Below are 115,343 nucleotides of genomic sequence, written 5' to 3'. Positions count from 1 at the left end.
TAGATACTCTTTCAGTGGTTTTGCCACTGAAGAGTCAATAACTTCAACATTCTTAAGTGATAAAACATCTATAACATACTCAAGAAACGCTATCTTCCTCTTTTTATTCTCAACAAGGATAAATTTCTTGTTAGGGAATACTAAACTCAAAGGTATTCCAGGAACGCCGTTGCCACTACCAAAATCAAAGATATTCTCGTATGCCTCTATAAGCTGTTTAAAGTTGTATGAAAAAAGAAAATGCTTTTTAAGAAACTCATCCCTGCCAACGGATGTCAGATTTGTAGTGTTATTCCATTCAAAGAGAGTATCCAGATACCTATTGACTTTATCTTCAAGCAACTCGTAATTGTATATACCTACCTTCTCTAGTTCGCTTATAATGTTCATAAAGTTTTAAGATATGAATTGACTACCTATTTGTGTAGTTCTTTTCGTAGAACTTTAGATACTCACCTGATATTACATTCCTGACCCAATCAAGATTGTTGAGATACCAATCAATTGTAATTTCAAGTCCTTCTTCAAAGGAGAGAGTATGTTTCCATCCTAGTTCATTCATAATCTTTGTTGGGTCCATCGCATAGCGTCTGTCGTGTCCTGGTCTATCTTTGACAAACTTTATGAGACTCTCATTTATCCTATCATCGGAGGTTTTCTTCCTTAAAATCTCTATTATTTTCTTCACAACATATATGTTTTCTCTCTCGTTGTGTCCCCCTATGTTATAAACTTCACCTATCCTACCTTTCTGTATTACTAGGTCTATCGCTATACAATGATCCTCAACATAAAGCCAATCTCTTATATTTTTACCATCACCATAAACAGGTAATTCTTTGTGATTTAGGCAGTTCCAAATCATTAGAGGTATGAGTTTCTCTGGAAATTGATAAGGTCCATAGTTATTGGAACATCTTGTTATTACAACAGGCATACCAAAGGTATCGTAATAACTTTTAGCAATTAAGTCTCCTCCTGCTTTACTTGCCGAGTATGGGCTATGTGGGTCAAGAGGGGTTGTTTCAGTAAAGTATCCTTCAGGTCCCAGCGATCCGTAAACTTCGTCGGTTGATACTTGGACAAATAACTTATTCCCTTTCCACCTCTCTCCGACTCTCCAATGGTCCATAGCAACGCTTAATAAGCTCTGAACACCTAAAACATTCGTCTGTATGAATATATGAGGGTCAAATATTGACCTATCAACATGCGACTCTGCGGCAAAATTCACAACAACATCAAAGTCGTATAGAGTGAAAAGATGATTGACAAGTTCAGAATTAATTATATCTCCTTTTACAAAAACAAATCTTTTTCTACTGTCTTCATCAAGTTTTGAAAGGTTTTCAAGGTTACCAGCGTATGTGAGCTTATCAAGACCTACTATCAGGCTATCCTTGTGTTTTCTCAAGTAGTAATAAACGAAGTTAGTCCCAATAAATCCAGCACATCCCGTAACAAGAAGTTTCATAAGTTATACTCCTCCTTCAAATATTTATATACGGAATCCTTCCAATGTGGTATCTCAATTTTAGTTATTTTTTTCACCTTAGATGGGTCAAGTTTTGAATACTTAGGTCTTTTCGCAGGTAGGTTGAAGTATGATTGCGTTGTTTCCGATATTTCACCGTTCCACTTAAGCGTGTCTAGAATGAATTTAGCATACTCATACCTACTACACTCTCCCTCACTTGAGAGATGGTAGAGACCGAATGCTTGTTCCTCAAGTAGTTTCCAACTCACTTTCACTATTACATCCGTTGGAGTTGGTGACGATACCTCGTCGGTAGAAACTTTAACAGAACCTTTTTTACTCCACTCCAGAAGTTTTCTAATGAAATTTGTCTCACCTCCTCTCCCAAAAACCCAACTTACTCTGATACATATAAACTTATTCCAGACCTCCGATAGAAGTTTTTCTCCAAGCAGTTTAGTGAAACCATACTTTGATAGAGGGTTTGTAATATCTTCCTCAACATATGGAGATTTTTTCTCCCCATCAAAGACATAGTCCGTTGAGTAGTGAATTATAGGTATGTCCATAATCCTAGAAATCCAAGCTAAATTCCCAACGCCTATCACGTTTGTGCTAAACGCTTCATTCATACCTTCAGTTTCCGCTTTATCAACCTGATTGTAAGCAGAACAGTTTATAATAACATCAAACCTACTTGTGTCAAAAACTTTGCTAATGCTTAACATACTAGATACATCAGCAACTAGAGTTTTATCGTCTCTCTTATTCTTGCTTACGGGTATGTATTCAATACTTTTGCTTTCAAAGAATTTTCTAAACTCCGTTCCAAGTTGTCCATAAGCACCTACTAGTAAGACTTTCATAAGACTGAATGTAATTATAAGTGTCTGGTTGTGTAGGAATCTATTAGCACTATAGAACAAAAGTTTAAATAGTGTTATAAAGTGAGATTTCAAAGTCTTGTATTCACAGAGTTTCGTTAGATTTATAACCTAGTGCTTGTTGTATTCAAACCTATTTGGCTCAATAGCAAACAGAATTTACTGGACAAACATAAATAAACCATCACTTCTTAGCAATATATTATTTTCAATGAAGAATACTGTAATTAACCTTTAGGGCTTTGAGGATTTTTATTTCTATTCAGCGTCTAGTAGTAGTTTTATCCCTCTCATGTAGTTTTGAGACTTGGTATCAAAGTAGATTTCAAAACATTAAAATCTTTATTATGATTTTAAAAGATTATGTTACCAAAGTTGGATACTATAAAGGAGAACCTAGAAACTTTTATTAGTGAAGTTTTATCGTTGATTTTCTTCTACCAGAGCCCCGGTATAGAGACTGAAATAGTTTCAAAGGATATGGTAAAGAAGATAAAAGAAAGAACTCCTGGTCAAAATATTTATCATTATGCGATACCTAAATACAAGGATAAGTTTGTAAGAGTTAAGGTTTCGTACCATAGGGTAGAGAGTTATACACTACCAGAGAGCATTCCCTCGTTCTTTGAGTTTCTAATGGATGATATTGTCAATAAGTTCTTAAGTGGTATTTCAGATATAAGCAGTATAATGTTTTCTGACAAAGAGGAAATATTGAGGAATATCTCAAAGCGTTTTATAAATCGTCTTTTTGAATGGCTTGGTTATGAAAGGTTTTCATCAGAAAAACTATTCTTTCTACTCAATTTTCTTTCTAATGAGACTTATGAAGGTAAAAAACTTGAAAGCAAGATAATATTTATTCCTAGAAATGAGAAGGTTGATATGGTATTCACAAATCAAACAGAGTTTGATAGGAGGAACTACCGAGTAATTAGAAAAATATTGCAACTTGCTAGTAGTGGGAAACTAGTCATAGTAGGATATAACGATAAAATAGTTGGATTATCAAGGATTAGTAATTATAAGGAATATAGGTCTATACTATTCCAACTTCGTGAAGACTTTTGGGAGATAATGATAAGTGATGCATCTCTATCAAAATCTAGGATTCCTAAAGAACTTTTTGAGAGGATTGAAGGTATAGAGTTTCTGCCTATAATAAGGTTCAAGAATGGTTTTCCTGAGACACAAAGGACCTCAATCAATAAGACTATGTTAAGGAATATCATCAAATCAACATTTAAAGATATAGACGAGGATAAGGTTAAAAAACTTACTAAACTTATAACTGAAGTGTCAGTTATGGATCATGGACTTATACTTATAATAACAACTCAAGAGTCTGCCAAATATGAGTCGGAAAGGCTTTCAAACAGGATATTTAGGATAGAACCATTCAAGTTAATAGAGGATAACAGTGAAGTTAATAGGGATATAATGTCTGCTATAACATCTATTGATGGTGCTATAATAGCCGATACCGATGGAATTTGTTATGGTATTGGGATAATACTTGATGGAGATGTATCATCCGTTGAAAAACCTTCAAGGGGTTCCAGATACAATTCTTCGTTGAGATACATTGAGAGTAGGAATAACAATGCTATCGCAATAGTATTATCTGATGACGGAATGTTTGATATAATTTCACCAGAAGATATACAAAATAAGAAGATGGAAGAAGTAATTGAATCTCTTATAAGTCAGAATATAATAGTTCTCTAAACTTCAATTTCTCTTAAAAACTTAGCATCCTCTTCGGGTATAGAGGGATTTATAAACATTCCTGAACCTAACTCAAAACCTGCGGATCTTGTAAGTCTTGGAACGATCGTGATATACCAGTGAAAATATTTGTTAACTCCATATGAGACAGGAGATGTTCTTATGATATAGTTATAGTCGGGGTTCTTAAGTCCTTTGTAGAGTTTAAGCAAGAATTTTTTTAAGTGTTTTGCTAGATCCTTCATCTCTTTATCGGTTGTATCGGCGAATTTTGATACATGCCTTTTAGGTAATATCCAAGAGTGAAAAGGTGATGATGCTGCATATAGAACAATTGAGACAAAATACTCTGTCTCCATAACGATTCTTTCTTTGATCTTTAGTTCTTCCTCTATCATTTTACAGAATACGCATCTGCCGTGATCGCTATAGTATTTAAATGCTTCCTCTACTCTCTGTTTGACATCCCTAGGTATTATAGGTAGTGCAAGTAGTTGTGAATGGGGATGAACTAGTGAAGCACCTGCTTTATACCCATGATTTCGGAAAATTACAACATATTCCACATTGTCCTTTCTAGACACCTCAATATCTCTTTTCTTGTAGAATAAAATTATCCTCTCAACTTCTTCATCCGTCATAAGTGCTGGATTAGTGTTGTGAATAGGAGACTCTATTATAACTTCGTGGATACCATACCCTGATATCGTTCTGTAAATATCTCTTTCAGACCACTCAAACTGAGTATTTATGTTAAGAGCAGGGTATTTGTTATAAACTGACCTTAAGAACCATTTACTACCTTCGCCTACTCTATCTACCTCTATATGTGGAAACCTCTCCTCATTCCCAGGGCAGAAAGGACAATTCTCATCATACTCTTTGTCTGATACTAGCTTAGGACTATCGTCTATGAAGTCGTGAGGTCTTTTTGCTCTCTCTTTGGCTATGATAACCCATTCCTTATATACGATGTTCTGACGAAGTTCTGACATACTCATTACCGCTGTTGCTGGTTTTGTTGTCTCGTTTCCTCTAGTAATTCATTATACATCATTTTTAGTCTCTTTCTCTCTCTCAAAAGAAGTTCAAAAAAGTCATTCATTCTTGATTGTTCTATATTTTTCCTTCTTATAGTCTCTTTTGCTAATATCTGCCATATACTTTCATCATCAATATCATCCGCTGGTTCTATTAAGAATGGTGTGTATTCCATCTCTATTGAATGTATGTATGTGATGAAGTCACCACCTTGAGCTTGAGGGGGTTTATATATTACGATTGATTCTAATCTATAAAATGGTATAGGTTTTGGATAGAGAGGATCTCTCTTGATTATTTTCAGCCTCTCATCATCAATGAAGTTAGGGTTAAACCAAACTAGAGTTTTCCAACCTTGAAAGAATAAGTCTCCGAAGAAGTGTTCGTGAATATTGAAATCTCTGTCCATAAGCCTTATGGCAAGTTGGTAAGGGTAATTTCTTCCAGAGACTCTTATTGAGATAGATTTAATTTCATTAACATTTATTACAACACCATTACCTACATTTATGAACTTACCATTCTCATCAAACGCTGGTATTGTGAAGTTAGGTCTTATTATTGCATAAGCAGGCATGGTTCCTTGCGGGAATCGTGCTCTAATACCAAGCACACTACCATAAGTTTTGCTTTCAACTCTTTTAGGGTAACTATTGACCATATTCGCTAGTGACATATTCTTTGCTGAACTGTTTAGCTCTACTTTCCAGTTCTCTATAAAGTATTCTTGGGCGCTTACATAAACCTTATATACACCGTTTTCGTTGGTTTCATAGGTTTCTCTAGGTTCTGGCATGAACCTCTGAAATAGTTCATCCGATTTTGAGAAGTCTATCAATACTTCTTTGACTACTCCATTCAAGTAAGAAACGGCTAATACCGAAAAAAGTATTACAAATACTGCTTTTTTCATATTGTCTAACCTCTCATTTTTATTATATCGGTTATTGTGAAAAAGGGATTAGTAAAACTTGTTTTGCTTGAGAAATAATATCATACAAGTTTTAGTCCATGGTATAGATTTACTATAATTTTGACAAAGTTAAGTGTTTAGATTAGGATCTTACGATTCTAAATCATATAGATGAATATATCATCATCAAGCACATTTACCAGTGTAAATCCATAGAATCTCCATATATAAGAAACAATTATGGTTCCATTGGATAGTTCCTTTGAAAACTTAATACTAAGCTTTCTATTAGCCTCGTCCGTAAGAAAGCAGAATACAATTGTAGCATCCTTGATGGGGTAATTATAGAAGTTTGCTAGTACTACTTTTGCTCTGTCCTCAATATTTAGCATCTTGATCCTGATTTTGCTTATGATATACCTTATGGGGTCAATCTCAATTCCAACTGCTCTACATTTGTATTTTGTAACAGCCTCTATTATGAACCTACCGTCGCCACAGCCAAGGTCATAGACAACATCGGTTTCTTTGGGTTCAAGGTATTCTAGAATTTTTCTTACAACACTGATAGGAGTAGGATCCCAAGCAGCACCAAACTTCCAAGTCCAAAGCAGAGAGATATTTAATAAAACAGATATGATTCCAATTATCCATAGTCCGTAGTAAAAACTTAAGAAAGTTATAGCAAGTAATATTATCGTCAAAGACAACCAAACCATACTCAAAAACTTATTTCTCCTACGTTTGATATATCTATAACTTTGTAAGCATAAGAACCGTTTTCTTTATCAGTATCTTCTAACTTTGATATGTAGAATATATAGCCACCTATGTATTGACGCGAGTGGCTTATAACTAGTATATTTATCTTCCAAGACATAGAACCATACCTTCTCCTTTCATTTTGTGAGAATTCTGTTGCTCTATACGACTTAAGAAACCTTATCTCAGCATCATTCGGAAATTTATTAACGATCTCTTCCAAGTAGTATTCTCTGGAACTATCATCACCTGAGAATAGATTTACAAATATTCTTCCGCCAGATATTTTTTCAAGAACATTTTTATCTTTTGACTGAACTGCTCTGATGAATTTCTCGGCAGTATCTTGAAGAGTCCTAACTTCAATTAAGTAGAACACATACGACAGAGTAATTATAGTCAGAATTATGACTGAGACTATTATCAACACAATGACAGTTTTCTTCATAAATTCCTGAAAAAAGAATATCTTTAGAATATTCTAAACAAGTAAGTATTGTATTTCAAAATTGCCCTTTTTGAAGTTTGATAACACTAAGAGAATTATCTATAATCTTCATAGTGTGTATGAAGGTTTTGAGTTATAAATATCTTGTATTACTGTATTTTATCTTAAGTTCTGTGTTTATATATACATTACCTAGGAGTGTATATTCAACTAACATATCAGCAGACCTTCTGACTTTTCTAGAAATCCATCGTGTTAACAAAGAAGATAAGAGAGTAAATGTTTTGTCTCAAACGAGGGTAGGAAGAGTATCAAGTAAAAGTGTTGATCTATTGGTTGAGATAGATAGTATATCTCCACAGATAAGCAAGTATCTCTTGAGGACTTTCTCTGGAAGTGGTAGGTTTGCGGTTTTAAGAGTTCCTATTGAGGAATTAGGATACATATTAGGGGATACCAACCTAGTCTATGCAACTTTACCTAGGAAGGTGAAACTACATTTGGACATGGTTAGAGACAAACTTAACCTTAACTATATATACAACTACTATGGACAAGACAAAGTTCAGGGGAAAGATGTGATAATAGGCGTTATTGATTCTGGTATAGATAGTTCTCATGCAGACTTCAGAACATCATCTGGTAGTAGTAGAATTTTGTATGTTTGGGATCAGACAGTAGATGTAACTAATTCAAGATTGGGGTATGGTAGAGAGTATACAAAATCTGAACTAGATAGGGACCTTGGGCTTGTTAAGGATGAAGAAGGACATGGAACTCATGTATCAGGAATTGCAACTGGGAATGGTAGGATGAGTAGTGGTAAGTATTCGGGAATATCGCAGGGGAGTGATTTAATTGTCGTAAAGACAGATTTCTCAATAATAGGAATACTAGAAGGTATAGAATACATATTCTTGAAATCTAGAGAACTTGGAAAATCATGCGTTGTCAATCTAAGTCTCGGGTTAGATATAGGGTCTCACGATGGTAGCGATATAGAGTCGTTAGTTCTGAAAGACATTATTAACTCCTACGGAAGGGAAGGTAAAGTGATAGTTGTTTCTGCTGGGAATAGTGGCTACTTCAAGCAGCATTTTTCAAACACTATAACACTAATACCAATATCATCAGTCCTAGAGATTTCCTCAAACTCAACACGGGAGGCCGATGAATTAGTTGCTGATTTTTGGGTAGATGGGGGCGTTGTACCAGAGGTTAGAATAGTAAGTCCTAACGGTAACACTTCGGGATGGATAACATTTAGTAATAACTATACTAAAAATGTTTCACTACCAGATGGCGAGATAATTGTAAGTATGGTTTCAAACCGCTATAATAATGATTTAAATATACAAATTACATTCCTAGACACACAGTCAAAATCCATATCTACTGGGAATTGGCAAATACAGTTTAAAACTATCTCTGGAACGAGTATATTACACGGATGGCTTCAATATTCAGATGGCATTATATCTCAGTTTAGTAATGGTGATAACTATTTCACCATAAACTCCATGTTTTTGATAGACGAAGTTATCTTTGTATCGTCTTACAACTCAAGAAACTCCTTCTCTTCTACTTCTGGCAATATTTACTTACCGAGATTAACTAATGACAACATATCTTACTTCTCTTCTAGAGGTCCAACAAGAGATGGTAGAAAAAAACCAGATATTTCTGCGCCAGGAGCTGTAATATTCGCACCTCTATCTTCACAGTCAGAAAGAGACGGATACGTTGACAAAACTTATAGAAACTATATAGGTATGATGGGAACTAGTATGTCAGCACCAGTTGTTGCTGGAGTAGTAGCCTTACTTCTTAGCGTCAATCCGAAATTTACTTCTTCTGACATTATTAATTATTTGAAGACATATTCAGAAGTAAGCATATACGACCTAAATGGTAAGAACTGGGATGAGAGCTGGGGATGGGGTAAGGTGAATGTTAAAACGATTGTAGAAACTCTTAAGACTCCTGAAGATCTGGTATGGTTTTCGGGTAATGTGGTAAGGTTAGATAATTTTCAAAACTCAACATTACTCAATTTCAGATTAAAGGATGGAAGTGATAATGTGAGTATAGATATATACGACATGGAAGGTAACCTTATGAAGAGCATGGGTAATTTTTATATTCAAAGTGGGCTTAATCAGATAAATCTAGTGGTTGATAATTCTTTTAGAACTGGTGTCTATCTTGTTAGGATTGCCGGCAATAGATTTAATACTAATCTCAAGCTAGTAATTATACGCTAGGTTTGGGATTGCCGGCAATGAATTTAACACTAACCTCAAGCTAGTAATTATACGCTAGATTAAAGATCATGAGCTTTACTGTAGATATAGGGTATATGTTTATATGCTATGTCATACATTTTACTTATTTCTTCAAATCTGAAACTTCTCATCTCAATCGTCTGTATTACTAGAACTCCTAGTAGTTCTCCTTTTTCTGTGATAGGGAATGATATGAATGTTTTGTATTTTTCTTCACCTGATCCGGGCAGATAGTAGAAATCAGGATGGTTCATAGGGTTCTTTACTGACAATGGTTTCATCTCTCTGGCACATTTGCCGACCAAACCTTTGTCTATGTTTATCCTGGAGCCCCAGGAATCCATATCTAGTCCATAACTTGCAAACAGAACTAGCGATTTGTCTACTTTTGAGAAGTAATATACGCTGACAACATCTACACCAATCTCATCAGCAAGATTGTGAAGGTCATTATATACTTCCATCTGCTCTTTTAGAACGCTTTTAGATCTCATACAAACCTCCGAATTGCTATGTATAAGCAATTTTTGTGCCAAGTCCTATCTTTAGATTCTTGAAATTTATAACTTTTCTAAAATGCTTATATTATCTCTGTAAGAGATTACAATAGGGATTGATTTTATTGGTAAACAAAATTATTGAAGGCTTGTTGATCAAGTGTAATTATGAATTTGTCATAGTAGGTGATATTTAAGTTTTTTGAATATGTTGATGTTGTGCCTATAAATTAGTCAATGAAGTAATATTGTGTTGAAAATGTAGGCAGCGATAGTGTTTGTATGGTTATTGTCTTATATGATAATCTTTTTATTGCATTGTTATCTATCCATAACCTTCAAATTTTAGACTTTATTGATGTTTAATCATTAAATTTGAGGTTGGACTTGCAATATTTATAAGATACTTAATATGGATATTCTAATACAGGCGCTTCTGGTTTATGTAGGATATGCTATTCTTGGGTTCTACATACTCAAAACAATCAGAGAGATGAAAGGTGTGTCAAATAATATCCTGATATTTGTGAGATACTCTTATATTCTATCACTCTTTGTCATACCAGCTTCTATTATACCTCTTGGCTTTTCCAAATATCTTCTAATAATTTGGTTCAGTATAGTGTCTTTCCTATCAAACTTCTTCCAGAAGCGAAATATCGCTAAGTTTGATATTATTGTAGGTGTAGTTTTTATCGTGGTTTCAATTATTGACTCTTTGTCTAATGTGAAATTATTCTTCTTTTTCGGAGTTGTTTATGTTTTAGCATATACATTATTCTACGTCTTCTATAAGGATTATGATAAAGACTTTAAGAGAATTATAGGTGCTACTTCAATGTTTTCTTTAATAGGCGTAGCGGTTATAAGTGCTTTTATTGTGTTTGATATACAACACAATTCCAGTTCTTTTGTGCCTATACTACTTGCTGTTTCTTCTCTATCATCTGGAATAGTTATACTAACTTCATACGCAAGGGATATTGACAAGATAAACAATGACATTACTAAAGTATTAGTTGAGAAAGAACATCTTATAAATACTTTTAGTAATAGATTCCAGAATATGATACAGAAGTTTGAGAGTTGTAATTCAAATATGGAACTACACAAGGATAAGATTGATAAAAACAATATTCAAAATCTTATCAAGGATCTCTACTCGGTTATTAGTGATATGGGGCCTATTATTGACTTCATCCAGAAGATTACAAAAGAGTTTAAGTCAAAAGCCGACGATGTATCAAAAGATATACCGAATTTATCTGATAGTTTAGCAAGAGATTTTCAGGAACTCGCAGGTATGAAACAGACAGTTTTAGATATAAATACAGGTGTTATGTCTTTGGTCAAGATTGCATTGGATAGTGAGAAGTCGGTAATGGGAGTATCAAAATCAATAAAAGAACTAAGGAATAGTGCTAAAAGTTTAACTGATAGACTAAAGGTATTCAGTGAAATATCAGACCAATCGTCAATACTTTCAATAAACATAAGCATTGAAGCGTCAAAGTTGGGAGGTAAAGGGTTATCATTCTCTAAACTCTCACAGCAGGCTAAAAAGTTTTCGGATATAATCTCATCAAATGTTGAGACAACAAAAGCTCTTATCCAGGATTTAGACGCAAAGGCAGAGTTCAGTGATTATATGATAAAGACACTTGTTATGTCGTTTATAGAAATAGAAACGAGCTTAAAAAATATAGCAAAGAGTGCCTCAGTGATACTTGGAAAGTTTGAAACTTTTTCTAGTCTTGCGGGAAGTATAACCAGAAAGATTGATGAAGTAAGCAAGATGATGTTAATCGTGCCTGAATTCTATATGGAAGTTAGTAGAAGGTTAGACGACATAAACCTGATCTATAAGAAACTGAAGAAATATTACGATGAACTATCCATATCAAGTTCCATAATAAATAATTCATTGAAAAACATCCTAGATGATATAGATTCTACCATTGTATATATCAACAAGATGTCCAAAATATAGTCTAGATTGAAAAGACTTCCTTTAGCATAGTATCGGATTGTATAAATTCTTTTGCTTTCTTTCTGTATTTCTCATCGTGAATAGTTGTAAATCTGTAAGGTTTTATAGATGGGGCATTATCTACTGCTAGAAGCCATGCGTTAAGGTTGAAGTTTTCCTTCTTGGCGAATTCCCAAAAACCTGTGTTTGACAGAATGTCAATAGCGATATTTCTTCGTGGGTTTTCCTGAACATTTACCATAATGTAGGTTGCTACTCCTACTTGTATTCCGTGAAGATGCGGGTTTGGTAAAATCTTGTCAAGAGCGTGTGATATGAGATGTTCTGACCCACTCGCGGGAGCACTGTCACCTTCTATCTCCATTGCTATACCACTCATTATGAGAGAGTCTATTAACTTTCCTAGAAACTCTTCATCTCTTATGTTATCGGTGTTGTAGTAAAGTAGGCTATCAATGGACTTCTCGGCAACCATCCTTGCGAAATCATCATGGTTTATCTTCTTGTGTTTCTCTTCAAAGTCAAGGTCGTATAGAGCACTGATTTTTGAGATAATATCACCTATACCTGAGTATATAAAACTTTCTGGTGCGCTTGAAAGTATATTCGTGTCTGCAATGACACCAAAAGGTATTTTTGCTGGGACTGTTGTCCTCCTACCATCTACCATAAGAGAGCACAATGGGCTACATATACTGTCATTTGAAGGAGCAGTAGGAAATGTTATAACAGGTATCTTTCTTATGTATCCCACATACTTTGCTATATCTATAACCTTTCCACCTCCTATACCTAGTATAACATCACTCTGCTTGATTTTAAAAGCAATGTCGTATATGTCCTCAATCTTGTTTGACCTACCTTCGAGTATCTCAATCATTGATATACCGTTGTCTTTTATTGATTTCTCTATGTATGAACCAAACATTTTCTGAATACCTTCACCATAGAATATCACAACTGAACTTACACCGATATTTTTTAATACTTCTCCAACCTCATCTTTCAAACCTTTATATATCTTCAGAACATAAGGTATGGATATTTCTCTAGGTGTTAGAAACTTATTCATATCTTCTTACCCTCCTTTAGTAGTTCTAAAACTCTTTTTGTCTCAACAAATATATCTTTAAAATCTCTAAATTCATAGAAATCTATTCCTTCGTTTTTCAGAATATCAGCCAGTTGGTGTTTAGCGAAAACATAGTCTGCTACTTTAGAAGCGTAGTAGTCAGGTCTAGAGTCTCCAGCGAAGAATAGGAAGTCAGAGTTTCTCTTTATCATTTCAACTGCTTTGCCCTTATCAACACCAAAAATTTCAGAATAATACTCTTTGGTAGTATCGGGAACCATGTATATACTACCGTCTTTGTAGTATCCGGGGTTTGCTATTACATTGACTTTACCAGATAGGTTATATTTCCCCATAAGTATGTCTATATAATATTTACAGCCTGCACTGATAATGTAAAAGTCTCCAACATTATCTGTAAACCAGTTTATAAATTCAACGGCACTTACATCAATAGGTATGGAAAGGATGTCTTCCATAACCGTTTCGTAATCCTTGTTTATGTTGTTGAAGACCATGTTTAAGAAATCAACATCTTTTATTTTCCTGTTCTGCCATTGTGTGTAAAGTTCAATGTAGTTTTTACCCAAGTATTTGTCAATTATAATCCAGTAGAAATCTCTTAGCGATATTGTTCCATCAAAGTCCGATGCAAAAACTATCTTCATAATACCTCCAAGAGACATATATTTAAATGTAAAAGGATAGCAAAAGTAAAATTACTTGGGGTTATCAAGAAAAGTTCAAAGTCTTATATTGATTTTCAGGTTTTGCTAACTCTGTCAGTTAAATTGAAAAAGTTTTATTATCACTTATAATATTTTTCAAGAGGTGTAGCAATGGATTACAAGAAATTCATAAGAGATGTTCCTGATTTCCCTATACAAGGTATAATTTTTAGAGATCTTACGACACTTTTTAAGGAAGGCAAAGTCTTCAAAAGTGCAATCAATGATCTGTATAATTTGGTCAAGGATATTCAATTTGATAAGGTTGTAGCACCGGAGGCTAGAGGGTTTATCTTTGGGTCATTGATAGCATACCTCAAAGGATGTGGGTTTGTTCCTGTAAGAAAACCTAGCAAACTACCTTACAAAACCATATCTTATAGTTACTCACTTGAGTATGGTAGTGCAACCCTAGAAATGCATGAGGATGCTATAACAAAAGGTGAGAAAGTTTTAGTAGTAGATGACCTTCTAGCAACAGGTGGAACAACAAAAGCAATGATTGAACTCGTAAGACAACTAGGTGGCGAGGTGGTAGCAACGGCATTCCTAGTAGAACTAACTTTCCTCAAAGGAAGAGAAAGCATAGATGTCCCTGTGTATTCGTTGATAACATACTAGTAAATGACTATTCTTAAACTCATCCTTTCATCTCCTGTTAGAGTAGCAATACTCTTAATATACTCTCTAGTGTTTTTGATACTAATATCCGTTTTCAAGGATTACTCTACGATAGTTTTCTTGGTATATGTTGTAAGTATTTTAATTCTGGTATACGGTTATAGACTTAACTTCGTAGTTAGTAAAGATGTGATGATAAACTTTGTAGAATTGGTATTTACAAAAATGTATGACTTTCCTAACAGGAGAGATTTCTTGAATGTAATCAAGAATGTGTTCAAGGTAGTTGATATAAAAGCAAATGACATATTACTATTCATTGACAACGGCAAAGGAACTTATGGTCTTGTAGAAGGTGAAAAATCTAGTTACATAAGGGAGATTGCGAAAGAAGACATCATGATAACTAAATTTATAAGCTCTACGAAAGCCATGATACCTTTTGTTGACTTGAAAAACACTACTCTTATCCCTAGAGAAGTGTTTGATAATTCAAAAGAGATCATCACACAAGTTAGTAGTAATTACATGATACCTATCTACTCACCAAATTACGATGTATTGGGATTGGTATTTTTCAACTCCGATAAGGTTAGTTTTAAAAAGTTATTCTACCTATCGCAATTCATAAACATACTTGGAATGATGTTTAAGACCGTTGAGGATGCGGAGAGGAGAAAGGTTCTTGAAGAGGACATAAGAATAGCATCGCAAATCCAGTCTAAACTGATACCTACAGACTACATAAGCAACAGTTGGTTTGAGTCTTATGGTGTTTATATACCTGCCTATAACATAGGTGGTGATTACCTAGATATTATAAGTATGGGTAAGAGATTTACATTCGCTATTGGAGATGTGTCAGGCAAAGGTATATCAGCAGGTATTGTAGCAATGATGGTGAAGGCTATCTTGAACTCAACTGATATCAACAATAAGAACATTACTAGAGTTATGAAAAATTTAAATTCCTACATATATAGATGGTTCTATAGCGAGGAAAATATCCTTACATTCATGACACTTCTGATACTCAATTACGTACCTGAAAGGCGGATAATACATTACACGAACACAGGACATGTCCCAGGCATACTTGTTAGGAAATCTAATAAAGTAGAACTGTTGTCTGCTGATGCTAAACCTCTCGGGCTTTTTAGCAATATCAACATAAAGAAGAAGAGTGTTGAAGTAAATCAAGGAGACTTATTGCTTCTGTACACAGATGGATTAATTGAACAGATGGATGTGAAAGGATCTGAGTTTGGAATACCTAGACTTAAGGAAATACTACTGGAGACAAAGCATCTAGAACCTAGAGAAATAGTAGATAACATACTTAAGCATCTTAGAGAATTTTCAAAGCAAGAACTAGATGATGATATATGTATATTAGTGATCAAATTTAGATGATAAGAACATTCTTAACAATTTATAATCAACGATATGAGAGTATTTCTAATAGGGGATGGTGACCTAGTTGAAATAATGTTAGAGGAACTAATAAGAAACAATGTAGATGTTTATTTACTCTCAATAGGTAGTTATTCGCATATTCTTAGTAATTACGAAAAACTTGATGATTACTCAATGATAACAAAAAAATTTCTTGAGGATAAAGATATTTTATCTTTTGACAAGTGTATAATATCGCTAGAAGAAAAACGAATCCTTGATATCATAAACATATCATCTATAGCATCGGAAATTGGTGTGGATGTTTTGGTGATACTACCTAACCGGAAATATGAGAACATATTCAATAGGCTAGGAGTTAGTTATATAGTTCCATCTTACGATATTGCTGTAAAGACCGTTGGTGAGATTTTACTTAAATCTGGACCTATTGAGAATATAACACCTTTCATAGAGGATTACTTTATAGCTAGAATAAACGTCCTTCCGGAGTCAAAGATATGTAATAAGAAAGTTAGTGAGTTAAACTTGAGAAACGAGTATAACCTAAACATAATAGTGGCTTTTAGGAAGGAGGTAGTTCAACTTGAGAAAGGAGTATCCAAAGTATTTGTTGATAAAGTTGATGTAAGAGCAGATACTGTAATGGATGCAAATATGTCAATAGTAGTAGTAGGTCCTCTTGAAGGGATAAAGAAGTTCACTGAACATCTGTACCATGAAACTTGACCTCAAGTATGAATTTGTCAGGTAAGTTCTTTATGAGTTTATGAGGTGATAATTTTTTTACCCCCATTTCTATGACCTCGTGAAACTGTGTTGAAATTTCCTCACCTGTTATGAAGAAGAAACTGTCACCATCCTTTATCTTGTTGAAGTTAAAAACTCTCTTATGGATAGGCATTGGGACAACGGAATTATGTTTTGTAACCAGAAGTATTGAGCTCTTTCCATCATTAACTACATTCATACTCATACTATCCTTGACAAACCCGCACACTATGTTTGCGTCCACCTCAACAGGACTGGAAAGGTATATCAGGTTTCTTATCTCTCTAGGTAGTTTATTGATGTTAATATTACCTCTAAAGAAGTATTCTTCAAGAAAACCCTTTATAGAAGATGCTAGAACGAATGTATGTACTGACTCAGGCACTATCCAAACTATGCAGAAGAACAAGCCGTTATGAGTTTCCTTTGATTTATACACAACAGGTTTGTCTAGATTCCCATTTAGGTATGAACTTACCCTAAAAGAACTCCTGTGAATATCATGAATTGGTATTGATTTGGTAAGTAAATTGCTTACGAAATAAGGTTTTTTCTCTAGGATACTTTTGATAGGTCTTTGAGATACATACTTGATGAGAGAGTTTAGATATGCACCCATGAACCTAGATACAACTTCTAGAACATCAATTTCTTTGCTACTTAATACAGTTCCCCCTTGCTCTTTCCCCAAGACTATAATGCCAAAGAATTTAGTATCATTTTTTAAAACGATAACATATTTAGACTTCTCCATAACCTCGGAAAACTTTTCAATTCTATCATACTTACAACAATCTTGAACTTCCTCTTTCGTCATAAAGTGTTTGTCTGAAAGAAATAACATTTTTCTAACATCCTTAGGTATAAGTTTGTATGACACAAATCTAGAGAAAGAAAATCGTAGTATCTTGCCTAATTGACTATTCACGAAGACTATAAATTTACCGAATCTATCTACCATTTTGAGCTTATCTACTATCTCTAGGATTAATTCTTTGTTAAATCCGTACTTTCTCATACTGACATATCTCATAACTATTGAGAAGACTATGATTGAAACTACCGAAAATGTGAGTGTAAAGATTATAAAGAACAATCCTTTTGGTATCAAGGTGAAAAGATCGTGGAGTAGAACATACACAAGAGTGAAGATAAAAGAAATGAGAATGATTGCTGAAAGATTGATAGACACTTCTTTTACGAAACTAACTGTAGATACCATTACGGTGAAGATAACTACTAATGGATATCCGACGATCAGTAGAGGTATATAGTACGACGGTAGTGACATAAAGGTGGTAAGTACGGCTAGTGATGAGGGGATAAGAATGAAAATCAATGAACCAACCATAAGGGGTAAAAGAGACTTTGATAGATTATGTATTCTATATCTCCTTGCTCTGATATAGTCATAAATTGGAGATAGTACCGCAAATATTCCACCAATAGCGGGATAAAAATAATACATCTCCTGAAACATTATAATATTTACATCGGTGGTATACCCCATCAAAGAAACTAGGATAAAGGAAAGTCCTATACCGCTAACAATTGATATTATGACTAATCTTATCTGTTTTTTGAACTTAACCAGAGGGAAATTAAGGAACAGCCAAATCATACTCACTGGAAACATTGAAAATGTAAGTCTCTCAACGAGAGTTATGATTAATACGTCAGATAGTAGAGAACTGGATGGTGTTGCAATAAAATTAATGCCTGTAAGCATGTTTGCAATCAGCCATAACACACCTTTCTTACTCCTGTTGCTCAAAAACATGACAAAGCCTAGTAGAAGCAACAGGAGCCCTGATAACTGCCAAAAGAGAGTAAAAAATATGAAATCTTTTATTTCAAACCGTTGAGACTTTATAAATTTGATAAATTTATCGCCATTAAAATTATACTCAACTTTGAATTCAACCTCTCTGTCTAAATTGTTGAAAACTTCTCTCCAAAAATCAGATGGACTATTTATCTCCTGATCGTTTAGTTTGAGTAGTATGGCAGACTTTGGTAAGTTATGAGTTTTGCCACCCCACCACTCGGGAATATCATAGATATTTATAACTCTAGTGTGGTAGACAAAGAACCCAGGAAAGTATTTATTCATCATCAGCGAACTGCGGTATAGTGTAGCGAATATGATAAAAAAGGAAAATATGAAAACTAAAACACTAAAGACAATAAGAATAGTGTCTCTCAGTCTCATCTTACTCCATACTTAGAAATTGTATAAGATTAGACATTGACTTTTCATACCTTTTGAGAAAGAAGTTTGATCAAAGATTCAAGCGCACTAGTTTCATCACAAACGACATTGAGAATATTATTCTGTTTCAGTATCTCTACTTCAGAGATAAATTTAACTCTTGCTAATATGTCTATGTTTGGATTTATGGCTCTTGCTTTCTCAGATATGAATAATGCTTCATTTAGGATTGGTGCAGTTATGACTAGAAGTTTTGCCTTTTCAATGCCAGCCCATCTCAGTATGTTTTCTCTTTTAGCATCTCCAAAATGTATGTTAAATTCATTTTTATGCTTCCTGACCGTGTCAGAATTCATCTCAAGAATTATGTTTGAGATATTCATAGTATTTAGAACTTCAGCGACTCTCTTACCAACAGGTCCAAAGCCGACAATCACAACTTCAAAGTCTCCTAATGAATACCCGACTTTGCCGATTCTTAAGATTGGAACTCTATTACTGATTTTGTCCATCAGGTGGAACATAAATGATGTAATAACGATACTTATAACGATAGCTGATGAAAATATTATGAAGGTAGTTTCTGTTATAATCTTACTAGATAGGGATAATGATAGTATAAGAAGACCAAATTCACCCATATTAGAAAGAAGCACTGATGCCCTTAAATTATGCTCTATTGACTCCTTTCTAAATAGGAGAAGCAAGAACATCACAAGGAATTTAAAAAACATCACCGCAACAGACACTAAGATTGTAGATAAAATATTTTGGACAAGAAGTTCTATCTTGATTGTTGATCCTATGTAGATGAAGAAGAAACCGACAAAAATCTCCTTTATCGGTAGAACTTCGGAAGCGATCTGTCTTCCAAAAAACGAGTCTGATATTATCATTCCTGCTACAAAAGCGCCCAAGAAGGGGGAGAGACCACACAACTTTGCAACTACGGCACTACCGAAACTTATCACAATTGCAAGGAAAACTATCAAGTATCTATCTCTAACAATCAATACGTCAGCAAACTTCGTTTTTGTGAAGTAGTATAAGGCAACTGAGTAGAGTGTGAAAACTAATAATCCTAAGAATAGGTTAGAACTAATGTCAGTTCTTGTCGTTATGAGAGAGAGAATAACAAGGATGATTATAGAAGTTATGTCTTGTATAAGTGCTACTAGGAACGAAATTCTACCGTATCTTATTCCGATTGCACTTTTCTTTTCTACCAACGATAATATTGCTATTGTGCTACTCATAGTAATGACAGAGGATAGGATGAATGAAACTCTCACGTCGTTAAATATGTATGCTAGCAAAGCGAAGGATGGTAAGAATGTCAAAACAATCTGTCCTACTCCTATTATAGCAACTTCCTTCCTGTAACTCCAGAGTGTTCTAATGGAGAACTCAACACCTACGAAGAATAGCATTAGCATTACGCCGAAGTCTGCTATCTCTCTGAATATCTCATTCTCACCAAGCAATCCGAATTGTCCTAGTATCAAGCCTGCTATAATAAGTGATACGATGAAAGGTATCTCAAAGCGACCAAGCAGGTAGAGTAATACTGATGAGATTAGGAATACTAGAAATAGCCCTGTCGTTGCATCAATGTGTGGCATTAAAGTTCCTCAATAATTATGTTTTTGTTGGTGAATATGCATATTTCTCCCGCTATTTTAAGAGACTCTTCAACTATATACCTTGCGTCTAGATTAGGGTTTGCTTTAAGGAATGCTCTTGCTGATGCGAGTGCATAAGGTCCCCCAGAGCCTATTGCCGCTATATTATCCTCTGGTTCTATCACATCTCCCGTTCCTGATAGTATCAGTATCTTCTCCTTGTTCCCAACTATCATCAGTGCTTCTAGTCTTCTAAGTAGTCTATCCGTCCTCCACTCCTTTGCTAGGCTCACAGATGCCTTGAGTATATTACCATTGTTGTCTCTTAAGTGTTCTTCAAACTTCTCAAGTAGTGCTAGTGCGTCTGCAGTTGCCCCAGCGAAGCCAACTAGAACCTTGTCATCAAATATTTTTCTTATCTTCCTTGCGTTGGATTTGAGAACGGTATTACCATAGGTTACTTGCCCATCACCGCCAATCACAAGTTTGCCATCTTTGAGAATTCCAATAACAGTTGTTGATTTGATTTTAGACATACCATTCTCCTTTACTAGAAATTATAAGTATCTTATCACTTTGTATCCAAATTACTTACTGTTGGAAAATCTTTGATAGTGTTATCCTCACAAGATCAAACGCGTTCTTTACATTCTTTTTATATTGTATGCTTGGGACTAGAAATAGCCCGCAAATAATTCTACCTATTAGGGTCACCAAAAACAGTATTTCATAAACTTTAAAATCCTTGTATAGAATGAATACACTTATGTTACCTAATAGCATTACTATTAAACTTGAGATCAGACTACCTGCAAGTATGGTGATACCATTTATAGCACTGACAACAGAGAAAAAATAATCTTTGAACTTCTGTCTAACCTCTGAGAATATAACATACATAAACACTGACTCGTATCCACCCGAGAAGATACCAGAAAACACAGGTTCAACAAAGGATAATATGAACCACAACTCTTTAGGAACGAAAAACCACAGTGAGATTGTGAAACACAGTCCAAGTGTTGAGAGCTGTAATACACTTCTAGGGCCAAACTTGTCAAGTAATAAGCCCCAGAAATAACTTGATATAGTCATCGTAACAGCATATATTGAGAACTGTATTCCTAAATATTCCGCGGAAAGCCCGAAGTTTTTGAGAATCTGGACTGGTATAAAAGGAACTCCTATTGCTGAAATTCCCTCAAACACGGCAAAAAAAACTATTATGCCTCTCAACTTCTTAACTTTCAGAGAGTCAAAAGCCATTGACAGAAATTTTCTGAAACTGATGTTTTGAGTTTTAGTTTTTGTGTCAAACTGGAATCCATAAAGCCAGCTACCAATAACTCCAATCAATGCTACTGTTGAGAACAATATGAAGTATGCTATCTCTCCTCTACCTATCTTTGAGAAATACTCTACTATGTATCCACCTGCTAGAAAACCAACAAGAAGGAAGAATGTTACAAACGTTTTTCTTATTCCTAGATACCTTCCTCTTGTCTCTTCAAACACTAATAGGTCCATCCATCTCATCCATATAACCATCAAAAACCTAAAGAATATGAATGATACAAGGGTTGAGACGATGAATATCACCAGTGTTATCTCTGATCTACCAAAAACTAGTACTGCTATCGCAGGTAGAATGAAGATACCTCTGTATATAGTATTTGTGATTATACTCGCCTTCTTCCTCTCACCAAACTTTGTAAGATAATATCCACTCAAGATGCCCATAAATGAGAATATGAATTGAGAGTTTGGTATGATTGAGATCCAAAAGTCAGGACCGTTTAGAAAGATGATAAAGCTTTGTAAGAAAAACCCCTGATGTATTATCGCACCAGAGATTGAAGATATGCTTCCTTCAATGATTGATATTTTCAAAGAGAACTGTCTTTCCTTTATCCACTTCTCCATCTACAAGGATACCTACTCGCAACTATTTAAAACTAAACCTTGACTTTATAGCACCTGCTTCCTTCATAAGTATAAGTATCTGTATTAAGTCTTCTGATTTTATTCCAAGTTTTGACAAAGTATCAACAAAATCTCTCAAGTTGTTTGTAGGTATGGTATAAACCTCACCTCGCTCAAAAAAATTACCAAAATCTCCAAACTCTACCTTCATACCCTTGTATGAAATGCTTACAGGATATACCTTAGGATTGCCGGTTATCACAATACTACTGCTCTTTTGGTCTATTACAACAATTGCTTCATCAATCAGTTCAACTTCCAATTCCATTATCCTGGATACAAACTCTATTTCATTACCTTCAAACGCTTTGGGAATCTCTACCTCAATAGTGTAGATATCGGTGGGATAAACATTTACTCCTTCAAAGTTTTCTTTTATCAATTTTACAACCGAATTAACCGTGGATGGCGATACATTTTCAAACGCAATCTTAACCTTACCATCTTCAAACGCATTATCAGTGTAGTTTGAAAGGAGCACTCCACCATTTGGTACTATTCCTGTTGTTCTAACACTACCTTTAGGTGTAACTATAGCACCTTGAGCAAAAGCAACGATATTACCTTCATTGTCTCTTAGTGGTGTATTTACTAGGATACCGCCTTCTAGCGACCTAGCATCAAAAATTGATGAAACATTAACATCAAACAGTGTTCCTCTCTTAAGGTTTGGTGGTATTCTAGCAGATACAACAACAGATGCAGTGTTCCTAGACTGGAAGTTGGTATGACTAACTTCTATCCCGAAACCTCGGAGATACTCTACGATTGACTGTGATGTTGGGAGGTTTTTGGTTGTATCTCCTGTTCCTTTAAGACCTACAACTAAACCGTATCCATAGACTTGTATCTCTTCACCACCGACAATCCTACTTATGTTCTTTACTTTGATAGTGTCTGAGTAAGCCTGACTGAATTTTAGTATCAGAATAAGAATAAGTAGAAAAGTAGCTTTTTTCATATTTAAATTTTCGTAATAACCTAAAGTAATGTAATATATTTATAGATAATTACTCTATGGACCCGAAGATAATATTATCTTTTGTAATGTCAGCAATAAAGGTAGTGAAAGAGGTAACGAACCTGGAACTTTATAGGAATAATACCACTATAAAAAAATCAAAAAAGATTAACAAATCTGTTGCTGTTGTGATAGAGTTTAAGGAGGATGTTAAGGGGTTCATACTTTTTGAGTTTGATAGAGGATTATCAGTTAAGATGGTTGACAATATGGCAAAGGAAGTTTATGGTAAAGGTGTTGAAAGTATGTCAAATGAAGAATTTAGAGAGATATTCAAAGATGCAATCGGAGAAATAGCAAACCAGATAAGTGGTAGTTCAGTAACTGAACTTTACAATCACGGTATAAAAATTCACATATCTTCACCGCTTGTGTTGATAAACAAGGAAGGAACTTTTATATCTCACAAACAGTATGTTGAAGCAGTTCTTGACACAATATATGGCAGTCTTACTATATCAATACTCTTTGATGAAATGCTAGACATTAAATCAATATCAAGTTAAACTAGGTAATAGAAATCTAGTCAGGCTAATTTGATAGAAACTTAATTATAGTTTCTGGTGATAGGTTTATTACCTTATAACTCTTGTCAATTCCTGTGAGCATCAATCTTACTGTATCGTCAACATAGTTTATTGATAAGTTGTCAATAAATGTGGCTATATTCTGGAATTTAACCATTATAGAACTTACGCTCTTTTGGTTTTGTCTTACTTCTTGAGATAGTTTGTCAATTTCTTTTTCAAGAGCCTGATATATAGTTAAAATATCCTTTGAGAAGAGTTCTTCTTTAATGTCATCTAAAAGGTATATATCTTCAAACTTACTCGTATTATACACCTCTCTTAACATTACTTCAACCTCATCAGAATATTCTTTTACTTCCTTTAGTAATTTTGAGACTCTTGATACAGCGTCTATTTTTGCTTGCGTTAGTGATATTTTTCTTTGAACTTCTTTCATCTCATCTTTTAGTGAATTAGGTAACCCTTTAGATTTTAGTTCAAGAATAAGTTCGTCTGCCCCCTTGCTAGGACTGAACTCTCGGTTTGAATTTATAGACTTATCAATGTTATCTTTAGTGATATTTATGTTTATGTTCTCTCCAATCTTCAAAATCTTCATACCTCTACCCTACAGAAGTATATCAAAGGAATCTAGTTTCTTTCAATATACTTCGGAAAATAAACTTGGATTCTAAAATTTTCACTTGAGACAATTTGACAATGAATTTAGGTATTTTGTATTTTCCTTCGGAAAATAATTCAATTGTTTTGGACCAAAAATAACTTCAAAATTTACTCCAAAGAAGTTATTTAGTATATTTCTATAAATACTTATGAGGGTAATAGTAATATTCATATCTTTGTTGTCTATTGTTTTTACCTCTAATCTTGCTTCGTCGGATGAGTTTATAAACAGAATTAAGATGGAAAAAGGATTCAGGATAGAATACTACTACAAAGGGCTACCAAAAGTAAGAGCAATGAAGTATTTAGGAAATGGAGTACTGGTCGCTGGTAGTAGAGAAGATAAGGTGTATATGGTTATTGATACTAACCGTGACTTCAGAGGAGATATACATAGAGTATTGGTTGATGGTACGGATTGGCCAGTTGGGGTTGATGTTTATAGAGGGAATCTGTATTTCTCATCAATAGATAAGATACTTGTTGTCTCTAATGTTTTGCTATACACTAACTTTCAACTTAAACCTAAACCCAAAGTTATATTTGATAACTATCCTGATGATAGATGGCATGGTTGGAAGTTTATAAGATTTGGACCTGATGGTAAGTTATATGTTCCCGTTGGTGCTCCGTGTAATGTATGCTTGAGGAAAGAGAGAATATATTCAACAATTACTAGGATAAACCCTGACGGAAGTGGTTTTGAAATTTTTGCTGAAGGTGTAAGGAATACTGTAGGATTTGACTGGGATCCAAAAACGAAGTATATGTGGTTTTCTGAAAACGGTAGAGATTGGATGGGCGATGATCTACCGCCTGATGAGATAAATGTCGCAAAAGAAAAAGGACAACACTATGGTTTCCCCTTCATTCATGGTAAAGGGGTTCCAGATCCAGAATTTTCAACTAAAACAAACCTATCAAGATTTAGTTTTGTGAAGCCCGTATGGGAACTTCCAGCACATGTTGCACCATTAGGTGTGAAATTTTATACAGGGACAAACTTTCCAGATTACTATAAAGATGGGCTTATTATAGCAGAACATGGTTCTTGGAATAGGTCAAAGAAGATAGGATATAGAGTTTCATTTTTGAAACTCAACGATGCTAGAGAAGCAGTGGAATATACGATAATAGCAGATTTTCTTGAAGGAGAGAAATTCTACGGAAGACCGGTAGATGTTGAGATACTTGAAGATGGATCAATTCTAGTCTCGGATGACCACTATGGAATGATATTCAGAATATACTACAGGTGACATGTATGCATAGAAGTTATCTGAAGTTGAGATAATATTCAAGCAAAGAATAAATTTATTCTATGATAAGTTTTTATTGATTTATGGAATCTTATTTACCTTCGCATATAACAGTTTTACAAGTAATATTTATGCTTGGTATGTTTATATCACTTCCAGCCTGTCTTGTTGTAGTTACGAGATTTTTGAATTTCTATCGCAGAAAGAATTTTAACTTTGAGACTTCTAATGTTGAACCAAAACGGATATCAGTAGTTATTCCTGCTAGAAACGAGGAAAGAAGACTACCGAGACTACTAGAAAGCCTTGTGAAGATAGGTTTTAATGAAATTATCGTTGTAGATGATGGTTCTAGTGACAATACTGTTGAAGTTGCTACAAGTTATAGAGTAAAGGTCATCAAGGTGAAAGATTTCTATCCTCAAAAAGGTGGTAAGAGTGTTGCCTGTTATGTGGGATCTCTAAATTCACAGAGTGAATACATTGTTTTTCTAGATTCGGATCTATTTTTTGAAGATGGAGCATTTGAATATATTCTCAAGAACATACCTAAAGATGGTGCCTTATCTATACAACCATATCATGCTACTGAGAAGTTTTTTGAAAAATTCTCATTCTATTTTAATATAATAGTCGTTTTAGGTCTTGGAGTTGGCAGATTTTATTTGCCCTTTAGTTTGAGAAAAGGATACTTTGGCCCTTTTCTTTTGGTAAGAAGAGAGGATTATTTCAAAGCAGGAGGACATATAAAATTTTCTGATGCTATAGTTGAGGATGTAGAACTAGGGAATGAGATGATAAGATTGGGTATAAACATATACTCAATACCTCACAGAAAATTGGTCAAATTTCGCATGTACGAGGAGGGTCTTGGAAATCTTATTGATGGTTGGACAAAAAATATGTTTGCTGGTTCAAAAAATCTGGCCTTTAGTGAAATAATCCTGGTCTCTGGATTGCTTGCATTCGTTGTTAACCTTTTATGTTATGGTATCACAGTTTTCAATACACCTTTTTTCCAAATCTTCGTGTTGTTTTACTTTATATACTGGTTGTTTATACACATATCCTCCAACGAGGTAGGGAACTTCGGATACTATTCTACTCTATTTCCGATTTTTGCTATCTTCTTCATTTTCGTATTTGTAAGATCGTTTTACTTCTATACATTTAGAAAACCTATAAAATGGAGAGGTAGAGAGGTTAGGGTAGAATGAATGAGATTGTATTTGTTATAGTTATGATAATAGCAAACTCTGTTTTTTGGGTAGCAACTCACTTCCTTTGCGGTTTTCTGGTTCATCTTGTTCCTAACGAATTCTACACAGTTAAAAACTTTATGTTTAAGAAAAGATGGTGGGAGTTTGAGGGAAAGTTGTATGAGAGAGCCTTTCTCATAAAACTCTGGAAGGATAGACTACCAGAGGCAGGTGAGTTGTTAGGTATAAATCCGTTTAATAAGAAAAACTTTAAGTCAAGAGATGAAGAATACATAGAGAGATTTATACTTGAGACATGTAGGGCAGAGTTAGCTCATATTCTTCCTTTCATATTTCTGCCAATAAGTTTTATATGGAATAATGTCTTGTGGGCTATGTTGGTGATGACGGGCTTCTGTGTAGTTATCAATACACCATTTATTGCCATTCAAAGATACAATAGAATAAGACTTGTTAAGATACTCAACTCAATTAAATTTCATTAAACTCAGTAAGACTATGGAAGCAAACTTTTCTTTAAAGGGATGAATATGATCAATTATCATAATGTTATGAGAATGTTTGAAGGTAAGATCTCGGGTAAAGGTCTAAAGATAGGTATAGTTTGTAGTAAGTTTAATAGACTTATAACTGATAGACTTCTTGATGGTGCTATAAATCTCTTGAAACAAGTTGATGTTGATGAAGGTAATATTGATGTATATTTGGTTCCTGGTTCTTTTGAAATACCAGTTGTGCTAGAAAAGGTATTAGCAATGAGTAGGTATGATGCTGTGATTTGTTTAGGAACTCTCATAAGAGGTGAGACACCTCATTTTGAGTATATAGCAACGCATGTAACCAAAAGCATACTTGACTTGTCCGTAAAGTATAGGATACCTGTAACTTTTGGTATTATAACTGCTAATACTCCTGAAGAAGCGATAGACAGAGCTGGAATGAAAATGGGGAATAAGGGAGCAGAAGCAGCATTACACGCGATTGAACTTGCTAACCTTGTTAGAAGTCTATAAATCAATTTTTTATCAAAACATTTATTGGAACACCTGTAATCTTTTCTAATATCACTTTGTCAATTTCATCTAATAAAACTGACTTAGGTTCTTCACTACAACATAAAATTATATCTATACTATCCTTATTATATTCTACATCAGCTAATTCAGCACTGAAATTAGTCATCTTTGAGATTGCAAAGGCTATCCTAACAAATCCAGCAAGTTTGTTGACCAACATTTTATCATGATCCTTTAGGTTGGTATACCACTTGTGAGAGTATTTCGGTATTGACCTAGTGTGGTATCTAGTGACAATTGCTATCAGAAGTTTTTCTTTTGTCTTTATTTCATGTATTTCAGCGTTTGCAAATGCTTCCATAGATGCTTTATGGTATACATCAGGAGATATGTTCTTACCTAGGTCGTGTATTAAAGATGAAGCCTTTATTATAAACTCTTCAACTGGTTCATAAACTATAAAGTTAAACTTATCAAATTTTCTGTATATTCCAACAGCAATCTCTGACATCTTCTTTGACTTTTCAATCTCACCACCATTTGCCACCACAAACTCTTCAATATAGCCTAATATTCTATTATACCTATCTTGCTCAACAGGGTGGAAGACTATGTCTATATCGTTTAACCTTCTGTGTATGTTGTTTATTCTATAGTCTAGTCTTAAGTGTCTCTCCTTGAAGTTAGATATCGTATCCTTCCATATATTCTTCCTGTTGTTGAGAAAAGACTCAACAAAATCTTTCTTCCTTGAGACCCTCAAACTGGTTTTTGATAGAATACCTACTAATGTTATCACATCCCTAAAATATCCTAGGCTTTTCTGAAAATCATTTACAAACCTTAGATTATCTTCTGATTCTTTGAAAAGGTTACTATCCGAATACATTGAAAGAAAAACCTTCAGAAGCCAAAAAGCATACTTCATATTTTTAACTTTTGCTCTGACTCTATTGAAAAGTTCATAACTTGGCTCTAGCATAAAAGACAATTTTGCAAACTGATACTCGTTAGTTATTATTTTGTATATTTTGTAAATATCCTTGAATTGTAAGATATATTTTGGATTACTAATCTCATCTAGAAAAGCATTAACTGTATCCACATATTTATCCATAACTTTTGAGATCTTATGATAAGTTTCTCTCATGTATCTGTGCCTTTTGTTAGAGAAATCTTTTACTAGCGACCTTGGTGATTTTTCATTGTTGAGTAGTCCTATCATAGTGTCCATATCTCTTATCTTACCAAAAGATTTCGCTAACTGGTAGGTATATACATAGAATTTTTTCAATATGTAGATATTATGAAGTTTATGAACTGACCTAACGATAGACGAAATTTTTAGTGCCTTGATTCTTATCAGATGAACTGTTTGTTGTGAAACGGTTCCAATCTCACTGTATGTGTCAATAAATCGCTTAAGGTTGTAAATAAGAACTTCTATATCCTTTATCAACAAGGATTTGAAATTGATGGAGATGAATTCTATTTGACTTTTACGCATCCTTTGGTTTATCATAAAATTTTTATCTTAATTAAGATTCTAAATAATTGATATTCTTTCTTTCAATGAACCAAGAACTGAAGTTTGTAGTAGGGTTGGGTATTTTTTGTTGAAGAGTATTATAAATACCTTATAATTTTCATATCTTACCCAAGCAATACTCAAAATTTCCCTTGTAGAAAGTTTTTGATAAAGTGATTTAAATCTTTTCTTTAATCATACTAGGGTTTGATCAAAATTTTAGTTAAAGAACTGTAAGGATAAAACTCTACCTCGCTATTAGATAACTTATGAAGACAAATTCTTGAACACCATCTCGTTTAGTTGATAAACCTTGTTTTACTAAAATAAAATTTTTTTGTATGAATATTCAAATTCTGAGAGTAGAGGATGTTGCAATACTGAAAGTTGGCAAGTCTTTGACAATTTTTGATATTGAAGACTTTGATAATATTAATTTGGACATCCCTGAGGATGTAAGATCATTAATACTTGATCTTTCAAATACTACTGAAATTGACTCTGTTGGTTTGAGTGTAGTTCTTAGGATAGTATCTTTGGCTAAAAGTAGGAATATTAGAGTTTCTATCGTAGCATCTGATAACAAGGTTTTATTTATTATCAAAATTGATAGACTTGATAAAATAATTCCAATATATACTTCCCTGGATGAGGCGTTAAATTCTATGAAAGGGTAGAAATAAACTCTGCCATTTTGTTGATACTTCCTTTACCTTCTATCATCTTCATTCCTATTCTTCCCCGTCTTTCTCTCTCTGCAGCGTCGTTAAAAAGTAATACTATTTCGTCTGATATATCTGATATGTTGAATGATTTAAAAATCCTTAAGTTCTCTCCTAATAGTATGGCTTGTCTCCTGAACCATTTCTTACTCAATCCAGTATCTTTGTCTATAAACATTATGGTAGGTTTTCCAAAACCTGCAGACTGCTCAGTTGCCGTTCCAGCACAACTTAAAACTACATCACTCTGAGAGAGCATATCCCCAAAAGTGTTTACACCAACGATGACTTCAATAAGATCTTTTTTAAGTATGTTGATACCATCACCTTTTAACAATTCCCAACCATGATGAATGACATATTTCTTCATGTTGTCCGGTATTATCCTACTACTCAAAGAGCAAAGCACATTAAAAAAACCAAACTTCCTGAAAACACTTTCTACGACATACAAGAGTTTAGGCATTATCCTATATGCTGTATCCGTGCTACCAGGTAGTAGAAGCAATGTTTTCAACTTTGGGTCCTTTCTGTATTCTATACCTAGTATATCAACCGAATCTACCATAGGATTTCCGAAGTATACCGTATTGATACCTAGTTTTGAGAAAACTTCACTTGTGTATCTATCTCTAGGAATAAAATGATTAACATATCTCTTTATAAAAGATTTTTCAAACCAGAAGTGTCTCTCTATCATCTCGCTTTTATATATAGAGTTGAAAATTATCGTTGGATTACCTCTTATAAATGTCTTTGCGATAAAAAGTAGGAAGGGGTCACCTATAATCACGGCAGTTTTTATGTTTTCATACTTCCTTATCGCCTTTATAAACCTTAACACTTCAAAGAGAGAACCACTTTTTAAGTCTGATAAGAAGTTAGTGATAGAATGGAATGTTCTTCCGCTGGAACCAAGATTTCTAGGTTTAAATCCTATAATAACTTTATCATTGACATTAACATTACCAACGAGAGAGAAGAGTATTACATCCTTACCGTATTCTGATATTCTGTTTGACAGCTTGTTCGCTATTACAGTTTCCCCAAAACCATTTGCGAAGACTGCGATCATTTATTAAAGAACCTTAAATATGATCATAGTTTCGTCATCGTGTTGTGGTGCTCCTGCTACGAACTTATTTACATCCTCCAATACTTTATCACAAAGTTCTTTGGCTGAAAGTTCATGATTTTTGAATATTACTTCCTTGAGTCTATCAAGTCCGTAGAGGTCGTGGGCGTTGTTCATAGCCTCAGTTATTCCGTCAGTGTATAGAACTCCTATATCTCCTTTGTCAAGTACGACAAAATCTTGACCATAATCAACACCGGGCATTATACCAACAGGCATCCCTTCCGTATCTAAAAGCTCAAATTCTCTTGACTTACTTCTATAGAGTAGAAGAGGACCATGACCAGCGTTGGAGAAGTTCAGTATTCTCCTTTCAGCATCTAAAACGCAGTAGAAAGCAGTAGCATATCTATCTTCAACAATATCTCCACTCAAAGAGTTGTTAAGTTGTGAGAGAACTATGTTAGCATCCTTGTCAAGTGATGAAACGGTTCTTGTGATACTTCTGATCATAACCATTATTAGTGCGGCTGGAATACCCTTACCAGATACATCTGCTATTATGATACCCAATTTGTCTTGTCCAAACTTAATGTAGTCAAAGTAGTCACCACCTACACCCTTGGCTGGAATAGAAAAACCAAACATATCAAGTCTCTGGGAAGTTATAAATTTTCTTGGTAGGAGGTTCATTTGGATCTCACTGGCTATGTTTATATCTCTTTCGGCTTGTTTCTTTTCAACAATCTCTTTATACATCTCAAACTGGCGTATAGTTATGGCAGCTTGGTCTGCAAGAGTTTTAATAAGGGACAGGTCACTTTGAGTATGAGATGCTCCTACTGACTTATTAAGCACTGCAAGAACTCCCATAATATTATTCTGTATCTTTAGAGGTGTTACTATTACAGACTTTATGTCTGCTATTCCTTTTGCTGTTTGCAGGACTCTCGGGTCTTCTTCTGCATCTTTTATGAATAAAGTTTCTCCAGTGCTAGCAGGTAACCCTATATAGGTCTCGCCGATGGAGATTTTAGTGGACTTGAATATATCAACGATCTGACTTTCCTTTAAAACGACTGATTGATCAACTCTGATAGGTTTGACAGGAGGGAAAAGACCTTTTACATATCTAACACTAAGTGTCTCTCCTGTTGAATCTCTAAGTAGTATGGCAGCAGCCTTTGATGATGTTCCTTCTATAGCTGCATCTACTATCTTTGACAATATTTTATCCATTTCTAACTCAACAGATAAGGTATCTCCTATTTCTCGCATAAGTTCTATGATTAGTGATTTTTCTTTCTCTAGGTCTTGTATTCTAAAGTCCATATCCATAACATCAGCTCTAAATATCTTATAAGCGGTGACTGCTAAGAATACAAATCCTACTATTTCCATTAATTCATATCCTATTCCCTTAGTTGCCTGTATAAAGACTATTGATGAGAACAGGTAGAGAAGCCCGAATATTGACAGAGATATTATGTAGAATATTTTTGAAACATAAAGATGAGGTAACATTTGTGCTGTGTATCCGTATATCCTAGCAACAGGAATAATAGCATATATTATTAGCGCTATCTTCCACAAACCATATATCCACCAACTACTTATTATGAAACTAACGATGTTGTTTCTGAATACAACTTGTGTATCATTGTTACCAATACCAATGATAGCAGATACAGGTTTGTCAATAAAAATAAGCACTACTACAACAAGTCCTATTACAAAAGCGATATTTATACCAAGAGTTATAAAATTAGGAATATTACCATTCTTTTTTAGAGAACCTATCAAGAATAGGAATGGATAGGTTACTAATATGACAAAAATGATCTCAAGTATGTGCCATATAAAGAACCTAAACTCAAACAAATTTTTGTTGGCTAGTTCTCTCGTTATTTCTCCTGTAATAGGGTTCTTGGTAGTCGTGTAGAAGGATCCGTAGATGTTGATGAGTATATATGTTATCTCTTTGAATAGAAAAAAACCGAATATTATGCTCAGGATTAGAAACTCCTTATTTTTATTCCTTTGGAATTCAAGTATCATGAATATCATCATTAGCAGAGATATAAATATTTTGGTTATGTGAAAAAAGTCTGCAATCTCCAAGTTCATCTTTAACCTCCTAGGGGCACTTATGTAAATTATCGTTTAATTTTGATAGGTAGTAGAATGATAACGCTAACATACAACACTAATTATTAAAAATAATCATTCTACTTTCAATTGAATGTGAGTATGTTCAGTAAGGTCTAAAGTTTTTTGCGCAATGTTCAGTAATTTTGTTTAGAGTTTAATAAAGTTTGATAGACTCCTTTTCAAGTTGATAAAACGTAGTTAAATTTTTCATAATTTTGGAAACCAAAGAGGTATTGTTTGTATGTTATCAAAGGATGTGAAGAAAAAAATAATTGAGTCATACAGGTTATACGAGGGTGATACTGGTTCTCCGGAAGTTCAGATTGCTCTTATGACAGCAAGGATAGAAGCGTTGAATGAGCATTTCAAGAAATTTAGAAAAGATAAAAATTCAAGAAGAGGCTTACTAAAGATAGTAGGTAGAAGAAGAAGATTACTAAACTACCTAAAAGAAAACTACCCTGAAAGGTATAATGTTCTTGTAAGAAGACTGGGACTGAGAAAGTAAAGTGGAGTATATACTTACAGCCGTAGCAATATTTATACTAATAATCTCTGTTGTTATTCATGAATATGCTCATGGTAGAGTATCTTACGCCTTTGGTGATACTACGGCTAAAGACGAAGGGAGACTAACACTCAATCCAATTAAGCATTTAGACCCTGTTGGAAGCATATTTCTACCAATCTTTCTGGTTGTTTTAAATACTGGTTTTATAATAGGTTGGGCTAGACCAGTTCCAATTAATCCTGATAACTATCATAATAAGAGACTCGGTTGGATAGCAACAGCGATAGCAGGACCTGTTAGTAATTACTCTCTAATGCTCATATCCATGGTTCTAATACTTCTGATAGGGCACAATACTGAAGGGGCGATGTGGCTATTCATATTCAAAGTAATACTTTGGTATATTCTTGCTATAAATTTCGTTCTAGGTAGTTTCAATCTGATACCACTTCCACCTCTTGATGGATTTTGGATACTTCTAAATCTTTTACCGAGTAGTTTGAGAGATAAAATATCTTCAATAGTTATATCAAAATACTACCCTTTATTCATAATAATCACAGTAGTTTTAGCCTTGCTGATAAGCAGATACACGATAATTCCTGTTATGAATGCTATGGAAGAATGGTTAAAGGTTTTCCCAAGATGATTTTTACTTAGTTCTTGACTTAATCTCTTCTAACTTAGAAGAGATTTCTTTATAGTGTTTCAAAATTTCTTCATTGTTTGGTAGTAGTTCCATCGCTTTCTTAATTTCATTCATCGCCTGAATATACTCTCCTTTCTTGTAGTAAGCCCATGCCAGTGTGTCTCTGATTTCCGGACTATCAGGTTGATGAGATACTGCCTTTCTTGCCAATCTAACTGCATCAGACAGGTTTATCTCCCTTTCTGCATAGACATATGCTAGGGCATTCAAGACTCTTGGATTGTCTGGATCTATCTCCAGTGCTCTCTTTAAGTAGATGATACTTTGATCATACCTATTTGTCTTCTCAAAAACATAAGCGATAGCAACTAACGCAGAAATACTTTGAGAGTTTATCTTTAGAACCTCTCTAAAACAGTTTTCTGCTAACTTATATTCCTCCCTAAGTGTGTAAATATAGCCACATATCATGTTTGAATGGATTGATATGTAGTAATTCTTATTCGTTTTTGAAGCATACAATAGATGATTAAGTGCGACATCAAAATACCCTAAGTTTGCATAGGTTAGACCTAGATAGTAATTATACTCATAGTTGGTGCTGTTTTTTGAATAAAGATCCCTAAATATTTCAAGTGCCTCTTTGAATTTCTTGTTCTTGAATAACTCAAAAGCCTTTTGGACCTTAGGAACATTTGAGTTTTTATATAATAATTCACTATCCATAGTCGTTTTCATATTATAAATATTCGTAAGTTCTATTTAAACTTAAAGCAACCAAATCACTTACTTTGATATATTCATTTCAAGAAATCTGATGTATTTTTGTGGATGTACATATCTTTTGCGAAGATTGAATAATTTTGTGTTATATAAGAAATATCTATTTTTGGTTATCTACTTGCTTGTTTTTGTTATATCTTTTATCAAGGTAGCTCATTATAGTTAATATTGCTGCTGGTGTTATACCTGATATCTTTGATGCCTGAGCAAGGTTGTATGGTTTAAATTTTGATAGTTTTTCAATGATTTCTCTTGATAGTGACTTAACACTTGAGTAATCAAACCCATCTGGTATCCTAACATTCTCAAGTTTTGATAACTTCTTAACTGCTTTTAGTTCTCTACTTATGTATCCTTTGTATTTCACTTCTATTTGTATGTGTTCTATAATTTCGTCTGGTAAGTTGTATGGTATATTATCTGAAAACTCGTAGATATATTCCCATTTGAACCCATCTTTTCTTAACATCTCTTCAAGCGTCATTGGTTTTGTTATAGGCTGTAGGTTTAGACTTATTAGTTTGTCATTAGTTTCTTTTGAAGGAGTGATATAGTCTTCTGAAAGCCTTTGTAATACATTCTTAATAGTTTTGATTTTATACTCAATATTCTCCCACATATCTTTTGGTAGTAGTCCTACTTCGTAGCCTATTCTGGATAATCTAAATACGGTGTTATCCTCTCTGAGGAGTAATCGGTATTCCGACCTGGATGTGAACATCCTATATGGTTCATTCGTACCTTTTGTAGTTAAGTCATCTACCAGAACCCCAATATAACTTTCAGTTCTACTCAATACTATTGGTTCTTTGCCTTTTGCTTTGAGTGCGGCATTTATACCTGCTAGTATTCCTTGAGATGCTGCCTCTTCGTATCCAGTTGTTCCGTTTATCTGCCCCGCCAAAAACAGGTTCTCAACAATCTTTGTCTCAAGTGTTGGATATAATTGGGTTGGTTCAACATAGTCGTGTTCTACAGCATATCCATATCTGGTTATCTTTACGTTTTCAAGCCCTTTTATTGTTCTGACAAACTTGAGTTGCGTATCAAAAGACAGACTTGTTGATATACCGTTGGGATACCATTCATCAAACATTAGGCTCTCAGGTTCTATGAAAACATGGTGTCTGTCTCTGTTAGGAAATTTCACAATCTTGTCTTCTATTGAGGGACAGTATCTAACTCCTGTTCCTTTTATCATACCGCTGTAGAGAGGTGATGTGTGTAAATTTGACTTTATTATTTCATGTGTCAATGAGTTAGTATAAGTTATATACACATCTCTTTGGGGTAGGATCGGGAAGTTCTTTCTGTCGGTCCATATGGAAAAGGGTTTAAAATTTGGATCTGTTTTCTGTATCTCCATAACGGAAAAGTCAATAGTCCTTCCATCAAGTCTTGGTGGTGTTCCTGTTTTAAATCTACCAACCTTAAATCCTAAAGATATAAACTGTTCAGACAATTCACTAACGGGATTCTCGCCCATTCTGCCACCTGGTGTAGTATTTTTACCTACGAATAACATGCCTCTCATGAAAGTTCCAGGAGTAATAACAACAACCTTACCATATATGATTTGACCAAAGATTGTCTCTATTCCTATTACTTTTCTACCTTCCAATACTAGTCTTTTTACACTACCTTGCTTTACTGTTAGATTTGCCTGAGAGAAAACCACTCTTCTCATATAGTCTCGGTATTGGTATTTGTCTATTTGTGCTCTTGATGACTTCACTGCTGGACCTCGCGAGTCGTTAAGGATTCTAAACTGAATACCGTTTTGATCTGCGGCTTTGCCCATCTCACCACCAAGAGCATCAATTTCTCTAACAAGATGTCCTTTCGCAGTTCCACCTATTGATGGATTACAGGACATCTGACCTATTGTGTCAATGTTCAATGTAAGAAGCAACGTAGGAACGCCCATTCTTGCGCTCGCGAGGGATGCCTCAATTCCAGCATGCCCCCCTCCTACCACTATTACACCATATTCCTCTATCGGAGATTCCATCCGAAACTCCTTGTGAGTTAGATTATTTTAACAGATTCTCTAAAATCTTTCAAACTATGCTGGAGTGAGTCTAGCCGAATATAATCAATATCTTTCTAGTAGAAATCTATGATTTTCATCTTTCAGTCGCTATTGTATCTATTTTTGAGCGCATCGTTGTTTAAGTTAAATATTTTGAGGAACTTACCTCCATAGTAGTAGGTTATACGCTTGTGAAAGTAGGTTTCTAATCATTTGGTAGAGAAGGTATGGACACTAAAAGTATTGATAAATCTTTGTAACATTCAAATTTTGGAATTTATTGAGAACAGATCAGTTTTCTTGATATCTACAGATCTATCGTTCAAAATACTGATAAGTGATTTGAAACTTCTTTAAACGATTTTTAAGTATTTCTTAATTCTTTTAGCAATACAGAGAGGTTTGTTTATGTCAGAGAATTTTGAAGTTCAATTGGATGATTCTTCTAATAAAGAGATACAACAATCTACAACTGATAGTTCATATTATCCTGATGAAGAACAAAAGAGTATTCCATCTGATGATATAAAGGAAACTCTGAATTCGTTAAAAGATGAGATAGGATCTGAAAGTCCAAAGGATGACATTAGCGTTAAAAGGGAAACGAAAAAGTCTCTACCAAGTAGCATGTATGAAATATTTCTTGAAGAACTGAAAGAGAAACAAATAGATGAAATATTGGAATTACTTGACAAGGTGTATGATGTAAAATCTCCATCCTATAGGAACAAGCTGGACCTACTTTTTAAGGTAGTAGATAATCATAACAAGATGGGTGGTGTAGTTTATGCGCGAGGAGTATTACAGATACTTAACGACCAAAATCAGGGTTATGGGTTTCTCAGGTCAGAAGAACACAACTATCTAGCAGGTGCTGGAGATATATATGTCTCTCAAACTCAAATTAGGTCTCTTGGGTTAAGAACAGGTGATGAAGTGTTTGGAACTATAAGAGCACCGTTAAGAGATAATGAGAAGTATTTCGGATTGTTGAAAGTTTTGAAGGTAAATGGAAAGGAATTTACGGGGAATTTGCAGAAAAGACCGTCTTTTGATAAACTCACACCTATGTTTCCAACTGAAAAGTTCAGCCTAGAATATTCAAAAACGGATATTGATACAAGAATAATAGATATATTCGTTCCGATAGGTAAGGGACAAAGAGGTATAATAGTATCACAGCCTAAAGCAGGGAAAACAACAATACTAAAGAAGATTGCTACAGCAATCAGGAAAAATCACCCCGATGTCATAATATTTATACTTCTTATAGACGAAAGACCTGAAGAAGTTACAGATTGGAAGAGATCTTTAAGAGGAGTTCAAGTAATAAGTTCAACTTTTGATGAAGAGCCTTTTAGACATAGCATAGTTGCGGAAATGGTTTTAGAAAGAGCAAAAAGACTAGTTGAAGATGGCAACGATGTTGTAATATTACTTGATAGTCTTACTCGTCTTACAAGAGCATATAACCTTATAACTCCGCCATCAGGTAGGGTGATGTCTGGCGGTATTGAGGTGGGTGCTTTTTACAAACCTAAGCACTTTTTTGGATCCGCTAGAAAGGTAGAAGAAGGTGGTAGTCTAACGATCATAGCTAGTGCTTTAATAGATACTGGTAGCAAGATGGATGAGGTAATATATGAAGAGTTTAAAGGAACAGGTAATATGGAAATACATCTAGATAGAAACCTGGCAAACAAAAGAATATTCCCTGCTATTGACCTAAAACTTTCAGGAACTAGAAGAGAAGAACTACTACTTCGTGAGGATGTTCTAAATAAAATGTGGCTACTCAGAAGAGCATTAAATGACTTTTCAAATGAGGATATAATTCAAAAACTAACAGAAGTCCTACAAAAGACTAAAAATAACGAAGAGTTTTTATCAAATCTACAAAGCTTCTAGGGTGTTTTATGGATATCTCCCGGTGTAAGGTAATGGTTCCCGGTAGTAGTGCTAATGTAGGTAGTGGTTTTGATGTATTTGGGCTGGCAGTTAGCATATATTCCTACTTTTCATTACAGAATAACAATGAAATAACCTACATAGGTAGAGACGATATAGACAAAGATTTAGCGAAAAATACTGTCTTTACATCATTCTCACGAGTCCTTAAGGAATTTAAACAGGATGTTCCAAAAGTAGGAATATGGATAAAGAATCACATACCGATAAAGCGTGGACTTGGTAGTAGTTCGGTAGCAATAATAGGGGGGCTATCACTAGGCTATGTGTATCTGTTAAGTAGAGGTTTATTAACAGAAGAACTTTCAAATTTTAACACTTTTAAGGAAAGAATAATACTTCCTCTAGGTGTTGAAATAGAAGGTCATCCTGATAATATAACACCATCAGTTGTTGGAGGATTTACAGTATCTGGTATAGATGGAAGCATGAAGTATTACAAGGTTAGTGTCCCTGAAAATTTACACTTTGTTTTCGTTATACCAGAATTTGATGTTTCAACACAATCAGCAAGAAGCGTATTACCAGAAAAGTATGAAAGAAAAGATGTTATATCTAACATAAGATCTGCTATTAGTCTTATACTAGGTTTTATAAACAATGATCCTGATCTGATTTCAGTAGGTCTTAATGATAGATTACATCAACCATATCGCTCAAACCTGTACAAAGGGTTTGAGAAGCTTCTGAAATTGTCCAAAAATGAAGTCTCTGAAAGATTTATAGGTAGTTTCGTATCTGGCAGTGGTCCTACAATATGTTGTGTGTTTTACTCTCAACCGTCGTTTAGTGAAATAGAGAAGTTAAGAGATTTTTTAAAACTCAATAACCTAACATCTTATGATATCCAGATACTGTCTGTGGATAACTATGGAACCAGACTCATAGAAACATAGTTTTGTTACTTGAGAAATTAAGATTAACCATTAACACTCTACAAATTTTAATTACTGTTTTTCACATGGGAAGTAGGGAAGAAACTAGAATTTATTTTGGTATAATAAGATAATTGTAGGAAGTAGATAGGGACTCGTAATCCGATTTATCCGTTTAAACTTTTTGTCAATTGGTAAATGTTTAACTTATGTTGAGTTTTGGGAACTTTTATGACAAGTTTGAGATGTATAATGAATACAATTCTTCAAGTATGTTAGGATTGCCGATGACATAATCATTCCTTATAGGAGGTAGTATTTTGAGAGAGACGTTAACGAAAGGAGTAACCACTAGAGATCCCTTTCTCATAATGTTTATGGTTCCCTTTATTACCACTGGTAGTATGTCTAGCCCTGTATTTTCTGCTATGATAAGAAATCCCTTTTTGAACTTCTGAAGTCTTCCATCGCTTGACCTTGTTCCTTCTGGAAATATCGTAGGACTACCATTGATTTTCTTTGAACCTTCTTTAACTGCATTTATTGACTCTCTTATTTTCTCTCTAGGTATGGATATGTAACCCATTGACTTCATAAACTGACCTATGATTGGTATCTTAAATACAGACTCTTTTGAAACCCACACTATCCTCAAAGGCAGTTTAGCAGATAAAGTTACAATATCAAAAGCACTCTGATGGTTAGAAATAACAACATAATTCTTTGTATTCTCTATATTTTCAATACCTTCAACATTAACTTTAGTAAAAGTGACAGTTAGTATGCAGTTGAAGTATAACTTCTCAAAGTAGTGTGCAACCCTTTTGGAGAAAAAACTAATAGTAATAGCGGTTAGTCCTATAACGATTGTGAGAATAATGACTGTTGGTAAAAGAACAAGGGTATATGCGATTTTGAGTAATTCAATAACAGTTTTCACCTTAAGATTATTCTTACTATGATGGCATCTAGATTTCAATTAAATCTACAAAATACTGAGGATGGCTTGTCAAATGATACTTATGACCCAAAAAACTCCTCAATCTTATCAATGTAATTCTTTGGATTTTCTTCAACAATCTTAATTATAGCACTTCCTATTATTGCTCCATCGCAAAAGTTCTTTACTTCCCTCGCAGTCTTCATATCTCTTATACCAAATCCAATAGCAACAGGTATATTTTTGAAAGATTTTATATTCTTCACAACCTCTTCTAAAAGTTTTAAATCCAATCTTTCTCTGATACCTGTAGTTCCATAGGAACTAACTAGGTATATGAAACCACTTGAGTTTGAAACTATCTTCTTTATTCTATCTCTTGAGGTATTAGGAGCAACAAAACCTACTATCTTAAGGTTATACTTCTTTAACAGTGGATTAATTCTAATTACTTCCTCAACATTTATGTCAGGTATTATGAGACCATCGGTACCGACGGATGATAATTTCTGAAGATTTGCTTCAAGATTTGCATAGATTGGATTGTAGTATCCCATCGCAAAAACAGGAATATTGAATTCAGATTTTAAGATGCTTATGAATTTCACGATATGGTTAATGTTTATTCCATTCTCAAGTGCTTTTTGAGTTGAGAATTGTATAACCTCACCATCTGCAATCGGATCGGAGAAGGGGATACCTGCCTCTATCATTTGAGCAAATTTGTTTTTAACTATAAACCTTGCTATTTCAACGCTCTCCTCAAAAGAAGGGTAGCCAACGGTAAGATAAACTATCGTTGGTTTGGTATTAGAAATCCATCTTTCAAGACTATCCATTACGAAAGAGATGTTATCTTAACCTTTGTAAGGTGTGGTCTAAAACCATACTTTCTTCGCCAATTAACTTTGTGTCTGTATTTGAAGACTACGATCTTTTCTCCTTTGAAGTTTTCTTCAACGATACCCTCAACTTTCTTACCCTTAACATAAGGTTGTCCAAACTCTATGCCTTTGTCTTCAACGACGGCAAGAACCTTGTCAAACACAACTTTACTACCCTTCTCAAGATTTAAGTTATCTACTGTAATGTAGTCTCCTTGCTTTACTTTGTATTGCTTACCCTGAACCTCTATAAGGTAGTACATAATCTTACCTCCTCATTTATCCAATATAAACTCATATAATAAGAAAGGAAATTCTTCCTTTAGTTCTCTATAGCTGATATTTTTGTTAGTTATATTACATATCTCTAAAAGTTTTTGATAGACTTTTGAGTAAACCTCTACATCATTTGTTTTGTCTATTTTGTAGATGTTGCCTATGAAAGTTTTATATATGAATTTTATGACATTATCAACTATCAACCTCTCTAATGATCTTGGAAGGTATGAGTTCAAATCAATAGCGAGACTAGATATGTGTATAGGAAGGTCACTGTATTGTATTAGCGACCAAGATATGTGTTCTAACAGTTCGGAGAGATATTCCGTCTCACTGATATGTATTTTTGAATTACTCATCACAGTTCTGACTACCTTGTTGATGAGCCTAGAAGAGTTGAATGAATTTATCTTGTTCTTTAGTTTTTCAGATAGGAAGTTTCTTAAAGTCAAGGGGTCTTCCGAAAATGCTCTTACATTGTTCTCAATAATATTTCTATCTCTGTCTAGTGCGAAAATACCGAATAACTTTACCTTGATTTTATTTCCTAACTTCAAAGGTTCATCATAGATAGAGTTATAGTAATTTTGTAGTGTATTCTTAAGTTTGTTATCAATAGGAAGTTCAATCTCCTGAGAAATCTTCTTTGACTGCAGATGTTTAGCAGTTTCTGGAAAAAGCTCTAGAGGTAGAATAACTAAAACATAGTGACTACCTTCTTCAAATTCTACTATCATCTCAACTACATAGTTATTGAGGTTCTTGTCGTCAATATGTCTTTCAACCCTACTTGAAGAGAAAAACAGATTTGTTAGTTCTTCAAAGTCTATTGTTTCAGCATTCAGACTATAAGAGACAAAACTTATGTTTTTGATCTTTTCTATTAGCTCATTCTCATCTTTTGGTATCAAAGAAGTCTGGCTAGAAACCTTGACAGTGAATAATACTGTATCATTTTCTGTCTGTCCAGGTATTTTTATTATACTATTACTCTTATTTCTATACCTCCTTATTATCTTAGCTTTATCTACAGGATATGGATGTCTTTTCTTGGCTTCTGAGATTACTCTGTCTTCCAGCATGTCTTCAAATGCTCTATAAATCTCTTTTGAGTATCTCTGCTTCAGCACCTCTAAAGGAACCATCCCTTTTCTGTATCCTGGGATGTTAGCATTCTTTCTCCAAGTATCTATTACCTTATTTTCTATCTCCCTTATCTCATCTTCTGATAGATCCACATTATAGAGGAATATACCTAGTTCTCTCTCCTCTGACTCTACTTTCATATTCATATATTCTGAAGATGTTGAGAGTACCATTTCAAATTTGTTTGAAAAACCTTAAATCAGATGTAGAGATATACTACAAGTTATCATCAAATAATTTTATTCAAGATGTTAGACTATAGTATAATATTTTATGAGGAGGTAGAACTATTTATGAATAAATTACCAGTAGTCTTACTACTTGTAGTCTTATTAATTACACTAGGCATGCAATCCGATGCAGAGATTGTTATAACCTCATCCTTGAAAGCATACTCACATTTATTCTTAACTAATACTCTATTCTACTCTGACATACTACTAGATATAAATGGCGGGAATAAGTATGGCGGTGGGATAATCCTTACACCTATATCCTATGGTGACATATCTAATGTTTCGGTGATTGTAGAGAAAGTAGAGTTTTTTGTGGATGTATTTAATATTTTCAAACTTTACTACTGGTATGGAAACAAGGAATATCTTGGTTATTTATCATCTTTACAGACGCGCTTCTATCAGTTGTCAGAATACTTTGACTTCAAGGGATGGTATGTCATAACTGGGACTGGTTTAAATCTTGATCTATCGTTGTTATCAGATGCAATATTGATAAGTTCCTATATCTACAGAAGTCCTTTTGAACCAGGAATAGGTTCATTGGGACTTAAGTTGGTTGGTAGATACAGAGATGTTCAACTCTCAATATTTTCAGGAATATCTGAAGGATTCTTAAGAGGAGGAGTTGAGCTTAAAACATTTTTTAGATCTCTTAATGCTTATATAGTTGCTGGGATTGATAGTATAAGTTTGACTAACATATCACTAAGTTCAGATAGGTTATATGCTCTAGTAGAACAGAGATTAAATTTCTATTCTGCAGATAATTCATGGGGTTTTGAAGAGATATTAACACTATTAGTCAAACCTCTAATATACAAAGGATTACAAAGAACGAATGATATTTCGGATGTTGATATAAGGTCCATTATAGGATTATCATTCTTTAGAAGTATAATGATAGGTGCTGAAGGTATAATCAGTATTTACAACATTTTACAACCAGTTACGCTAATATCTATTTCATCAGAACTAGGCGCTTTTATAGGTTTTGAGAATAACAACATATTGATAAAACTACAACCAATATTTCTTGTTTTAAATACTTCTACTAATCAGTTGCCATCGTTCAGAGTGTCTTTGCTAGGAGAGCTAAGGTTTTAGGAATGAACAAGATAAAATTACCACCTCAATACAAAGATTATTATCACTTGAAGGAAGAAGACCTTGAAAGACTTAATCGCCATATAGAACATTTTGAAAAGGATCAAAGGAGGAAGAAATACCTGAGGCGTTGGATATTCATGCCGTTTATAGCAATAGTAATTGTAATGTTCCTATTGGGTGTTGTAGACTTGAACGACATAAAAAATCTTTTTGTGCGTGATAACTTTCTTATAAAAGATGTTATTGAAGGAGATAACTTTAAATATAACATAAGAATATCAAGACCACACAGAGATAAAGTTAGTATAATATTTGAACCTGTATTACCAAATAGTATCACAATTGAGATAACCAATAAATATGGGAGTAGAAGAATTCTAACACCCATTGATGTCAGTGTCACCGATATTCGTTATGATACACATATAACAATCATCTACGACGGCGGTAGCAAAACAATTAATATTGAAAATCTCAAAGTTATGGAATAAAATAATCCTGTGATTGAGGAGGACTTTGATTATGGGCATTAACGGTGTATTGAAGATAAGTTACCTAGGACATTCTTGTTTCCTACTTGAGACAGACAAAGGAACTAGAATTCTTACTGACCCTTTTGATAAATCTGTTGGTTATAACACTGAACCAGTGGAGTGTAATATAATAACAATATCACACGAACACTTTGACCACAGTAATGCTAGGATGGGACTGGGTATGCCAAGAGTATTCAAGGGAGTAAATAATGGTAGTTGGGTAGGTATTGATACAAACTATATGGGAATAAGAATATTTAATGTTTCAGTATATCACGATGAGAGTATGGGTAAAGACCGAGGTAAGAACTCAATATTTGTTCTTGAATTCCATGATACAGCAGTTCCGTTGAGAGTCTGTCACTTAGGAGATCTAGGACATGACCTTAAGCCAGAAGATATAACCAGAATAGGGAAGGTTGATGTCATTTTTGTCCCTGTAGGAGGATATTTCACTATTGACGCTAGAGTAGCCTCAAATATTGTATTCAAGATATCACCAAAAGTTGTGATACCTATGCATTACAAAACAAATATAACACAGACATGGAATATAGACCCAGTTGATAAATTCTTGGAATACTTTGAGAACAAAATTAGGGTGAATGACTGGAACTATTTCATTCAACCATCAGATCTTCAGTATGACAAGTTGGTTCTAGTTATGGACTATAGGAAATAGATACTGAATTGAAGACTAAAGGATCTTTATAATTCCTAGAGATATGTCATCATCATAGTTTGGGTTCTCAACCTTGAAGTTTTTGAGAGTAGTAAGTAGAATCTGACTTATACCATAGGAAGAAAGGTGATAGTTCTTGCTCACGATATCAATAATCCTATTTTCACCAAACATATCTTCATTGCTATTAACCGACTCTGTGATACCATCAGAATAAACAACAATCAAGTCCCCCTTCAGAATAGGAATTTCGGATTGCTCATAAGTAACATTATCATAGATGCATAGCGGTAATCCTTTGTTATAAAGAGGTATAACATCACCGTTTCTTATTAGCAATTGTTGTCCGTGTCCTGCGTTAGAGAACTTAAGCGTCATTTTTTCAATATCTATTAAACCGAAAAATAGTGTGGAAAACATGCTAGTTTCAGAATACTGGAATACTATTGAGTTTGATGCTTCTAAAACTCTTTTCGGCTCTTTGAATTCAAAGGATAATGCTTTTAGAGTTGATTTTACTGCTGCCATAAATATTGAAGCATGTAATCCCTTTCCAGAAACATCTCCAAGGAAAAAGCATAACTTGCCATCCGATACATAAAAAACATCATAGAAATCACCACCTATCACCTTATAAGGTTCAACATAGAAATAAACATCCAATTTAGTCCCGAAATCAAAATTGGATGGTAACATTTCCATCTGTATTTTTCTCATCACTTCTAACTCTCTATCTAGTGCCTTCTTCTCTATCTCTCTCTGATAGGTTCTTATGCTTTCATAGACATAACCTATCTGATTAGCTATCAACTGCAAAAGTTCAATATCTTCTTTCTCAACTTTGCCTAAACCATCAGGGATTTCAGTTATATTTAAAACACCTACAATATCATTATGAGTCCTTATGGGGAAAATCATAAATGAGTTTGCCTTATACCTTGAGGATTTGTTAGGTCCGAATATGGGGTCTATATCAACATTCTCCATCAATATATGCTTACCTTCTTTATACGATACAACCGCAGGACTTTTAAGGTCGTCAATGCTGACCCATAGGGAATCCATAATCTCTTCTTCCAAACCTACTGAAGACACAACCTTCAATATTCTTTCTTTTTCATCAAAGGTCATTATTGAAATTTTTTTTGCCTTGGTTATCTCAGACACAGTTTTGATTATACTTTGGAAAACTTCTTGCGTATTTTGTATTGAGGATATAGTTGAATTACTTATATTGTATAGATATTCTAGTTCTCTAGCTCTATCTTTTATCTTCTTAAGCATTATGGCGTTGTTTATAGCTATTACTGCTTGTTCGGCAAATATTCTCAAAAGTTCTAGTTCATCCTCTGTAAAATCACTGTTATCTACCTTATTCACGATCTCAATAACACCTATAGACACTCCATCCTTTACCAGAGGGACACCTATTATTTTCTGTGTTTTAAGACCTGTTATCTTGTCAATCTGACTGAAGAAACGAGGATCATTCGCTGTATCATTGGATATTACAGGGTTTTGAGTTGAAAATATATATCCTGCTATGCCTTTATCCACAGGTATCTTCAATCCTTCTAATTTATCTTTGCCATCACCATGAACAACCTTGAAACTCAAAAAATTTTTGTCATTATCAATCAGAAGGATTGATCCACCCGATGCGTTAAATAACTCCCTAGCAGATAACAAAATGTTTTCTAAAATATCTCTCAAATCATAATACGAATTTATCTTTTTGTTTATCTCAAGAATTCTTGACAGATTGCTACTTGTTTTCTCCATTTTCCTGTTCATATCTTTTGAGTTCCTCCCTCAGGGCTTTCTCAAGCGAAGAGAATAATTCCTTATTCCTTTCACCTGTTTGTATAAGATGGTTATGTGTCTCTATAAGTAATTTAAGCTCAACGATATCTTTTTGGATATTAGCCTGAACATCTTTGTATTTGCCTATAACATGAACATCTATATTAGTTATCTTTAGTATATCTATAAGATCCATAGAAGATAGTATCTCTATTATTTTCGGGGGAGGATTTAGAATAAATAAAGAACCTTTCCCACTGTTGGAGAGCTTCTTATCAAAAACTACCATCAGTCCTATGAATGTGCTGTCAAGATGTGTAGCTTTGGATAAGTCAAAGTAAATATTAAGTTTCTCATACTCTTGAACTAGTTTTTCTAAATCTTCTTTTAGGTCTCGGCAATACTCAACCACCCCCTTACCTATAACCTTCACTAAAATACCATCAGAGGTAAAATGTATAGATATGCTTGAACTAGTCATAAATTTACCTGAACCTATCTAGTATTATTTAAGAAATACATCCTAATTTCAAAAATAACAATTTAGTAAGATAAAGTCAAAGAGCCTTCAAGTATTTTTTTAAATTTCTTGTGAAATGAACCAATAGTTCATACAAAATTAGTTTATGGAGAGAGTTTTGAGTGGAATGCGACCTACTGGGTACCTACACCTTGGTAACTATATTGGAGCACTCAAGCAATGGGTAGAATTACAAGATAAGTATCAGTGTTTTTATATGGTCGCCGATTTACACGCAATGACTACAGATTTTGACAGAAATATAAACCTTAGAGAACTTACTTTAGAGATGGTTATAGATTGGCTTTCGTCAGGAGTAGACCCTAACAGGAGTGTTGTCTTCGTTCAATCAATGGTTCCAGAGCATTCAGAACTTTTTGCAATCCTTTCAATGATAACTCCAATAGGCTGGCTTGAGAGAAATCCTACTTATAAAGAAACTAAAGAAAATCTACAAGACAGAGACCTAAACAACATTGGTTTTCTAGCATACCCTGTCTTACAAGCAGCCGATATTGTGATCTACAAGGCAACCAGAGTTCCAGTTGGTAAGGATCAATTGCCACACCTTGAGATAACCAGAGAGATTGTAAGAAGGTTTAACTATCTCTTCGGAGAGGTATTTCCAGAACCGCAACCAATTCTAGGTGAGGTAGCACATGTCTATGGAACTGATGGTCGCAAGATGAGTAAAAGCTACAATAATGCAATCTACTTTAAAGATAGCGAGGAAGAAATATACAACAAGATCAAGATAATGGTTACTGATACGAATAGGATAAGAAGGTCTGATCCTGGTAATCCTGACAATTGTAAAACGTTTCCTCTGTACAAAATATTCTACCAAGAGATTCTTGACACAGTGATTGATGAATGTACATCTGCGAAGATAGGGTGTGTAGAATGTAAGGATAGAATAGCCAAGAAAGTAATAGAAAAACTCTCACCTATAAAGGAAAAAAGGCGATACTACGAAAAAAATATTGATGAAGTTATTGATATACTAAAGGAAGGCTCAAAAAAGGCTAGAGAAATTGCAAGAGAAACTATGGAAGAAGTTAGGGAAGTTATGAAAATGAAGATATAAGGAGGTCTATATGAATGTTTTGGTAGCAGGAGGTGCCGGGTATATCGGTTCTCATGTTTGTAAGTTGCTTTCAAAACAAGGCTATAATGTCATAATATATGACAACTTATCTCACGGTTATGAATTTCTTGCAAAATATGGTAAGCTTGTTCTTGGTGATATAGGTGATAGAAAACAATTAGAACTTACCTTAAGGAACTACAAGATTGATATCGTGATGCACTTCTGCGCTTACATTGAGGTAGGTGAATCAGTTCAAAACCCAAGAAAGTATTACCAGAATAACCTGTATAATGCTTTAAACCTTTTTGATACTATGCTTGATGTTGGAGTGGATAAAATAATATTCTCATCAACCGCTGCAGTATATGGAATGCCAGAGAATGTTCCTATAGATGAAGAAGAAGTGAAAAATCCTATAAATCCCTATGGTAGAACAAAATGGATGATAGAGCAGGTTTTAAAAGATTATTCTGATGCACACGGACTTAAGTATGTTGCGTTTAGGTATTTTAATGCTGCTGGTGCAGACCCTGATGGAGAACTAGGTGAAGCACACGAGCCTGAAACACATCTTATACCCCTCATTTTAGATGCTGCACTAGGAATCAGAAAGTCAATAAAGATATTCGGAACTGACTACCCTACCCCAGACGGAACTTGTATAAGAGACTACATTCACGTAAATGACCTTGCAACCGCACATATAAAAGGTATTGAATTCCTATTTCAAGGTAATAGCTCAAACTACTTCAATCTAGGTAATGGAACAGGCTTTAGCGTAAGAGAAATTATAGATACAGTCAAGAAAGTTACGAAGATTAACTTCCCAGTTGAAGAAGTTGAGCGAAGACCTGGAGATCCACCCATCCTAATAGCAAAGAGTGACAAAGCAAAGAAGGTTTTGAACTGGACACCAGAATATGGTATTGAAGATATAATTAATCACGCTTGGAATTGGCACAGAAAGTTAAGAAACAAGTAATTCAAAGCAAATCTGAAAACTTCGATATAATCGTTGGAGTGCAAAGGATACCTTCACAAATTTCAAGTTATCTTGAATTACCATATAGCCTAAAGATTTTAAAAGGAGTTCCTTGAACTCTAGAAGTAAAATAGAGATTCAGTGTACAATATCTCGGACTACTGTAAAATAACTAACACAAAGATTTTGCCTCAAAGCAATCATCTCCTAGTTGCAAGAAATAAAACCTTAACTCAGTAACAAAGCCCCGAAACTCATATAAAAATTCATAACCAAGTGCATTTCTTTTGTTACAATATTTGAATACTTTAGTGCTGAATGAGCCTCTTAACTAAAAAACCGTCTAGAAGAAAGAGCAAGTTAGATAAAAATAGTTTAAGAACTTACCTGATCATCCAGTAGAAATCAAAATCTACTGACTGATTGAACCTAAAAAATTAGTATTCAATGTTGATAGAACTATAAACAGTGTTTGTAACTATCTGTGATGAGATTATTACTCTCTTGCTCTGAACAACAAGCGGTAGTATCTGTCGGATAAAAGGATTGACTTCCGAAGTGTTTATTCTAACAGTGTTGTTTAATGTAGGTTGCGAATTGATCACTACATTTATTGCTCCCTTATGCTCTTCTGTAAATTCTTTAACATCATTTGCTATATTCCTAACAAAACCTATTAGAATATCTCTATCAGTAGATACTATAAATCTGTTGAATATTACACCTACATAGAGATTATGGTTTTCTTTTATAGGTAGTCTGTAGAATGTTTTGTCAAAAATTGAGAACTTAAACACATCTCTTTTTCTAGCCATTTCTCTAGCCATTCTATCAATCGTCCTGATCATAAGGTTTTGGTCGTTTACTGAAGATACGAACATTATTTTGTTGTTGAGTTCGTTGTTATAACCGTATATAAAGAATGTTGAGGGACCTACAAGATTCGTGATTACTTCAATAGTGTTAACTTCAAACTCCTTCTCAAAGTTAGTAAGGATTTTGTATATTCCTAGATCAATGGTTCTCTCAAAAAAGCGAATGTTGGAAATGATATCTATCGGTCTCATCTTGAGGTCAATAATTATTGGAATACTATCCTTTTGAAATGTATAACTTATGTTGTCAAGCCTGAACGACTGATTTGTTATCTCAAGCATAACGGGAGTTTGAAAGAGTTCTAGTGAAATCAAGTTAGAAGATATTGTCTTCAACTTAACTACTAGGTAGTTCTCTGAAAATGCTAAAGGTATCTTGAAAGGAGTTATTGTGTCAAAAACAGGGTTTGACAGATATACATTATAGTCACTTGGAAGTTGTGATACCATACTTTTCTCAAAGTCCTTACCAGTCGCTATTATGTAGTCTCTCGTGAATGTAAAACTTGTGAATGCTAGTTTATAGAGTATATTTTGAAGTCTTACTATTCTCTCATCAAGGTTTGTTGTGCTTATCGGTAGTATTATGAAAGGTTGCCCCTTACGATTAAAGCCGAATCCAAACTCTCTATTTGTGCTAATTCCTATACTTTCAAGATTACTCAATTCAGTTATATCAACACCGAATATTTCTTCAAAATATGATTTTATAGAGCTCATAGTCTCGTTATAAGATCTTGGGAACATAAGCAAGATGAGATTTGACAAGTTCTCGTTAAAATACTTAAAACTCTGGAATTTTACAACTAGAGCAGGTTGTGATGGCAGGAGATTGTTTACGTTTGCGAATATTAATGCTTGAGTTGTAGTTAGAATCAACAAAATTCTCAGTACCAACCTCATAAAAACAAATATATTCAAAAGGTTTGAAGTCTTTCAAATTTATAAGCAATCTAGGTTTTTGTTTATAATTTTCTTATGGTTGGAATCATAGACTATGGAGCTGGTAATATAAGAAGTATGATTAACGCTATCGTTCGTGTTGGAAAGAGTATGGGGATTGAAGTTGTAGTTTCTTCTGATATAGAAGTCCTTAGGGCATCTAGTAAGATAATACTTCCAGGGGTTGGCGCTTTTGGAGATGTGATGAAAAACCTAAAGGAAAGTAAGATTGACGAGTTTGTTAGGGAATGGATAAGGAGTGGTAGAAAGTTTATGGGAGTATGTGTTGGGCTTCAAGTTCTTTTTGAGATTGGTTATGAAAATGGAACTTACGAAGGATTAGGGATTCTTAAAGGTGAAGTTGTTAGGTTCAGATTTGCTCAACCTATACCACATATAGGTTGGAATCAGGTAAATGTTAAGAAAGAAACTCTGTTTTTCAACTCTGAAGATGAAGGTAAGTACTTCTATTTCGTCCATTCATTCTATGCAAATCCTAAAGATAATACTGTGGTAAATACTACAACCGACTATAACGGAGAGGTCTTTACATCATCAATACTTGTTGATAACATTTTTGCAGTTCAGTTTCATCCAGAAAAGAGTCACAAGAACGGCGAAAATATCATTAGAAAGTTCCTACAGAATTTTTAGTATGGACATAAGGGAAATCATATCCAACATAAAGAGTCTCGTTAGGATAGAAGATGTTATAGGTAGATACATAAACCTAAAGAAGTCCGGTAAAAATTATATCGCAAACTGTCCGTTCCATAATGATAAGACACCTTCTTTTACTATCTCTCCAGATAAGGGGATATTCCACTGCTTCGGGTGCGGCAAGACTGGCGATGTCATAACTTTCGTTATGGAGATTGAGAAAATATCATTTATGGAGGCAGTTAGAAAGGTTGGAAAAGAAGCAGGAATCGATATTGATAGTTATCTGTCAAGGACATCTAAAAGTAGGTCAATAATCTTATCTCTAAAGCAACTCAATATGGAAGCACAGAAATTCTTCTACTACTACCTAACCAAAGGAGACAAACAAAAGATAGGAATAAACTACCTAAAAAGTAGGAAAATAGACTCAAAAACTGCAAAGAAGTTCAAGTTTGGTATGTCTCCAAACTCAAAAGATTTGTTGTATAGATACTTGAAGTCAAAATTCTTCACTGATGAGACGATCTTTGAGTCAAGACTTGTGGTTAGCACAACATCAGGACCTATAGACCTTTTGAGAAATAGACTAACATTTCCTATTGAAAACGAATATGGTGATATTGTTGGTTTTGCTGGCAGAACACTTTCAGAAGACACTAAAGAACCAAAGTATATAAATCTACCGGAGACACCAATATTCAAAAAAAGACAGATACTTTTTGGTTTAAACAACGCAAAAAATGCGATAAGAGAAACGGGAAGAGTTTTCTTGGTAGAAGGGTATTTTGATGTTATATCTCTTCACAGGAAAGGGATTGATAATGTTTGTGGGGTTATGGGAACTTCTCTTACGGTTGAGCAACTTAGACTGATAAGTAATATAGCCAAAGAGATATATCTATTCTTTGACTCTGATAATGCGGGGATAAACGCAGTTGAGAGAGCAGTTTTTCTTATAATGAACAACTCCGACCTTGATGTAAAGGTTGTAAAAGTTAGTCAGAAGGACCCAGATGAGTTTATCAAATTTTACGATAACAAGGGAGAGGTGATAGATGAAAAATTGTTACTATCTAATTCTATGAGTGTAATTGATTTCTTTATTGAGTCCTACAAAGATTTGATGAGTAGTGTTGATAAAAACTCAAGGATGTCTCTTGTTCTAAAATTTTTTTCGCTAATATCTGTGTTTAGAAATCTATACGACAAAGAAGAAGCGCTTAAAAAAGTCTCTGAAATGATGGGAATAAGTCAGACCATAATGCGTTCAGAGTTTGAGAAGTATCAAAATAGACAGCGTATTACCATTGATAACATTATGGTAAATTATTCAAGTCTTTCTCTTAACACTCTGGAACTTATACTCGCTTACATGATATCCAAAAACAACATTCTCATAGAGACACTAAAGTCGGAAGTAGATATAAGTGATATAAGAGATGAAACTGCTAGGTCATACTTATTCTTTCTTGAGAATTACCTTATAAGTGAGGAGATAGATGATGAGACTATAAATCAACTTTACCTACTACAGTCTGAAGTTGAGTCAAAAGTCGCTGGATTTGTAAGGACTTACTCCGAAAACCTAAAGGAAGATTTTGACTTCCTTCTAAGTCTCTACAAGATAAAGAACATAAGGGAGAGGAAGAGAGAAATTCAAGCAATAATAGAGAGAGTATCAAAAGATACAACGGACCAAGAGATACTTGAAGAATTGCTAGAGGAGAAGCATGTCCTTGCGATGGAGGAGAAAAAGATAAAAGAAATTAAGAAGATAAGTTATTAGGTGTCTCTTTGTCTATCTAACACGACAAAACGAAGTTAAATCAGAATAGTTAGCAAGACAGGTAGTGTAAATTGTGTAAGTTTAGTATATGTTAGTGTATCTAAAACTAGTAGAGATAGATTGAAAATTCTTAGGAAATTTCAGGTTTTCTTGGAAAACAAAATTCTACGAAGCTCTTGTATTTAAGACTTGTTTAATTCTTCTGTACCTATTGTTTCAAACATTGAGTTTGTTCAAATTTATACGAAAATTAGGATTAGTTGTGATTTGGAGGTAGTTATGGTCAGGTCGCTCTGGACTGGAGCATCTGGGATGATAGGAGGACAGTTTAACATAGATGTTATATCAAACAACCTTGCTAACATTAACACAACTGGCTATAAAAGAAGTAGAGCAGAGTTTGAGGAATTACTCTATCAGACACAGCGAATGGCAGGAACTCCTTCTTCTGAACTTACAATCTATCCTGTGCCGATACAGGTTGGACTTGGTGTTAAACCTTCGGCAACATTCAAGTTTCACACACAAGGAGCACTACAGAATACTGGTAACAAACTTGATGTAGCGATAGCAGGTGAGGGATACTTCAGAATAGTGCTACCTGATGGAACATACGCATACACAAGAGATGGTTCATTTAAACTGGACTCAAACGGAGAATTACTAACATCAAACGGGTATAGGTTTGACCCTCAGATAGTATTTCCAGAAGGTTTTAGATTTGAGAGTATAAAGATACTTGATAATGGGATGGTGTATGCTAAAGTTTTTGACTCAAACGATGAGATTGAAGTCGGTCAAATAAAACTCTACAGATTTACAAACCCTGCCGGACTTGACAGTATTGGTGAGAACCTTTTCAGGGAAACACCTGCTTCAGGTCCTGCTTACGAAGGAATACCTTCAAAAGATGGTTTTGGGAAACTTCACCAAGGTTTTCTTGAAATGTCAAATGTAAATGCAGTTAGAGAGTTTGTTGATATGATAGTAGCACAGAGAGCTTATGAGTTTAATTCAAAAAGCATCCAAACAACCGATAGTATGCTTGGAACTGCAGTTAATCTGAAGAGATAAATTATGAGCCTTTATAGGCAAATCCTTAAACTTAATTATTCGGTAAGAAGAAGACTATTTATACAACAACTACTACTGGCACTTAAAGAACTCGGACCTATCACCATAGCCCTAATATCTCTAGTGATGATAATAGTGTCTCTATACAGTATTATCTCAAACCTAATTCCTTCACTTGTATCAAAAAGTGATGAATATATCATACATCTTTTTTACAGAAGATACTTGGGTATTGATGTATCACCGATACAAATTAAAGAATACAAAGTAGTTAAAGGAGACACACTACTAAGTATATCAAAGAAGTTAGGCACTTCCATAAGCACACTAGTGAGTCTTAATGTTTTGTCATCGCAATCTTTGGCGGTTGGAAAGAATCTTCTTTATGCGGAAGAAGATGTTGTAAAGTATAGGAAGGCTGGTAGTTTCTCTGTATTTGATGTTGCGAGTAAGTATAATGTTCATCCATTTGAAGTGTTCATAGCAAACGGCTATAAAATGCATTTCAAGAATGAATGTCTAGTTCCGGGAGTAGAATTGAGTTGGCGGGAGATTACTGATATGCTTGGTATAGGTTTTTTGAAACCACTTCTAGGTAGATTTACATCTGGTTATGGGTATAGGATACATCCAGTTTTAGGCCTCCGTAGATTCCATTCAGGTCTTGACATATCCGCACCTTACGGGTCTCCTGTGAAATCTGCAATGTATGGAATAGTTGAAAAAACTGGATACGACGAAGGATATGGATACTTCATAGTCATAAAACACAGTTCATCAACTAAAACGCTATACGGACATCTTTCTAAAATACTGGTAAAAGAAGGCCAGAGAGTAAGTAGAGGACATATCATAGGAAGAGTAGGTGATACAGGTATGACAACAGGACCACATCTACACTTTGAGGTCATAAAAAATGGAAGAAAGGTGAATCCTAAAAGGTATATAGTTAGATAACTTATACTTTCGTAAGTAGATATGTCTATTGTTGGATAATCATTGTTTATTCCCATAAAGATTAATTCCAAGTTTGATTAAATATGTTGATCTGCCAAATTCTAGAACCTATAGAGTCAAGATGAAAAGTAGATAGATATGGATATATCCGATTAAAATTTCTTGGGAGGTTGTTTATGAGAAATGTAGTTTTAATCTTTCCGGGACAGGGGTCTCAATCGGTTGGAATGGGTAAGGACATCTATGATAGGTTTGATTATGTGAGAGAGATGTTCAAAACTGCTAGTAATGTAATAGGAGTAGATATGGAGGAGATAATATTTAGAAGTAGTGAAGACACACTTAAAGACACGTACAACGCACAACCAAGTATATTCCTAATCTCTGCTTGTATGTTAGAGGTTATAAAGAGAGAGATTAAGGATATGAATATTATCGCTGTTGCGGGGCATAGTCTAGGTGAATACTCTGCTCTCTACTCATCAGGAGTGTTTTCGTTTGAAGATGGTGTGAAGATTGTGAGGAAGAGAGGAGAACTTATGTCCAAGGCAGACCCTGAAGGTAAAGGTGGTATGGCAGCAGTTATAGGACTAGCACCAGAGAAAATAAAAGAAATATGCGATAAACTCACAGACCAAGGTAAGTATGTAGAACCAGTTAATTACAATGCACCTGACCAGACTGTTATATCCGGTTATAGATCAGCTATACAAGAAGCAACCGAACTACTCAAGTCTGCTGGTGCTAAAAGAGTAATTGAATTAGCAGTATCTGGAGCATTTCACTCAAAGCTTATGGAAGCTCCAGCGAAAGAATTTAGAAAGTTTCTAGAAACCATAAACCTATCTTCACCATCCATACCAGTGATAGCAAACTACAACGCAAAACCATACCCATCTTCAAAAGAGGAAATGTTGGATATTACGGAAAAACAAATGTACTCACCCGTTCTATGGACGAGCATAGTTGAGTATATAAAATCACTAAACCCAGATCTTGTAATAGAAGTTGGTCCCGGACAGGTTTTGAAAGGATTAGTAAAAAAGACTGTTCCTGAAATTAATGTTAGCACTTTTAGTGAATTAACTTTCTAATTTTCTTGAGTGTTAGATTTTTTAGTATAATTTTAATGTAATATGAAACTAAGTTTTTCACCAATTAAGGTAGTTATTCTAATAGTTCTAATGTATTTTCTTGTCATAGGTCTTGCTAACATACTGGTTAATTCAAACAAGGATGTATTAATGGAGCAACTTGAAACTTTTGATATATATGCAAAGGTTAAGAGGGTGGTAATTACTCCAGATCTTTTAGTAAGGGTAGAGGGTGTTGAAATTTCTAATTCTGACTTCATAGTGACCTTGAAGGATATTGAATTAATGATTGACGTAAGAAAGTTAATTTTAAGAAGAATACCAATAAGTTATTTGTATACATCCAATGTAGTAATACAACTACTATCAATTAATTCTTCAACTACTGGGACAAATCAGTTTGAAAGAAAGTATATTTACGATATTCTAAATCTACTGCAAGGCTCTAGATTTAGGTTCAATGATATTACTATTATCACTGAAGGTATTCGTGTAGGAATAGATAATACATCTATTAATGTGATAGATGGTAATGTTGTATTTGATGTCTTGACTCAGATAAAGTTGGATCTTAACGAATCTACACCAATACTACAATCTACACTTGAGTCGTCGGGTATAATAACAATAGATAATCAGGGAAACATAAGCAACCTAAACGGTTTTTTGGTTTTCACGAGTAATCATTTGTTTAATATAGGTATTGTAGATGTCAAGGTTCATCTTTCAAAACAGGATGATAGAATAGTAGGAATATTTCTAGATCCAGACTACTACGCATATATGGAACTTTCTTCCGAAAACATAAAGTTTGAAATTCAAGTTTATGACCTTCTCGACAGGCTCTATCCTGTGAGTTCTTATCTATCCGCACTGATACCACCAGAATTCGCACCTGATGTTGAAAACATGTTTAAAAGTATTTTAAAGGACTCAATTATTACTTTTAACCTGTCAAGTGATGGAACTTTTCTAAATGTAATCTCCACGAATTTCTACATATACTACAAAAGACTTGATGAAGATACTACTCTAAAAGTAAGGTACAGAAATACGAACAGTAAGAGGTTGTCTATTGACCTTGAGAATAGAGTTTTGTCGTTTTCAATCAAAAACTTCTATTTAGGAAAATTAAAACTTGATGGATATTTCCTTTCGGAAGTTAAAGATAACATAAAAATTAACTCATCTTATATTGATATTGGTCCTGTTAAAGGGAGTTTGTTGAACGGGATGATTATAAATTCAAACAGGATTGTAGTTGTAAATAGTTACCTAGATGGAAGTATAAGATTGGATAAACTTGACGGAAGGATTGAGATAAAGGATAAGTTATTGTCTCAGATTTTAGGGAATATTCCTTTTCTAAACTCAAGTAATATTATAGTAGTTGTAAGTTTTTCAAACACTAATTTTCTTCTTTACATAAACGGAGAGAATGATCAAGTTATTGCTGATGTTAGGATTAACAATAACTTTATAAACATTAAGAGGCTCAACATTAAAAACCTTGAACTCTCACTAGAAGGAGAGATACTCTACAATTCAGACTATGCAACAGGTATAGTTAAACTCAAACGACAAAATATTGAGGATTACTTTAGAGTTACTGGTAATTCATCAAAAATTAGTCTGGTCTCTAGAAAGTATGGTAGTATTGATCTAGATATCAAAGCACTATTGGTAGAATTATCACTCAAAGACATACCTCTAGGAGATTTGACGCTTACGAAATTACAGGGTATAGTTGGTGATAATATAAATGTAGAAATTGGTCTGAAGTTTGGAACCTTTCATCTCAAGTCTGACCTAATAGGTAGTTTTGAGAGTATTGTAATAACGAATGGTTTTATCTATACCGAAACTAGAGCAATTGAATTCTCTGGTGACCTGAAAGTAAGTGATGGAGTGATATCTAGACTAAAAATAGGTGACTCAAGGATATTGGTTATTCTAGGACTTCCAGAAAGATTAGATATAATAGCAGACTTTAAAAAACTTCCATTAGCGTTTGGTGTTATATCTTGGATAGATGGTAGTTTGAGAACAAGATTAAACATGACAAAAAAACATCTCTATGAAATGATTGAAGAAATCATAGCAGACCTATATTTAAAAACTGAAGGTATATTCAACAGGGTTAGGCTAAACGCTTATAAGGATGAAAGTATTAAGATAAATGCTACAATTGTGAATTACTATAACATATTCTACTTATACACAGCATTTAACAAAAATTCATTGTCTTCAAGATTATACTTTAAGGAAAGGGTTGGGAATGCAAGGACGAGTAGGGACGCTATACAGATTACCGGGAGATTTTTAGAAGATAAGTTTGAGGGAAGTGTAAATGTTGATACACAAGGATTCTCGGGTCTTAATGAGAAATGGCAAAGAAGAATCGTTGTAGAAGGTAATGTTATCAAACTTGAAGGGACTGGAGATGGACTTAATATTTACAAGGATAATGACACCTTGACAGTATCTTACACAAGAGATAATGAAAAATTGTATGAATATAAAGCGGACATTCAAGAAGGAGTAGTTGATGGTTATTTGAACGGTAGGATACCAGTTGAATTCCTTATCGTTCCTGATTTTGTGGATGATATAGAAGGTATGTTGGAATTTGGGAAGACAAGAGTTGTCATAAAACCTGATGGATTGGATATGCATGGGTATGCAATTCTATCGCTAAAATCTATCAGGATCAATTTTATCAACTCAGTATTTAGTGTCCAAAGAGCGAATGTAGAACTACGAGATAGTAAAATCATAGCCAAAAACATACCGTTGTCAAGTGGTAATATTACCGTAAATGTATCCTCTGTTATAGACCTAAAGAATATAGGAGATCCATCGCTTGATATATCAATAGTTAATTTAAGAGGAAACTTGAGTTTAAACCTAGATTTAGGGGGAGGTCTCATAATTCAAGGACCTTCCGTAGCAAACCTTAATATAAGAGGTAGAGCAAATGCACCACAGATGAGTGGTAATATCAGATTACTTGATAGTTCAAAAGTATATTACTTTATCGTTCAAGTAAGTCAAACAGACGAGTTCTTTGGTTACAACTTCGCCCAGATAGCAGATTGGAATTTATCTATATCTATGACCAACTCGCACTTTGAATCTGAGGTTATAAACGGTAGAGTAGATTATGGGAATATAGTAGTAAAAGGTAGTTTTGCTAAAAACACACTACTCTTAACGGGGTCTGCTAACATAAGTTCTGGTAGTCTTATATATCTAGGTAAGAACTTCAACATTGATAACCTGAGAATAGTTTTTTCTGGGGAGGAGATGGATTTTGTTCCTTTTGTAAGTGGAACACTGTACACTTATGCTTTTGACAACAGAACGGAAGAGAATGTTAGGGTAATTATGGATGTATCTGGAAAGGCAACATCAATTAGGTCTTCGTTTAGGTCACAACCTGAAAGGAGCCAATCTGAGATAGCATCGTTACTAGGATTACCAACTGAATTAAGGGGGACTCTAAAACAAGGTATATCACTTATAGAGAAAGTTGGTTTGTATGAAGCGTTATCATACAATGTAAGAAGATATACGGGTCTTGATGTATTCACCTTTAGGTCACCGTTTGTATCAACATACTTCCTATCTCTTGTTGAGGGAAATCCTTTCTTCACATTTAGAGACATTATGAAAGGCACAGAATTAAGGATTGGTAAAAATATTATACCAAATGTATTACTTGAATATAGATTACTTATTGATACAGTTGGTAATGAAAGTGAATTTACTAATGTTATGTTGCACAATTTTGTTGTTAGTTGGTCTATTTACAATTTCTTCCTAGAATTCCAATACTCCTCATCACTAGTTGAAAACAAGCCTACATTTGAACCAAGGTTGAATGTAAGGTATAATAGAAGGTTTTGAAATTGAAATTCTTCAAACTTCGGTTGAAATTGAAAACTATTATTACTATTATTAATCCTTTATGTATGGCTAAAGAATTGCGAATAAAGAGAGTATCTTCCTTCATACAAAGCGAAATCTCAAAAATAATTTCTCAACTCCGAGATGAGAGAGTAAAAGGTATTATAAGCGTTTTTGATGTTGAGTTATCAAAGGATCTAAAATATGCAACAGTAAAGTTGAGTATCTTTTCAAGTGAAAAAGAAGATATAAAAAGCAGTATAAGGAGTCTTATAAAAGCAAAAAGCTTTATAAGAAGAAGTTTAGCAAAAACCTTGAAAACAATCCATTCACCAGAGATATTCTTTGAATTTATTAACCTAGACGAAAGTATGAAAGTGTTTGAAATACTAAAAGAGGTTAAAGGAGATTTAGAGTATGATAGTAAATGATAGGATCGCAAATTCGACTATTGAAGACATAAAGGAAATACTAAAAAAGGAAGATAAGTTTGTTATAACCTTTCACGTAAATCCAGACTACGATGCTGTTGGTTCATCTCTCTCGCTCTCCTATATACTCAAAAAACTCGGTAAAAAAGAAGTTTTAGTGGTTAGCGAAGAGAGAAAAGAGGTTTTTGAAAGGATATTCTCATTCATACCAACTTGGGACAGTATAAAGGGGGTTGAAGAACTGAATAATATAGATCTATCTAACTATGTTCTAGTAGTCCTTGACAGTGGTGAGAAGAAAAGAATAGGTAAAACCTTTCAGAAACTCATATCTCAATTTAAGACAGTTGTAAATATAGACCACCATCATGACAACGATATGTTTGGCGATTACAATCTAGTTGAACTTGAAGTAGTCGGAACTGGAGAAATAGTGTATAACATAGCAAAATCTCTAGGAGTAGAGATAGATAAGGATCTTGCTATGCTTATCTATCCTGCTATTGTAGGTGATAGTGGTTCGTTTAGGTTTGATTCGGTTAGACCGTATACACACATAATTGCTTCGGAATTACTCAAGACTGGTATAAAACCATCGTTCTTCACAATGGCAATGTTCCAAAACAAATCTCTGAACTTCATAAAGTTTGAGGGAGAAGTCTTTCTGAATATCAAAGCGTGTTGTGATAGCAAGATAGTTTGGGTTGTAATAACAAATGAGATGATGAAAAAGTATGGTGTATCCGATAATGAAACAGAACCTGTCGTTGAGGATATAGGTAGGATAAAGGATTGTGTTGTGTATTTCACCATAAAGGAAAAGGTAGAGAGAGGATTAATATCAGTTGCTTTAAGAAGCAAAGGTAATTTTGATGTTTCAGAGGTAGCGAAGAAACTTGGTGGTGGGGGACATAAAAATGCATCTGGTGTTACATTTGATCTGTCACTAGGTGTTGAGGAAGTTGAAAAGAGAGTATTAGAAGAATTAAAAAAGCACTTATGAGAATAGGATTAGCACAAATAGATACTATTGTCGGTAATATTGAATATAACTACAAAAGGATTATTACCTACACAAACAAAGCGTTAGATGAAGGATGTGATATCGTTTCGTTTCCGGAGTTATCCTTAACTGGTTATCCACCAGAGGATCTTCTTACAAACAGATCTTTTGTACATCTGCAACTTGGGTATGTAGATAAATTGAAAGAGGAAGTAAAAAACATAATACTAGTCTTTGGTTTCGTTAACCTTGAGAATGATATACTCTACAATTCAGCGGGTATTGTCTATAACGGCAGGATATACATTTACAATAAAACGAGGTTACCTAACTATGGTGTTTTTGATGAGAAAAGATACTTTGGTGAAGGTAACAAAGGGCTTGTTGTGGGTGTAGATGAGGGAAGAGTAAAGATAGGTATCAATATCTGTGAAGATATATGGTATCCCGAAGGTGTAATACTTGATGAAGTCGTAAAAGGTTATGCCGACATACTTATGAATATATCTTCTTCTCCTTACCACATCAGAAAGGGAAATGAAAGAATTGAAATGCTGAAGACCAGAGCGAGAGACTATAGAGTTTTAGTGACATACACAAATCTTGTTGGTGGTCAGGATGAACTAGTATTTGATGGAAATAGCCTAGTAATATCACCGGATGGCAACATATTAGTGAAGGCTAAATCCTTTGAAGAAGACCTGGTAGTAGTGGATATTCAAAGTGAAGAAATGACATCTAGAAGACTATTAGACCCAAGGTATAGGTTCCTAACAGAGAGATATAGACAAACATATGATGTCGAATACATACTTCTTGACTACAAACTGAAGAATAATACAGATAGGAAATACTTCTATTTTAAGCATGAAGAACAACCAGAGGAAGAAGAAATAATTCAAGCACTGCTGTTGAGTATAAAAGATTATGTTTCAAAGAATAACTTTTGTAAAGTTGTTTTAGGTGTTAGTGGAGGTATTGATTCTGCTCTAGTTGCTTACCTATGCGCTAAGGCGCTAGGTAAAGATAATGTTATTGGTGTAAGTATGCCATCAAGATTTTCTTCAGAAGGGACAAGAAATGATGCGAAGAAGGTTTGTGAAAATCTAGGTATAAGATACATTGAACTGTCAATTGAGAATATTTTTAAATCATACCTCTCGGAACTACAGACTTCATTTGAAGATAAGCCTTGGGATATAACTGAAGAGAACCTTCAAGCAAGAATTAGAGGTAATATCCTGATGGCACTGTCAAATAAGTTTGGATGGCTTGTAGTATCAACTGGGAACAAAAGTGAGTTAAGCATGGGATACTCAACACTATACGGGGATATGGTAGGAGGATTTGCACTGATAAAAGATATCTACAAAACTACAGTTTATAGATTAGTTGAGTATATAAATAGAAAAGAGGGTTTTGATATAATACCTAGAAGTATAATAGAGCGCCCACCAACCGCAGAACTTAGAGAAAACCAAAAAGATGAAGACACTCTCCCACCATATCATATGTTGGATAAAATTCTGAAAAGATACCTAGAGGCTGAACAATCACCTACTGAAATCTCGGAAGAAACTGGTATTGACATAAAACTCATTAAGCATGTTATAGAAGTAGTAGATAAAAACGAATATAAACGCCGTCAAGCACCAATAGGGACTAAAATAACACCTAGATCATTTGGTAAAGACAGACGATATCCTATTACCAATCAGTTTAAATACTCATAGATACTTAATTAGTAGTTTCTTCTATATGTATAATTTTTATCCATCATATATGGATATTTTTTATACAATTTAAACTGACTTGTTTTTTTGAGCGAAATATTGGATAGGTATTTACAAATGTATTTAGGAAGATTGACTGAAAACTTGGCACAGTATTTGTATATATTGAAGATAAAAGAGGGACTTTATGTCAAAAGATAAGATTAAGGATAACTTTTTTGGATCGGAAGATCCTGTAAAGATCCAAGAGGATTTAACCAATATCTTAGAAGAAGCTAGACACAGCAGCGCAAACAGTGAAAATGTTGTTTTGAAATACTTTAAAGCGGTTGAAAAGTTTCCGCTTCTCAAAAGGGAGGAGGAGATAGAACTTGCTAAGAGGGCTTCAGAAGGAGACAAGGAAGCAAGAGCAAAACTTATACTTTCTAATTTAAGGTTTGTTGTAAGTGTTGCTAAAAGTTATATAAATACCGGTATTCCAATTGCTGATCTTATCAGTGAGGGTAATGTTGGACTCATAGTTGCTGTTGATAAGTTTGATTACAGAAGAGGACTACACTTTATATCCTACGCAGTTTGGTGGATAAAGCAGTCAATACTCAAATACATATCAGAAAGGTCTAGACTTGTTAGATTCCCTATGAATAGGACGAATGAGTTACTGAAGATAGAAAAGTTTATAAAAGAATACGAGATGAAGAATGGATCTCAACCATCTGTTGAAACTATATCAAAGGAACTCAACATAAAGGAAAAGGATGTTCAAATATTGCTGAACAGAAAAAGCAAAAGTTATGTTTCTTTTGATGATAATGTGTTTGACGACAACGAGGCAACTTATGGTGATATTCTTAATATAGAGAACCAAACTGTTGAACATCCAGAGAAGACTATTATGAGAAATGCTTTATCCGAGGAGATACGAAGTATAGTTGAGGCACTACCTGAAAAAGAAAGAGAAGTAATAAAATATAGGTTTGGTTTCTACGGAAAGCCATACTCTCTAAAAGAGATTGGTGAGATAATGGGTTTCACTAAAGAGAGAGTTAGACAGATTGAAAGTAGAGCTATTGATAGAATGAAAGAGATAATAAAGACTAGATCACCAGAACTACTGGAGATAGGCTTCATTTAATACTATCTCTGAAATTTTTGGCTTTCATAAGGCTCTCTAGTAAAGTATCCCAGTTCTCTACTTTTACATAGTCTCTAAATGTTCGGATCACGGATATGAAATCCTCAAGTGCATCTATTAAATTATTCTTATTTCTTTTGAATATATCAATCCACAGATGAGGATCACTTTTGGATACTCTGGTTGTATCTATAAGCCCTTTTCCAAATATTCCATAAAACATGTCTTTGGAAAACTCAGATTGCGAGAGTAGTTTTGACAATGCAAATGACACTAGATGTACTAGATGACTCGTTTGAGATACGATCTTGTCGTGAACTTCAGGAGATAGTAAGATGACGTTCATATCTAGGTTATTCCAAAATTCAGACACTATTTTTATCTGTTCTTCGGAGTTATTCTTGGGAGTTACAACGCATGTTGCGTTTAAGAATATGTTTGGGTCAGCATTTTCAATTCCTGATTTTTCGCTACCTGCCATCGGGTGAGAGCCTATGAAACTGGTATCATTTATCTCTTTTACGATCCATTCTTTTACGCTTCCAACATCTGTAAATATTGTTCTAACTCCAAAATACGACTTAAGGGTTCTAAAAACTTCTGGTATTGTTGACACAGGAGAGCATATCACACAAAAATCAATGTTTCTCGTTTCTACAAGTTCTGAATAATCAAGAAGTAAGTCAAAATATTTGGAAAAGTTGTTCTTTCTTACACTCTCAATGTTTCTTGTTATTCCTACAATTTTTGAGTTAGGATACTTATTCTTGACTGCTATTGCTATACTACCACCTATCAGTCCTAGACCTGCAATAGCCAACCTATCAACCAAACTAATCCTCCAGATTGAAGGAGAATAAGTCAGATGATTCTAGTATATCCTCATAATCCTCTGGCTCTAGTCCATTGAACTTGTTCATAGCAGAGTCTATGCCTTCAAAAAGTATAACCTCAACAACTTTCTTAAACACCTTTAAGGTTTTACTCAAGATTTGGTATTCTTTCAGTGTTATGTTTGAAAGAACCCAGTTCTCAAGTGGAACATATTCAGGAGGTTCGCCTATGCCTATTCGTATCCTCGGGAAGAGGTCTGTCTTGAGATAATATGCTACTGACTTTAGACCATTGTGACCTCCGCTAGATCCTTCTTTCCTTATTCTTATCTTCCCTACCTGTAGTGATACATCATCGCAAACAACTATTATATCTTCTGGAGGTATCTTCAGAAAACTAGCAGTATATAGCACTGGCTCACCGCTTATATTCATATATGTTTGAGGTTTGAGAAGTGCTACCTTCTTATCACCTATTTTAGCAATACCTAAAGCACTTTTCTTCTTCTTTATATCAAACTTGACATTATACTCCTTCGCAAGGACATCAATAGCCATAAAACCAATATTATGTCTAGTGTAAGTGTATTGCGATCCTATATTTCCAAGCCCAACTATAAGCTTAGCATAACTTTTAGCCATAGTTACCCCTCAAACATACAAAAAGTATCGTATAAAATTAACTATAAACACCTGCTATTATGGTATTATCATGATTGACTATCTTGTAAGGAATCTTATCTTTGACTTTATAAACTACAATAGTATCACCTATGTCAAGGTCTGAAACATCTATCTTTATGGTTTCAGGTATCTGGTTTGCCTTGACTTTTATCTTGAGAGACCAAAGTGATTTCCTAAACACACCTCCTACTCTAGTGCCTTTTGAGACTCCTACAAACTCTATTGGGACACTAACTACAACTTCTTCATCCTTATTTACACTCTGAAGGTCAGCATGTATTATGTTTCTGTTTAACGGATGTATCTGCAAATCTTTAACGAATACATTAAACTTGCTCCCGTTATTTAATTCAACCTCAAAAATTTTATTTCTACCAGTCTTGTGTAGCAGTTTTTCAAACTCATGTTGATCCAAGTAAATATGAATATTTTTTTCAATTCCCTTGCCATAAATAACTGCTGGTAAAAAACCTTTCTTTCTTATCTTTGATGAACTCTCCTTACCTAGATTGTCTCTTATGAATCCTTTTATAGATAAGGTCATAATTTTATCACCTCATCTTTAAATTATGAAGTAAAACTAAATACCATTTCAAACAAAATTACACTGAAGTTTGGTCAAGAGTTGGTATTTTTTGTTGAAGAGCATTCTTAATAACTTGTTTTCATAACTTATTCAGTCAATTCTGAACCCTCCTTGTAGAGAGTCTTTGATAAAGTGATTTGTAGTTTTTGTGTTTGTTATTTGTTCCTAGCTTTGCCTTTATTTTACGGGGAAAGAAGAAGTTCTTTCATATTAACTTTTACCAAACTCTCTTACAAACTAATAATCCAAAGAAAACCCTCACCCTAGTTGAGAATTTTAGACTTTATTAGTCGTAAGTTGATTAAATCTTTATCTAGTGTTTTATAAAATAACATCCTGCAGCCTATACGACACAATCTTTGATACTCCCCTCTCCTCCATAGTTACACCATATATGTCTTGGCATATCTCTATTGTAGATTTGTTATGAGATACTATAATGAATTGAGTTTTGTCTTTGAATGATAGAACGAGCTTTTTAAACCTTTCAGTATTTTCATCGTCAAGTGGAGCATCAACTTCATCCATTATAACAATAGGTGTATTGTTAAGTATGAGAGCAGAGAAGATGAATATTATACCGACTAATGCTTTCTCTCCACCCGAAAGTAACATAAGGTTTCTAACTTTCTTACCAGGCAAACTAACATTTATCTCAATTCCTCCTTCAACAAGGTCATCGTTATGTATATCAACCTTAACACTACCACCTCCGAAAACCTCCTTGAATATCTCAGTTATCACTTCACTTATTCTGTCAAGTGATTCCGATACTATTCTTTCAATCTCTAGATTTATCTCACTTATTATACTTTCAAGTTTCTCCTTACTCTGAAGCACATCGTCAAAACTTGATTTCAACCTCTCATATTCATCCTTAACCTTGTTAAACTCACCTTCAGCATTCTCATCAACAAAACCTATCCTCCTAATCTCCGACCGTAAATGTGAAACTCTTTTTGAAAGTTTGTCGATATCCATACCATCAACACTGTTTTGAACTTCCTTTGGTATTTCGTTAACACTTAAACCATACCTTTCTAGACACTGAGAGTTAATGTTTTCAATACTGTTCTTCAAAACTGCTATTTTCTCGTCTAACTGGAACAACCCTTTTTCAAGACTACTCAACTCACTAGATATTTTGTCTTTCTCACTTAAAAGGTTTTTATACTCTTGATTCAATTCTTTGAGCCTGTGTGTCCTTTCAGATACAACCTTAAGTAGTTCATCTCTTTTTGTAGAAATCTCATCTAAGATTGATTTGAGGGAAGTCAAGTTAATATTAGCGTTACAAATATTTTCTTCCTCTCTTTCCATTTCAGCTTTTTTATTATGGACGAAATCGTCAATTTTAGCAATCTCTTTTAATATCTCATCTATTCTGTTCCGTGAAGACTTTATATCAGACAGTAGTATCGTTCTTTGTGCCTCAAGGTCCATACGATATCTCTTCTGGTCCGACAGGAGTATGTCAACTTTTCGTATTTCATCCTCAATATTAGATAAGTCTATACTCTCTAACAACAGTTTAATAGTTTCTTTGAGCCTTTGAAACAAACTACTGTATTCGTCAATTCTGCGAAGGTTAGAAGTTTGGAAGTCTAGACCTACACCAAAGCTATTCATTACCTGAATAAGGTTATTGACCTTGTCTTCAATATTCCTAATTGTTGTTTCCAAATCTATTTTCTCACTTTCAAGTTTATCAAGTCTTTTGCTTTGGAACTTTATTTGGTTTGAAAGTTCATTAATTACCTTCTCAAAATTCACAAACTCACTTTCTTTAGAAGATATTAGGAAGTTTATTTCTCTTTGTGTTTCTCTGAGTTTAGATAGTTTATCTTTCCAGACGTCTAATTCAAGCATCAGGTTATCTATGTTGTTTCTTAATTCTAGAATTTTGCTGTCAATTTCTATCTTTTTTGATATAAACTCTGTTGCACTTGATAGGTATGGAAGTGTCTTTATATCGTTATTCAGATTTTGAGACATATTCTTTATACTTACGATATGATCTTTGACAACCTGTGTATCTAGTGGAGAGTTAAGAATACTATCACAGATAGTACATATTTTCTCCGATGTTGTTTCAACCTTAGATATGAATTCACCAATCTTTAAAGCACTACTGCTTATGCTCTTTGAAAATTCTTGAAACATTTTTTCCGATTCTACCGTTAATTCCTTAATTACAGACTGAAGTTTTAGGATATTATTTTCTATATCCTTTATCGTGTTGGAAGTGTTTAATATATCCATAGATATTTGGTTTTGTTCTTCCTTTAATGAAACTATCTCACTAGTTAGAAGATCAATGTTTTGTTTATTACTATCTACTTCTTGATTTAGTTTTGAAATGTAGTTAAATGCTTCTTCTATTGAAGTTTTTATCTCGTCTAGTCTTGAGATAGCCCACATCAGTTGATTTTCTAGACTTTCAACATCTTTTAACACTTCCTTTAGAATAGTAAGTTTTGAGTTAATCTCGTATTTCTTCTTCTCAAGTTCTCTCTTATTAACCTCAACTTCCGTAATACTAGATGAAAATCTTTCTATCTCTTTGTCAATTTCCCGTATCCTATTAGTAATTTCTAGAATACTATTATCTAGTCTATCCTTCTCTCTGATGAGTTCTTCTTTTCTTAAAAGTTCTTTTTCTACTAAAGATGATAGTATAGTTATAGTCCTCTTTGAAGTTTCCAAACTTCCTTCAAGAGATTTCTTATCCATTTCTTTGTTTTTCAAATCCTTTTCAAGTTGGTTTAGAATATCTCTGTCGTTTGATAGAGTTAGATTTTCCTGAATAATTGTTCTATCAATAAGATCAAGAGATTTGACTATTTCTTCTTTTATTTTAATTTTTTCTTGTATCTCTTTCTCTATCAAACTTTTTTCATAATTGAGTCTTCTTAACTCTTCATCATAATCTCTAACCTTAGTTGATAGTAGTATCTTATCAAGGTGTTCAAGTTCCCTAGATAACTGTCTGTATAAACCGAGTTTTTCAACCTCGTTTTTTAGTCTTGAGTATTCCCTTTCTGATGTTTCTAGTCTTACTGTTAGTGTTTCAATGTGAGATCTAATATCGTTCAATCTTCGTTCTGCTTCTTTCTTTTTGAATTTAACTTTACTAAGTCCTAGTAGTTCGTCAATATAATTTCTTTTATCCTGAGGGGTTCCTACTACTAGTTTATCAACTTCACCCTGACCTACGATGGAATATCCTTCTTTACCAAAACCTGTTCCCAGAAAAAGGCTCACAACATCCTTAACTCTTACTTCTTGTCTGTTTATGAATATCTTACCCTCACCAGACCTGTAGTATCTTTTTAGGATTTCCACTTCGTCAGAAGGAATGTTCAGAATTCTTGAAGAGTTGTCAAAGGACAACATAACTTCAGCAACACTCATTGATTGTCTGTATTGGGAACCTGAAAATAGAATATCCTCAAAATTATCCCCTCTTAACGTTTTTATACTATTCTCCCCCAAAACCCATCTTACAGCGTCAATCAGATTACTTTTGCCACTACCGTTTGGTCCTACTATAGCAGTGATAGGCGACTTAAATTCTAACTTACATCTATCTGGAAAAGACTTGAACCCAAAAAGTTCTATTTTCTTAAGGAACACTGGCATTTGTTCCCCTCCCAGTCTTTAGATACTAGATTATAAAAGATTATTTACTGCTAACACACTAAAAGATTTCAATTAGTACAAATTCATGTAGGTTATGATTGCTATATTGTTCTTTAAGTTCTTCTGTAGACTTTAGTACAAAAGGATAGCGTTTCTCTCCATTTCACCTCCGTTTGCCGGTAATTACCAACAATTGTTTGCTTTATTTCCTTAGAATACTAAATCTTATAAGTATCATTCGCGATCTCTAGAAAGCATTATTTTGTTATGTTATCGTGGATTAACTACTCTTCTTACCTTATTTAGTACTGTTGTAAAAATACTTTTGAACACACTCAATTTAATTTGAAACGAGTTCTTTTTTCTAATATAATTGTAATTGTAGCGCGGGATAGAGCAGTCCGGTAGCTCGCTGGGCTCATAACCCAGAGGTCGTTGGTTCAAATCCAACTCCCGCAAATATACTATGATGGGAATGTTTTTCAAAAAATGTTATGATGATATACTCTAAAACTTTTCCAAAAATAGTAATTTCTGTTTTGTTTATCGTTCTATTTTTTGAACCATCATACCCTAAAACGCAAAAGAAAGAAACACAAAAAGAACCTATACCTAAAAATATCATAATAATGATTGGAGATGGGATGGGAATAGGTGCTATATCAGCATACTATCTTGTTAACACAAACGCTAACATCTCAAGGTTCAAGAACGTAGGTCTTATGACTACTCATGCAGATGGATCTCTTATAACAGACTCTGGTGCGGGTGGAACAGCACTAGCAACCGGGTTTAAAACGAAAAATGGCTATATCTCTGTCTTACCGGACGGAACAGTTGTTCCAACTGTTATGGAAGTTGCTAAAACAAAAGGTAAAAACACAGGTATAGTAGTAACTTGTAGCATAACTCACGCAACACCTGCGGTTTTCTATTCGCATGTAAGCTCAAGGGGTAACGAAGCGGAGATAGCAACATTCGCAACAAATCAGACGATTGATGTCTTTATAGGTGGAGGATTATCCTTCTTCGTTCCAAGTACGACACATTCAGCAACGCAGGAAGGATATCAAGAGGAGACAAAAACTGAACCAAAGGTTCAATTGAATTTGTTGGATACTATGAGGTCATTAGGGTATAACATAATAACGAATTACGATGACTTTAGTAAGCATAATACGAAAGGTTTTGAAAAACTTCTGGCACTGCTAGAACCTATGCACTTACCATCTGTTGTGAGCGGTAATAGGAGAGTATCTCTTTCGGAGATGACAAAAAAGTCTCTTGAAATCCTTTCAAAGAGTCAGAAAGGATTTGTCCTTATGATTGAAGGTTCTCAAATAGACTGGGAGGCACATGCCAACAACGCAAAAGGTATCGTTGCAGAGATGAAAGATTTTGATGATACTGTGGGGATAGTCCTTGATTTTGCTATTACAAACCAAGATACACTCGTGATAGTTACATCAGACCATGAAACAGGTGGTGTTGGAATAATAGGAGGTGTTGTTGGGAAATCAACAACCATAAGGTTTGTATCAAAAGATCATACAGCGGAATTAGTTCCTGTTTTCTCTTACGGTCCTGGTAGCGATCAATTTGTTGGTATCTTTGACAACACATACATAGGTAAGAAACTTATAGAAATAGTTAGAAACTAATCTTAAAAGGAGGGATAGTATGATAAAAGAGGTAAAGAATATAGTAGAAATAGCCAAGTCATCAGGTATAAAAGAACTCTATTTAAAGACCAAAGATGTAAAGATAACACTTAAGTTCTCTGATGGTTCAGAAATAGTTGAGTATCAACAACCTGTTGTGCATTACGAAGTTGAGGAACAACAAGAACAGGATGAGGCTCTACCCAAAGTAGAAGTTAAATCTCCATTCGTTGGTATATTTAGGCTCAATGATAAGAAAGGTAATTCAATATCTTCTGTAGGTAAAAATGTGTCAAAAGGAGATATATTGTGTAATATAGAAGTTCTCGGTGTATTGAATGAGATAACCTCACCAGTAAGTGGTAAAGTCAGCAACATATTAGTCAAAGATGGAGATATAGTTGATTACGGGAAAGTGATAATTGAAATAACACCTAATGATTAAAAACTTAATTAGCATATTTCAACGATCAGATAAGAAAGTAAAAATTATAACACTCATACTGTTGCCCATCATTGTTATATTTGTAGCACAGTTGATAATTAATTTGATTTACCTTAGTGTTATCTTTGTCGTAGAAAGCATCCTAATGTTAGTTCTATCTGTCTATATCACCGTAATATTTGTCAGGATAGTAGTTGGAATTTATGTTGCAGAGGAATTCGTAAAGAAAAACAATGTGGAATACTATCCTCTCTCCTCGTTTCAGGAATTTCCTAGTTTTGTAGTCAAAAATATCTCAATGCTTATAAGAAAGAGTAGACAGATAGAGGATATGAAAAAAAATATTCTCAAAGTAATAAATCTGATTGATAGTATAGGTATCATAATACTTAACAAAGAGAGAGATATAGTGTTCTACAACGACTTTGTTCGGAGGTTCTTCAAACTAACCCAAGGTTATATAGGTAAAAAACTCTTTTCAATTTTGCCGCTGACGAGTTTTAAAATATCCGGCTTCAAGGACAGCAAAACCTATGAGACAGAAATTATGCTTGAAGGACAGTCTAGAAAGATAAGGATCTGTCAAAAAAGTTCTGGAAATTTGACAATAATTTATTTTGTTGACATATCTGAACAAAAGAATATGGAAAGTATCACCGAACTAACCTTAAGCATAATATCGCATGAACTGAACACACCAATAACTAATCTATCACTGGCTCTGGAAAACATACTACTATCTAGAGCGTTTTCCGAAGAGGTTGTCAGTATAGCACTCTCAAACATCTCAAGAATTTCAAACACTATATCAAATATAATGAGTCTATCAAATATACATTCAAAGAAAATATCAATAAATAGGGAGTGGTTTTCACTTAAAGAGATCATATCTTCTGTTCTTGACAATCTTGTTCCTTCATATCAAAGTAAGAATATTAAAGTAAATACCATATATGAAGGTAAGGAAGAGATATTTGAGGATAGGGAGAAAATTAGACTTATTCTTTTCAATATCACAGACAACGCTTTTAAATTCTCTCCTAGTGGTGAGGAGGTTAGAATACAAGTTAGAAGTGAGAAAGGTTTTGAAATTTCTATATCAAATGTATCTAGTGACTTAAGTGACGATGAGTTAGACAAAATATTTGATAAGTTTTATAGAGCCAGTAATAGCAAGGGGCTACGTGGTAGTGGACTGGGGCTCTATATAGTAAAGTCTCTGTGTGATATTTTAGGGATTAAAGTTGAGGTTGTAAAGCAACACAATATTATAATTTTCAAACTTTCAAAGGAGGAAAAATGAGTATTGACATAGTTTTGTGGTTGGTTTTTTGGTTTAGTTTCTTTACTATATTATTTCTAGATCTGTTTGTCTTTTTTAGAACTCCTCAAGAGGTAACGCTTAAGAAAGCATTAATACTTTCAGGAGTTTGGATAACAACAGCACTACTATACTCTATACTGATTTTTGGTTTTGAAGGACGAGATTTAGGGGTTCAATACATAACAGCGTATCTTGTTGAATTATCACTGAGTGTTGATAATTTGTTTGTGTTTCTTGTAATATTCACATTTTTTAGAGTTCCTAAGGAGTATCAACATAAAGTATTATTTTGGGGAGTTATTGGTGCAATAGTATTTAGGGGCATATTTATAGTCCTCGGTGTTGCTTTGGTCAAGCAGTTTTCATGGCTCTTCATAATATTTGGAGCACTTTTGATATACACGGCAATTATGTTACTCGTTAAAAAAGAGGAGGATAGTGGAAAAATTGAGAAGAGACTTGTGTATAGGTTAGCAAAAAGAGTCTTTAGGATAACTCCAGACTATGTTAATGGAAAATTTTTTACTAAAATAGACGGAAGATTGTGGGCTACTCCTCTTTTCCTGTGTCTTATCCTAGTTGAGGCAACTGATGTTATGTTCGCTATTGATTCGGTCCCTGCTGTTTTGGGAATATCAACCAACTTGTTAGTAGTATATACTTCAAACATATATGCTGTGATGGGACTAAGGTCTATGTATTTTGCATTGGCAGGGATAATGAAATTATTCAGGTTCTTAAAATACGGTTTGTCTGTTATACTTGCTTATATTGGTGTCAAGATGATAGTAAAAGAAATCTTTCACTTACACATAGACTCACTACTATCATTTGGTATAATAGTATCAATACTGACAGTATCCGTAATTCTATCACTAGTTGTAAGAGATAAAAATGGCCAAACTTCATCTGTTTAAAACTGTTGTTTTAAAAATCATAGATTCTATGTATATTCTCAAACCATTTTCTTGAGATAGGTCTTATCATCCTCTCAAGTTTTTTTAGTTCATCCTCGTAATACTTAATTTTCACACTTTCAGATATACTGTCATATATTTTGTCAAATGCTTCATCGTAAAGGTTTTTAACAACTTCTTCCTTCATATATTCATATATACTATCGTTGAAAGTAGGTTTTTCATATTCAATTTCTGTAAATTTGTAGAAGTTTTCTCTACTTTCTGTTGGTATCTCTATAAGTTTCCCTTTGACATCTTCATCTAGAACCATATTGTCGGGGTCGATACCAAATCCGGCCAATATATCATAGAGCCTATACATCTTGAAGCTCTCAAAATCTTCACTACTTGTGAAGTAGTTAAATACGTTTACATTCTCATAGTAATAAACTATTTTCTGTGGGTCATTTAAGTAAAACTTCTCAACATCACTGGGATCATTTTCCATCATCTTTTTCACAAGTTCATCTTTATCCTTTTTGGGTGTCAATTTGGGTAATGAAGCGAATAATATTGAAAGTATCAGAAATCCTTTGAAAGTGTAATTGTAGTATCTTTGGATATTTTCATAACTGGTAGTTCCCGAACGTTCTAGTTCATTTTCTATGTATCTAAATATTGTATCGTTCTGGTTCATAATCTTTGTGAGTATATCGGAAGATAGATGATCTGAAAACTCAACTCCTCCAATTAACTCCAGTTTTGATGTAATCATCTGTTTAAGAGAAGTTCCATCTAGCTCTCCAAACGAATTGCTCTCAACTGTTTTGTTGTTGAATGATAAAAATTCAATTATCGTATTTCTAGTTATTAAATCTTCAAGCGTTAAGTCAAATATAATTTTGGAAAACTTTTCTATCTCATCCTTTTGTAGTTTAGTGTTGATATCATTATCCAATATTGAGTGACCTAAAAGGAGTGCAAACATTGTGTTTATAAACTCATCGGAAGTAATCTTTCTATTACCTACTTCTAATATAGTCATGTTAAACTCCTCTTGTGTATAGAATACCATGCTAGATTTTTGATAATGCCTCATCAACAGAGTCGTAGATATCAAAAACAGTGTCCAATTCAACTATTTTGAAAATCTTTTTTATATTGTTGTTCAAACATGTTATTGCAAATTTCCCATCATTTGATACAACTCTTTTGTAGAAACTAACAATAACTCTTAGGCCACTACTAGATATGTGCTGGACATTTGAAAAGTCTAATATTACTTTTTTTGCACTTTTCTCATTGAAGAGGAGGTTTAACTGGACTTCAAGATCTAATGAAGACTGAACATTTATCACTCCTTCTAGGGTTATGACTAGTATGTCTCCTATCTTCTGAGATTTCATAAACATTTATTATTCTAAAAAAATCAATGATAGAATTCAATTTAATTAGTCTGAGGTTCTGTGGAGTAGTTTGGTAATAGCTTAATGTAAAAATACTCTCTTATATCGTAAAATAAAGGTAAAAAATAAAATATTACTAACGAAAAACCACAAATCACTTTATCAAAAACTTTCTACAGAGAGGATTGAGAATTGCTTGGGTAAATTATGAAAATGGTGTATTCAGAGTACTCCTCAACAAAAAATGCCGAACTCTTAACCAAACTTCAGTGAATTAAGATTGACTTTTGGTGTGTTTTATTATTATAATTTTTTTTACCTAAAAATGAGTTGAATTTTAGTTGAAAGTATGTTTTGGATGTGTTATAATTAAATTTACCTATAAGGATGGTAGTTGCTCTAGTAGATAGTAGTAAGGCTATATGTATCTGCCGGGTTGTGTGCGGAAAACATAATTAGAGTATAAATTCTATAATGGAGGGTTTGATCCTGGCCCAGAGTGAACGCTGGCGGCGTGTCTTAGGCATGCAAGTCGAGCGGTCCTAGGGTTTTCTCTAGGATAGCGGCGAACGGGTGAGTAATACTTGGATAACGTGCCTCTAGGTGTGGGATAGCTTCGGGAAACTGAAGGTAATCCCACATAATATCTCGGATTTTGAAGATCCGAGATTAAAGGTTTTTGCCGCCTAGAGATCGGTCCAAGGCCTATCAGCTAGTTGGTGAGGTAACGGCTCACCAAGGCTATGACGGGTAGCCGGTCTGAGAGGATGGCCGGCCACACGGGCACTGAGACACGGGCCCGACTCCTACGGGAGGCAGCAGCCAAGAATCTTGGGCAATGGGGGCAACCCTGACCCAGCGACGCCGCGTGAGGGATGAAGCCCTACGGGGTGTAAACCTCTTTTTTGAGGGAAGATGATGACGGTACCTCAAGAATAAGCCCCGGCTAATCACGTGCCAGCAGCCGCGGTGAGACGTGAGGGGCAAGCGTTACTCGGAATCACTGGGTGTAAAGGACCCGCAGGCGGCTATGTAAGTCAAGTGTCAAAGCCTAAGGCTCAACCTTAGAAAGGCACTTGATACTACATAGCTAGGAGCCAGGGGAGGGAAGTGGAATGCCCGGTGTAAGGGTAAAATCTGTAGATATCGGGTAGAACGCCAAAGGCGAAGGCAGCTTCCTATCCTGGTCTTGACGCTCAGGGGTGAAAGCTGGGGGAGCAAACAGGATTAGATACCCTGGTAGTCCCAGCCGTAAACGATGCGAACTTGGTATCGGATCAATTTTTGGTTCGGTGCCGTAGCCAACGCGTTAAGTTCGCCACCTGGGGATTACGGCCGCAAGGTTAAAACTCAAAGGAATTGGCGGGGGCCCGCACAAGCGGTGGAGCATGTGGTTTAATTCGATGCTAACCGAAGAACCTTACCAGGGCTTGACATGTATCGGAAGGTTACTAGAAATAGTAATCGCCTCTTCGGAGGCCGATACACAGGTGCTGCATGGCTGTCGTCAGCTCGTGCCGTGAGGTGTGGGGTTAAGTCCCTAAACGAGCGCAACCCCTATCCCTAGTTGCCATCAGGTAATGCTGGGAACTCTAGGGAAACTGCCAGCGATGAGCTGGAGGAAGGAGGGGATGACGTCAAGTCAGTATGGCCTTTATGCCCTGGGCTACACACATGCTACAATGGGTAGGACAATGGGTTGCAACTCCGCGAGGAGAAGCTAATCCCTAAAACTACCCTCAGTGCAGATTGCAGTCTGCAACTCGACTGCATGAAGCCGGAATCGCTAGTAATCGCGAATCAGCTATGTCGCGGTGAATACGTTCTCGGGCCTTGCACACACCGCCCGTCACACCACCCGAGTCGGTTCAACCTGAAGACAATCTCTAATTGTTTAAGGTTGAACTGGTGAGGAGGGTGAAGTCGTAACAAGGTAGCCGTACGGGAACGTGCGGCTGGATCACCTCCTTAAGGTGATCTTATTAAACCCGGCAGATATGTATCGTCTTACTTTATCTGTATCTATTTGGGCCTATAGCTCAGGTGGTTAGAGCACACGCCTGATAAGCGTGAGGTCAGTGGTTCGAGTCCACTTGGGCCCACATCGTAATGATGTGGGGGTGTAGCTCAGAGGGAGAGCGTCTCGCTTGCACCGAGAAGGTCAGGGGTTCAATTCCCCTCACCTCCACCTGGGCTATAAGCGAAGAAGTTGCTCTAGAAAATAATCTTTGGTTTATGGTAAAGGTAGCTATGCAATTTAGAGGTAGAAAATGGATGCCTTGGCATCAGCAGGCGATGAAGGGCGTGATAAGCTGCGATAAGCTCAGGGGAGGAGCAAATATCCTTTGATCCTGAGATGCCCGAATGGGGAAACCCATACTACCTAATAAGGTAGTATATCATCCACTTTTGTGGATGAGGCTATACCCGGAGAAGTGAAACATCTCAGTATCCGGAGGAAAAGAAATCAATTGAGATTCCCTTAGTAGTGGTGAGCGAAAGGGGAACAGCCTAAACCAACTTAGTGTAAGCCTAGAGGCGTTGCTAAGTTGGGGTCGTGGGATAAAATCGGAGAAGGCTCTAGACTTCTCGGGAAGTTACAAAACTTCTACTTAGTCGAATCATCTGGAAAGATGAGCCATAGAAGGTGATAGCCCTGTAGACGAAAAGTAGAAGTCTTCCTGGATTTTATCCCGAGTATCACGGACTACGTGGAGGTCTGTGAGAATCAGGGGGGACCACCCTCCAAGGCTAAATACTCGCTGATGACCGATAGTGAACTAGTACCGTGAGGGAAAGGTGAAAAGAACCCCGGAGAGGGGAGTGAAATAGAACCTGAAATTTTCTACCTACAATCCGTCAGAGGGGAGTAATCCCTGATGGCGTGCCTATTGAAGAATGAGCTGGCGAGTTATCATCTATTGCGAGGTTAACTTACGTAAGTAAGGTAGCCGTAGCGAAAGCGAGTCCGAATAGGGCGCTAGTAATAGATGATAAACCCGAATCCGGTCGAGCTAACCATGGCCAGGATGAACCTGGGGGAAACCCTGGGGGAGGTCCGAACCGATGAATGTTGCAAAATTCTCGGATGAGCTGTGGTTAGGAGTGAAAGGCTAATCAAGGCCGGTGATAGCTGGTTCTCCCCGAAACACATCTAGGTGTGGGCTTCAAGAGTAGCATAAGGAGGTAGAGCACTGGATAGGTAAGGGGACCAAAAGTTCCCAAGCCTAACCAAACTCCGAATGCCTTATGTGAAATCTGAGGACTCAGTCCGTAGGGGTAAGCTCTATGGACGAGAGGGCAAGAACCCAGACTATCGGCTAAGGCCTCTAAAAGATACTAAGTGTCAAAGGAGGTGGGATCTCTAAGACAGCCAGGATGTTGGCTTAGAAGCAGCCATCATTTAAAGAGTGCGTAATAGCTCACTGGTCGAGAGATCCTGCGCTTAAGATGTGAGGAGGCTTAAGTATCTTGCCGAAGCCATAGGCTCTAGTCAAAAAGACTAGAGCGGTAGGGGAGCGTTCCATGACCAGTGAAGTCAGGTCGAGAGATCTGATGGAGGTCATGGAAGTGAGAATGCCAGCCTGAGTAGCACTAAGAGAGGTGAAAATCCTCTCCGCCGGATGCCCAAGGTTTCCCAGGCAACGATGATCAACCTGGGGTTAGTCAGTCCCTAAGCCGAGGCTGAAAAGCGTAGGTAATGGGAAGCAGGTTAATATTCCTGCACCAGCGACTATATCTTAAGCGATGAGGTGACGCAGGTTAGCAAGAGGAGCGTCCTAATGGTATGGGCGTTCAAGGAAGGAGGCTTGGGATGAGGCAAATCCTTGTCCCTGTAATGCTGAATTCCGAGCACGAGCTCTTCTTCGGAAGAGCCAAGTCCTCTGGGCTTATACTGCCAAGAAACAGCCTCTAAGCGGTATATAGTCGCTGACTGTACCGCAAACCGACACAGGTGGGCTAGGGGAATACCCATAGGCGATCGAATGAGCCCTCGCCAAGGAACTCGGCAAGTTGGCCCCGTAACTTCGGGATAAGGGGTGTCTCCTTCTGCATACACTCTCCCGAGTGTTTGTAGAAGAGATCGCAGTGAAATGGCTCAGCCGACTGTTTAACAAAAACACAGGCCTCTGCTAACTTGTAAAAGGAAGTATAGAGGCTGACGCCTGCCCAGTGCCGGAAGGTCAAGGGGAGGAGTTAGTAGGGTAACCTGCGAAGCTCCAAACTTAAGCCCCGGTAAACGGCGGCCGTAACTATAACGGTCCTAAGGTAGCGAAATTCCTTGTCGGGTAAGTTCCGACCCGCATGAATGGCGTAACGAGCTGAGCACTGTCTCGGCGAGGGGTTCGGCGAATTTGCGAGGCCAGTGAAGACGCTGGCTACCTGCGGCGGGACGGAAAGACCCCGTGGACCTTTACTGTATCTTGGCATTGGATTTCGGTGTGCTATGCGCAGGATAGGTGGGAGGCTTTGAAGCTCCGCTTTCGGGCGGAGTGGAGCCGTCGGTGAGATACCACCCTTAGCATACTGAAATTCTAACTCTTTCTGTGTAAGAAAGAGGACAGTGCTAGGTTGACAGTTTGACTGGGGCGGTCGCCTCCTAAAAGATAACGGAGGTGCCCAAAGGTTCCCTCAAGCTGGACGGAAACCAGCTGTTGAGTGCAAAGGCATAAGGGAGCTTAACTGTGAGACCGACAGGTCAAGCAGATGCGAAAGCAGGGCTTAGTGATCCGGTGGCTCTGTGTGGAAGGGCCATCGCTCAGCGGATAAAAGGTACCCCGGGGATAACAGGCTGATAGGGCCCAAGAGTCCATATCGACGGCCCTGTTTGGCACCTCGATGTCGGCTCATCCTATCCTGGGGCTGTAGAAGGTCCCAAGGGTTGGTCTGTTCGCCCATTAAAAGGGTACGTGAGCTGGGTTCAGAACGTCGTGAGACAGTTCGGTCCCAATCTGTCGCAGGCGCTTGAGCACTTGAGGGGAGTTGCTCCTAGTACGAGAGGACCGGAGTGAGAAGACCTCTGGTGTACCAGCTGTGTCACCAGATGCAGCGCTGGGTAGCCATGTCTTCAAGCGATAACCGCTGAAGGCATCTAAGCGGGAAGCGCACCCCAAGATAAGGTGCTCCTGAAGGACCCTAGAAGATTACTAGGTTGATAGGGTGCAGGTGTAAGCACAGAAATGTGTTGAGCCGAGCACTACTAATAGTCCGTCTGGCATAGCTATCTTGCCATAAACCAAAGTTAATATAAATTAATATATTAAACAATTCTCTATCTATACGACTTTAGTATAGATGGAGTGTTTTATTGTCTGGTGGGAATAGGGTGGAGGAAACACCCGGTCCCATTCCGAACCCGGAAGTTAAGCTCCACACCGCCGATGATACTGCCCTGGCAACGGGGTGGGAAAGTAGGTACTCGCCAGACCTTTATTAATTATTATATAGTATTTTTTAGAATTTCTTATCTGCTTTTGGAATATACCCTATAAATCTAACTTCAAATTCCGAACATTCTAAAGATGAAGAGAATATCTTCTATAAAATTTCTCAGTTTTTTTGCTATTCTACTTATTTTTTCAGTAAATTCTAGTGCTGATGTAATAGTGACACTATCATCAAATTCTTATGTAAACTGGACTAAAGGACTTCTCGTGATTGAATACTCATCTAGTGAACTACCACTTGTTGGAAAATCGTTCCATCAAGATATACTCCAACTGAATTACAGTGTGAAACGAAAACTAGTTTCAGAGGCCTTTGATATATTGCGGAAAAGAATAATATTTGATGAAAACAGAATGGTTGAGGATATACTTTCAGCATTCCCAGAGAAAAGAGAGAATATTATCTCCTTCCTAGAGAAGATAAATGTTCAAAACTTTAGGTATTTTGGTGGAAGAGTTCTAGCAAGGTATAGTATAGATATATTCGCAGATAATGGTATTTTTGATATTATGAAATTAGCATTTCTGCCAAGAGAATACAAGGAATTTGTAAATTTAACAGAACCTAAAGAATACACAGGTTTAATAATATCAACCAAGAAACATAAATTCAATATATCTCTTTCTGTCAAAATCTTATCAAAGTCTGGAAAGATCATATATTCTTATGCTGACTATAAAGGTAAAGGTAGATACATAAACTTCTTTAGGTCTCTTGAAGATGCCCTGAAAACAGGTATCTTTGGTGATAGGGTGCTTTATGCTTTCCCTGTAGCAATACAAGGAGAAAATCTGACGGACATAGTCATTGAAGATAATGTTGCCGAAAAAATTCTATCTCTTGAGGAGAACTATGAAGTATTCTACAATGGTAAAGTCGGAATAATAATTGATAATTAAAGCTTCTTTCTCTCAGATTTTGAAATTTTATCTGCTAGGAATGTTACTAGGGGTAGCCTATTATTCCCAATATCAGATAAATTTTTAACAATATCAACTGACTGCCTTAGGCTGATGTAGTTACCAACTGATACAAAGACTGGTCTTGATGATACTTTCGTTCTTATAACTTTACCTATGATCTCCTTTGTAAGAGGATCAATTATATTTCCTTCGTATCCTTTGATGTTAGGAATATCGACATATTGCCCATAAAGAAGTGATTTAGCACAACCTATTGTTGGTTTCTGAATTATAGTTCCTAGATGAGTCGCTATACCAGCCCTTCTAGGATGAGCAATACCTTGTCCATCAACTATTATTATGTCAGGTAGGTCTTTTACAAGATTTAGAGTGTCAATTATTACTGGTATCTCCCTGAACGCAAGAAAACCAGGAATATATGGAAAACTTATTCTACTTCTACTAACAACTTGTTCAATAATGTTGAAGTTGTTAGTAGCATCTGCTACTACTAAAACTCCTATCCCATAATCACCACAATAACTTACATCAACTCCACCAATAGTTCTAACTTTTGAAAGATCAAGTTCCCTTTCTTCAACAAGATCCTTGATAATTAACTGAACCCTTTTACATTCGTCAATACTCCTAGCAGAAAATGTTAAGTTCAAAATTTCAAAGTTCATAAGACTAGTATGAGTATGAATGAGGTCGGTAGTCCTATTTCAATTTAAGGCTATCAGAATACTTTTATACCGAGAGCCTCTAACTTACGATATAGATATGTCCTGTCAAGATCAGTAAGTTCTGAAAGTTTTGAAATACTTCCATTTGCCTTTTCTAGCATCTTATTGAAATAAATTCTCTCAAACTTTTCCTTTGCATCCTTGTAAGGTAGGTTGAAAAATCTAAATTCAGATGTTAAGTCTTTGTCAAGTAATTCTGGAGTAAAGTTGAGAATGTCTTGGTAGGTTATTCTATCTCCAGATGCTACTATGACTAGTCTCTCAACGATATTCCTCAATTCTCTTACATTACCTGGCCATCTATAGTTTTTGAATACTTCTATCACTTTTTCATCAAAAGTAATCTTCTTTCTGTAACTATTTGAAAATTCATTCAAATAGTAGTTGGCTATATCCATTATGTCATCTTGTCTTTCTCTGAGTGGTGGTATGTGTATAGGTATAACATTTATTCTGTAAAACAAGTCTTCTCTAAATTTACCTTCACGCACCATACTCTTCAGGTCTTTGTTTGTTGAGCAGATAAGTCTAATATCAACAGGTATATCCTTATTACTACCTAGTCTATTTATTACCTTGTCTTGTAATACTCTCAATAGTTTAGGTTGTAGATGTAGAGGTAGGTCACCTATCTCGTCAAGGAAGAGAGTCCCTTTATCTGCGAGTTCTATTTTCCCTTTTTTGGAAGATATTGCACCTGTGAAAGCACCTTTTTCATATCCGAATAATTCGGACTCAAGTAGCGAGTCTGGAATTGCTGCACAGTTTATTGCTACAAACTGTTCTGAATTTCTAGAACTTTTATGATGTATTAATCTAGCAACAACCTCTTTACCAACACCATTTTCTCCAGTTATTAAAACCGTTGAAGAATTGTCACTAATCCTGTCAATAGTTTCAAGAATTTTCTTTGTATGCTCTGAAGAACCTATGAGTTTATACTCTTTCCATAAATAACTCTTTTCTACCTCAAGTTCCCTGAACCTTACAGCATTCCTCACAGTGCTGATAAGTTTATCTATTGATATTGGTTTCTCAATGAAGTCAAAAGCACCTACCTTTATACACTCAACTGTTGCGGAGATTGTTCCATGTCCAGATATTATTATAACAGGTGTTAAAGGGAATTGACTGACTATGTCCTTTAGAATTTCTATTCCACTCCTTGAGGGCATCAGTAGATCCAATATAACTACATCAATATCCTCGGTGTTGAGAATATTCATAACTTTGCGTTCATCGTTGAGAGTTATTACTTGAAATCCATAATCTTCCAAAACCTCTTTTACTGTTTTGGTTATGTTTATCTCGTCATCTACTACTAGAACTCTGTTCATAATCTTTGGATACTATTCACCAATAGAAATATAAAATGTTGTTGTGTTTTTATGTCAAGTTAATTCTAGAATTGATGGTGCTCTAGAACTGACTTATCAATCCATCATCCAAAATGTTTTAGACTTCAATTGGAAAGGGTGTTTTGAAATTGCAAGATCCTATGGTGAATAATGAAAAATATAGTAAGTAATTTACGTTATGTCAGAGTGTGTTTTAAAATATTCACTGGAGTTAATTGGAGATAAGACTCTGGAAGAAATAATACAAAGTTTAGAAGGTTTCAAGTTTTTATGGAAACGACTCAAGTAGTTCTATCGTTGGTGGCTGTTGTATCAATAGCAGGGTCTATGTTTGCATCATTTTCCGAACTATCACTTTTTATAGTGGATAAGGTAAAACTTCACAAACTTATAATCAAAGATAGGAAGAGGAGTAAGTATCTGAAGAGTCTTCTTGAGAGACACAGAGAGACACTAATAACTATACTTTTTATCAACATGTTATTCAATACAACATTCACTATAGTGATGTCAAACCTGTTAGTCTCTTTGAGTATAATAACATCAACGATAGTAATATCTCTACTTATAACTTTGTTCGGAGAAATACTGCCTAAAATTGGTGGATACTCAATCGCAGAGAGGACAGTTTTGGGTATATCAAAGTCTGTATTTATTATAAACCTTGTAGGTAAAACATTTTTTAGGTTTGTTGACAGAAGGATCATATATCCATTTACTAGTAGATCTGGTTATCTATCAAAGAAGGACAGGACAGAGTTGGTAAATATAGTAAAACGAAACACGAAAAACCCAAAAATTAAGAAATTTATTGAGTTGCTAGATATGGATGCGAAAGAAGTTATGATACCTATAAGTAATTTGGTATTGGTTGAAGCGGATAACAAAGATGTTTTAAGGAACGTGGATCTGAATTTCTCAAATGTACTGGTTTATGAGAATGATAGGAATAATATAGTTGGGGTTATACGACCTTGGAATGTTGGTAGGATTATTGTTGGCAATGGTAATATTAAAGACTATGTAGAACCTATAAGTTTTGTTCCAGAAACCAAAAAGTTGTATGATATGCTTTTGGAGTCAAGAAGTTTTACTGCAGTTGCCATAGTTGATGAGTATGGAAACATAATAGGTTTTATAAGTCCTGAAATAATATTTGATCATGTATTCAAGGAAGAAACTTCTAAAATAACCAAAATTGGAAAGAATGAATACCTTGTCTATGGTGATACGCCTATAAGTGATTTCAACGAGTTCTTCCAAACTGAAATAACATCACAGTTTTACAGCACTGTTTCAGGTTTCATAGTTGAGAGGATGGGTAAAATTCCAGAGAGCGGGGAGAAAATTGTTCTTGATAATATGGAGATGAAAGTTGAAAGAGTTGTTAATGGTAAGATAGAAAAGATAATAGTAATTCAATACTAGACACCAAACATCAATCTCCTGCCTAGATATTCTGGAAGTCCTCTTGATGTAATCTTTCGGTAGGTTTCACGAACGTTATACTCAAACCTTCTGAAAACTACTGATGTATCACTTTCATCAAACAGTAGATAACTTCCCAAGGGTGAGTTATCTCTAGGTTGTCCGATACTTCCGGGATTTATAAGATATAGTTCGTTCTTATCAAGGTATATCTTCTTCCCGTACTCTATTGGTTGAAATCCCTTGGATGACCATATCGCTGGTATATGCGTATGCCCGTAAAACATTATTCTCTTACCTAATCTACTCAACCTGTTTAGGTTTCTAGTAGCTGAAGAGATTGATGTTATATATTCATCTATATCTATAAGTCCTCCATGAGTGAAGATATATCCGTTATAATCTATAACATCACTTAGACTTTTTATATATTCAATGTCTGTTTCCGAAACTCTATCAAGTGTCCAGAATATAGCCTCCGCTGCGACGAAGTTGAAGTTAGATGTTTCTTTTGGACTAATCAAAGCACGGTCGTGGTTACCCTTTACTGCCCATTCAGCCCCACATATATTCCTCACTATTGATATACAAGGTGAAGGATCTGGTCCATATCCAACAATGTCTCCTAAACATATATACCTATCAACTTTACCGTAGACTTGATTGAAGAACACTTCAAGTGCTTCAAGATTTGAATGAATATCAGAGAAGATTGCTATAACCATAGATATAATATTCAATTTGTTGCAAAATACTTTCAATAATTTTAGCGACTTTGCCCGAAATTCCAAAGTTTTTACTAAAGATGTTGTGATTGTTACTATGTTTTTATCAATCTTATTGTTTTATTTACTAATCCAGACTTCAGGTTGAAATACTAACGACTTGTTGTATATAATAGATTTATGTTTTTGGGTGGGGGTGTGGCGGAACGGCAGACGCGGGGGACTTAAAATCCCCTGGGTGAATGCCCGTGAGGGTTCGAGTCCCTCCATCCCCATAGGCCTGTAGCTCTAATTGGCCAGAGCGCCGGACTCCAAATCCGGAGGTTGTGGGTTCGAGCCCCACCAGGCCTGAATGAATTGAGAGGGATGATATGATAAAAGGAATTGTCAAGTTCTTCAAAGATGTTGTTGATGAGATGAAGAAGGTCTCGTGGCCTCCTAAAGAAGAAGTAATCTCTTCATCAGGAGTAGTAATATTATTTATAATCATAGTATCAATAATACTTGGAATAGTTGATTTCGTATCCTCAACCATAGTTGGTATGATACTAAAGTAAAGGTTTGGCTTATGAGTAGAGCGTGGTATGTTCTACATACTATAGCAGGGCTTGAGAGTAATGTTGTTGAGAAAGTCAAGAGACTTTCAGAAAAGGATGAAAACATAAGAAAAGTTATTGTTAATATTAAAGTTCCTACTGAAGTCGTTGAAGTTAAAGGCAAAGATGATAAAAAGCACTCAAAAAAGCAAAGAATCTTTCCAGGGTATATTCTGATGGAACTTGACTTACCGTCAGAAGAAAGAAGTCTTGAGTACTTTCTAAGGAGTATAAAGAATATTCACGGTGTTATTGGGTTTTTAGGTGCTAAATATGAGCAAAGCGGAGTAAGATCCTACAAAGTTCCTCCTAAACCACTGTCAATAGAAGAGGTTAGGGCAATATTTGAGAGAACTGGTGAATTTAAGAGTAGAGCATTCGTTGATTTGTCTTCTTCATTTGAGGTCGGAAATCAGGTTAAGATAACTGATGGTCCTTTCAAGGGACTTGTTGGGACGGTTGTTGAAGTTTATCCAGATAAGTTCAAACTTAAAGTCAACGTAACTATATTTAATAGGGAGACACCTTTGAATATAAATTTTGATCAGGTAGAAAGATTGTGATATGTATTGGCCTAATATCCTCTTATAATTCGTTGTCTATTGGAGGAATGTAATGTCATCTTTGCCAAAAGTTAATGTAGCAATGGCAGCTCTTGATTATGTGAAGAGTGGTATGATAATAGGTTTAGGAAGTGGAACAACAGTTCAAGAATTTATAAAACTACTTGGTCAAAGAGTCAAAGAGGGATTAAATGTTGTATGTGTTACTACCTCTTACTCTTCAAGGATGCTTGCAATACAGAATGGTATATTCGTCACAGAAACAGATGCGGTTGATAGAATAGATATTGCTATTGACGGTGCTGATAAAGCAAATAAAGAGGCACTTCTAAAGGGGGGAGGTGGAGCTCTAACAAGAGAAAAAATAATTGACTATAATGCTAATGAGTTTGTAGTTATAGTGGATGAATCAAAGATCGTTGATGGTGTCTTGGAAGGTGTAGTGAATATGGAAGTATTGCCGTTCGCTGCACCGATAGTTATGAAGGAACTTAAGGAATTCAACCCAACGTTGAGGGTTGGAAAAGGTAAGTTAGGACCTGTAGTAAGCGACAATGGGAATTTTTTACTTGAGTGTTATATGAGGCTTGAGAATCCAAAAGAAACGGAGCGATGGCTTAAAAGCATACCAGGTATAATTGAAAACGGAATATTCACAAAATTCTCTACGATACTAGTCGGAACTGAAACAGGATGGTTTAGGTTTGTATAAATATACTTTTACTATATTTTTGTTGAGAATTCAAAGTTTGCTATAATGCCATTGATATATCCAAAACCTAGTCCAGCTCTGATTGTAAAAATCTCATTACTTAATGATGAGAAAAGTTCAATGTTTAGGTAATTACCAATCCTGAAAGTGTTACCTAAACCAATTGACATTCCTTCAAATAACTTGTAAGCGAGGTATAAACTAGCGTAGGTTGAATATCTACCTGTATCTAGTTCGGCTATACCAAACAGAGTGGTATCTATGTTAAGATTGTAGATTTTGTATCTTATACCTGTTGAAATCAAGATTGGACTAACTACGATATTCAGAGGAATGAAGGTAGTATAGTAAATACCGAAACCTACATCTTTCAGAGAAATTAAGTAGTACAGATTCTCTAGCAGGCTATCATAGGAATAAATCTCAAACGAAATTAAAAAATCCCTATAATCAATAATACTTCCTGTTGAAAATCTTGTAATAAAACCAAATTTTTTGTTAAACAATCTGAACTTAAAGATATTAGCATAAATTCCAATCTTGTAAAAAGTTAGGTTTTCCTCTATGTATCCAGAGTAGGTGTATATAGGCACAGAGAATATGCCCCAGAAGTCAAAACCGAAAGACAAAAACTCATTGTACTTGTAAAATACTTGTGATGAAAGACTCTCACTCTTGTATGAAGCCTGAACGAATATATAATTGCTTTCAGATAGCAATAATTCATATTTCTTATATGAGAGAGCATTTGTATTGAAATATAAACAACACAAAAAGACCAAAGAAATCAAAATTCTTACGAAGAGCATAAAATTTACTCTTGAATACTCAAAGAGTATAGATGTTATTTTCAAAAATTTATAAGTTTGAAATGAGATTTTTTCTTCAAAATAATTACCTTATGAGTATTAAACGATATTCTATTGAAGTAAAGGGTTTATCTGAAGGCGTTGGTTTTAGACCATTTGTGTATAGAGTTTGTAAGCAACTAGGACTTAGTGGATGGGTTAGAAATGACAGTAGTGGAGTGTATATCCAAGTTGAAGGAACTAAAGATAAGATAGATGATTTTATCAATATAATCCTTACATCTCCTCCTAGGGCAAGTGAGATATACTCTCTCAAAACTCAAGAGATTGAAGTATTAGGTGAGAATGAATTCAATATACTACCTAGCACTCAAGGTGTTCAAAAACTACCTATCATTCCACCAGATATCTCAATATGTGAAGATTGTAGAAGAGAGTTATTTGACAGTAAAAACAAAAGATTCTTATATCCATTCATAAACTGCACTGACTGTGGTCCTCGGTTTTCTATAATTGAAGACATACCTTATGATAGACACAACACATCAATGAGAGATTTTGATATGTGCGAGTTCTGTAGGAGTGAATATGAAGATATCTCAAATAGGCGTTTTCACGCACAGCCAGTTGCTTGCTTTGAGTGTGGCCCTCATCTAGAATTTCTTGACTCAAACCTTAGGAATTTATTAGGTAGCTACCCGAAAAAAGAAAACGAAAGGAGAGAATACACAGCAAAGGTTATAAGAGAAGCGTCTAGGTTAATACTAGAGGGTAATATAGTTGCTATAAAAGGCATAGGTGGTTTTCAGATTGTTTGTAGGGCTGATAGTGATGATATTGTCAGAGAATTAAGGAGAAGGAAGAGAAGGGAAGAAAAACCTTTTGCAGTTATGTTTAGGAGTTTAGAAGATGTTGAGAGATATTGCTATGTTAGCGAGGTAGAAGAGAAATACCTTGTTTCATATATTGCTCCTATAGTTCTTTTGAGAAGAAAGCAGGGAGTAGATATTTCTGAACTCGTTGCACCGAGGAATCCTTTTCTAGGGTGTATTCTACCTTATACACCATTACATATACTTATTATGGAAGAGGTTAAGGTTCCTGTTGTATTCACAAGTGGCAATATATCAGATGAACCAATCTGTATAGATAATGAGGAAGCATTTGAAAGGCTCAAAGGCATAGCAGATTACTTTCTGATACACAATCGTAGAATTGTAAGACATGTTGATGATAGTGTTATTAAGATAACTTCTGATGGTAATACAATACTCATAAGGAGGGCTAGAGGATTTGTCCCGAAGCCGCTAATTCTGGATAAACCTTTGTCTATTGCTATCGGTGTTGGAGGACATCTGAAAAATACTGTGGCAATGTCTGTTGATAAGTATGTTGTAATGAGTCAGCATATAGGAGATCTTGAAACTCTTGAGTCTATAAAGGCTTTTGAAAGAAGTATAAAGGATCTAACTAAATTTTACTCTATAGAACCTGAATATACTGTCTGTGACCTCCATCCAGATTATGTATCTACACAGTTTGCTGAAAAGAATGGTAAAAATATAGTAAAGGTTCAACATCACTTTGCTCATATACTTTCAGTTATAGGGGAGAATGGTATGATTGATCAGGATGTTATAGGTGTTGCTTGGGATGGAACTGGATACGGAACGGATGGAGAAATATGGGGCAGTGAATTTATGTTTGTAAGCAAGGGGGACTTTAAGAGAGTCTTCCACTTCTTACCTATACCTCTCGTAGGGGGTGAGATCTCAATCAAGGAGGCATGGAGGATAGGAGTAGCACTTCTTATTATGTCTTCGCTTGATGAAGCAGTGTTTAAGATATACGGAGATAATCCAGAGGTAAGGAATGTAGTAAATCTTTTCAGAAGAGGATATTTTGTAAATTCATCTGGTGCGGGAAGGCTGTTTGATGGTGTATCCTCAATACTGGGTATCTCAAACTACTCAAAATTTGAAGGACAATCTGCTATGGAACTTGAATTTGCTCTTTACGATGCAAGTCAGTTTTCTGATGATACTTATCAGTTTGGTTTGGAAGGAGAGATGATTGATTGGAGGAAGATAATCCTGGGTATCTACCAAGACTTGAATGAGAATATTCCAAAGGAAGTAATAAGTCTCAAGTTTCATAATACATTAGTCAAGATAATTTGGACGTGTGTTAGTGAGATGAGTAAAATGTTTGGATGTAGAAATGTTGCTTTGAGTGGAGGTGTTTTTCAAAATGGATATCTACTGGATAAAACTATCCGAGTTCTTAAAAGTGAGGGATTTAAGGTTTTAACAAATCAGAGGGTTCCTCCAAATGATGGAGGAATTTCGTTCGGACAGATTGTATATCTTGCTTTGAAGAAGAATTTTTAACTTTGTTATATAGTCTTGAATTTTGAAAATAGGTATATGTTCATAGAAAATAATGTGATAGTGATTGATCCTAAATTACGCGTAAAAATTCTGAATAGTTTAAATGTATGGATGGTAAGAATGTTAGTATTGTGAAATATGCTGACAAGATAGTTATAAACAATCTTGAAATATCGCAGAACTACTCAATAACGAAAAAGAGTATTAAATACGGGAAAGAGATAAGATTTGATAAAAAGATATCATTATTCGTTTATGAAAATCGCGGAAGTATCGTCCAGAAAAGGATAACTACTAAACAAGTTAAGTTTTTGTCAAAGATTTTGTCGTTCTTTGTAAATTATCAAAGTTCTCCTTCTGAAAATTTTAGGTTTATTGCTTCAAGATCGTATATTCCTTTAAGTGTTTTGAACTATATTGAGGAAGATAAGAACTTTTTTAAGCAATTGCTCAATAACTCACCATTGTTGTCACTCAAGAAATTCGTTAATAAGATAACACTAGGATTTTCAGACAGTTTCACATCTTCTTTTGTATCTCTTATGAATGTTCTTGAGTATCATAAAGTTGAAGATGTTATACGACACTACATCAGGAATTACCGAAGTATAAACAGGGAGACTCTCAATTTCTATAAGACACTTATGAAGAATGAACTGGTAGTTGTAAGCAATAACTTGCTCGGAGATGGTATAATCAATGTTATAATACCAAACCAGAAAACACACAGGAACATAAAAGTTTTTAACAAAAACTCTTATCTTATACCTATTGATAAGATAAGTATCTTTGATCTGGTATTATTATACCTTGTTTCATATCGTTTTAAGATTAAGGATAATGTATTAGTAGGCAAGTTATCTAGAGGTAGGATAACTTCGTTTCTGGATACACGACTAAACAAAGATATTGTCAAAACTCTAAACAGGCTAAGGGTTTCAAACAAGTCCATAGTTGATTTTTATTGTGAAAGATGAGGATGTCTAACTACTAGAATAGGTCGTAATTTTTGATTTTTATTGACTTTTTGTTATCTTTAATAAACTATGAAACTAGCATTTAAAGTTATCTTATTTTTGTTAGTTATCAATATTTACTCATACGCTAATATAGAATTTTTCTACGAGGAGATTTCTATAAGAAATTTTAAAGAAACGAATTACACAAGAACTTACATCAAGGGTAATATGTTTAGAACTGATAGAACTCAAAACAATAGTATCATAATATATAACATTGATAAGTCTGAGGCGATAGTTATTGATACGAAGAATAGAGAATACAGAGTCTTACCTATAAGAAAGTGGTTAGATGAGCTATCTGGTAGAATAAATGGTTTTATAAGGTTTGCTAAGACATTTGTCGGAGAGATAAAGATATCTTACTCAGGAGAATTTACGAATGTAAATGGATTTAGGTGTGTAAGGTTGGTTGATAATTTCGGAGGGTATTATCTTATAACTCTTGACCTTATGAGAATAAAGACGAACTTTGATTCCTCTCTTTTAAGGTCAGCAGGATATGAGTATAATTATGAAAATTTTTCAAGGCTATTTGCGTTGAAAGAGTTGACTTTAGATGAGAAATCAAAAGAATACTTCTTCAAAGGTTACGTGGTTGAACAGTTGGGTGTAATAAAGACCGTTTTATTTACTGAAACTAACATAAACTATATTCGAAGATTTAGTTTTGAAGTGAGTGACGATATTTTCTCATTTGATCTGAAGGGTTATCGGTATATCCAGTGATCTTATACCTTTTCTATACTATCTTCAAAACTCTTCAGAGAAAGTCTGCTTAATCTAGATGTTAGTTCTTTATTGTTTTTAAATCTTTGTAATGAGGTTTTATACAACGCTTCTGCGTTTTTCTTAAGTCCCATGCTCTCATATATATCGCCAAGTAGTAAAACTATTCTTATATCATCAGGATGTTGTTTCATAAGTGAGTTGCAAATATCTATCGCTTGCTGGAATTCTTTACGCTTAGTTTTTATTTTTGCGAGTCCTATAAGAGCATATTTACTATAACCTGCCTCTAGAGCTTTGTTGAAAGCAACCTCTGCTTCACTGTCCTTATTGACTTTTAACAGAGTATCTCCTAATCGTGTAAGTATTTTTGGGTTGTCGGGATACTTTTCTGCAAGTCTTATCCAATACTTTAGAGACTCTTTGAATTGTCCCATTCCTCTTAAGGCATCTGCTATACCGTATAAAGCATAGAAGTTTTCGTAATCAACCCCAAGTGCTCTTTGATAATATGCGACAGCTTTTGAGAAAATCTTTTTCCTTCTGTATATATTACCTATCATCGTTAGGACATTAAGTGTGTTAGGTCTTATTTCTATCAATTTCTCCCAGTACATTAGTGCTTTATCAAATTCCTCTAGTTTATAAAACATATCTCCTATTCCCATCAAAGCAAACTTGTTTTTGTTATTGAGTTCAATAGCTTTTACATAACACTCTTCTGCTTTTTGATAGTTTTTCAATTTTCTGTAAGCATCACCCATTCTGGTTATGACGAGTGAATCTTTGGGTTCTATTTGTATGTATTTGTTCCATACCTCAAGAGATTTTTCCCAGTTCTTTAAACCTCTCCAGGAGTCTGCTAGCCCTAGTAGTGCTTTTTTATTGTTGGGGTCTATTGATAACAACTTGTTGAAGGTGTTAATTGCTTCATCAAACATTAGACTCTTTCTGTAAGCAGTTCCAAGAAGATACAATAGATCGGTGTTATTTTCATTATTTTTCAACCCCTCCTCTATAAGTGCAATAGATTTACTATACTGCTTCTGATCAATCATCTCAGAAGCTTTTTTAATTAATTCTTCTATTTTTTCATTCTTCCAAACCATATTTTACCTCCCATATTTAATAATCTACTTGCAATTTTACATAAGCAAGTAAAATTATAAGAAAAATACTTTTGAAAATCAAACACCACAAACTTACAACATTTATGAGACTATCTTGCAGAATTTTTTACTCACTTATTTACTACATTTATCAATTTGTTTTGTAAGAACGACTTTATGTTATCAACAGTAGTTTGAGCAATTCTCCTGACTGATTCTATACTGTTGAAAGCGTTGTGTGGTGTGAATACGACATTCTCTCTATGTAGTAGTATATTACTCTGGAGTGCGGTAACTAGCTTAGAATAGTCAGATGAGTTAGTAAGAAGATTATCTTCCTTCATGAGTGCTTCCTCCCCCTCAATAACATCTAACCCTACTCCAGCGATTATACCCTTGTTCAAGCCATACAGTAGTGCATCATTGTCAATTAGTCCTCCTCTTGAAGTATTTATTATTATTACTCCTTTTTTCATTTTCTTTACAGCTTCTATGTTTATCAAGTGATGAGTTTCTGGGAAGTAAGGTATGTGTAAAGATATGATATCAGATGTGGAGATAAGTTCGTCAAAGCTTACATACCTAAAACCTAAAAGACTACTCATAAGAGTATTTGGATTTCTATCATAAGCTATGACATTCATACCAAAACCAAGAGCCATTTTCACAACATGAAGTCCTATTCTACCAGTTCCTACTATGCCTATTGTTTTACCTCTTAAGTCAAATCCTCTCAATCCTTCAATAGAGAATTCACCTCTTATTGTTCTGACATAAGACTTATGAATGTTTCTTGAGAGTGATAGTATCAGGGCGAATGTGTGTTCCGCTACGGTGTTTTCACCATAATTTGGAACATTTGAAACACTTATTCCTTTGCTCTTAGCGTGATTACAATCAATATGGTCAAAACCTGTTGATCTGGTAGTGATAAACCTCAGGTTAGGTGTGTTATCAATGATATCTTTAGTTACTCTTGAGTATATAAAGGTTGATATTATATCTGCGTTAGAGTAAGACTCAGGCTTAACTTCCTGAATTGTTTGCTTGAAGAACTTAATTTCATGTCCTTTCAATTCTTTTTGGTAAAATGATTTTTCCCAACTTTCTTTAATTTCAAACATTGCTATTTTCGCCATATTTGGCCCTCATTATGTGATACTCCAAGAAATTTATCTGATTTTAAATCTATGTTTCAAATTTCTTCAATAAATTTCTGTAGTTAATAATACTAGATTTACGAAACTTATAAACGTACTCTAAAAAGTTGATTTTAGATAAGTGTTTCCTTAAATTTTAACGGTGAGAGGTATATGTTTATGTTTCCTGAAGGTCTTACACCAGGAAGTAAGAAGATATTGAATATTCTGTCTCAAGAGGCAGCGAAGAGATTGAGGAATGATAAAATAGAAGTAGAACATATACTTATAGGAATAATTGCAGATAATGACAATAGAGCAATAACGGCATTAAGAGATCTGGGAGTTGATACTGAAAAACTTAAGTTAGATATAGAAAATGCTATAAGAAATCCTATGGGACCCATAAACATGGGGTCACTACCTTTCAGTCAGAATGTTAAAAAAGTTCTTGATGTTGCATCGGAAGAGGCTAAGAAACTAGGACATAATTACATAGGTCCTGAACATATACTCATAGCAATCATGAGTGGATATAGTGGTATAGCATACATAGTTCTTGAAAATAATGGTATAACAGTTGATGCTCTTAGAAGAACTGTTGCGAGGATATCAAATGTTGTTCCATTTGGGGCAAAGCAAGTAGAACAGCGCGAGAAAGTCAAGAAAAAAGTTAGGACTCCCCTACTTGATGAATTCGGAACGGATCTATGCAAACTTGCATTGGAAGGGAAGCTTGATCCTGTGATAGGAAGAGATAAGGAGATAGAAAGGACTATACAGGTTCTCGTAAGGAGGAAGAAAAATAACCCTGTTTTGGCTGGATTACCTGGTGTTGGAAAAACCTCAATAGTTGAAGGTTTGGCTCAAAGAATAGTAAAGGGACAAGTTCCTGAGTATCTAATAGATAAAAGAGTTATTCAACTAAACATACCTGCAATAGTAGCTGGAACTAAATACAGAGGAGAGTTTGAAGATAGACTTAAGAATATCATAAATGAGATAAAGTCTGCTGGTGATGTGATAGTGTTTATAGATGAGATTCATACTGTTATAGGTGCTGGTGCTGCAGAAGGTGCTATTGACGCTGCTAATATACTCAAACCAGAGTTATCAAGAGGAGATATACAATTCATTGGGGCAACAACACTTGATGATTATAGGAAATATATAGAGAGAGACAAAGCTCTTGAAAGAAGATTTCAGATGATTCTTGTTGAAGAGCCTTCGGTTGAGGTAACTCTTGAGATACTTAGGGGTATAAAAAAGAAGTATGAAGACTTTCACAAAGTAGTATATGATGACGATGCTATTATACAGTCGGTTTATCTTTCAAAACAGTATATACAAGGTAGATATCTACCTGATAAGGCAATTGACCTTATTGACGAAGCAGGAGCAAAAGTGAGGATGAGAACGTTCTCAAAGCCAAAGGAACTTATAGATATGGAAGCAAGTATGGAAGAGATTGAAGTCAAGAAAAAACAGGCAGTTCAAAACCAAAGTTATGAAGAAGCAGCGTTTTACAGAGATAGGCTCAACCAAATAAGAAATGAGTATGAAGTTAAGAAACAAGAATGGGTTGAGAGAACTTCATCATTGATAATTCCTGTTACAGTTGATGACATAAGGGAAACGCTATCTGCTATGACAGGAATACCTGTTAAGAAACTCGGTGGTATGGAGATAAACAAACTCGCCAACATAGAAACAGAACTCAAAAGAAGGGTTATAGGTCAAGATGAAGCACTTGAGATTGTATCAAAAGCCATAAGACGAGCGAGGATAGGGCTTAAACCCCGTAATAAACCAATCGGTTCATTCTTATTCCTTGGTCCTACTGGAGTTGGAAAAACAGAACTTGCCAAGTCCCTAGCAGAGTTTTTGTTCGGAAGTGAAGATAATCTTATAAGACTTGATATGAGTGAGTTTATGGAGAAATTCACTGTATCAAGGTTAGTTGGGGCACCACCAGGTTATGTTGGATACCAAGAAGGGGGGCAACTGACAGAGGCAGTAAGGAGAAAACCATATGCAGTTATACTTTTTGATGAGATAGAGAAAGCACATCCTGATGTATTCAACATCCTACTTCAAGTTATGGATGATGGAAGACTAACTGATAGTCTTAATAATGTTGTTAATTTCTCAAACACAGTTATCATAATGACATCAAACCTTGGTGTTAGAGATATTACGAACAAAGGATACCTAGGGTTCGCAAAACTCTCTCAAGAAAAGGCGATGGAGTATGAAAACATGAAGAGTAAGCTTATGGACGATGTCAAAAAATACTTCAGTCCGGAGTTCTTAAACAGGTTGGATGAGATAGTAGTATTTAGACCTCTATCTAAAGAGATCGTCAAGGATATCGTTAGTAAAATGATCAATGAGATAAATACAGACTTACAGATCAACAATATATCTATATCAATCACGGATGAAGTTAAGGAGTTTCTTGCTGAGAAGGGTTTTGATCCTAAGATGGGGGCAAGACCTCTCAGAAAAACAATACGAAAGTATATTGAAGATAAAGTAGCACAAAAGATAATCGAGAAAGGTATTGATATATCATTGATTGCTAAAGAAAATAAGAAAGTAATTGCATTCTGTGATAAGGTTGAAAATGATGAAGTTAATATAAAGATAGAAATCAGTGATATTTCGAACCAAGATAAGAAGAGGACAAAAAAGTTAACCGATAGAAGGAAAAAAGACGAAGTTCTCAATATAAACACAAACAACTGAATTTGAATTCATTACTAGCATCACTATATGGTTTCTGTATAATTGAAATGAACGCATTTAGAAGTTTTAAAGAAAAACTTAATTGACTGATAAATTAAATAATATTTATAATAACACAACTACAAGGAGGATTGTATGGCAGATATCTTTGATAAGGTCAAGGATCTTATAGTTGACCAGCTAGGTGTAGATGCTCAAAAGGTAACACCAGAGGCTTCTTTCATTGAAGATCTCGGTGCAGATTCCATTGATATTGTTGAACTGATTATGTCTCTTGAGGAGGAATTCGGAATAACCATATCTGACGAGGATGCGCAGAAGATAAGAACAGTTGGTGATGCTGTAAAGTATATTCAAGAGCATTCAAAATAAAACGTTAAGAGTAGTTTTTTATTGTATTGGGGCTTAAGTGCCCCTAAATCTTTTTATGACGCCAGAAGGGCTTATTGAATCAATATTATTCCTATCGGGTAAGAAAGTGAAAAAGTCCTTCCTTGACGAGATTATTAAAACTCAGTTTGGGATAGGAGATGTAGATGTATCAATAGATAGACTGAACCAGAGATATAAGCAGTATGATTCTGGTGTAAGAATAATATCAACTGAAGACTATGCTGAAATGGTAACATCAGACTCCTATTACAGTGTCCTAAAAGATATTTTTCCTAGCAACAACGATAATGAGCTTACAGACGCTTTGCTTGAGACGCTTACAATTATAGCATATAAGCAACCTATAGAGAGGTCTGAGATTGATAAGATAAGAGGTGTTTCATCAAGTAAAGCTATATCACTACTTCTTGAAAGAGGATTTATAAAGCCTGTTAAGAATGATAACATATCAGACAGAATAAGTTATGCGACGACAGAAAAGTTTCTAGATTACTTTGGTATTGAGAGCCTTAAAGATCTACCTAATATTCAAGATATCAAATCTTCACTTGAGAGATGAGGTATAATCTTCTTTAAGTAGTTTCATTATCGTTTTGGATATACCTTCACTATTCATTCCATAATCTCTGAATATCTCATCCCTCGTGCCAAGTCCAGGAAAAGAGTCAGGAAGACCAATATTATCAAACTTCCCTCTGAAGCCATTCTTGTATAGTTCAACACCTATTGTCTCACCTATACCACCAATCTTAACTCCATCTTCAATCGTAACAACAACCTTTGCCGTTGATAACCTATTTATCATATCCATATCAAGAGGTTTTATAAAGACTAAATCCACTATTCCAACATCTATATTTTTATCTTTCAGTATCTCTCTTGCTTCAACCGCATATTTCAGCATGTGCCCTACCGATACTATAAAAACATCATCAGAATCATAAATCAATCTACTTTTACCAAATACTAATTCTTGATTTCCATTTAACAAAGAGTCAGGATTACACTTATCTTTAGGATACCTTATTGCTACTGGCTGGTTAAGCGTTAGTGAGAAATCTAACATCCTTTCAAGATCTTTTCCTGTTGAAGGTGCCATTATAACAAAATTTGGTAGTTGTTTTAGGAATGATATATCAAATATACCTTGATGTGTCTCTCCGTCATTTCCTACTATTCCTGCTCTATCTATTGCAAACACAACATGTTTTCCGAATATTGAAACATCATGGATTACTTGGTCATAAGCCCTTTGTAAGAAGGTTGAATAAATAGCATAGATGGGGATAACTCCAGATATGCTAAGTCCAAGTGAGAAGGTGCAACCGTGTTGCTCTGCTATCGCTACATCGTAAAATCTGCCTGGGAACTTTTCTGCAAACTCAATAAGTCCTGAACCTTCCTTCATAGCAGGTGTGATGCAGACAACCTTTTCATTCTTCTGCCCTATCTCAACAACTTTATTAGAGAAAACTTCCGAGTACGTTCCAACTTGCTTTTTGACATCATCAGGAACTCCAACTTTAGGGTCAAATACAGGAACAGAATGATACTTTACAGGGTCCTCTTCTGCAAACTTATAACCTTTACCTTTTTGAGTAATTACGTGTGCCAGAATAGGTTTATCTGATTCATCCTTCAAATATCTTATCAACTCAACTAATTCCAATACATTATGTCCGTCAAAAGGTCCTATGTATCTAACACCTATTTCATCAAAGAACACACTCTTGGGTAAGAAGAAAGATTTAACAGACTCGAGGAATCTCAAAAAAACTTTCTTTGTGATACTACCATTACTTGAAACATACCTTCTTACAGCGTCGGATGCTTTTGTCATCATCAGTTTATTAAATAGATGTGTAATTGCACCAACATTTGGAGAAATACTCATTCCGTTGTCGTTAAGTATGATTATTAAATTGCTTCTGTAAAAACCTATATTGTTTATTGCTTCGTAAGCCATACCGGCAGTCATAGCCCCATCACCGATAACGGCAACAATATTCTCATCCTTTTTACCAATTATCTTATTACCTTCTGATATTCCTTGTGCTATTGCTAGAGAAGTGCTACTATGTCCTGCATGGACTATATCATACTCGCTTTCGGAAGGCTTAAGATAACCATATAATCCTCTGTATTTTCTAAGTTCTCCAAATCTATTTTTCCTTCCTGTTAGTATTTTGTGAACATACGCTTGATGTCCTACGTCCCATATTATCTTATCTTTTGGCATTTCAAAGATATAGTGTAACGCAACGGATAATTCAACTACTCCTAAACTAGGTGCGAAGTGTCCCCCTGTTTTAGAGACGTTTTCTATCAAAAATTCTCTTATTTCATCGCATAGTTTAGGAAGATCCTGAACATCAACCTTTTTAAGGTCTGAAGGATAGTCTATCAAATCTAGCAGCCTATTCATATGAACCCCTTCACAATCTTAAAAATTTAATAAAAAACAAGTGTATTTCAATTATAAATGAATATTGTTTTTCTACTTAACATAGTAGTGGAGTCCAAAATTTTCTTGAAAGTTTTTCAACTGTTAGAAAGTCTGTATGCAACGAGGTTGTCTGTAGAATTGAAGAATCAAGAACATTAACCATAACTCATTCTTGTCAATTCTAGGATTTATGATAGATTATCTCTATTGTGATGAAAATTTTGGACTATAGGGACTATTTCATAAATATAAACCCACTAACAGGTGGAACTTCCCAAGATGTGTTGGTAGAGTTAATATTTGTTGTGTTTGTCCCATAACTGTTAGTTGGATCAACGACTATCGTCCAATTTCCAGTTTCAAAGAAAGGATAAACAGTTACAGGTGTTGTCCCAAAATTAACTACCACTACGAACTTTTTGGTTTCATCAGGTACACCACCGTTGTAATTAAGAGCATAGACTATATGTTTTGAGCTCCCCCAAGCGAAGTTTGCAGTGTTCCACTGATTCCCCCATTTGAACCAGTCTTTACTGGCAGGATTGGGGTCTGTAATCCTTAGTGCGGGGTGTTGTTTTCTGAGTTGTATAAGTCCTTTGTAATACTCAAATATATTTGTATTTGTGATTAGCCAGCTCCAGTTTATATCACCATTTGTTTTGTGAGTATTTTGTCCTATTCTTGGTCTTACGAATTCCTGTCCTGACATTAACATAGGTATTCCCATTGATGTGAATAAAACAATTGCACCTACTTTTGATGCATTGGTAGCATCGGTGATGCTAAGATCACTATAAGTAACGAGTTCAGTATATACCGAGTTCTCATCGTGCGATTCAAAATAATTCACAACCTCTAAAGGTGATGCGAAATGACCGCTATCTTTGTCGTAATAGATCATTCTACCTACTCTATCAATGTTGTTATACTGTTCTCCTTCAAAGTTGCCTCTTCTTAACATCGCTTTCATCTTGTCGTGAAAAACTTCCCCCCACTGTGCTATACCAGTCCCCTTAAAGTCAGAACTATTAGGTAATTGTTCTGCTATCCATATTTTGTTTGGGTATTGAGACCTCAAAGGATTTATTATTTGATTAATAAGATGTAGTCTTGCGTTTCTGTAGGTTGGATTACCACCTACCATAACATAAGTTCCGTCAAACCTAAATCCATCTACATTAAATTCTTTGAGATAGTATTCAAGAGTGTCATAAACGAGTTTGGAAGCAACAGGCTTCCAGAGAGCGAATTTATTACCCCAAGGTGTAGCATCGTCACCTCCTGACGAAGTCTCAAGAATACCATCTCCATCAAAGTCAAAGTAATATTTATTGTCGATGGTCCATAAATAATTATTTCCGTTACCAGTATGGTTAAACACAACATCTAGTATTACAGCGATACCTACTTTATGTAGTTCATTAACCATGACCTTAAAGTCATCAGGTGTTCCGTAATCCGAGTGAACGGCCATAAAGAGGGTAGGATTGTATCCCCAGGTATAGCCAGAATAAAACTCCTGAACGTGTATAGGCATTATCTCGATAGCATTTATTCCTAGAGACAGAAGATAGTTTGTTTTGTCAAGTATTCCTAGAAACTTACCTCTTCTTGATGGTGGGACCGATGGGTCATTCGCCGTAAAACTTTCAACATGCAATTCGTATATAACAAGTCTGTCAATTGAAGGTGGTGTGAAAGGATGCCAATTTATGTTACTGTTTGTTTTTAACACCGAGTTAAAGCCACCATATCCATCGTTAGCTACATACTTTGAGTAGGGATCTGCAACCCAAGTGCTTCCGTTTATCACATACTTGTAAGCATGACCATAAACACTAGAAAGTGGAAGCGAGGTAGTCCATACAGCACCATAGGTAGTGTTTATTTTCTGCATAGGATTAGCAGAGGAGTTCCATAAGTTGAAACTACCTGCTATGCTTACAGTCCTAGCATTAGGGGCGAAAAGATAGAAATAAACCTTACCATCGTTTGATATTACTGCACCAAGTTGTTGTGGGAATGGCTGAAATATATTTGTGTTTTGACTGTTCTGTTCCTGATCGCTACTAGTGTTTGGATTACTAATATTGCAGGCTAACAAAATTATAGTAATCGCTATAGCAGAAATGATCCTTATCATGTTCTTACCTCCTAATGGTAAATTATTAATAAACTATCTTAAGATTTCAAGATCTCTTAGCTAATTGAATCAGCAACTTACATGTATTTACTATTTACTTATGCCTAAAAAGTCGGTGGTGAGATATTCAGAGTATGATTATGAGAGAATGTCTAGTGAGGTTAGAAAGAAGGGTGATAAGCGGAGTGAGTTTCAGGTTGACAGAGATAGGATAATACATAGCAGTGCTTTTAGAAGGTTACAGGCAAAAACACAAGTCTATGGTGCTGGCCTTATGGACTTCTATAGAACTCGTCTTACTCACTCAATTGAGGTGTCTCAAATCTCAAAAGCGATAGCAATACGACTTAACATTGACACAGATCTGATTGAAGCAATATCTCTGGCTCACGACATTGGGCATCCACCTTTCGGTCATACAGGTGAAGACAAACTAAACGAACTTAATCATAAGTTTGAAGGTTTTGACGCAAACGCTCATAACATTGTAATACTGGCATTTCTTGAAACGAAGATAGTAGGTAAAGACTTGTCAGAAAATAGAGGACTAAACCTCTCAAGAGCAACACTAGATGGGCTACTTAAATACAAAACAACTAGAGACAAACATCGTAAATTTCTCTATGAATATCCTTTTTTCAAGAATATGATTGACTGGATTGACGAAAGATGGAGTGATGATAGGAATTTTGAAGACAAAAGAAGTATTGAGTGTCAGATAGTTAATTGGGCTGATACTTCTGCTTACTCTGTTCATGACTTTGAAGATGGTATAAAGAGTGGTCTTCTAAAATCGTATTTTCTGAACGATATTCTTCTTGGGAAGATTACTCATAGATTGAAAGATACTATCAACCCAAGCGAGGTTGAGAGAATCTTCAAGAGAGTTAGAAAAATTATATCGGACATAGAAAAATCACCAACAGAGGTCCAGAGAAAAGCAAAACTGAAGTCAGTTACATCAAAATTCATAAATGAATTCGTTATTAATACTTACCTTGAGGTTGTTGATAATAATAGTAGTAGGTATAGTTACAGACTAAAGGTAAAAGGACCAACAAGGGCGAAGAATAAAGTTATAAGAGCAATAGAAGATGAACTTATTTACAAGAGTAAGAACATTTTGAGGACTAGAAAGAAGTGTGAAATGATAATACAGAAGTTGTATGAGGTTTTCTCTGACAGTAGTTCAAAAAACCTCTATCCCAAAGAGTATCAGGAGTATTGGGATTACTTTGAGGCCAGTAGGAATGATGAATGGAGACATAGGCTAGCAACGTGGTATATAGCAGGAATGACAGACAACTTCGCTATCAAGACTTACAAAGAATTCTTTGACCCGAACACACTTATAGATCTGTTCATAAGCATATAGTTTATGTTCGTATCCAGAACTCTTTGGTTAGAATTGTTTTTAGGTTCTGTTAAGTCTTATGGGAGTTAGAGAGGTAGAGTTAAATTTGCTTTTTCTAGTTTGGTGGTATCTAATTTACTTAACAATGGAAGAATAACATCGTATGGATTATTCAAGACTAGATTAACTTCTAGTAGAGTCTCAACGGGAGTGTATTAATTATACTCTAAAACTTACGATTAGATGTAGTTTCTCTTTTTATTTCATTGTCATTCAATACTTCTCAACAATCTTTCTACGAGTTCAGTGTGAAGCAAAATATAATGTTTAACGAACCATATACTCAGAACTAAAGGTGGTGAGTAATCAAAGTAAGAAATCTTGCCCACTTACCTAGCGGATATAGGGATTCATTGTACTGATTATCTACTAGTTCTTTTGAGGAAACTATTTCAGAAGTTATCTTCCATGAGGTGTTTGTTTTTCGTCAAGTTTATGTAATCTTCTAATAGTATCTTTGCTGATAGGGAGTCAATGTTTTTGCTACCAATTTGAGTTGCTATCTTGGTTGTAAAGCGTTCATCAAACAATTCAACATCGACCCCTATCTCTTTTTTGATTTTTGCAGCGATATTCTCAACATACGATTGTATATGACTCTTTGTTGAGTTGAAATTGAGAGGTAAGCCAACGATAACTTTATCAATCTTGTCTCTCAATACTATTTCTTTTACATTGTTTATGATATCTTTTTCATTCTTCACTACGATCACTTCTCTTGCGAATACTATACCGATGCTGGTTTCGCAGAATGCTACACCTACTCTTTTTGTCCCTATATCCAGAGCAAGTAATCTCATGAAAAAGCCTCCACAAAGAAGTTAGTTATTACATACCTCGGATTTATGTTGAAAGTATGTATATTTCTATAACCTTCGTCTAGATAAGATTGGAGTTTATACAGTTTGCTGATGGTGAATTTATCAAGTATTTCTTTTGGAAGTAGGTGTAAAATTTCTTTATCCAGCTGAACATCCAATCCAGATATCTTCGCTCTGAACTCAAGTATGGATTTAAGAACTTTACTAGCAACTTCAAAAAACTTTTCAACTAAAATTTCATCATCGGATACTTCTTCCGAAAACTTCATAGCACTATCTAGGTCTCCTGATGAAAGCGTACTAGCAAACTTGTTTAGAAAGCCTATTTTTATGTCATATATATTGTCAACCATAATGTCGTATATGCTGTAATATTTGTCCTCATCAATATTTTCAGATATAAACTTTATATCGCTTCCTTTAAGTCTTAGAAACGAAATTTTGAATGTTCTTGAACGAATGGTAGGTAAGATCTTGTCATAATTTGATGTTAAGAGTATGAAAAATACGCCTTTGGGTGGCTCTTCAACTGTTTTGAGTAATGAATTCTGTGCATCAAGTGTTAAGTTTTCAAACTCTGAAAAGATAACGAATTTATAACCACTGAAAGAGGTTCTGCTAACGAATTCAATCACTTCTCTTGAAACATCTATACCAATACTTCTTATCTTCTCAAGTTTTGAAACAACAACCTCAAGGTCTGATAGCAGACTCTTTACTTGCTTCTCTTTGAATTCCCTTCCGCTACTCCTAATTTCATTCAGTTTGTAAATTATAGAAGACACAATCCCTTTGTCATCTGTAAGTTTTCTGTTTGCTATACAAAAGCCAACAAACCTTACAAAAAACTCATTTAGTTTCGGATTAGAAATTATTCTTGAAAGGTTATTCTCAAAGAACCTATATGCTAACCTGTAATAGTATGATCCAACTACATATATGTCATTATGGTTAAAGGGAATATAAGAGTCGTAGTCTTTGAGGAAATTTGATATGACAAGTTCAGATGAAAATGTTTTCAATGTTCCTCTCTCACCTATGAATATCAAACTAACACTACTTTTATTCTCTACCGAAGAGATGATTATCTTTTCAAGTGGCTTGTTATAAAGCATTAGAAATTGAGTATAGGTATGGTAGAAATTTTAAAGAGTATCTCTTTTGGGAGTATTAAAAGTCCCAATGTTATTAAAAATATAATTATAACAACTATCGTTTCTGGTAGTGGTATAGTATCTGTTATTTTTTCAATCAACGATGTCTTCCTACTATATCTAGGGTTCATACTGATACCTTCTTGGATGGTTTGTTCATTCTTCTTACATATTCTTCTAACTTACCTGCCTTAAGACATTTTGTGCATATATTTACATATCTATTAACGCCATTAATTATTACCTTTTTTTTCTGAACATTTGCTTTCCAAACTCTAGGAGTCTTCTTGTTTGAGTGACTCACATTATTACCAAATACAGTTCCCTTTCCACAGATCTCACATCTAGCCATTTCATCCTCCGAAAGATGGTTTCTATTATAAAAACTCTATGGTACCCCTTTCAAAATTCTACAAACATTGAAAATGTGAGTTTTACACAAACAAAATTTTAGTAATTCCTAGAGTTTTAGGAGGATATGAATGATATTAATTTTTATAACATCTGTATTACTTTTCGCTTTTGGATACTTCCTTTACGCAAGGTATATAAGTAGAGTTTTAAACATAAAGCCTGAAAACCCAGTTCCTTCTGTTGAGAGGAAAGATGGTGTTGATTTTGTTCCTACTAATAAATTTGTTCTATTTGGACATCATTTTGCTTCAATAGCAGGTGCAGGTCCTATACTCGGACCTATAATAGCAACGAGTATGTATGGATGGGGACCTACCTGGATCTGGGTGATAATTGGTGGAGTGTTCTTTGGCGCTGTACATGATTTCCTTTCACTCATAGTATCTGTCAGAAACCAAGGCAGGTCAATATTTGATATATCAAAGGATATTTTAGGTAAATTCACAAGTCTATTTATGTCAATATTCGTGTTTCTAGCACTTATGATCGTGGTTGCAGTCTTTGCTGCATACACTGCAGTAACATTTGTTTCTGAACCAAGAATTGTTATTCCAACACTATCAATACTACTTGTAGCATTGATAGTAAGTTTTATGATATACAGATTGAAGATTGGATTGATACTATCTACACTTATAGGTCTTTCAATAGTCATAGCAAGCATATTTATTTCATTCAATTTTAACATTGCTATAGCTTTACCATACGATAGTAAGACATCAACAACAGTGTGGATTTTCATTCTGTTAGCATACTCTTTCATTGCTTCGGTATTACCTGTTAATCTAATCCTTCAGCCAAGAGATTACATCAACTCATATATTCTATTCGTAGGTATGCTATTCGGCATAGCAGGAATACTATCCTTCAGTTTTAGCAATCTGGAAGTAAAAATTCCGTTCTTTGAAATATCCGAGATAGCAAAAAACCCTAACACTGGTCTTCTAGAGCCCTTATGGCCTATACTTTTCATAACAGTTGCCTGTGGAGCAATATCCGGATTTCACTCACTTATCTCTTCAGGAACTACTTCAAAGCAACTAGCCAATGAGAAAGATGCTAGGTTTGTGGGATTCGGTGGAATGTTAACCGAAAGCCTACTTGCCGTCATTGTAATAATAGGGGTTATATTTTTCCTATCATATGATAAACTGATAAGCCTTGTAAAAGATGGTAAGACTATTCTCGCGTTTGGGGAGTCGTTTGGAGGTCTTACAAGTAGCATTCTTGGAGGTTGGGGATTATCACTTGCAATACTAATGATAAACGGATTTATGCTGACAACACTTGATACAGCAACCAGAATATCAAGGTTTATTCTCGAGGAGATTGTTCAAAACTTGTTTAATAGAAAGATAGTCAAGTATCTGTCAACTACGATAGTAGTTGTTATATCGGGCTATCTCGCATTGAGTGGTGCGTATGTTGCAATCTGGAAACTGTTTGGGACTGCTAATCAACTCGTTGCTGCGTTAGCATTAGTCGTGATATCAACCTATTTGCTATACAAAGGAAAAAATAGTATGTTCGCTATGATACCTGCTATATTTATGGTTATAACGACACTTGGGTCGTTGGTTTTCTATTTCTATAAGTATGCCTTTGACTCCTTTAACATCACATTTTTGATCATTGATTCGGTATTACTGGTTGTATCTGTGATTTCGTATATAAGTATTGCTTTATCAATCATAAGAACGAAATTTTTAAAAGTTCAGGGAGAGAAAGTTTAGAAAACTTGAAACTTAGATTTTCTACTTCTTTATAATAGGTTCCGATTTTCGGAGGGTAAAGTTCCTGAAGAAGGATTAAAAGGGAAGAAGGGTGAAAGTCCCTCGCTGGTCCCGCAGCCGTGAGTGGGGACGAAAGTCACATCTAACCACTGTCCTTCTTGGTTGATCGCTGGGAAGGATGGGAAGGGTGACTAGTAGGATGATCCACGAGCCGGAAGACCTGCTTTACCCAGAAAGAAGGTTATCCTATTTCTCGGGCTTAAGAAATAGGGTGAAGGTGGGGTATAATACAGTTTGCTCAAGTTATTTCTTATTTGTTTTCTTCTTTCATTTGGCCACCTAACTTCTTTCTGGTGTAAAGTTCCTTTTCTAGAACTTTGCCCTCTTAACTAGAGAGGGTAAAAGATGAGTTTTCTGAAGGTTGAGAATGTGTCGTTATCTTACGATAGGAGAAACTTGGTAATTTCTAATTTTTCGCTAGAAGCGCACTCAGGTGATTGTATTCTTCTTGAAGGTAGGAATGGAAAAGGTAAGACTACAATACTTAAAGCGATATCAGGACTTCTTGAGCCTGTATCAGGTAAAATAACTATTGATGGATTTGATGTATTCTCCGTTTCTTCTACAAAAAGAAAGAGTTTAGTTGCTTTAGCACAACAATCACCGCACTACAACACTCCTATTAAAGTAATTGAATATCTTGAGATGGCTTTGCCAAGACAATTCTCGCTACTAGGCCCAAAGAGATTGAGAAAGTACATAGATTTACTAGAAGTTGAAGATTTACTTCTAAAACCACTTAACACTTTGAGTGAAGGACAGAAGAAACTTGCGTTAATTTGTAGAACCTTTGTTCAGGGTAGTAGTATTTTGCTTCTTGATGAGCCTGATGCCTTTCTTGATACTTATAATCAAAAACTCGTCAGAAATGGTATAAAAGAAGTTTTAAGTGAAGGTAAAATTATCATCTTTGTGTCTCACAACGAATCTTTCTACTCAAATTTATACAACAGGAAAGTTAGTATAATATCAAGTTCTGTGTTTGAGATAGAACAAGTTGCTAGTGTGTCTTTATAGGAGGTTGCTTATGAGAGGTTTAGCCAGATTGTTGATTGCGATGCTTATGGCTACGATTATGGTAGCTTATGTATTCGCAGAGGAGCAAACAAATACCAATGAGGTTCAAAACGCTCCTCAAACAAATGTCGTTCAAAAAGATTCGTTGAAGACTCTCAGCCCACTTGTGTTTGAAACTACTGTTATTGGAAGTGTTTGGGAGAGAGAGACTTCCGCATCTACGATGGATGTAAGGAAGTATAAAAAGAAAGGTGATTCACCTGATTTCACGGACTACTTCCAGAACATTCCAGATACTCTTACACCTACATACTACGGAATGATAGGACATGTAGTTAATATATTCACACCGAGAGGAGATAAGGTAAACATAGCAGTGAATGGAATTGACATATCTACTGCCGCGAACTCTTCTTACGATGTTAGCGTGTTAGATCCATTATTCTTTGAGTCTCTAGAGATATACTATGGTCCTTCATCTGCTAGGTATGGTGGTGGAAACTACGGAGGGGTTGTAAATTTCAATCTACTTGGCGATGAGAAGAAAAACTTTATCAGGGTTATAAGAACACTTGGGGCATCCTTTGAAACTTACTATGTTATGAGTGATTTATCACTCATTACCGATTTTGGAAAGTTCTATCTAGGTGTAAGTTATAATAGAAGTGAAAATATATTCAACTTCAATGTATCAACACTCTACACAAACCAATCTTCTTTGGAACCTACAAACTATGTAAGACAAGGTGCTGAACATACGAAGTATTCAGGTCTCTTTAGGTATATAAGTGAAGTGTTCGGAATTATGCTTGACACAGGAGTTCTACTAACACTACCAACAACTCACGAACCAAATCAGGTTCAAAAAAATAATCCTCTAGATTACGAAAAAGCAGAATCAAGAATTAGATTCATTTTGCCCTACATAAAAGCAAACTACAAGATGGACTTAACAGAGTTAGGTTTCAAGTTATACTATACCGAACAATTGAGGAACAGAAAAGTTGAAAAGCTTTTATCTCCATTTGGTGGAAGTATAGGCTCAAAAATCCTTGCTAGTAAGGTAGGTGCCGAGTTTGATGTTAAACAAAGAATAGATATTGATACGATGAATGCAGTTCTACTGGGGTTAGCGTTGAATTATATTTCTGATGGCTACGATGTTGTGAATACAAACTCCTCAACATTCCCTTCTACTAACACGAATGAGAGCAAAACTAATGCATCAAGAAATATAATAGGTGTTTATCTAGAAGGAAACTATCTCTTGTCGTCATTACTCCAATTAACAGCATCCAGTAGGTTTGATTTGATAGATGCTAATATCTTTGAATTGTCTCCAAGAATTGGGGTTCTGGTGAAACCTACTGAATTTTTAGGAATTAGGACTAGTGTTTGGAGAGCTTACAGATTGCCATACTTTGATGATGTATATGGTCCTGTTGCGTATGGATATGGACCTAATGTTTTGACGAACCTCAAAACCGAGTATGTGAATGGTATAGACGCAAGTATAATATTTGACTATAAGATTGGAGATTTTGGTATCTACCTATCTCTGACACCGTACTACTCTGATACTACAAACCTGATTGCTTTCAATAACGCAACATTCACAACAGAAAATATTGGCAAAGTGTTTACAAGAGGCATAAACTCACAGTTTAAGTTGTCGTTTAGAGATACTCTGACTTCAACAATTTCATACACTTACAATGAGTCTATTAATGGTAATGCAAGCGAATTTATAGGATGGTCAAGATTGGTATTTTTAAGCCATAGACCTCTCAACTCTCTATATATTGACATAGTCTATGAGAGAGGTTATTTTGGATTAGGAGCATACTTGAATTACTTCTGGAACAGATTCGGTTATGTATATGATTCAGCATTCAATATTATAGGAAACAGAACATTTGATGACATACTCACACTTTCAATAAAACACTGGGCTAGACCAAAAGAATGGGTTGAGCTTGGTGTTGAGTGGAAAAGAAATTTGATCGGTAACGAATACGTGGAAGGTTATCCTATACCGGAAGAAAAGATAAACACTTATGTGATATTTGAGTTCAGTTGGTAATACAAAGTTCATTATACTCTAAAAGGGAGATATGTAGTCTCCCTTGTTATGTTAGTTCTAACTATAACCACAAATCTTGACTAATGTTGCAAAAATTTTCCATAAAATTGAATCTTGAAGTTTGAAGGACTATAATTATATCTAGTAATGGATAATCGCTATCCATAGGACTAGGATATGTGCGAATTATCTCACACCGTATCGGTAGACTTGAAGACAAACATATTAAGAAGAATTGACGCAAGACTCAAGTTAGTAATAGTTTTTTTTGTTCTATTTGCAAACATTGGTTTTGCTAATATTTACTTCTGTTTGTTTCTTATACTAAACGCTTTGGTTGCTACTCTAGTTGCCAAAATTAGGATAAAGGATGTAATTCACTCTTTGAGAGTTCCGGCGGTGTTTGGTGTATTCTTGGTTGTGATGCAGGCTTTGTGGTTTAAAGGTGGGGATAGAATAGAGTTTTTGGGTTTAGTGTTTTACGAGGAGGGATTGTTAAGAGGAATTAGAATTTTCCTTACCATCGTATCTGGTGTATGGTTTCTTGTTTTAGCTTCAAAAACCTCAAAAGAAGATGAGTTTTTGAGTGCTTTTAAACGGATAGGTATTCCTTCTGTTATGATTGATGTTGTTATAATGATGTATAGATATACTTTCATTTTGAGAGATGAAGCGATGAGGATATTTCTTGCTCAGAAGGTAAGGCTTGGATATTGTAGTCTCAAAAACTCTTTAAGGTCAATCGGGGAGTTGTGGGGACTTGTGCTAGTAAGATCATTAAATAGGGCTTCCAGGGTTTATGAAGCGATGGTCTCAAGAGGTTATAATGGAAAACTGTTCTACGAATCATCTAGAGAACTGAATATCAAAGAATTAGCACTTGTAGCAGGATATGTAGTTATTATGCTTGCCACTGGTTTCGCGTTGAAAGTTTTCTTGTAAGGAGAGGGGGTTGTGGTTCAGTTTTCTTTGAAAGACGTATATTTTTCATATTCTCCGAAAATCTCTAGTGATGATGATTGGGTTTTGAAAGGTATAAACTTACAGATAAAAGAAGGAGAGTTTGTAATAATTCTTGGTCATAATGGTTGTGGTAAAACAACACTACTCAAACACCTAAACGGACTTCTGAAACCTCAAAGAGGGGATGTTTTTTGGTATGATAAGAGGGTTTGGGAATACAGGGATGTTGAGATATTTTCAAAGATAGGGTTTCTATTTCAAAATCCTGACGACCAGATATTTGGGCTCACGGTTGAACAGGATGTCTCATTTGGACCTATAAATCTAGGACTTCCAGAAGAAGAGATAGAAAGAAGAGTTGTTAATTCACTCAAGGCCGTTGGAATACTTGAGTTAAGAAAACATAGAATTGATGAGTTGAGTTTCGGACAGAAGCAAAGAGTTGCTATTGCTGGTGTGCTCGCTAATGAACCATCGGTAATAGTATTTGATGAACCAACTTCTTATCTTGACCCTGCTACGCAGATTGATATTATGA

General features: G+C 35.0%; 98 protein-coding genes, 5 tRNA genes, 3 rRNA genes and 1 riboswitch (2 of these 107 cut by a window edge). Of the genes, 60 read left to right on the top strand and 46 right to left on the bottom strand.

Annotation, left to right across the window (positions count from 1 at the left end; translation table 11 throughout):
• The 3 genes in view from rsmG to rfbD are tightly spaced (at most 22 nt apart) and all read right to left on the bottom strand, a layout consistent with a single transcriptional unit that may run on beyond the window.
• Nucleotides 1–390, bottom strand: partial view of a 16S rRNA (guanine(527)-N(7))-methyltransferase RsmG gene (rsmG, locus tag NZ579_00815; protein MCS7298486.1) — the 5' portion only. Its footprint begins 195 nt before the window's first position; only the first 390 of its 585 coding nucleotides appear in the window; it begins with the start codon at nt 388–390; its stop codon lies off the left edge, out of view.
• Nucleotides 391–412: 22 nt separating this feature from the next.
• Nucleotides 413–1,474 carry a dTDP-glucose 4,6-dehydratase gene (rfbB, locus tag NZ579_00810; protein MCS7298485.1) on the bottom strand — a complete coding sequence of 354 codons (1,062 nt, stop codon included), beginning with the start codon at nt 1,472–1,474 and terminating at the stop codon, nt 413–415.
• Complete coding sequence (gene rfbD / locus NZ579_00805; protein ID MCS7298484.1) at nt 1,471–2,343, bottom strand: dTDP-4-dehydrorhamnose reductase; 873 nt, start codon at nt 2,341–2,343, stop codon at nt 1,471–1,473. The genes rfbB and rfbD overlap by 4 nt, the downstream gene beginning before the upstream one ends.
• A gap of 381 nt (nt 2,344–2,724) precedes the next feature.
• Here rfbD and NZ579_00800 point away from each other — a divergent pair, with 381 nt between their 5' ends.
• Nucleotides 2,725–4,089: a diadenylate cyclase gene (locus NZ579_00800; protein ID MCS7298483.1), complete on the top strand. Its 1,365-nt coding sequence runs from the start codon at nt 2,725–2,727 to the stop codon at nt 4,087–4,089.
• Here the strand turns inward: NZ579_00800 and galT are convergent.
• From galT to NZ579_00780, 4 genes are all read right to left on the bottom strand, one after another.
• Nucleotides 4,086–5,084 (bottom strand): galactose-1-phosphate uridylyltransferase, encoded by a 999-nt coding sequence (gene galT / locus NZ579_00795; protein ID MCS7298482.1) that lies wholly within the window; start codon nt 5,082–5,084, stop codon nt 4,086–4,088. The genes NZ579_00800 and galT overlap by 4 nt on opposite strands.
• Before the next feature lie 5 nt (nt 5,085–5,089).
• Nucleotides 5,090–6,043, bottom strand: a complete 954-nt coding sequence (locus NZ579_00790) for a flagellar filament outer layer protein FlaA (GenBank protein MCS7298481.1) — start codon at nt 6,041–6,043, stop codon at nt 5,090–5,092.
• A 158-nt stretch (nt 6,044–6,201) separates the two neighbouring features.
• Complete coding sequence (locus tag NZ579_00785) at nt 6,202–6,762, bottom strand: class I SAM-dependent methyltransferase (GenBank protein ID MCS7298480.1); 561 nt, start codon at nt 6,760–6,762, stop codon at nt 6,202–6,204.
• A gap of 2 nt (nt 6,763–6,764) precedes the next feature.
• Complete coding sequence (locus NZ579_00780; GenBank protein ID MCS7298479.1) at nt 6,765–7,253, bottom strand: hypothetical protein; 489 nt, start codon at nt 7,251–7,253, stop codon at nt 6,765–6,767.
• 119 nt (nt 7,254–7,372) lie between these two features.
• On the opposite strand from NZ579_00780, the gene NZ579_00775 reads away from it, so the two are divergent.
• Nucleotides 7,373–9,517 (top strand): S8 family peptidase, encoded by a 2,145-nt coding sequence (locus tag NZ579_00775; protein MCS7298478.1) that lies wholly within the window; start codon nt 7,373–7,375, stop codon nt 9,515–9,517.
• A 59-nt stretch (nt 9,518–9,576) separates the two neighbouring features.
• Here NZ579_00775 and NZ579_00770 read toward each other — a convergent pair whose 3' ends face one another.
• Nucleotides 9,577–10,032 carry a GAF domain-containing protein gene (locus NZ579_00770; protein ID MCS7298477.1) on the bottom strand — a complete coding sequence of 152 codons (456 nt, stop codon included), beginning with the start codon at nt 10,030–10,032 and terminating at the stop codon, nt 9,577–9,579.
• Nucleotides 10,033–10,447: 415 nt separating this feature from the next.
• On the opposite strand from NZ579_00770, the gene NZ579_00765 reads away from it, so the two are divergent.
• On the top strand, nt 10,448–12,025 hold the full coding sequence (locus tag NZ579_00765; GenBank protein ID MCS7298476.1) for a methyl-accepting chemotaxis protein: 1,578 nt from the start codon (nt 10,448–10,450) through the stop codon (nt 12,023–12,025).
• Nucleotide 12,026: 1 nt separating this feature from the next.
• On the opposite strand, the gene NZ579_00760 is transcribed toward NZ579_00765, so the two are convergent.
• Both NZ579_00760 and NZ579_00755 read right to left on the bottom strand, forming a co-directional pair.
• Complete coding sequence (locus NZ579_00760) at nt 12,027–13,097, bottom strand: iron-containing alcohol dehydrogenase family protein (protein ID MCS7298475.1); 1,071 nt, start codon at nt 13,095–13,097, stop codon at nt 12,027–12,029.
• A complete protein-coding gene (locus NZ579_00755) occupies nt 13,094–13,765 on the bottom strand; it encodes an MtnX-like HAD-IB family phosphatase (GenBank protein MCS7298474.1) in 672 nt (223 codons plus the stop codon). Before NZ579_00755 ends, NZ579_00760 begins: the two co-directional genes overlap by 4 nt.
• A 171-nt stretch (nt 13,766–13,936) precedes the next feature.
• Here NZ579_00755 and NZ579_00750 point away from each other — a divergent pair, with 171 nt between their 5' ends.
• From NZ579_00750 to NZ579_00740, 3 genes are read left to right on the top strand one after another with little or no spacing between them, the layout of a single operon-like run.
• The gene (locus NZ579_00750) at nt 13,937–14,446 is read left to right on the top strand and encodes an adenine phosphoribosyltransferase (protein MCS7298473.1); all 510 of its coding nucleotides are present in this window, start codon (nt 13,937–13,939) and stop codon (nt 14,444–14,446) included.
• A gap of 3 nt (nt 14,447–14,449) precedes the next feature.
• Complete coding sequence (locus NZ579_00745; GenBank protein ID MCS7298472.1) at nt 14,450–15,859, top strand: serine/threonine-protein phosphatase; 1,410 nt, start codon at nt 14,450–14,452, stop codon at nt 15,857–15,859.
• A 33-nt stretch (nt 15,860–15,892) separates the two neighbouring features.
• On the top strand, nt 15,893–16,591 hold the full coding sequence (locus NZ579_00740; protein MCS7298471.1) for a hypothetical protein: 699 nt from the start codon (nt 15,893–15,895) through the stop codon (nt 16,589–16,591).
• Here NZ579_00740 and NZ579_00735 read toward each other — a convergent pair.
• The 5 genes from NZ579_00735 to NZ579_00715 are packed head-to-tail and all read right to left on the bottom strand — an operon-like array spanning nt 16,563 to nt 23,411.
• Nucleotides 16,563–18,845, bottom strand: a complete 2,283-nt coding sequence (locus NZ579_00735; GenBank protein MCS7298470.1) for a hypothetical protein — start codon at nt 18,843–18,845, stop codon at nt 16,563–16,565. The genes NZ579_00740 and NZ579_00735 overlap by 29 nt on opposite strands.
• A gap of 44 nt (nt 18,846–18,889) precedes the next feature.
• A complete protein-coding gene (locus NZ579_00730) occupies nt 18,890–20,467 on the bottom strand; it encodes a cation:proton antiporter (GenBank protein MCS7298469.1) in 1,578 nt (525 codons plus the stop codon).
• Nucleotides 20,467–21,003, bottom strand: a complete 537-nt coding sequence (hslV, locus tag NZ579_00725) for an ATP-dependent protease subunit HslV (protein ID MCS7298468.1) — start codon at nt 21,001–21,003, stop codon at nt 20,467–20,469. Before hslV ends, NZ579_00730 begins: the two co-directional genes overlap by 1 nt.
• A gap of 55 nt (nt 21,004–21,058) precedes the next feature.
• Nucleotides 21,059–22,390 carry an MFS transporter gene (locus NZ579_00720; GenBank protein ID MCS7298467.1) on the bottom strand — a complete coding sequence of 444 codons (1,332 nt, stop codon included), beginning with the start codon at nt 22,388–22,390 and terminating at the stop codon, nt 21,059–21,061.
• Nucleotides 22,391–22,412: 22 nt separating this feature from the next.
• Complete coding sequence (locus tag NZ579_00715; protein ID MCS7298466.1) at nt 22,413–23,411, bottom strand: flagellar basal body P-ring protein FlgI; 999 nt, start codon at nt 23,409–23,411, stop codon at nt 22,413–22,415.
• A 56-nt stretch (nt 23,412–23,467) separates the two neighbouring features.
• Between NZ579_00715 and NZ579_00710 the strand changes: the two genes are divergently transcribed.
• Nucleotides 23,468–23,977 carry a chemotaxis protein CheX gene (locus NZ579_00710; GenBank protein MCS7298465.1) on the top strand — a complete coding sequence of 170 codons (510 nt, stop codon included), beginning with the start codon at nt 23,468–23,470 and terminating at the stop codon, nt 23,975–23,977.
• 25 nt (nt 23,978–24,002) lie between these two features.
• Here NZ579_00710 and NZ579_00705 read toward each other — a convergent pair whose 3' ends face one another.
• Nucleotides 24,003–24,599, bottom strand: a complete 597-nt coding sequence (locus NZ579_00705) for a hypothetical protein (protein MCS7298464.1) — start codon at nt 24,597–24,599, stop codon at nt 24,003–24,005.
• Between the two features lie 214 nt (nt 24,600–24,813).
• Here NZ579_00705 and NZ579_00700 point away from each other — a divergent pair, with 214 nt between their 5' ends.
• The 4 genes from NZ579_00700 (at nt 24,814) to ribH (ending at nt 28,156) form a co-directional block, all read left to right on the top strand.
• A complete protein-coding gene (locus NZ579_00700; GenBank protein ID MCS7298463.1) occupies nt 24,814–25,923 on the top strand; it encodes a PQQ-dependent sugar dehydrogenase in 1,110 nt (369 codons plus the stop codon).
• A gap of 83 nt (nt 25,924–26,006) precedes the next feature.
• Nucleotides 26,007–27,140: a glycosyltransferase gene (locus tag NZ579_00695; GenBank protein MCS7298462.1), complete on the top strand. Its 1,134-nt coding sequence runs from the start codon at nt 26,007–26,009 to the stop codon at nt 27,138–27,140.
• A complete protein-coding gene (locus NZ579_00690; protein ID MCS7298461.1) occupies nt 27,137–27,628 on the top strand; it encodes a hypothetical protein in 492 nt (163 codons plus the stop codon). The genes NZ579_00695 and NZ579_00690 overlap by 4 nt, the downstream gene beginning before the upstream one ends.
• 66 nt (nt 27,629–27,694) lie before the next feature.
• Entirely contained in the window at nt 27,695–28,156 is a 462-nt protein-coding gene (gene ribH / locus NZ579_00685; GenBank protein ID MCS7298460.1) for a 6,7-dimethyl-8-ribityllumazine synthase, read from the top strand.
• Between the two features lies 1 nt (nt 28,157).
• Here the strand turns inward: ribH and NZ579_00680 are convergent, their stop codons facing one another.
• Nucleotides 28,158–29,666: a hypothetical protein gene (locus tag NZ579_00680; protein ID MCS7298459.1), complete on the bottom strand. Its 1,509-nt coding sequence runs from the start codon at nt 29,664–29,666 to the stop codon at nt 28,158–28,160.
• 362 nt (nt 29,667–30,028) lie between these two features.
• Between NZ579_00680 and NZ579_00675 the strand changes: the two genes are divergently transcribed.
• The gene (locus NZ579_00675; protein ID MCS7298458.1) at nt 30,029–30,364 is read left to right on the top strand and encodes an STAS domain-containing protein; all 336 of its coding nucleotides are present in this window, start codon (nt 30,029–30,031) and stop codon (nt 30,362–30,364) included.
• Here NZ579_00675 and NZ579_00670 read toward each other — a convergent pair.
• Together NZ579_00670 and NZ579_00665 are read right to left on the bottom strand one after the other, a co-directional pair.
• A complete protein-coding gene (locus NZ579_00670) occupies nt 30,351–31,484 on the bottom strand; it encodes a hypothetical protein (protein MCS7298457.1) in 1,134 nt (377 codons plus the stop codon). The genes NZ579_00675 and NZ579_00670 overlap by 14 nt on opposite strands.
• A 3-nt stretch (nt 31,485–31,487) precedes the next feature.
• A complete protein-coding gene (locus NZ579_00665) occupies nt 31,488–33,611 on the bottom strand; it encodes a SpoIIE family protein phosphatase (protein ID MCS7298456.1) in 2,124 nt (707 codons plus the stop codon).
• A 265-nt stretch (nt 33,612–33,876) separates the two neighbouring features.
• Here NZ579_00665 and rpsO point away from each other — a divergent pair, with 265 nt between their 5' ends.
• Both rpsO and NZ579_00655 read left to right on the top strand, forming a co-directional pair.
• A complete protein-coding gene (rpsO, locus tag NZ579_00660; protein MCS7298455.1) occupies nt 33,877–34,143 on the top strand; it encodes a 30S ribosomal protein S15 in 267 nt (88 codons plus the stop codon).
• 1 nt (nt 34,144) lies between these two features.
• Nucleotides 34,145–34,795, top strand: a complete 651-nt coding sequence (locus tag NZ579_00655; GenBank protein ID MCS7298454.1) for a site-2 protease family protein — start codon at nt 34,145–34,147, stop codon at nt 34,793–34,795.
• A gap of 3 nt (nt 34,796–34,798) precedes the next feature.
• Here the strand turns inward: NZ579_00655 and NZ579_00650 are convergent, their stop codons facing one another.
• Nucleotides 34,799–35,533, bottom strand: a complete 735-nt coding sequence (locus NZ579_00650; protein ID MCS7298453.1) for a tetratricopeptide repeat protein — start codon at nt 35,531–35,533, stop codon at nt 34,799–34,801.
• 145 nt (nt 35,534–35,678) lie between these two features.
• Nucleotides 35,679–37,589: a tRNA uridine-5-carboxymethylaminomethyl(34) synthesis enzyme MnmG gene (gene mnmG / locus NZ579_00645; GenBank protein ID MCS7298452.1), complete on the bottom strand. Its 1,911-nt coding sequence runs from the start codon at nt 37,587–37,589 to the stop codon at nt 35,679–35,681.
• A gap of 429 nt (nt 37,590–38,018) precedes the next feature.
• Between mnmG and rho the strand changes: the two genes are divergently transcribed.
• On the top strand, nt 38,019–39,518 hold the full coding sequence (rho, locus tag NZ579_00640) for a transcription termination factor Rho (GenBank protein MCS7298451.1): 1,500 nt from the start codon (nt 38,019–38,021) through the stop codon (nt 39,516–39,518).
• Nucleotides 39,519–39,526: 8 nt separating this feature from the next.
• Entirely contained in the window at nt 39,527–40,474 is a 948-nt protein-coding gene (thrB, locus tag NZ579_00635; GenBank protein MCS7298450.1) for a homoserine kinase, read from the top strand.
• 208 nt (nt 40,475–40,682) lie between these two features.
• On the opposite strand, the gene NZ579_00630 is transcribed toward thrB, so the two are convergent.
• From NZ579_00630 to NZ579_00615, 4 genes are all read right to left on the bottom strand, one after another.
• Nucleotides 40,683–41,393: a 1-acyl-sn-glycerol-3-phosphate acyltransferase gene (locus tag NZ579_00630; protein ID MCS7298449.1), complete on the bottom strand. Its 711-nt coding sequence runs from the start codon at nt 41,391–41,393 to the stop codon at nt 40,683–40,685.
• Between the two features lie 80 nt (nt 41,394–41,473).
• Nucleotides 41,474–42,232, bottom strand: coding sequence for a tryptophan synthase subunit alpha (gene trpA / locus NZ579_00625; protein ID MCS7298448.1), 759 nt, complete (start codon nt 42,230–42,232; stop codon nt 41,474–41,476).
• Nucleotides 42,232–42,540 (bottom strand): 50S ribosomal protein L21, encoded by a 309-nt coding sequence (gene rplU, locus NZ579_00620; protein MCS7298447.1) that lies wholly within the window; start codon nt 42,538–42,540, stop codon nt 42,232–42,234. The genes trpA and rplU overlap by 1 nt, the downstream gene beginning before the upstream one ends.
• A 12-nt stretch (nt 42,541–42,552) precedes the next feature.
• The gene (locus NZ579_00615; protein MCS7298446.1) at nt 42,553–43,842 is read right to left on the bottom strand and encodes a trigger factor family protein; all 1,290 of its coding nucleotides are present in this window, start codon (nt 43,840–43,842) and stop codon (nt 42,553–42,555) included.
• Between the two features lie 108 nt (nt 43,843–43,950).
• Between NZ579_00615 and NZ579_00610 the strand changes: the two genes are divergently transcribed.
• From NZ579_00610 to NZ579_00600, 3 genes are read left to right on the top strand one after another with little or no spacing between them, the layout of a single operon-like run.
• Nucleotides 43,951–45,045, top strand: a complete 1,095-nt coding sequence (locus tag NZ579_00610; GenBank protein MCS7298445.1) for a hypothetical protein — start codon at nt 43,951–43,953, stop codon at nt 45,043–45,045.
• Between the two features lie 2 nt (nt 45,046–45,047).
• Nucleotides 45,048–45,539, top strand: a complete 492-nt coding sequence (locus NZ579_00605) for a hypothetical protein (GenBank protein ID MCS7298444.1) — start codon at nt 45,048–45,050, stop codon at nt 45,537–45,539.
• A 31-nt stretch (nt 45,540–45,570) separates the two neighbouring features.
• Nucleotides 45,571–46,266, top strand: coding sequence for an MBL fold metallo-hydrolase (locus tag NZ579_00600; GenBank protein MCS7298443.1), 696 nt, complete (start codon nt 45,571–45,573; stop codon nt 46,264–46,266).
• Between the two features lie 15 nt (nt 46,267–46,281).
• Here NZ579_00600 and NZ579_00595 read toward each other — a convergent pair whose 3' ends face one another.
• Together NZ579_00595 and NZ579_00590 are read right to left on the bottom strand one after the other, a co-directional pair.
• Nucleotides 46,282–48,060 (bottom strand): SpoIIE family protein phosphatase, encoded by a 1,779-nt coding sequence (locus NZ579_00595; GenBank protein MCS7298442.1) that lies wholly within the window; start codon nt 48,058–48,060, stop codon nt 46,282–46,284.
• Nucleotides 48,032–48,550 carry an STAS domain-containing protein gene (locus NZ579_00590; protein MCS7298441.1) on the bottom strand — a complete coding sequence of 173 codons (519 nt, stop codon included), beginning with the start codon at nt 48,548–48,550 and terminating at the stop codon, nt 48,032–48,034. The genes NZ579_00595 and NZ579_00590 overlap by 29 nt, the downstream gene beginning before the upstream one ends.
• 145 nt (nt 48,551–48,695) lie before the next feature.
• Between NZ579_00590 and trpS the strand changes: the two genes are divergently transcribed.
• Nucleotides 48,696–49,676 (top strand): tryptophan--tRNA ligase, encoded by a 981-nt coding sequence (gene trpS, locus NZ579_00585; protein MCS7298440.1) that lies wholly within the window; start codon nt 48,696–48,698, stop codon nt 49,674–49,676.
• A 10-nt stretch (nt 49,677–49,686) separates the two neighbouring features.
• A complete protein-coding gene (galE, locus tag NZ579_00580) occupies nt 49,687–50,661 on the top strand; it encodes a UDP-glucose 4-epimerase GalE (GenBank protein ID MCS7298439.1) in 975 nt (324 codons plus the stop codon).
• 437 nt (nt 50,662–51,098) lie between these two features.
• Here galE and NZ579_00575 read toward each other — a convergent pair whose 3' ends face one another.
• Nucleotides 51,099–52,439: a hypothetical protein gene (locus NZ579_00575; protein MCS7298438.1), complete on the bottom strand. Its 1,341-nt coding sequence runs from the start codon at nt 52,437–52,439 to the stop codon at nt 51,099–51,101.
• 75 nt (nt 52,440–52,514) lie between these two features.
• On the opposite strand from NZ579_00575, the gene hisH reads away from it, so the two are divergent.
• The 10 genes from hisH (at nt 52,515) to NZ579_00525 (ending at nt 66,263) form a co-directional block, all read left to right on the top strand.
• Nucleotides 52,515–53,132 carry an imidazole glycerol phosphate synthase subunit HisH gene (gene hisH / locus NZ579_00570; GenBank protein ID MCS7298437.1) on the top strand — a complete coding sequence of 206 codons (618 nt, stop codon included), beginning with the start codon at nt 52,515–52,517 and terminating at the stop codon, nt 53,130–53,132.
• Between the two features lies 1 nt (nt 53,133).
• Nucleotides 53,134–54,927: a DNA primase gene (dnaG, locus tag NZ579_00565; GenBank protein MCS7298436.1), complete on the top strand. Its 1,794-nt coding sequence runs from the start codon at nt 53,134–53,136 to the stop codon at nt 54,925–54,927.
• Nucleotides 54,928–55,206: 279 nt separating this feature from the next.
• On the top strand, nt 55,207–56,001 hold the full coding sequence (gene flgG, locus NZ579_00560) for a flagellar basal-body rod protein FlgG (GenBank protein MCS7298435.1): 795 nt from the start codon (nt 55,207–55,209) through the stop codon (nt 55,999–56,001).
• Between the two features lie 3 nt (nt 56,002–56,004).
• Nucleotides 56,005–56,958 (top strand): M23 family metallopeptidase, encoded by a 954-nt coding sequence (locus tag NZ579_00555; protein ID MCS7298434.1) that lies wholly within the window; start codon nt 56,005–56,007, stop codon nt 56,956–56,958.
• A 176-nt stretch (nt 56,959–57,134) separates the two neighbouring features.
• Nucleotides 57,135–58,052 (top strand): ACP S-malonyltransferase, encoded by a 918-nt coding sequence (fabD, locus tag NZ579_00550; protein ID MCS7298433.1) that lies wholly within the window; start codon nt 57,135–57,137, stop codon nt 58,050–58,052.
• A gap of 42 nt (nt 58,053–58,094) precedes the next feature.
• Entirely contained in the window at nt 58,095–61,961 is a 3,867-nt protein-coding gene (locus tag NZ579_00545) for a translocation/assembly module TamB (protein MCS7298432.1), read from the top strand.
• Between the two features lie 65 nt (nt 61,962–62,026).
• Nucleotides 62,027–62,392 (top strand): 30S ribosome-binding factor RbfA, encoded by a 366-nt coding sequence (gene rbfA, locus NZ579_00540; protein ID MCS7298431.1) that lies wholly within the window; start codon nt 62,027–62,029, stop codon nt 62,390–62,392.
• Complete coding sequence (locus NZ579_00535) at nt 62,379–63,395, top strand: bifunctional oligoribonuclease/PAP phosphatase NrnA (protein MCS7298430.1); 1,017 nt, start codon at nt 62,379–62,381, stop codon at nt 63,393–63,395. Before rbfA ends, NZ579_00535 begins: the two co-directional genes overlap by 14 nt.
• Nucleotides 63,392–65,128, top strand: a complete 1,737-nt coding sequence (locus tag NZ579_00530; GenBank protein MCS7298429.1) for an NAD+ synthase — start codon at nt 63,392–63,394, stop codon at nt 65,126–65,128. The genes NZ579_00535 and NZ579_00530 overlap by 4 nt, the downstream gene beginning before the upstream one ends.
• 187 nt (nt 65,129–65,315) lie before the next feature.
• Nucleotides 65,316–66,263, top strand: a complete 948-nt coding sequence (locus NZ579_00525; GenBank protein MCS7298428.1) for an RNA polymerase sigma factor RpoD/SigA — start codon at nt 65,316–65,318, stop codon at nt 66,261–66,263.
• Here NZ579_00525 and NZ579_00520 read toward each other — a convergent pair.
• The 4 genes from NZ579_00520 to NZ579_00505 all read right to left on the bottom strand — a co-directional run bounded on the left by NZ579_00520 (nt 66,256) and on the right by NZ579_00505 (nt 72,008).
• Nucleotides 66,256–67,095: a prephenate dehydrogenase gene (locus tag NZ579_00520; GenBank protein ID MCS7298427.1), complete on the bottom strand. Its 840-nt coding sequence runs from the start codon at nt 67,093–67,095 to the stop codon at nt 66,256–66,258. The two genes, NZ579_00525 and NZ579_00520, sit on opposite strands and share 8 nt — an antisense overlap.
• A gap of 1 nt (nt 67,096) precedes the next feature.
• A complete protein-coding gene (gene pth, locus NZ579_00515) occupies nt 67,097–67,738 on the bottom strand; it encodes an aminoacyl-tRNA hydrolase (GenBank protein MCS7298426.1) in 642 nt (213 codons plus the stop codon).
• A 37-nt stretch (nt 67,739–67,775) separates the two neighbouring features.
• On the bottom strand, nt 67,776–68,324 hold the full coding sequence (locus tag NZ579_00510; GenBank protein MCS7298425.1) for a 50S ribosomal protein L25: 549 nt from the start codon (nt 68,322–68,324) through the stop codon (nt 67,776–67,778).
• Between the two features lie 363 nt (nt 68,325–68,687).
• Nucleotides 68,688–72,008 (bottom strand): AAA family ATPase, encoded by a 3,321-nt coding sequence (locus NZ579_00505; GenBank protein MCS7298424.1) that lies wholly within the window; start codon nt 72,006–72,008, stop codon nt 68,688–68,690.
• A gap of 385 nt (nt 72,009–72,393) precedes the next feature.
• Between NZ579_00505 and NZ579_00500 the strand changes: the two genes are divergently transcribed.
• The 5 genes from NZ579_00500 (at nt 72,394) to NZ579_00480 (ending at nt 76,355) form a co-directional block, all read left to right on the top strand.
• Nucleotides 72,394–72,467: transfer RNA gene (locus tag NZ579_00500), tRNA-Met, on the top strand.
• A gap of 38 nt (nt 72,468–72,505) precedes the next feature.
• A complete protein-coding gene (locus tag NZ579_00495) occupies nt 72,506–73,669 on the top strand; it encodes an alkaline phosphatase (protein ID MCS7298423.1) in 1,164 nt (387 codons plus the stop codon).
• A 19-nt stretch (nt 73,670–73,688) separates the two neighbouring features.
• The gene (locus tag NZ579_00490; GenBank protein ID MCS7298422.1) at nt 73,689–74,114 is read left to right on the top strand and encodes a biotin/lipoyl-binding protein; all 426 of its coding nucleotides are present in this window, start codon (nt 73,689–73,691) and stop codon (nt 74,112–74,114) included.
• Nucleotides 74,107–75,417, top strand: a complete 1,311-nt coding sequence (locus NZ579_00485) for an ATP-binding protein (GenBank protein MCS7298421.1) — start codon at nt 74,107–74,109, stop codon at nt 75,415–75,417. The genes NZ579_00490 and NZ579_00485 overlap by 8 nt, the downstream gene beginning before the upstream one ends.
• Complete coding sequence (locus NZ579_00480; protein ID MCS7298420.1) at nt 75,414–76,355, top strand: TerC/Alx family metal homeostasis membrane protein; 942 nt, start codon at nt 75,414–75,416, stop codon at nt 76,353–76,355. The genes NZ579_00485 and NZ579_00480 overlap by 4 nt, the downstream gene beginning before the upstream one ends.
• A gap of 10 nt (nt 76,356–76,365) precedes the next feature.
• Here NZ579_00480 and NZ579_00475 read toward each other — a convergent pair whose 3' ends face one another.
• Nucleotides 76,366–77,382: a hypothetical protein gene (locus NZ579_00475; GenBank protein MCS7298419.1), complete on the bottom strand. Its 1,017-nt coding sequence runs from the start codon at nt 77,380–77,382 to the stop codon at nt 76,366–76,368.
• A gap of 31 nt (nt 77,383–77,413) precedes the next feature.
• Complete coding sequence (locus NZ579_00470) at nt 77,414–77,743, bottom strand: STAS domain-containing protein (GenBank protein MCS7298418.1); 330 nt, start codon at nt 77,741–77,743, stop codon at nt 77,414–77,416.
• A gap of 471 nt (nt 77,744–78,214) precedes the next feature.
• On the opposite strand from NZ579_00470, the gene NZ579_00465 reads away from it, so the two are divergent.
• The 6 genes from NZ579_00465 (at nt 78,215) to NZ579_00440 (ending at nt 84,090) form a co-directional block, all read left to right on the top strand.
• Nucleotides 78,215–79,714: ribosomal RNA gene (locus NZ579_00465) — 16S ribosomal RNA — on the top strand.
• Nucleotides 79,715–79,771: 57 nt separating this feature from the next.
• Nucleotides 79,772–79,845, top strand: a tRNA-Ile gene (locus NZ579_00460).
• Nucleotides 79,846–79,859: 14 nt separating this feature from the next.
• Nucleotides 79,860–79,931, top strand: a tRNA-Ala gene (locus NZ579_00455).
• Nucleotides 79,932–79,989: 58 nt separating this feature from the next.
• A 23S ribosomal RNA gene (locus tag NZ579_00450) occupies nt 79,990–82,968 on the top strand.
• Nucleotides 82,969–83,054: 86 nt separating this feature from the next.
• Nucleotides 83,055–83,171: ribosomal RNA gene (gene rrf / locus NZ579_00445) — 5S ribosomal RNA — on the top strand.
• Together the 16S, 23S and 5S rRNA genes with 2 tRNA genes alongside form the textbook arrangement of a ribosomal RNA operon.
• A 94-nt stretch (nt 83,172–83,265) precedes the next feature.
• On the top strand, nt 83,266–84,090 hold the full coding sequence (locus NZ579_00440) for a hypothetical protein (protein ID MCS7298417.1): 825 nt from the start codon (nt 83,266–83,268) through the stop codon (nt 84,088–84,090).
• Here NZ579_00440 and NZ579_00435 read toward each other — a convergent pair.
• Nucleotides 84,087–84,779 (bottom strand): endonuclease V, encoded by a 693-nt coding sequence (locus tag NZ579_00435; GenBank protein ID MCS7298416.1) that lies wholly within the window; start codon nt 84,777–84,779, stop codon nt 84,087–84,089. The two genes, NZ579_00440 and NZ579_00435, sit on opposite strands and share 4 nt — an antisense overlap.
• A gap of 53 nt (nt 84,780–84,832) precedes the next feature.
• Complete coding sequence (locus NZ579_00430) at nt 84,833–86,176, bottom strand: sigma-54 dependent transcriptional regulator (protein MCS7298415.1); 1,344 nt, start codon at nt 86,174–86,176, stop codon at nt 84,833–84,835.
• Between the two features lie 291 nt (nt 86,177–86,467).
• Here NZ579_00430 and NZ579_00425 point away from each other — a divergent pair, with 291 nt between their 5' ends.
• On the top strand, nt 86,468–87,625 hold the full coding sequence (locus NZ579_00425) for a CNNM domain-containing protein (GenBank protein ID MCS7298414.1): 1,158 nt from the start codon (nt 86,468–86,470) through the stop codon (nt 87,623–87,625).
• On the opposite strand, the gene NZ579_00420 is transcribed toward NZ579_00425, so the two are convergent.
• On the bottom strand, nt 87,622–88,350 hold the full coding sequence (locus NZ579_00420; GenBank protein ID MCS7298413.1) for a metallophosphatase family protein: 729 nt from the start codon (nt 88,348–88,350) through the stop codon (nt 87,622–87,624). The genes NZ579_00425 and NZ579_00420 overlap by 4 nt on opposite strands.
• Before the next feature lie 192 nt (nt 88,351–88,542).
• Here NZ579_00420 and NZ579_00415 point away from each other — a divergent pair.
• From NZ579_00415 to rpiA, 5 genes are all read left to right on the top strand, one after another.
• A tRNA-Leu gene (locus NZ579_00415) sits at nt 88,543–88,625 on the top strand.
• A gap of 1 nt (nt 88,626) precedes the next feature.
• Nucleotides 88,627–88,701: transfer RNA gene (locus NZ579_00410), tRNA-Trp, on the top strand.
• A gap of 20 nt (nt 88,702–88,721) precedes the next feature.
• The gene (gene secE, locus NZ579_00405; protein ID MCS7298412.1) at nt 88,722–88,907 is read left to right on the top strand and encodes a preprotein translocase subunit SecE; all 186 of its coding nucleotides are present in this window, start codon (nt 88,722–88,724) and stop codon (nt 88,905–88,907) included.
• Between the two features lie 11 nt (nt 88,908–88,918).
• A complete protein-coding gene (gene nusG / locus NZ579_00400) occupies nt 88,919–89,509 on the top strand; it encodes a transcription termination/antitermination protein NusG (GenBank protein ID MCS7298411.1) in 591 nt (196 codons plus the stop codon).
• Between the two features lie 52 nt (nt 89,510–89,561).
• On the top strand, nt 89,562–90,221 hold the full coding sequence (rpiA, locus tag NZ579_00395; GenBank protein ID MCS7298410.1) for a ribose-5-phosphate isomerase RpiA: 660 nt from the start codon (nt 89,562–89,564) through the stop codon (nt 90,219–90,221).
• Nucleotides 90,222–90,232: 11 nt separating this feature from the next.
• Here rpiA and NZ579_00390 read toward each other — a convergent pair whose 3' ends face one another.
• Nucleotides 90,233–91,030, bottom strand: a complete 798-nt coding sequence (locus NZ579_00390; protein ID MCS7298409.1) for a hypothetical protein — start codon at nt 91,028–91,030, stop codon at nt 90,233–90,235.
• A gap of 92 nt (nt 91,031–91,122) precedes the next feature.
• Here NZ579_00390 and hypF point away from each other — a divergent pair, with 92 nt between their 5' ends.
• The 3 genes from hypF to NZ579_00375 all read left to right on the top strand — a co-directional run bounded on the left by hypF (nt 91,123) and on the right by NZ579_00375 (nt 95,168).
• On the top strand, nt 91,123–93,420 hold the full coding sequence (gene hypF / locus NZ579_00385; protein MCS7298408.1) for a carbamoyltransferase HypF: 2,298 nt from the start codon (nt 91,123–91,125) through the stop codon (nt 93,418–93,420).
• Between the two features lie 107 nt (nt 93,421–93,527).
• Nucleotides 93,528–94,397, top strand: coding sequence for a hypothetical protein (locus NZ579_00380; GenBank protein ID MCS7298407.1), 870 nt, complete (start codon nt 93,528–93,530; stop codon nt 94,395–94,397).
• A gap of 69 nt (nt 94,398–94,466) precedes the next feature.
• Nucleotides 94,467–95,168: a hypothetical protein gene (locus NZ579_00375; GenBank protein MCS7298406.1), complete on the top strand. Its 702-nt coding sequence runs from the start codon at nt 94,467–94,469 to the stop codon at nt 95,166–95,168.
• Nucleotides 95,169–95,170: 2 nt separating this feature from the next.
• Here the strand turns inward: NZ579_00375 and NZ579_00370 are convergent, their stop codons facing one another.
• Nucleotides 95,171–96,277 (bottom strand): tetratricopeptide repeat protein, encoded by a 1,107-nt coding sequence (locus NZ579_00370; protein MCS7298405.1) that lies wholly within the window; start codon nt 96,275–96,277, stop codon nt 95,171–95,173.
• A 131-nt stretch (nt 96,278–96,408) separates the two neighbouring features.
• Nucleotides 96,409–97,416: a hydroxyacid dehydrogenase gene (locus tag NZ579_00365; protein ID MCS7298404.1), complete on the bottom strand. Its 1,008-nt coding sequence runs from the start codon at nt 97,414–97,416 to the stop codon at nt 96,409–96,411.
• 180 nt (nt 97,417–97,596) lie between these two features.
• Here NZ579_00365 and NZ579_00360 point away from each other — a divergent pair, with 180 nt between their 5' ends.
• The 3 genes from NZ579_00360 (at nt 97,597) to scpB (ending at nt 101,116) form a co-directional block, all read left to right on the top strand.
• On the top strand, nt 97,597–100,164 hold the full coding sequence (locus NZ579_00360; protein MCS7298403.1) for an ATP-dependent Clp protease ATP-binding subunit: 2,568 nt from the start codon (nt 97,597–97,599) through the stop codon (nt 100,162–100,164).
• A 135-nt stretch (nt 100,165–100,299) separates the two neighbouring features.
• Nucleotides 100,300–100,536, top strand: coding sequence for an acyl carrier protein (locus NZ579_00355; protein MCS7298402.1), 237 nt, complete (start codon nt 100,300–100,302; stop codon nt 100,534–100,536).
• A 55-nt stretch (nt 100,537–100,591) separates the two neighbouring features.
• The gene (gene scpB, locus NZ579_00350; GenBank protein MCS7298401.1) at nt 100,592–101,116 is read left to right on the top strand and encodes an SMC-Scp complex subunit ScpB; all 525 of its coding nucleotides are present in this window, start codon (nt 100,592–100,594) and stop codon (nt 101,114–101,116) included.
• Here scpB and dxs read toward each other — a convergent pair.
• On the bottom strand, nt 101,102–102,982 hold the full coding sequence (dxs, locus tag NZ579_00345) for a 1-deoxy-D-xylulose-5-phosphate synthase (GenBank protein MCS7298400.1): 1,881 nt from the start codon (nt 102,980–102,982) through the stop codon (nt 101,102–101,104). The genes scpB and dxs overlap by 15 nt on opposite strands.
• A 256-nt stretch (nt 102,983–103,238) precedes the next feature.
• On the bottom strand, nt 103,239–105,146 hold the full coding sequence (locus NZ579_00340; protein MCS7298399.1) for an alpha-amylase family glycosyl hydrolase: 1,908 nt from the start codon (nt 105,144–105,146) through the stop codon (nt 103,239–103,241).
• Between the two features lie 100 nt (nt 105,147–105,246).
• On the opposite strand from NZ579_00340, the gene dgt reads away from it, so the two are divergent.
• Complete coding sequence (dgt, locus tag NZ579_00335) at nt 105,247–106,521, top strand: dNTP triphosphohydrolase (protein ID MCS7298398.1); 1,275 nt, start codon at nt 105,247–105,249, stop codon at nt 106,519–106,521.
• 431 nt (nt 106,522–106,952) lie between these two features.
• On the opposite strand, the gene ruvX is transcribed toward dgt, so the two are convergent.
• From ruvX to rpmB, 4 genes are read right to left on the bottom strand one after another with little or no spacing between them, the layout of a single operon-like run.
• Complete coding sequence (ruvX, locus tag NZ579_00330; protein MCS7298397.1) at nt 106,953–107,360, bottom strand: Holliday junction resolvase RuvX; 408 nt, start codon at nt 107,358–107,360, stop codon at nt 106,953–106,955.
• Nucleotides 107,357–108,496, bottom strand: a complete 1,140-nt coding sequence (locus NZ579_00325) for a hypothetical protein (protein ID MCS7298396.1) — start codon at nt 108,494–108,496, stop codon at nt 107,357–107,359. The genes ruvX and NZ579_00325 overlap by 4 nt, the downstream gene beginning before the upstream one ends.
• Entirely contained in the window at nt 108,496–108,666 is a 171-nt protein-coding gene (locus tag NZ579_00320; GenBank protein MCS7298395.1) for a hypothetical protein, read from the bottom strand. Before NZ579_00320 ends, NZ579_00325 begins: the two co-directional genes overlap by 1 nt.
• Nucleotides 108,663–108,887 carry a 50S ribosomal protein L28 gene (gene rpmB, locus NZ579_00315; GenBank protein ID MCS7298394.1) on the bottom strand — a complete coding sequence of 75 codons (225 nt, stop codon included), beginning with the start codon at nt 108,885–108,887 and terminating at the stop codon, nt 108,663–108,665. The genes NZ579_00320 and rpmB overlap by 4 nt, the downstream gene beginning before the upstream one ends.
• A gap of 130 nt (nt 108,888–109,017) precedes the next feature.
• Between rpmB and NZ579_00310 the strand changes: the two genes are divergently transcribed.
• The 5 genes from NZ579_00310 to NZ579_00290 all read left to right on the top strand — a co-directional run.
• Nucleotides 109,018–110,682 carry a carbon starvation protein A gene (locus tag NZ579_00310; protein ID MCS7298393.1) on the top strand — a complete coding sequence of 555 codons (1,665 nt, stop codon included), beginning with the start codon at nt 109,018–109,020 and terminating at the stop codon, nt 110,680–110,682.
• Nucleotides 110,683–110,723: 41 nt separating this feature from the next.
• Nucleotides 110,724–110,925, top strand: a riboswitch (cobalamin riboswitch).
• Nucleotides 110,926–111,087: 162 nt separating this feature from the next.
• Nucleotides 111,088–111,759, top strand: a complete 672-nt coding sequence (locus tag NZ579_00305; protein ID MCS7298392.1) for an ABC transporter ATP-binding protein — start codon at nt 111,088–111,090, stop codon at nt 111,757–111,759.
• A gap of 10 nt (nt 111,760–111,769) precedes the next feature.
• On the top strand, nt 111,770–113,842 hold the full coding sequence (locus NZ579_00300) for a TonB-dependent receptor (GenBank protein MCS7298391.1): 2,073 nt from the start codon (nt 111,770–111,772) through the stop codon (nt 113,840–113,842).
• Nucleotides 113,843–114,019: 177 nt separating this feature from the next.
• On the top strand, nt 114,020–114,784 hold the full coding sequence (cbiQ, locus tag NZ579_00295) for a cobalt ECF transporter T component CbiQ (protein MCS7298390.1): 765 nt from the start codon (nt 114,020–114,022) through the stop codon (nt 114,782–114,784).
• A gap of 12 nt (nt 114,785–114,796) precedes the next feature.
• Nucleotides 114,797–115,343 carry the 5' portion of an energy-coupling factor ABC transporter ATP-binding protein gene (locus tag NZ579_00290; GenBank protein ID MCS7298389.1) on the top strand. 332 nt of this gene lie beyond the right edge of the window, so only the first 547 of its 879 coding nucleotides appear in the window; its start codon is at nt 114,797–114,799; the stop codon falls past the right edge of the window.

The sequence above is a fragment of the Spirochaetota bacterium genome, assembly GCA_025061835.1.
Classification (GTDB): Bacteria; Spirochaetota; Brevinematia; order DTOW01; family DTOW01; genus SKYB106.
Note: the sequence above shows the minus strand (reverse complement) of the source record. Positions and strands in the feature narration are given on the sequence as shown.

Bases quoted from the DNA above. Each gene is read 5' to 3' on its own strand.
- NZ579_00760 (MCS7298475.1), bottom strand. From the start codon at position 13,097: ATGAATAAGTTTCTAACACCTAGAGAAATATCCATACCTTATGTTCTG.
- thrB (MCS7298450.1), top strand. From the start codon at position 39,527: ATGGATATCTCCCGGTGTAAGGTAATGGTTCCCGGTAGTAGTGCTAAT.
- NZ579_00780 (MCS7298479.1), bottom strand. From the start codon at position 7,253: ATGAAGAAAACTGTCATTGTGTTGATAATAGTCTCAGTCATAATTCTG.
- rpsO (MCS7298455.1), top strand. From the start codon at position 33,877: ATGTTATCAAAGGATGTGAAGAAAAAAATAATTGAGTCATACAGGTTA.
- rfbD (MCS7298484.1), bottom strand. From the start codon at position 2,343: ATGAAAGTCTTACTAGTAGGTGCTTATGGACAACTTGGAACGGAGTTT.
- ribH (MCS7298460.1), top strand. From the start codon at position 27,695: ATGAGAATGTTTGAAGGTAAGATCTCGGGTAAAGGTCTAAAGATAGGT.
- NZ579_00325 (MCS7298396.1), bottom strand. From the start codon at position 108,496: ATGCTTTATAACAAGCCACTTGAAAAGATAATCATCTCTTCGGTAGAG.
- NZ579_00370 (MCS7298405.1), bottom strand. From the start codon at position 96,277: ATGGTTTGGAAGAATGAAAAAATAGAAGAATTAATTAAAAAAGCTTCT.
- ruvX (MCS7298397.1), bottom strand. From the start codon at position 107,360: ATGAGATTACTTGCTCTGGATATAGGGACAAAAAGAGTAGGTGTAGCA.
- NZ579_00595 (MCS7298442.1), bottom strand. From the start codon at position 48,060: ATGAACAGGAAAATGGAGAAAACAAGTAGCAATCTGTCAAGAATTCTT.
- rpmB (MCS7298394.1), bottom strand. From the start codon at position 108,887: ATGGCTAGATGTGAGATCTGTGGAAAGGGAACTGTATTTGGTAATAAT.
- rpiA (MCS7298410.1), top strand. From the start codon at position 89,562: ATGTCATCTTTGCCAAAAGTTAATGTAGCAATGGCAGCTCTTGATTAT.
- NZ579_00575 (MCS7298438.1), bottom strand. From the start codon at position 52,439: ATGAGGTTGGTACTGAGAATTTTGTTGATTCTAACTACAACTCAAGCA.
- NZ579_00765 (MCS7298476.1), top strand. From the start codon at position 10,448: ATGGATATTCTAATACAGGCGCTTCTGGTTTATGTAGGATATGCTATT.
- NZ579_00505 (MCS7298424.1), bottom strand. From the start codon at position 72,008: ATGCCAGTGTTCCTTAAGAAAATAGAACTTTTTGGGTTCAAGTCTTTT.
- NZ579_00790 (MCS7298481.1), bottom strand. From the start codon at position 6,043: ATGAAAAAAGCAGTATTTGTAATACTTTTTTCGGTATTAGCCGTTTCT.
- NZ579_00300 (MCS7298391.1), top strand. From the start codon at position 111,770: ATGAGAGGTTTAGCCAGATTGTTGATTGCGATGCTTATGGCTACGATT.
- NZ579_00710 (MCS7298465.1), top strand. From the start codon at position 23,468: ATGGACCCGAAGATAATATTATCTTTTGTAATGTCAGCAATAAAGGTA.
- NZ579_00705 (MCS7298464.1), bottom strand. From the start codon at position 24,599: ATGAAGATTTTGAAGATTGGAGAGAACATAAACATAAATATCACTAAA.
- NZ579_00440 (MCS7298417.1), top strand. From the start codon at position 83,266: ATGAAGAGAATATCTTCTATAAAATTTCTCAGTTTTTTTGCTATTCTA.
- NZ579_00680 (MCS7298459.1), bottom strand. From the start codon at position 29,666: ATGCGTAAAAGTCAAATAGAATTCATCTCCATCAATTTCAAATCCTTG.
- NZ579_00670 (MCS7298457.1), bottom strand. From the start codon at position 31,484: ATGATCGCAGTCTTCGCAAATGGTTTTGGGGAAACTGTAATAGCGAAC.
- NZ579_00755 (MCS7298474.1), bottom strand. From the start codon at position 13,765: ATGAAGATAGTTTTTGCATCGGACTTTGATGGAACAATATCGCTAAGA.
- NZ579_00615 (MCS7298446.1), bottom strand. From the start codon at position 43,842: ATGAAAGTAGAGTCAGAGGAGAGAGAACTAGGTATATTCCTCTATAAT.
- NZ579_00715 (MCS7298466.1), bottom strand. From the start codon at position 23,411: ATGAAAAAAGCTACTTTTCTACTTATTCTTATTCTGATACTAAAATTC.
- NZ579_00490 (MCS7298422.1), top strand. From the start codon at position 73,689: ATGATAAAAGAGGTAAAGAATATAGTAGAAATAGCCAAGTCATCAGGT.
- NZ579_00320 (MCS7298395.1), bottom strand. From the start codon at position 108,666: ATGAACCCTAGATATAGTAGGAAGACATCGTTGATTGAAAAAATAACA.
- NZ579_00375 (MCS7298406.1), top strand. From the start codon at position 94,467: ATGAAACTAGCATTTAAAGTTATCTTATTTTTGTTAGTTATCAATATT.
- hypF (MCS7298408.1), top strand. From the start codon at position 91,123: ATGAGTATTAAACGATATTCTATTGAAGTAAAGGGTTTATCTGAAGGC.
- NZ579_00475 (MCS7298419.1), bottom strand. From the start codon at position 77,382: ATGACTATATTAGAAGTAGGTAATAGAAAGATTACTTCCGATGAGTTT.
- mnmG (MCS7298452.1), bottom strand. From the start codon at position 37,589: ATGGAATCTCCGATAGAGGAATATGGTGTAATAGTGGTAGGAGGGGGG.
- NZ579_00530 (MCS7298429.1), top strand. From the start codon at position 63,392: ATGAGAATAGGATTAGCACAAATAGATACTATTGTCGGTAATATTGAA.
- NZ579_00535 (MCS7298430.1), top strand. From the start codon at position 62,379: ATGATAGTAAATGATAGGATCGCAAATTCGACTATTGAAGACATAAAG.
- NZ579_00545 (MCS7298432.1), top strand. From the start codon at position 58,095: ATGAAACTAAGTTTTTCACCAATTAAGGTAGTTATTCTAATAGTTCTA.
- NZ579_00720 (MCS7298467.1), bottom strand. From the start codon at position 22,390: ATGGAGAAGTGGATAAAGGAAAGACAGTTCTCTTTGAAAATATCAATC.
- NZ579_00690 (MCS7298461.1), top strand. From the start codon at position 27,137: ATGAATGAGATTGTATTTGTTATAGTTATGATAATAGCAAACTCTGTT.
- fabD (MCS7298433.1), top strand. From the start codon at position 57,135: ATGAGAAATGTAGTTTTAATCTTTCCGGGACAGGGGTCTCAATCGGTT.
- NZ579_00555 (MCS7298434.1), top strand. From the start codon at position 56,005: ATGAGCCTTTATAGGCAAATCCTTAAACTTAATTATTCGGTAAGAAGA.
- NZ579_00420 (MCS7298413.1), bottom strand. From the start codon at position 88,350: ATGGTTATAGCAATCTTCTCTGATATTCATTCAAATCTTGAAGCACTT.
- NZ579_00800 (MCS7298483.1), top strand. From the start codon at position 2,725: ATGTTACCAAAGTTGGATACTATAAAGGAGAACCTAGAAACTTTTATT.
- NZ579_00650 (MCS7298453.1), bottom strand. From the start codon at position 35,533: ATGAAAACGACTATGGATAGTGAATTATTATATAAAAACTCAAATGTT.
- NZ579_00435 (MCS7298416.1), bottom strand. From the start codon at position 84,779: ATGAACTTTGAAATTTTGAACTTAACATTTTCTGCTAGGAGTATTGAC.
- NZ579_00430 (MCS7298415.1), bottom strand. From the start codon at position 86,176: ATGAACAGAGTTCTAGTAGTAGATGACGAGATAAACATAACCAAAACA.
- dgt (MCS7298398.1), top strand. From the start codon at position 105,247: ATGCCTAAAAAGTCGGTGGTGAGATATTCAGAGTATGATTATGAGAGA.
- NZ579_00340 (MCS7298399.1), bottom strand. From the start codon at position 105,146: ATGATAAGGATCATTTCTGCTATAGCGATTACTATAATTTTGTTAGCC.
- NZ579_00740 (MCS7298471.1), top strand. From the start codon at position 15,893: ATGAGAGTATTTCTAATAGGGGATGGTGACCTAGTTGAAATAATGTTA.
- NZ579_00390 (MCS7298409.1), bottom strand. From the start codon at position 91,030: ATGCTCTTCGTAAGAATTTTGATTTCTTTGGTCTTTTTGTGTTGTTTA.
- NZ579_00770 (MCS7298477.1), bottom strand. From the start codon at position 10,032: ATGAGATCTAAAAGCGTTCTAAAAGAGCAGATGGAAGTATATAATGAC.
- NZ579_00470 (MCS7298418.1), bottom strand. From the start codon at position 77,743: ATGAAATCTCAGAAGATAGGAGACATACTAGTCATAACCCTAGAAGGA.
- NZ579_00605 (MCS7298444.1), top strand. From the start codon at position 45,048: ATGAACAAGATAAAATTACCACCTCAATACAAAGATTATTATCACTTG.
- NZ579_00750 (MCS7298473.1), top strand. From the start codon at position 13,937: ATGGATTACAAGAAATTCATAAGAGATGTTCCTGATTTCCCTATACAA.
- NZ579_00745 (MCS7298472.1), top strand. From the start codon at position 14,450: ATGACTATTCTTAAACTCATCCTTTCATCTCCTGTTAGAGTAGCAATA.
- galE (MCS7298439.1), top strand. From the start codon at position 49,687: ATGAATGTTTTGGTAGCAGGAGGTGCCGGGTATATCGGTTCTCATGTT.
- scpB (MCS7298401.1), top strand. From the start codon at position 100,592: ATGACGCCAGAAGGGCTTATTGAATCAATATTATTCCTATCGGGTAAG.
- trpS (MCS7298440.1), top strand. From the start codon at position 48,696: ATGGAGAGAGTTTTGAGTGGAATGCGACCTACTGGGTACCTACACCTT.
- rbfA (MCS7298431.1), top strand. From the start codon at position 62,027: ATGGCTAAAGAATTGCGAATAAAGAGAGTATCTTCCTTCATACAAAGC.
- NZ579_00610 (MCS7298445.1), top strand. From the start codon at position 43,951: ATGTTAGACTATAGTATAATATTTTATGAGGAGGTAGAACTATTTATG.
- nusG (MCS7298411.1), top strand. From the start codon at position 88,919: ATGAGTAGAGCGTGGTATGTTCTACATACTATAGCAGGGCTTGAGAGT.
- hisH (MCS7298437.1), top strand. From the start codon at position 52,515: ATGGTTGGAATCATAGACTATGGAGCTGGTAATATAAGAAGTATGATT.
- secE (MCS7298412.1), top strand. From the start codon at position 88,722: ATGATAAAAGGAATTGTCAAGTTCTTCAAAGATGTTGTTGATGAGATG.
- NZ579_00510 (MCS7298425.1), bottom strand. From the start codon at position 68,324: ATGACCTTATCTATAAAAGGATTCATAAGAGACAATCTAGGTAAGGAG.
- NZ579_00590 (MCS7298441.1), bottom strand. From the start codon at position 48,550: ATGACTAGTTCAAGCATATCTATACATTTTACCTCTGATGGTATTTTA.
- NZ579_00305 (MCS7298392.1), top strand. From the start codon at position 111,088: ATGAGTTTTCTGAAGGTTGAGAATGTGTCGTTATCTTACGATAGGAGA.
- NZ579_00730 (MCS7298469.1), bottom strand. From the start codon at position 20,467: ATGCCACACATTGATGCAACGACAGGGCTATTTCTAGTATTCCTAATC.
- rfbB (MCS7298485.1), bottom strand. From the start codon at position 1,474: ATGAAACTTCTTGTTACGGGATGTGCTGGATTTATTGGGACTAACTTC.
- hslV (MCS7298468.1), bottom strand. From the start codon at position 21,003: ATGTCTAAAATCAAATCAACAACTGTTATTGGAATTCTCAAAGATGGC.
- NZ579_00525 (MCS7298428.1), top strand. From the start codon at position 65,316: ATGTCAAAAGATAAGATTAAGGATAACTTTTTTGGATCGGAAGATCCT.
- flgG (MCS7298435.1), top strand. From the start codon at position 55,207: ATGGTCAGGTCGCTCTGGACTGGAGCATCTGGGATGATAGGAGGACAG.
- dxs (MCS7298400.1), bottom strand. From the start codon at position 102,982: ATGAATAGGCTGCTAGATTTGATAGACTATCCTTCAGACCTTAAAAAG.
- NZ579_00600 (MCS7298443.1), top strand. From the start codon at position 45,571: ATGGGCATTAACGGTGTATTGAAGATAAGTTACCTAGGACATTCTTGT.
- dnaG (MCS7298436.1), top strand. From the start codon at position 53,134: ATGGACATAAGGGAAATCATATCCAACATAAAGAGTCTCGTTAGGATA.
- NZ579_00380 (MCS7298407.1), top strand. From the start codon at position 93,528: ATGGATGGTAAGAATGTTAGTATTGTGAAATATGCTGACAAGATAGTT.
- NZ579_00485 (MCS7298421.1), top strand. From the start codon at position 74,107: ATGATTAAAAACTTAATTAGCATATTTCAACGATCAGATAAGAAAGTA.
- NZ579_00785 (MCS7298480.1), bottom strand. From the start codon at position 6,762: ATGGTTTGGTTGTCTTTGACGATAATATTACTTGCTATAACTTTCTTA.
- NZ579_00665 (MCS7298456.1), bottom strand. From the start codon at position 33,611: ATGAACTTGGAGATTGCAGACTTTTTTCACATAACCAAAATATTTATA.
- NZ579_00355 (MCS7298402.1), top strand. From the start codon at position 100,300: ATGGCAGATATCTTTGATAAGGTCAAGGATCTTATAGTTGACCAGCTA.
- pth (MCS7298426.1), bottom strand. From the start codon at position 67,738: ATGGCTAAAAGTTATGCTAAGCTTATAGTTGGGCTTGGAAATATAGGA.
- rplU (MCS7298447.1), bottom strand. From the start codon at position 42,540: ATGTACTACCTTATAGAGGTTCAGGGTAAGCAATACAAAGTAAAGCAA.
- NZ579_00360 (MCS7298403.1), top strand. From the start codon at position 97,597: ATGTTTCCTGAAGGTCTTACACCAGGAAGTAAGAAGATATTGAATATT.
- cbiQ (MCS7298390.1), top strand. From the start codon at position 114,020: ATGTGCGAATTATCTCACACCGTATCGGTAGACTTGAAGACAAACATA.
- trpA (MCS7298448.1), bottom strand. From the start codon at position 42,232: ATGGATAGTCTTGAAAGATGGATTTCTAATACCAAACCAACGATAGTT.
- rho (MCS7298451.1), top strand. From the start codon at position 38,019: ATGTCAGAGAATTTTGAAGTTCAATTGGATGATTCTTCTAATAAAGAG.
- NZ579_00480 (MCS7298420.1), top strand. From the start codon at position 75,414: ATGAGTATTGACATAGTTTTGTGGTTGGTTTTTTGGTTTAGTTTCTTT.
- NZ579_00425 (MCS7298414.1), top strand. From the start codon at position 86,468: ATGGAAACGACTCAAGTAGTTCTATCGTTGGTGGCTGTTGTATCAATA.
- NZ579_00310 (MCS7298393.1), top strand. From the start codon at position 109,018: ATGATATTAATTTTTATAACATCTGTATTACTTTTCGCTTTTGGATAC.
- NZ579_00495 (MCS7298423.1), top strand. From the start codon at position 72,506: ATGATATACTCTAAAACTTTTCCAAAAATAGTAATTTCTGTTTTGTTT.
- NZ579_00365 (MCS7298404.1), bottom strand. From the start codon at position 97,416: ATGGCGAAAATAGCAATGTTTGAAATTAAAGAAAGTTGGGAAAAATCA.
- NZ579_00675 (MCS7298458.1), top strand. From the start codon at position 30,029: ATGAATATTCAAATTCTGAGAGTAGAGGATGTTGCAATACTGAAAGTT.
- NZ579_00695 (MCS7298462.1), top strand. From the start codon at position 26,007: ATGGAATCTTATTTACCTTCGCATATAACAGTTTTACAAGTAATATTT.
- NZ579_00700 (MCS7298463.1), top strand. From the start codon at position 24,814: ATGAGGGTAATAGTAATATTCATATCTTTGTTGTCTATTGTTTTTACC.
- NZ579_00735 (MCS7298470.1), bottom strand. From the start codon at position 18,845: ATGAGACTGAGAGACACTATTCTTATTGTCTTTAGTGTTTTAGTTTTC.
- NZ579_00775 (MCS7298478.1), top strand. From the start codon at position 7,373: ATGAAGGTTTTGAGTTATAAATATCTTGTATTACTGTATTTTATCTTA.
- galT (MCS7298482.1), bottom strand. From the start codon at position 5,084: ATGTCAGAACTTCGTCAGAACATCGTATATAAGGAATGGGTTATCATA.